The following is a 115,041-nucleotide window of genomic DNA, read 5'->3' on the forward strand; positions in this document are numbered from 1 at the left end:
GGGTGCTGGCCGACTGAGCCGGATGCGACCGCGCGCGCCGCAGCCGGCGCGCGAACCGAACGAAGACGGAGTGGACACGAGATGCTTCTGGGACGTACTGCAAGCGGGCTCTACTGGATGTACCGCTATATCGAGCGCGCGGAGAACATCGCGCGCATCGTCGATGCCGGGTTGCGGATGGCGCTCACGCGCACGTCCGACGCGCCGGCCGAATGGTCGTCGGTGCTCGTCAGCTCGGGCGCGGACGACGGCTACCGGGAGAAATACGACGCGTATGCGGCCGATACGGTGACCGACTACCTGCTGCGCGACCGCGACAACCCGTCGAGCGTGCTGTCGTGCATCGAGGCCGCGCGCTCGAACGCGCGGATGGTGCGCACGGCGCTCACGCGCGAGGCGTGGGAAAGCGTGAACGGCGCGTGGCTCGCGCTGCGCCGCGCGCTGGCGCAGCCGGTGCCGGAGAGCGAGCTGCCGGCCGTGCTCGACGAAGTGAAGCGCGAAACCGCGCTGATCCTCGGCAGCTTCTACAGCACGATGCTGCGCAACGAGATCTTCGATTTCGCGCAGATCGGCGCATTCATCGAGCGCGCGGACAACACCGCGCGGATCATCGACGTGAAGTACCACCTGCTGCTGCCGTCGGTGTCGCACGTCGGCACGATCCTCGACAACTACCAGTGGGAGACGATCCTGCGCTGCGTCGCCGCGCACCGTTCGTACCGCTGGGTGTACGACGTGCAGTACAAGCCGATGAACATCGCCGACTACCTTATCCTGAACGGCCGCATGCCGCGTTCGCTGCGTTATTGCTACGGGCGCGTCGTGTCGAGCCTGAACCTGCTTGCAAAGGATTACGGCGTGACACACCCGTGTCACGACACGGCCACGAAGATCCTGCAAATGCTGTCCGATACCTCGGTCGAGCGGATCTTCAAGAGCGGGCTGCACGAGTTCCTGACCGACTTCATCGGCCGCAACAACAGCCTTGGGCTCGAAATCGCCCAGGCTTACAACTTCGACTGAGACTTGCCATGCGACTCGCCATTCGACACATTTCGCGTTATCAGTTCGACGATCAAGCCACCCATGCGCTGCAACGGCTGCGGCTGCGCCCGCAGTCGGGCCCCGGGCAGACGGTGCGCGCGTGGCAGGTCACGATCGACGGCGTCGAGCCGTCGCTGTCTTACGCCGACGGGCTCGGCAACCGGATCGACCTCGTGCGTCACGACCGCGGCGCGAAGGCCGAGATCGTCGTCGTCGCGGCCGGCGTCGTCGAGACGCAGGACCGCGCGGGCATTCTCGGGAATCCGGAAGGCTATGCGCCGCCGTGGATCTTCGAGCGCGAGACCGCGCTCACGAAGGCGGGCAATACCGTGCGCGAACTCACGGAAGCGCTGCCGATCGAGCCGCACGGCCTCGACGCATTGCACTGGCTGATGACGGAAGTGCACGACCGCATCGCGTATGCGCCGAACCTGGCCGCCGACGTGCCTGTCGACGCGGAAACCGCGCTGCAAAGCGGCGAGGGCACGAGCCGCGACCATGCGCATGCGTTCATCGCGGCCGCGCGCGTGCTGAAGATTCCCGCGCGCTACATCTCGGGCTACGTGCTCGCCGACAGCGCGATGCAGCGCATCGCCGATGCGAAGCAGAACGCGGGCGACGTCGAGGAGGAGGAAGCGCTCGCGCTGCAGAGCGGCGAGGGCATGCAGCAGATGCTCGGCGCATCGCATGCCGCGCAATCGCAAGGGCTGCCGCAACCGGCGCTCGGCGCGCAGCCGCAGGCCGCCGCGCTGATGCAGCAGCCGGCCGGCCATGCATGGGCCGAGGCGTACGTGGAAGGGCTCGGCTGGGTCGGGTTCGATCCGTTCATGAACCGCTGCCCGGACGAGCGCTACGTGCGCATCGCGGTCGGCCTCGATTATCGCGACGCGCAGCCGGTGACGGGGCTCGGCGCGACGGCCGTCGGCGTCGAGATCAGCGTCGTGCAGTCGCCCGAGCTCGTCTGACCCCGCGCACGCTTTCGCCGAATCCGCCATGCCGGGCCGCCGCGTCGAGTGCGACGCGGCGCGCGCGGCCGGCCCAACCCGAACCGAGTTCCCATGTCCATCCACGTCGCGCTGCATCACACCACCCGCTATCGCTACGACCGGCTCGTCAACCTCGGCCCGCAGGTCGTGCGGCTGCGGCCCGCGCCGCATTGCCGGACGCCGATTCTTGCGTACTCGATGACGGTCGAGCCCGCGCAGCACTTCATCAACTGGCAGCAGGACCCGTTCTCGAACTATCTCGCGCGGCTCGTGTTTCCGGAGCGCACCGAGCACTTCGAGATCACGATCGATCTCGTCGCCGAGATGTCGGTGTACAACCCGTTCGACTTCTTCCTCGAAGCGAGCGCCGAGCAATACCCGTTCAGCTATGACGATGCGCTGAAGACCGAGCTCGCGCCGTATCTCGTGTGCGATCCGCAGACGAGCGCGTCGCCGTTGTTCCGTACGTATCTCGACGGCGTCGATCGCACGCCGGCCGGCACCGTGAACTTCCTCGTCGCGCTGAACCAGCAGCTTCAGCACGACATCGGCTATCTCGTGCGGATGGAGCCCGGCGTGCAGACGCCCGAGCAGACGCTCGAGCTCGCGTCCGGCTCGTGCCGCGACAGCGCGTGGCTGCTCGTGCAGCTGTGCCGTCATCTCGGCATCGCCGCGCGTTTCGTGTCGGGCTACCTGATCCAGCTCACGCCCGACGTGAAGTCGCTCGATGGCCCGAGCGGCACGTCGGTGGACTTCACCGACCTGCACGCGTGGTGCGAGGTGTACCTCCCGGGCGCCGGCTGGATCGGCTTCGACCCGACGTCGGGCCTGCTCGCGGGCGAAGGGCATATTCCGCTCGCCTGCACGCCGCAGCCGACGAGCGCCGCGCCGGTCGAAGGGCTGATCGACGAGTGCGAGGTGTCGTTCGAGCACGAGATGACCGTGACGCGCGTGTACGAATCGCCGCGCGTGACGAAACCGTATACGGAATCGCAGTGGGACGCCGTGCTGGCGCTCGGCACGCAGGTCGACGGCGCGCTGGCGGCCGGCGACGTGCGGCTCACGCAGGGCGGCGAGCCGACCTTCGTGTCGATCGACGATCGCGACGGCGCCGAGTGGAACACCGATGCGCTCGGCCCGACCAAGCGCGGCTACGCGACCGAACTCGTGCAGCGGCTGCGCGCCGAGTACGGCGACGGCGGTTTCCTGCATTTCGGGCAGGGCAAGTGGTATCCGGGCGAGCAGCTGCCGCGCTGGGCATTGTCGATCTTCTGGCGCGCGGACGGCCAGCCCGTGTGGCACGATCCGTCGCTGTTCGCCGACGAGCGCGAGCCGTCCGCGTACACGACCGACGACGCGAAGCGCTTCATCGATGCGCTCGCCGCGCGGCTGAACCTGACCGACGAATTCATCCAGCCCGGCTACGAGGATGTCTGGTACTACCTGTGGCGCGAGCGCCGGCTGCCCGTCAACGTCGATCCGTTCGACTCGCGACTCGACGACGAGCTCGAGCGCGCGCGGCTGCGCAAGGTGTTCGACCAGCAGCTCGACAGCGTGGTCGGCTACGTGCTGCCGGTCAAGCGCACGGACGATGCACCGGGTCTCGACGGGCCGCGCTGGCAGACGGGGCCGTGGTTCTTCCGCGACGAGCGGATGTATCTCGTGCCGGGCGATTCGCCGATGGGCTATCGACTGCCGCTCGATTCGCTGCCGTGGGCCTCGCGCGCCGACCATCCGTACCTGGTCGAACGCGATCCGTTCGCGCCGCGCAGCGCGCTGCCGGACGCCGCCGCGATCCGTGCGCGCTACGCGGGCCCGGCCGACGCGCCGCGCTACCTGTCCGGCGTGCATCGCGAAGCGCCTGCGCAGACGGTCATGCAGTGGCGTGACGACGGCACGGCCGCGGGCGGGCGCGCGTCAGCGCACGATCCGCAGCGCCGGCCCGAGCGCTTCGAATCGGCCGCGTGGATCACGCGCACCGCGCTGTGCGCCGAGGTGCGCAACGGCATCCTGTACCTGTTCATGCCGCCGCTCGCCGCGCTCGAGGATTATCTCGACCTGCTCGGCGCGATCGAGCTGACCGCGCACGCGCTCGGCGTGAAGCTCGTGCTCGAAGGCTATCCGCCGCCGCGCGATGCGCGGCTGAAGCTGCTGCAGGTGACGCCCGATCCCGGCGTGATCGAGGTGAACATCCATCCGGCCGCGAGCTTCGACGAACTCGTCGACCACACGGAATTCCTGTACGACGCCGCGTGGCAGTCGCGGCTGTGCAGCGAGAAATTCATGGTCGACGGCCGTCACGTCGGCACGGGCGGCGGCAACCACTTCGTGCTCGGCGGTGCGACGCCGGCCGACAGCCCGTTCCTGCGCCGCCCGGACCTGCTCGCGAGCCTGATCGCGTACTGGCACAACCATCCGTCGCTGTCGTACCTGTTCTCGGGGCTGTTCATCGGGCCGACGAGCCAGGCACCGCGCGTCGACGAGGCGCGCAACGACCAGCTGTACGAACTCGACATCGCGTTCGCCGAGATCCAGCGCAACAAGCTGCTGTTCGGGCAGGACATGCCGCCGTGGCTCGTCGACCGCGTGCTGCGCAACCTGCTGATCGACGTGACGGGCAACACGCACCGCAGCGAGTTCTGCATCGACAAGCTGTATTCGCCCGATTCGTCGACCGGCCGGCTCGGCCTGCTCGAGCTGCGTGCGTTCGAGATGCCGCCGCACGCACGGATGAGCATCGTGCAGCAACTGTTGCTGCGCGCCCTGGTCGCGCGTTTCTGGGCCGCGCCGTACACGACGCCGCTCACGCGCTGGGGCACCGCGCTGCACGACCGCTTCATGCTGCCCGAGTTTCTTCAGATGGATTTCGACGATGTGCTGGCCGAACTGCGCGAGGCCGGTTTTGCGTTCGATCCGGCGTGGTTCGCACCGCACTTCGAATTCCGCTTCCCGCTGTTCGGCCAGATCGCGGTGAACGGCATGCAGCTGTCGTTGCGCGGCGCACTGGAACCGTGGCACGTGATGGGCGAGGAGGGCGCGCCCGGCGGCACGGTCCGTTACGTCGATTCGTCGGTCGAACGGCTCGAGGTGCGCGTGACGGGGCTGAACGACAACCGGCACGTCGTGACCGTCAACGGCCGCGCGCTGCCGCTGCAGCCGACCGGCACCGTCGGCGAGTACGTCGCGGGCGTGCGCTACAAGGCGTGGTCGCCGCCGTCCGCGCTGCATCCGACCATCGGCGTGCATGCGCCGCTCACGTTCGACATCGTCGATACGTGGCTGCAGCGCTCGCTCGGCGGCTGTCGTTATCACGTCGCGCATCCGGGCGGGCGCAACTACGCGACGTTCCCGGTCAATGCATACGAAGCCGAGAGCCGCCGGCTCGCACGCTTCGTCGAGATGGGGCATACGCCGGGGCGGATGGATGTCGCGGCTGCCGCGCCGAGCCGCGAATTCCCGTTCACGCTCGACTTGCGGCGGCCGTGATCCAGTAACGACGGGGCGGACGACGATGCGCGGCTCGCGATCTCCCGGCGGCCTCGCCGGAATGCTAGGATGCGGGCAGATTGCGGCCGCGCGCCGTGGCTTGCCGCCCCGATGGCGGCGCGCGTGCGCGGCCGCACCCTGACGACGGAACGACATCGTGCCGCCCATTGATACCGACCATCTCGCCGCCCTCGACGCGATGCCCACGCTTTTCGATACCGGCGCGCAGCCGGACGCCGCCGAACTGGCCGCCGCGCTCGCGGCGCCGGCGGCCGCCGGCCGCTACGACGAACTGCGCGGCAGCGCGGCCGGCCTGATCGCGCCTGCGCTCGCGCCCGCGTGGCGCAGCTTCTTTACGTCGATCGGCAGCGACGGCGTGGCCGATCTCGATCGCCGCGCCGATGCGCTGCACCGGAGCATGCGCGAGAACGGCCTGTTCTACCAGCTGCACGAGCAGCGCGCCGGCGACGGCGCGGCCGGCCCGTGGTCGCTCGACCTGCTGCCGATGATCGTCACGCCCGACGACTGGGTCGCGATCGAGCGCGGCGTGCTGCAGCGCGTGCGGCTGCTCAACGCGACGCTGGCCGACCTGTACGGGCCGCAGACCATCCTGCAGCGCGGGCTGCTGCCGCCCGCGCTCGTCACCGGCCACCCCGGCTACCTGCGCGCGATGCGCGGCGCGCGCGTGCCGGGCGATACCTGGCTGCACGTCGTCGCGTTCGATCTCGCGCGCGGCCCGGACGGGCAGTGGCGGATCGTCGCGCAGCATACGCAGGGCGCGGCCGGGCTCGGCTACCTGCTCGAAAACCGCCTGATCGTGTCGCGGCTCTTTCCGCGCGGGTTTCGCGGGCTGCGCGTGCAGCGCCTCGCGTCCGCGTATCGCGCGCTGCTGCAGAGCATGCAGTCGCTCAGCCCGGCCCGCAAGAACTCGCGGATCGTGCTGCTGACGCCGGGGCCGCACAGCGCGACGTATTTCGAACATGCGTATCTCGCACGCTATCTCGGCCTCACGCTCGTCGAGGGCGGCGACCTGACCGCGCGCGACAACCGCGTCTTCCTGAAGACGCTGCGCGGGCTCGAACCGGTGCACGGCATCCTGCGGCGCGTCGACGACGCGTGGCTCGATCCGCTCGAACTGCGGCCCGATTCGATGCTCGGCGTGCCGGGGCTGCTGCAGGCCGTGCGCGCGGGCAACGTGCTGCTCGCGAACGCACCGGGCTCGGGCTTCCTCGAATCGCCGGCGATGCTCGGCTTCATGCCGCGCCTCGCCGAAGCGCTGCTCGGCGAAACGTTGACGCTGCCGGCCGTGCATTCGTGGTGGTGCGGCGAGGCGGCTGCCTGCGACGATGCGCTGCCGCAGCTTGCGCGCGGCATCGTGAAGGCCTCCTATCCACCCGAGGTGCAGGCCGGCGGCGCGTTCGAGCCGGTGATCGGCGCACGGCTCACGCAGGCGCAGCTGGCCGCATGGCGCGCCCGGATCCTCGCGCGGCCCGAACACTACACGGTGCAGGCCGACCTGCCGCTGTCGCAGGCGCCGACCTGGCCGCGGCCCGACACGCCCGAGGGCAACGGCAGCGCACGCATCGTGCCGAAGCCGCTGCTGCTGCGCGTGTTCGCGCTCGCCGACGGCGCGCAGCGCTGGCGGCTCCTGCCCGGCGGGCTGTCGCGGGTCGGCACGCGCGACACGCTGTTCAATGCGCCGATGCCGCACGGCGGCAGCACCGTCGATACCTGGGTGATGACCGAGGGCATCGTCGATTCGACGACGCTGCTGCAAACGCACCTCGGCCCCGACGACCTCGTCGAGCGACCGCGCGCGATCGCGAGCCGTGCGGCCGAGAACCTGTTCTGGCTCGGCCGTTACACCGAACGCGCGACCAACCTGATGCGCCTCGCGCGCGCCGCGCTCGAAAGGCTGCGCGGCGAAGACGACGTCGACAGCCCCGCGCATCTGGAACTGATCGATACGCTGTGCCGCGACACGGGCCTGATCGCGGCCGACGCACCGAATGCCGTCGACGCGCCGCGCGCGTTCCAGCATGCGCTTGCGACGTCGCTGACGCGCGGCGCCGATCGCACGTCGGGCATCGCGTCGTGCCTGTTCGGGATGCGCGGCGCCGCCGCCGCGATCCGCGAACGGCTGTCCAGCGATCAGTGGCGGTTGATCGACGACGCGACGCAACTGTTCGCGGACAGCGCCGGGCAGCCGGAGGCCGAGGAGCAGATCGGTAACGAGGCGCTGCAGCTGCTGGAGCGCCTCGGCCTGCTGCTCGGCGCGATCACCGGTGCGCAGACCGACAACATGACGCGCGACGACGGCTGGCGCCTGCTGTCGATCGGCCGGCAGATCGACCGGCTGGACTTCCTGTGCAGCGTGCTGAAGTTCGCCTTCGAGGAGGGTGTCGTGCACCGGCAGGACGGTTTCGAACTCGTGCTGGAGCTGTTCGACAGCACGATCACGTTCCGCTCGCGTTTCCAGCGCGGCTTCGACGTCGCGCCGCTGCTGTCGCTCGTCGTGCTCGACACCGACAATCCGCGTTCGCTCGGCTGGGTCGTGCAGGCGCTGCGCGGCCGGCTGACGAAGGTCGAGCGCAGCGAAGGCTATGCGCTGTCCGAGCTGGCCGAGACGATTCCGGACGTGCCCGCGTGGTCGCTGCACGAACTGTGCGAAACCGTTGACGGCGGCCGGCACGACAAGCTGCTCGATGCGCTCGATACGACCGTGAAGGCGGTCTGGGAACTGTCGAACCGCATCGGCGAACGCTACTTCAGCCACGTGCGCGAGGCGGGCAGGACGCTATGGTGACGACGAAAGGCGCGGTGAAGGCGCCGTCCGGTGCAGGCAAGACACGACCGGCAGCCGCGCCGGCCGCCATGGCGCCCGGCCGGTTGCTGCGTGTCACGCACGACACCGAATACCGTTACGCGGCGCGCGTCGAATCCGCGCAGCACCAGGCACGCCTGCAACCGCTCGTGACGCCGCGCCAGCAGGTGCTGTCGTTCTCGCTCGACATCGAGCCCGTGCCGGAATCGGTCTGCACGGAGATCGATGCGTTCGGCAACGCGCGCGCGTCGTTCGCACTGAACCAGCCGCACGACGCGCTGCTCGTGCGCAGCCGCAGCACGGTGCGCGTGACGCCGCCCGTGTGGTCGCTTGGCGCCCGCGGCGAGCCGCCGCCCGCGATCGCGCATCCCGACGCAAGGCAGGCGACCGAATGGGAAGCCGTGCGCGACCGCTTGCGGTTTCGTGCGGGGCAGCCTTACGACGCGGCGAGCGAATTCCTGTTCGTGTCGCCGCACGTCGCCTGCGATCCCGAGCTCGCCGCTTATGCGGCCGCGAGCTTCACGCCGCAACGGCCGCTCGTGCAGGCCGCCTGGGACCTGATGCGGCGCGTGCACGCCGATTTCGCCTATACACCGAACAGCACCGACATCACGACGTCGGCGCTCGATGCGCTGCGGTTGCGCAAGGGCGTCTGCCAGGATTTCGCGCACGTGATGATCGGCGCGCTGCGCTCGCTCGGGCTGGCCGCGCGTTACGTCAGCGGCTACCTGCTCACGCAGCCGCCGCCCGGGCAACCGCGGCTGATCGGTGCCGATGCGTCGCATGCGTGGGTCGAGGTGTACGACCCGGCATGGCCCGAGGACAACGGCTGGCTGCAGCTCGATCCGACCAACGACCGCTCGCCGGGCGACGACTACGTGATGCTGTCGGTCGGTCGCGACTATGCGGACGTCACGCCGCTGCGCGGCGTGATCCGCGGCGGCGGTGCGGATCAGGAGCTGAAGGTCGGCGTGACGGTCGAGCCGCTCGATGCGCCGTAACGCGGGCCTCCCGTGAGGGCGGTTTCCGGTTTAAGTCTTCGTTAATACTGCACGCCTAGCATGGTGATGCCGGTGGACGGCCCGGACTCCGGTCCGGCGCGCCGGCGGCACGCGCGGGTGCGTCGACGTCACGGCGCCGCGCCGTCGCGCGTCGCCATTTCCTTGCAACGGCGGCAGACCATGATCAAGCACTTCGACTACACGCTCGGCGGCGAGACGATCTCGCTCTGCGCGAGCTTCGGCGCGGGCCCGGCATTCCGCCGCGTGCTCGTGAGCCGCGCGGATTCGATGGAGACGCTGGTGGTGCTCGACGCGCGCGGCCTGTCGGGCCTGCTGAAGGTGGCGACCGAAGAACCGGAGGGGCTGCTCGACGACGCAATCCGCAAGGTCGGCGACGAGCAGCTTGTCGAGCGCGCGATCAGCGGCAGGACGATCGTCGAAGCCGCGCTTTGATCGCGGCGGCGCGTAGGCGTGCCGGCAGGCATCGCAGCACGCACTGCGATGCGTTGCACCCTATGGACTACGCGGCGAACCGGTCCGTCGCCGCGATCAACGCTTCGAGGATCCCCGGCTCGTTGTAGGCGTGCCCGGCGCCGGGCACGATCTCGAACGTCGCCTCCGGCCACGCCTTCGACAGTTCCCATGCGGTGCGTGCTGGCGTCGCGACGTCGTAGCGGCCCTGCACGATCACGCCCGGAATGCCGGCGAGGCGATGCGCGTCGCGCAGCAACTGACCTTCCTCGACGAAGCCCTCGTTCACGAAGTAGTGGTTTTCGATTCGCGCGAACGCGAGCGCGTAGTGGCCGTCCGCGAAGTGCGCGGCGAGCGCCGGGTCGGGCAGCAGCGTGATCGTGCGGCCTTCCCAGATGCTCCATGCGCGAGCCGCCTCGAGCTTCGCGGCTTCGTCGTCGCCGGTCAGCCGGCGATGGTAGGCGGCCATCAGGTCACCGCGCTCGGCTTCCGGAATCGGCGCAACGAAGTCCTCCCACAGATCCGGGAACAGCCACGACGCGCCTTCCTGGTAGTACCACAGCAGTTCCGCGCGCCGCATCGTGAAGATGCCGCGCACGATCAGCGCGCTCACGCGTTCGGGGTGCGTTTCCGCGTACGCGATCGCCAGCGCGCTGCCCCAGGAACCGCCGAACACGAGCCATTGCTCGGCGCCGACCATCTCGCGCAGGCGTTCGATATCGGCGACCAGATGCCACGTCGTGTTGTTCTCGAGGCTCGCATGCGGCGTCGAGCGCCCGCAGCCGCGCTGGTCGAACAGCAGGATGTCGTAGCGCTCGGGGTCGAACAGGCGGCGATGGTCGGGGCCGCAGCCGGCGCCGGGGCCGCCGTGCAGGAACACGGCGGGCTTGCCGGCCGGGTTGCCGCAGCGCTCCCAGTAGATGCGATGGCCGTCGCCGGTGTCGAGGTGGCCGTGGGCGTAGGGTTCGATCGGTGGGTACACAGGCAGGCTCCGGATGAGGGTCGACTGGAGGCGGACGAGTGCGGGCCGGTATCCGTGCGGGGGCGGTACTTCGGATGTTGCTGCGCCGCAAAAACGTTGCGTGGGCATCGGCCCGGTCGTCGCCGGGCAAGGCTTGTCATTATGCCCATTCGCCGCGCCGGGCGCCGGCTCGTTCGGACGTGTGCGGCCGCAGCTGGCGGCGCGGCGATTTTTGAAGCAATTTCATTCCGATATTTTTCATACAAAATCCCGGCGGCATATCGGCATGCCAGTCGGCGCGCCGGTCATCTCCTGTTTCTAACCCGTGCCAACGGAAACCAGCCGATGAACCATCGCGTCACGCAGTTGACCGGGTTGCGCGCCGTCGCGGTCGCGATGGTGGTGGTCGGACACGCCGAACATGTGCTGCCGGGCGGCTACACGGGCTGGTATGCGCCGTTGCGGCTGATTGCCGACGGCCGGCTCGGGGTCCTGATCTTCTTCGTCCTGAGCGGTTTCCTGATCACCAACGTGCTGCGCGCCGAGTTCGCGCGCACCGGCGGCATTGCGTTGACGTCGTTCTACGTGCGTCGCGCGCTGCGGATCTGGCCGGCCTGCTACGTCTATCTCGCGGCCGTTGCGGTCGTCGCGTTCGCCGGCTGGTTCGACGTCGATCGCCGGCAGTGGCTGTATGCGGCGCTGCATCTGTGGAATTACTCGGCGTGGTTCGGGCTGACCGGCGACAACGCGCTGCATCCGGACGGCGCCTGGTATCTCGGTCATTTCTGGTCGCTCGCGCTCGAAGAGCAGTTCTACTGGTTCTGGCCGCTGCTGTTCGGGTTCGGCATGCGCCGCGCCGGCACGCGCTGGCTGGCCGCGTTGATCCTGATCGTGCCGCTGGTGCGCGCCGTCACGTATTTCGTTGCGCCGGCGCTGCGCGGGCAACTCGGGATGATGCTTCACACCGGCGTCGATCCGATCCTGATCGGGTGTTATGCGTCGCTCAACCGGGAACGGCTCGAAGCGTGGATCGGCGCGTGGCGAGGCGAGGCGCGCATCGTGACGGCGATCGTCATCGTCGTGCTGCTCGGCATGCCGCTCGCCGAACACCGGCTCGGCGGCTTCTGGAACGCGACTTACGGCGTGACGCTCGAAGCCGCGTTGATCGCGATCGTGATCGTCGTGCTGAATTTCCGCGGCGAGTTCTGGTGCGCGCGCTGGCTGCGCGCGCGGCCGGTCGTGTTCATCGGCACGATCTCGTTCAGTCTGTATCTGTGGCAGCAGCCGTTCGCGAATCCCGATCTGCCGGTCGTGCATGCGTTTCCGCTCGGCATCGTGTGGGCGCTGCTGGCCGCGACGGCCAGCTACTTCCTCGTCGAGAAACCGTTCCTGCGGTTGAAGGATCGCTATACGGCACGCGAGGCGCGACGTGTGCGGGACGATGCGCTGCGGATGCCCGCGTCGGGCGACGGGATCGGGCCGAAGGTGGCGGAGTAGGCGGGCGCGGGCTGACGCGCCGTTACTTGAAGCGCTGCATCGCGGCGGGCGGATACCAGAAGTTTCGGAACATGTCGATGCCGTATGACTTGCCGTCGTAGCGGACGATCGTGCGTGCGGTGCGCTTGCCCGTCTCGGCGTATTCGTTGTCCTTGCGTTGGCTCTTCGTGATGCGTGCGGTGATCGACAGGTCTGCGAAGCCGTGGCTGGCGGTCTTTTCGACGGCGATCGTCATGTGGGCATCCTCGCTGATCGCGTCACCCATGCCGGCACCGCACGCCGCACCTTCGACGCTGACCCAGCCGTAGAGATTGGTGCCGAACACCGGGCGGATGCGGTTGCCTTCGCGCACCCACAGCGTCAATTCTTCGCTGGCGTCCGCATCCGGACAGCTCGGCCCGCGCGCGCTGCTCGTGAACACGACGCCAAATGCGCGGACCTCGGGCGACAGGCGGTACGGCGCCGTATCGATGCGATAGCTGTTCTCGCCGATCTCGGTCGCCGCATCCTCCTGAACCACCGACTTGTCGGCCGCGACGACCTTGTCGCCCTCGACGAGCGCGACGACCTGCAGCTTGTCGCTTTCGTCCGGATTCTTGCTTTTGGGCAGCGAATCGAACGCGACGGCCGCGATCGTCGTGCCCGGCGCGTTCGGCATGACCTTGCACGCGGACGCGACGACGAGCCGGTTCGCGTCGCGCGTCGCGATGCGTGCGCTCGCGATGCCGGCCCAACGGGCGACGGCCGTGACGGCAGCGTCGCTGCAAGGTTGGCTGTCGGCGGCGTGGGCGGTGGGTACGGCGGCGAGCGCCAGCAAGGGAACGAAGTGATGGATTCTCATGGTCTCGATGAAAAAACGGGTTCTTCCAAGCTCATTCGGGTGCGCGGGGTAGAGCGTCGATTGTCAGCCATGCTCGGCCGCCCGTCGCGGTCGGCACATCGTCATTCGCGCGTCCGTTCATGCCATTCAGCCTGTCTGGGAGACTACGTTGATGCGCGGGAACGAGCCGCGGGTTGCCGCCGCAATGCTTCGGCAATATCCGCTGCTGCTTTTTGCAGCTCGGGCACATAGCGGCGAGTGGCATCCTCGAGACTGACGGCGCGTGACAGGAAGGCGACATTGAGACTAGCGATCACGCGTTCGTCCGCGCTGATCGCGACCGCCACCGCACCGATTTTCGCCTGCGCGGTCCAGTCGCCGTGATTCGATCCGAAACCGTCCTCGCGCACCCGTCGGATCAGCTTGCGCACGAGCGCATCGTTTTTCGCGAACGCCTGTTGCTCTTCACCGCCGGCACCGGAGCGCAACAGTTCCAGAATATCCTCGCGCTCCTCGTCGGGGCACATCGCGAAGTAGGCACGGCCAGCCGCAGTCAGCAAGATAGGCAAACGCCGCCCGACCATCGAGCGATGAAACGACAGCCGGCTGAAGCGATGTGTCGTCTCGCGGATGATCATTGCGTCGCCGTCGGGTGTGGTCAGATCGGATGGCCACGCGACGCGCTGCAGGAGCTGCCCCATGATCGGCGGCGCCACGGTGGCGATGCGCTCGGTATCGGTGAAGCCCTCGCTCAAGGAACGTACGGCGAGCGTCAGGCGGAAACTGTCGTCCGACGTGCTGCGGCGCACGAATCCTTCGTCCATCAAGGTTTCGAGCAGGCGGCGCACCGTGGTGCGATGCAGGCCGGTCAGATCGGCGATCTGCTGGCTCGTTGCACGCCCGTCTTCCATCGCATTCAGCGTCCGCAGCACCTGGAGGCCGCGCGCCAGTCCGCGCACGTTCGTGTAGGTTGTCACGTAAAAATCCCATTGGAATCAATCATGTGCATTCTATGCACATTCCGGAGATTTTGTTGAGGGTGTTTTCCGCCCTCCATAAACTGCGTGCATAAGTTGAACGATCGAGCGCCAGGCGCTTCGTCGGTTCAGCACATCGGACAAGCCCAGTCAGGAGACAAGCATGCGCCCCGCCTTTGAACCGGTGGCCGGCAACGGCCGCGCTCATCCTCACGAAACGACACATCGTTCGATCGACGCCGATGTCGCCATCATCGGCGCGGGCCCGGTCGGCCTGATGATCGCGAACCTGCTCGGCCTGCAGGGCGTGCGCGTCGTCCTCATCGAGAAGCTCGCGCAGATCATCGACTATCCGCGGGCGATCGGCCTCGACGACGAAGCGCTGCGCGTATTCCAGTCGGTCGGCCTGGTCGACGAACTGCTTCCGCACACCACGCCGAATCACTGGATGCGCTTCACGCTGAAAGGGAAGTGCTTCGCGTCGATCGAGCCGCGCACCGACGAGTTCGGCTGGCCGCGCCGCAATGCGTTCATCCAGCCGCTCGCCGATCGGATTCTGTACGGCGGTCTCGAGCGTTTCGGGAATGTGTCGACGCTGCTTGGCCACGGCGTCGACAGCTTCGCGCAGGACGAGTGCGGTGTGACCATAGAGGCGACAGACGCGCACGGTGCAAAGACGACGATCCGCGCCGCATACATGGTCGGCGCGGACGGCGGCAACAGTTTCGTGCGTCGCACGCTCGACGTGCCGTTCGAAGGCCGCACGAAGCCGAATCAATGGATCGTGATCGACGTGCGCAACGACCCGATCGGCTCTCCGCATGTCTATCTGCATTGCGACGCGCGGCGTCCGTACGTGTCGGCGGCGCTGCCGCACGGGATCCGGCGCTTCGAATTCATGGTGATGCCGGGCGAGACGGAGGAGGAACTGTCGAAGCCGGAGAACATGGCGGCGTTGGTGCGCGGGGTGGTCGACGATCCCGACAAGGTCGACTACATCCGCCAGCGGGTCTATACGCACAACGCGCGGCTCGCGAGCACGTTCCGCGTCAAGCGCATCCTGCTCGCGGGAGACGCCGCGCACATCATGCCGGTGTGGCAGGGGCAGGGCTACAACAGCGGCATTCGCGACGCGAGCAATCTCGGCTGGAAGCTGGCGATGGTCGTGAAAGGCACCGCGCGCGACACGCTGCTCGATACCTACACGATGGAGCGGCGCGCCCATGCACGCTCGATGATCCACCTCTCGGAAGTCGCGGGCGATATCTTCGCGCCGACGAGCTTCGTCGGATCGAAAGTGCGTGACGCGTTCGTGCGCTGCTTCGATGTGCTGCCCGCCATGCAGCGCTATTTCGTCGAGATGCGCTTCAAGCCGATGCCGCGCTATGAAGAAGGTGTCGTGCTGCTGGCGCGCCGCGCGCGGTCCGAAGGGCTGCTCGCGCGCATGATCGCGAAGCGCGGACACGGCGCGTTCGGGCGGCTGGTCGGTCTGATGAGCGAGAAACGTGAATCGCTGATCGGGCGGATGGTGCATGGCCGCGATGCGGAGGCTGGCACCCCCGTGGGCCGCATGTTCATCCAGCCGCGCGTGCGTCGCGTGGATGGCAGCATCGTCCGGCTCGACGATGCGATCGGCAACCGCTTCGCGATCGTGGGATGGGGCTCGGACCCGACGTTCGGCCTGACGCCCGAGGCGCGCCGCATCTGGACCGCGCTTGGGGGGTGTTTCGTGATCGCCAAGCCCGACCCGCAGCTCGCGTTCCACGATGACGTGCCCGAAGACGTGATCGCCATTGGCGATGTCGATTCGCGCCTGCGCGACTGGTTCGCGCGCGTGCCGGAATCGGTCGTGCTGTTGCGGCCCGACCGCTTCGTGGCCGGCATGTGCTCGCCGCAAAGCGTATCGGGTTGCGTGTCGCAGCTTGCGCAAAGGCTGTCGCTTGCCGTGACGACGGGCGCGACGATCAACGACGCGACGTTCCCGCATGCCGCCGATCTGGTAGGGGCCTGAAATGCCGATCCATCTCGAATGCATGTCGCACTCGCCGCTGCACGGCTACTTCGATCCGGCGCCGGCGGTCGTCGCGGAAGTCGAGCAGGTGCAGCGCGCGGCGCGCGAGCGGGTCGACGCGTTCGATCCGGAGTTGGTGATCGTGTTCGCGCCTGACCACTACAACGGATTTTTCTACGACGTGATGCCGCAGTTCTGCATCGGCGTGAGCGCGACGGCCATCGGCGATTTCGGCAGCGCGGCCGGCCCGTTGCCCGTCGACCGCGATGTGGCGCTCGCGCTTGCCGATGCGACGCTCGCGAGCGATATCGACGTCGCCGTGTCGTATCGCATGCAGGTCGATCACGGCTGCGCGCAGGCACTCGAGGTACTCACGGGCGGCATCGACCGCTATCCCGTGGTGCCCGTTTTCATCAACTCGGTCGCGCCGCCGATGGCGTCGTGCCGCCGCGCGCGACTGCTCGGCGATGCGATCGGCCGTACCGTCGCGCGCATGAACCGGCGCGTGTTGCTGATCGGCTCGGGCGGCATTTCGCATGAGCCGCCGGTGCCGGAAATCGCGGGCGCGGACGATATCGTCGCGGAACGGCTGATCGCTGGGCGCAACCCGTCACCGGCGTCGCGCGATGCGCGGCAATCCCGTACCGTCGCGGCGGCCAAGGCATTCGCAGCGGGCGACAGCCGCCTGCATCCGCTCAATCCCGCATGGGACCACATGTTTCTCGAATGGCTCGAACGCGGTGAACTCACCGCAGCCGATGGCCTCACGAACGAAGCGATCACGCGCGATGCAGGCAAGTCCGCGCACGAGATTCGCACGTGGGTCGCCGCATTCGGTGCACTTGCGGCGAGCGGTCCTTACGCGGCTTCGATCGATTACTACCGCGCGATTCCGGAATGGATCGCCGGCTTCGGCGCGATGCACGCGCGAGAACAGGCCCTTTCCAGGAGATAGAACCATGTCGGATGACAACAGCATGCTTTCGATGGCCGCGCGCCTGCGTGAAGCGCAGGCCTCGCGCCGGACGATCGCGCCGCTGCGCGAGACGTGTCCCGAAGGCGACGCGACACTCGCCTACGCGATCCAGCAGATCAACAACGACTTGCGCACGGCGAACGGCGAGCGCGTCGTCGGCAGGAAGATCGGCCTGACTTCGCCCGCGGTGCAGAAGCAGCTTGGCGTCGATCAGCCCGACTTCGGCGCGTTGTTCGCGTCGATGGCGTACGGCGACAGCCAGCCGATGCCGCTCGCCTCGTTGATTCAGCCGAAGGTCGAAGCGGAGATCGCGCTCGTGCTCGAACGCGACCTGACCGCCGAAAAACACACCTACGCGGATCTGATTTCAGCGACCGCGTATGCGGTGGCCGCGATCGAGGTGGTCGACAGTCGCATCCGCGACTGGGACATCCGGTTTTTCGACACTGTCGCGGACAACGCGTCGAGCGCGCTGTTCGTGCTCGGCAGCCGCCCGGTCCTGCTGCGCGATATCGAGCTGACCGCTTGTGCAATGACGCTCACGCAGGACGGCGAAGTCCTGTCACGCGGCAATGGCGGCGCGTGCCTCGGCAATCCGCTGAATGCGGCGGCGTGGCTCGCGGACCGGATGGTTCGACTCGGCACGCCGCTGCGCGCGGGCGACATCGTGCTGACGGGCGCGCTTGGCCCGATGGTCGCGGTGAAGGCGGCCGGCACTTATACGGCGCATATCGAAGGGCTCGGCAGTGTGCGCGCCAGTTTCAGCGAATGACGGACGGAGACATTCCCATGGCAACAGAGAACACCAGGTGCAAAGCCGCGATCATCGGATCCGGCAACATCGGCACCGACCTGATGATCAAGATCATGCGCCGCAGCAGGCATCTCGAAGTCGCGGCGATGGTCGGCATCGATCCTGCCTCGGACGGCCTCGCGCGCGCCGCAAGGCTCGGGGTGGCGACGACGCATGAAGGCGTGGAAGGGCTGGCGCGCCTGCCCGTGTTCGACGAGATCGACTTCGTGTTCGATGCGACGTCGGCCGGCGCGCATGTGAAGAACGACGCGTTCCTGCGCGCGCTCAAGCCCGGCATTCGCGTGATCGACCTGACGCCCGCCGCCATCGGCCCGTACTGCGTACCGGTGGTGAACCTCGACGCGCATCTCGATGCGCCGAACGTGAACATGGTCACGTGCGGCGGACAGGCGACGATTCCAATGGTCGCCGCCGTGTCGCGGGTCGCAAGGGTGCATTACGCGGAGATCGTCGCATCGATCAGCAGCAAGTCGGCAGGACCCGGCACGCGCGCCAACATCGACGAGTTCACGGAGACGACGTCGAAGGCGATCGAAGCGGTCGGCCGCGCCGGCAAGGGCAAGGCGATCATCGTGCTCAACCCGGCCGAGCCTCCGCTGATGATGCGCGACACGGTCTATGTGCTGTCCGAGGCGGCAGACCGGGCGCTGATCGAAACGTCGGTTGGCGAGATGGCCGCTGCCATCCAGTCCTATGTGCCCGGCTATCGCCTGAAGCAGTCCGTGCAGTTCGACGACATCCCCTCCGACGCGCCGTTGCATATTCCCGGACTCGGCCATTTCAGCGGACTGAAGACCTCGATCTTCATCGAAGTGGAAGGCGCGGCCCATTATCTGCCGGCCTACGCGGGCAATCTCGACATCATGACTTCCGCCGCGCTGGCAACGGCCGAACGCATGGCCGCGTCGGTTGTGAACGCCTGAAGCAGGGAGCACCCGATCATGGACAAGAAACTCTATATCTCCGACGTGACGCTGCGCGACGGCATGCACGCGATCCGTCATCAGTATTCGATTCGGAACGTGCAGGACATTGCCCGCGCGCTGGACGAGGCGAAGGTCGACAGCATCGAGGTCGCACACGGTGACGGCCTGCAGGGTTCGAGCTTCAACTATGGCTTCGGCGCGCACAGTGATCTGGAATGGATCGAGGTGGTGGCCGATGTGGTCAAGCACGCGAAAATCGCGACACTGCTGCTGCCCGGCATCGGCACGATCCACGACCTGAAGGCCGCGTACGACGCGGGCGCGCGTGTCGTCCGTGTCGCGACCCATTGCACGGAAGCGGACATTTCGAAGCAGCACATCGAGTATGCGCGCAGCCTCGGCATGGACACCGTCGGCTTTCTGATGATGAGCCACATGACCACGCCTGACCACCTCGCGATTGAGGCGAGGAAGATGGAAAGCTATGGCGCGACCTGCGTGTACGTGGTCGATTCGGGCGGCGCGATGAACATGCACGACATTCGTGCGCGCTTCAAGGCGCTCAAGGCCGTGCTTCGCCCCGAGACCCACACGGGCATGCATGCCCATCACAACCTGAGCCTCGGCGTGGCCAACTCGATCGTTGCGGTCGAGGAGGGCTGCGACCGCATCGATGCGAGTCTGGCGGGCATGGGGGCGGGTGCGGGCAATGCCCCGCTCGAAGTGTTCGTCGCGGCGGCCGAGCGCCTTGGCTGGCATCACGGCACCGATCTATATCGCCTGCTCGACGCGGCCGACGATCTCGTGCGCCCGTTGCAGGACCGGCCGGTGCGCGTGGACCGCGAAACGCTCGCGCTCGGCTATGCGGGCGTGTATTCGAGCTTCCTGCGGCATGCCGAAATCGCGGCGAAGAAGTACGGCCTGAAAGCGGTCGACATTCTCGTCGAACTGGGCAAGCGACGCATGGTGGGCGGTCAGGAAGACATGATCGTCGACGTTGCGCTCGATCTGAAGAAGCGCGAAGCCAGCGCCTGAACCACACGCGTATGCCAGGCGCCGTGAAGAGCGCCGCATCGTTCAACCTGGAGACATCAATGAAAACGTCAACGGCTTCTCCCCCGCGTGCCGGCGGCGCCATCACCATCGGGCTGTGCCTCGCGGTTGCCCTCCTCGAGGGTCTCGACCTGCAATCCACCGGCGTCGCCGCGCCGCGCATGGCACACGAGTTCCATCTCGCCGTCGCGCAGCTCGGCTGGGCATTCGGCATCGGCGCGCTCGGCCTGTTGCCGGGTGCGGCGATTGGCGGCAGGCTCGCGGATCGCATTGGCCGCAAGCGCGTGCTGATGATGTCGGTCGCGCTGTTCGGGATATTTTCGATTGCAACGACTCAGGTGTGGGATCTGCAGAGCCTGCTCATCGCGCGTTTTCTCACGGGCCTCGGCCTGGGCGCCGCGATGCCGAACCTGATCGCGCTGTGCGCGGAAGCGGCGGCGCCCGGGCGACGCAGCACGGCGGTCGGTGCGATGTACTGCGGCATGCCGTTCGGTGCGGCGCTCGCGGCAGTGATCGGCATCGTCAGCCCGGGCGCCGAGGGCTGGCGGCACATCTTCTATGTCGGCGGGATCGGGCCGCTGCTGACCTTGCCGCTGCTGGCGATTTTCCTGAAGGAGTCGACGTACTTCGTCGCGGCAAGCCGGGGCGCGACCCGCGAGTCGAAGGACGGCATCGTGCGCGCGCTCTTCAGTGACGGGCGCGCGGCGACGACCCTCTCGCTGTGGATCAGCTATCTGGGGACGCTGATCGTGCTGTACTTCCTGATGAACTGGCTGCCATCGATGGTGCTCTCGCGCGGCCTCACGCCGGTACAGGCGAGCATCGTGCAGATGATGTTCAACATCGGCGGTGGCGTCGGCGCAATCGTGATCGCGGGGTTGATGGATCGCATTGGCAAGCGGCCGGTCGTGGTCGGCATGTACACGGGCATCGCGACTGCGTTACTGGCGCTCGCCAGCGCGACGGGCAGCGTGTCGATGGCATGGGGCGGCCTGCTGGCGGGGCTGTTTCTCGTCGGCACGCAGTCGGTGCTGTATGCGCTCGCCGGTGCAACGTATCCGACGCGCGTGCGCGGCACGGGTGTCGGCGCGGCGGTGGCCGTTGGCCGGGTGGGATCGATGGTCGGCCCGCTGATCGCCGGGCAACTGCTGGCGTTAGGCCAGAGCGCGTCGATGCTCGTGATCTCGAGCATTCCGCTCATCGTGATCGCGGCGCTCGGTGCGCTCACCGTGGTCGCGAAATCTCCGCGCGAGTCGACCAACGGCTCGCACACCCTTGGAACCGAATCGATCTGACGAAGGACATCGACATGACTGACACCGTGATTCATACCGAAGCCGCGACCAGCAAGTACATGAACGTGATGGAAGGCGGCAGGGAACTGCGTGTGCACTACAACGACACCGGCGCGGGCGGGCAAGCGCTCGTTCTGCTGCACGGCTCCGGTCCGGGCGCGAGCGGCTGGGCGAACTTCCATCGCAATGTGGACGCGTTCGCGAATGCGGGTTATCGCGTGATCCTCGTCGACTGTCCCGGCTGGGGCAAGAGCGACTCGATCGTCTGTACCGGCTCTCGCTCCGACCTCAACGCGCGCGTGCTGAAGGGCGTGCTGGATGCGCTCGGCGTCGAGCGCGCGCATCTCGTCGGCAACTCGATGGGCGGGCATAGCGCGGTGGCCTTCGCGCTGTCGTATCCCGAGTGCGTCGGCAAGCTGGTGCTGATGGGCGGCGGCACGGGCGGTCCGAGCCAGTTTGTGCCGATGCCGACCGAAGGCATCAAGCTGCTGCAAGGGTTGTATCGCGCCCCGACGCTCGAGAACCTGAAGAAGATGCTCAATGTGTTCGTCTACGACGCGAGCACGATGACCGAAGAGCTGATGCAGACGCGGCTCGATAATATGCTCGCGCGGCGCGATCATCTCGAGAATTTCGTGAAGAGTCTGGCGGCCAATCCGAAGCAGTTTCCGGACTACGGTCACCGACTGAACGAGATTCAGGCGCCGGCGCTCGTGATCTGGGGACGCGATGACCGTTTCGTGCCCATGGATGTCGGGCTGCGGCTCGTTTGGGGGATGCCGAACGCCGATCTGACCGTGTTCGGGCGCTGCGGGCACTGGGCGCAATGGGAGCACGCGGAGCGATTCAACCGGATGGTGCTGGAGTTCCTGCACCAATGACAAAGGGTTGCATCGGTGCTGGCCGTTTGGCGTCCTCGCCCTCCTTTCGACGGGAGGGGGCGGTGCTTTGGAAGCGGCCGGCGTCGTACGACCGAGATGGGTCGACGCACGACACCCGTGGAATTCCTCGAACCAGAAAAAAGGCCCTTGCGGGCCTTCGATCGACGAGAAAGGGCGGCCGTTTAACGCGTCAGCGCCGTAAACCCTTCCAGCAACCGCTCGACGTCAGCCGCCTGAATCGCGCCCATCGTCGAGATCCGGAACAGTTCCTTCGACAACCCGCCTTGCCCCGCGTAAATCACGAAGCCGCGCGCCTTCAGCCCGTCGTGCAGCGCTTCGTACGTGACGCCTTGCGGCAGCCGATACGCGCGCAGCACGACCGACGACGCGCCTTCCGGCAGCACCAGCGGCATCCCGCGCGCAGCGAGCCCGGCCTGCGCCTGATCGGCGAGCGCCTTGTAATGCGCATGGCGCGCACGCCAGCCGCCGGCTTCATCAAATTCGCGCAGCGCCTCGACGAGCGCATAGTACGCATGCACGGACGGCGTAAACGGCGTGTTCCGCTGATCCTGCAGCTTCGCGAGACGGCCGAGATCGAGATAGTAAGTACGGCTTGCAGCCTTCGCGAGCGCGCGGCGTCGCACGATCACGAACGCCGCGCCAGGCACCCCGTGCAGGCACTTGTTTGCGGTCGCGGCAACCGCATCGATGTCGCCACCGGCGAAGTCGATCGCTTCCGCGCCGAAGCTGCTGACGCCGTCGACGAGCATCTTCACGCCGCGCGCGCGGCAGACTTCCGCGATCGCGCCGAGGTCGTTCAGGCGGCCCGTCGTCGTTTCGTGATGGATCACCGCGACGTGCGTGTAGCCGCCCGCGTCGAGGCGCGCGGCAATCTGCGCGGGATCCGGGGCCTGCATCCATTCATGCTTCAGCACGTCGTGCGCGATGCCGTACTGCGTCGCGATCTGCGTGATCCGCTCGCCGTACACGCCGTTCTCGATCACGAGCAGCTTGCCGTCCTGCGGCACGAGCGCCGCGATCATGCTTTCGACGGCCGCCGTGCCCGAGCCCGTCATCAGCACGGCCGTCCATTCGGCCGGGTCGAGTTCGTACGCGGCGACGAGGCGCGCACGCGCCTCATCCTGCAGATCGAAGAATTCGCTTTCGCGGTGGCACAGATCGGGTTGCAGCAGGCTGCGGCGCACGCGCTCGGTGAGCGTGACCGGGCCGGGGTTCAGCAGCAGCATCAATGGGCTCCTTCAACGTGTGCTTCGGTCTGCGTGGCGCCGATGTGCCGCATCAGACGGGTCTTGACCTCGACCGGCGTGACGGTCGGGCGGGGCAGGCCGTCGGGCACGCCCGTGCGGATCGCGACGCGCACGAACTGGGCGCCGTCGCCCGATGCGGCCAGCGTCGCATCGAGCACGTCGAGCGTGTCGCCTTCGAGCGCCGACGCATAGCCGCATGCGGCCGCGACGCCCGCGAACGACACATGCTGCGATACGGTTGCCTGGCCGCCCGTCGATTCGTGCGCGCCGTTGTCGAGCAGCACGTGCGTGAGGTTGGCCGGGCCGTAGGTGCCGAGCGTCGCGAACACGCCCATGCGCATCAGCGCGGCGCCGTCGCCGTCGACGGCGACCACGCGCAGGTCGGGGCGCGCGAGCGCGAGGCCGAGCGCGAGCGGCGTCACGCAGCCCATCGAGCCGACCATGTACAACTGGTTCGGGCGATCGTCGAGCGCGTAGAGTTCGCGGCCGCAGAAGCCGGTCGACGCGAGCACGACGGTCGAATCGACCGGCGTGTGCGCGATCACGCGCCGCAGCGCGTCGTGACGGGTCGGCCATGCATCGGCCGACACGGCGCGCGACGACGATTGCGCGGCGACATGCGCGCGCGGCTTGGCGGCCGGGTTCGCCTTCAGTTCATACGGCGCGACGCTGCCTTTCTGCATCACGAGCGCGTACGGGCGGCCCGTCGCGTCCATGTGCGCGATCGCGCGGTCGAGTGCCGGGCCGACCTGTTCGGGGTCGGTCGGGAACGTCTCCCACGGAATCTCCATCGTGTCGAGCATCGCGGGCGTGATCGGGCCCATCAGCGCATGCTGCGGCTCGTCGGCGACGCCCGGCTGGCCGCGCCACGTGACGATCAGCAGCTGCGGCAGGCGGAACGTCCAGGTCAGCGACGTGAGCGGGCTCACCGCGTTGCCGAGCCCCGAGTTCTGCATCATCGCGATCCCGCGCTTGCCGCCGAGCGTCGCGCCCGCGATCAGCGCGACCGCGTCGCCTTCGTTCGCGGCCGACACGTAGTTCAGCGTCGGGTCCTGCAGCACGTAGTTGATGAACGGCGTCAGGTACGAGCAGGGCACGCCCGCGTACCAGTCGAAGCCGCGTTCGCGCGCGGCCTCGACGAACTGGGCCGCTTCGATCATTGCGCGCCCCCGTTGCCGGCGCCCGGTTCGGACAGCGGCGTCTGGCCGTGCGCGAAGTCGCCCGCGCGGCGGAAGTCCTCGAGGTCGTTGACCCCGCGCCAGTGGCCGTGCACGTACTGCACCTCAATCTTCTCGCCGGCGGCGATCAGTTCGTTGAGCAGCGACGGAATGTCGAGCGTGTCGAAATCAGGGCGCGCCTGCAGCGTCGCGAGCATCGCCTTCAGGCGCTCGACACCGGCGCCGCGCACGTTCAGCAGGCCGATCCAGCGGCCGTGCGGCGTGCCCGCGGCAACGTCGCTCGACACGCGCTGCAGGTAGGTCTTCTGGCCGAACAGGCCGCGATCGTCGGCGGCCGAGCAGAGGGCGAAGTCGCGCACGCTCTGATTGGTCTCGGTGAGCGACGAATCGACCACCACGCTGAACTCGGCCTCGCTCTCCGCGAGGTCGCGCACGATGTAGCTGCGGAACAGCAGGTCGCCGTACGAGATCACGGTGTCGCCCGTCAGGCGTTCGGCCGCGCAGGCGAGCGACGCGAGCTCGCCGGTCTGCGCGTGGCGCTCGTTGACGACGAGCTTGATGCCCGACGTATCGATCGCATCGGCGCGATAGCCGCCAACCACGGTGATGTCGTTCACGCCGTGCGTCTTGAAGCCGTCGACGAGCCAGCGCAGCAGCGGCTTGCCGGCGACCGGCAGCATGACCTTCGGCTTGTCTTCGGTCACGGCTTCGAGGCCCTTGCCGCGGCTCGCGGCGAGCACGATCGCGGCATTCGACGCGCGCGACGACGACGACAGGTAGATACGCTCGGCCGCCGAGTACTCGTCGGCGTCCTGCAGGCGGAAGATCTCGTTGACCGATGCCACGCGGTCCTCGACGTTGATCAGCGTTTCGCTTTCGTGGATCTCGCGCGCGGTCGCCTGCATCGCGGATGCCGACGCGCGGATCAGATGATTCGCCCAGATCACGGTGCTGATGCCGGCCTGGCGGAACACGTCGGTCGGCGTGCTGTAGTACTTGGTCGGCACGATCACGAGCGGCGCCTTGCCGCTCCATTCGCGCGCGAACTGCAGGATCTCGTCCGGGCGCGACAGCTTGCTGTGGATCAGGATCGCGTCGGCGCCGGCTTCCGCATACGCGTTCGCGCGGCGCAGCGCCTCGTCCATACCCCAGCCGGCGATCAGCGCCTCGACGCGCGCGACGATCGAGAAGTCGGGATCGGTCTGCGAATCCTTGCCGGCCTTGATCTTGCCGCAGAACTCGTCGATTTCCGCGAGCGGCTGGCGCTCGCCGCCGATGAAGCTGTTCGTCTTCGGGAACTGCTTGTCCTCGATGCACACGCCCGCGATGCCGCGCTGTTCGAGCTTCTTCACGAGGCGGCGCACGTTGTTGAAGTTGCCGTAGCCGGTGTCGCCGTCGAGCAGGATCGGCAGGTCGCTCGCGTCGGCCATGAATTCGAGCACGTCGACGACCTGCGTCCAGCTCGCTTCGTTGTTGTCGCGCACGCCGAACTGCGCGGAGATCGCGAGGCCCGACGCCCAGATCCCCTTGAAGCCGGCTTCGCGGACGATGCGCGCGGACAGGCCGTTGTGCGCTTCCATCAGGAATTCGAGGTCGCTGCTGACGAGCATGCGGCGCAGGCGCGCGCTGCGCGATTCGGTGAAGTTGGGTTCGCGTGCGTTCATCGTGCGGCTCCTGCGGTCGTGCGTTGAATCAGGGGGAGGATGTCTTGGGTCGCGCGGGCGACGTCGTTCGGGAAGTCGATCTCGATCCACGGCGAGCCGGTGACGTCGGCCACGTCGAACGAATGGCCGCCTTCGAGCAGCAGGTCGCGCACGGCTTCCTCGTGCGGCAGGTTCGCGCGGCCGCTGTCGACGTAACCCGCGACGATCGTCGCGAGGCGGCGGGCGGTGCCTTCGGTGAAGCGGAAGAAGCCGACCGATTCGCCGATCGTGTCGTAGTCGAGGTCGACCGCGAGCTGCTTGCGCAGTTCGACCGGCACGCCGTTCTTCAGGCACAGCTTGACGGGCTCGTCGCCGGCCTCGAAGTCGCGGTCGATCAGCAGGCGGTCGACCGCCTGGTCGGCATCGGCCACCAGCGCATGCAGGATGTTCTCGTCGTACAGCACGTCCGCGTCCATCAGCAGCACGTCGCCGCCGCGCGTCATCGCATCGGCGACGGTATGCACGGTCAGCACGCTGCCGAGGTCGTAGCGGTCGTTGATCACGATCTCGGCCTGGCGGCCGAGGCGCTTCATTTCCTGCTCGACCTTCTCGTGCTGAAAGCCGAGCCCGAGCACGATCTCGTCGACGCCCGCGGCGTCGAGTACGCGCAGATGGCGCTCGAGCAGCGACACGTCGTCGAAGCGCAGCAGGCACTTCGGGAACTGCGCTTCGGGCGGTTGTTGCAGGCGCAAGCCGAGGCCTGCCGCAAGAATGATGGCTCGCATGGGTTCTCCAACCAAAAAGCCGGCGATCTGAACGATCAGTCGGCGAGCGGCTGCGGCGCACGGCGCCGCTGCCAGTTTCTTTCACTGAAATGCAGATAGAGCAGCCCGGGCAGGCCGAGCGCGAGTTCGCGCGCGCGCTTCGCGAGCGACAGCGCGAGCGCCGCGTCGGGCGGCAGTCCGACCAGCGGGGCGAGCAGCAGGTAGCCGCCTTCCTGCGCACCGAGCGAGCCGGGGATCGCGAAGGCCGCGCCGCGGATCGCCTGGCCGACGCTTTCCAGCAGCAGCGCGTCGAGCCAGCTCACCGGGTGCCCGAGGAAGTGCAGGGCGAGCCACACTTCCGCGGTGCCGACGATCCAGCCGACGAGGCTCAGCGCGAACGTCTTCGCGACCTTCGCGCGATCGCGGTACAGCGCGCCGACCGCGTCGTCGATCGCATCGGCGCGCGTGGCCAGCGACGACCAGTCGCGCGGGCCGAGCAGCTTCGACGCGAGGCGCAGGCCGCGGCCGAACAGCCCGCGCCGCTGCGCCGCGTAGAACAGCAACGCAAGCGCGCCGAGCACGCCGGTCGCGATCAGCGCGGGCGTGCGCAGGTGCGCGACCGACTCGTGCGTCGCATACAGGCTGAATGCGGCGACGCCGATCAACGCGAAGGCCATTTGGGCAAGCGCCTGCATCGTCGTGCTGACGGTTACGGCCGCCGCCGCGTCGGCCATTCGCGTGCCGCGCTGCGCGAGGTGGCGCACCATCAGCACGGGGCCGCCGATCTGCCCGGCGGGCAGCAGGCTGTTGACCGATTCGCCGACCCAGCGCGCGCGCAGCGCGTTGCCGAGATCGGCACCGGGCTGCCCGCGGCGGAACATGGCGGAGATCGCCGTCGCATCGATCACGAGCGGCACGACATGGAACGCCGCGACGAGCGCGAGACCCCAGCCGGCCGCGAGGAACGTGGACGCGACCGCGCCGATGCCCTGCCAGGCAAGGAGTGCAATGAAGAGTGCGGTCCCGAGGGACAGCAGGATGAGGCCCGCGCGCGTCATGACCCGGTCGTGCGTCGCGTCGCCAGTTGCTTGAACACCTGGCGGAAACCGAAATACGCGATCGCGTCCTTCATGTTCGAGATGAAGCGCTTCCACGGCCGCATGCCGGGGTTCGTCACGTATTCGAACGTGAGCGACACGCGCATCTCGTTCTGGCCGAGCGGCGTGATGCGGTGACGCAGCTTGTCGCCGTCGAACAGCACGATGCCGCCGTCGGCGATCTGCACCGAGCCCGGTTCGTCGGCGACGTCCGGGTTGCGCGTGTGCAGCTCGTAGTCGAGCCGGCACGACGATTCGTCGATCACGCCGATCAGCAGCGTGTAGCGACGGCCATCGTAGTACGACGTGTCGTAATGCCAGCCGATGTGGTCGCCGGGCTTCGTGTAGTAATACAGCGCGTACGCGTGCGGATCGTCGTCCGGCGACAGCATCAGCTTGTCGCCCGTGACTTTCTCGAGGAAGCCGATCAGCGCCTTCGAGCGATAGAGCTCGGCGATGTACGGCGCCTGCTCGTCGATCGTATGACGGCTCACGCTGCCGCCCTGCTTGTGGCCGGGCAGGTAATTGCGGTTCAGGCCGGCCTGCATCGCGCGGGCGGCGCTCGCGAGTTTCGCGTGCGCGTCGGCGGGCAGGAACGTGTCGAGGTACAGGAACGAGCCCTGGCGCGTGTAGTCGCCGCGCAGGCGGTCGAGGTCGAGCCGGCCGACGCGGTCGGCCACGGTGCGATCGGGGTCGGCCGCGGCCGCGCGCACGGGCGCGGGGCGTGCCGGGCTCAGCACGGAGTCGTCGCGCGTGCTAGGAGTCATTTGGAAGCCTGGATTTCGGTTGAATTCTGCGGAGCGTTGCCACGGCGGACGATGCGCCACCAGTCGATCACGACCCATGCGGCGAACAGCGGGGCGCCGATCGATGCCGCGAGCAGGAACGGCTCGACGCCGTCGACGAGCGTCACGATCGGCAGCAGGTACAGCACGTCTTCGGTTTCGAAGCCGCCTGCGAACGCCTGCTTGGTGCCGGCCTTGCCGGCGATCGATTCGATCCGCATGCGCAGGAAGAAGATCAGCGCGACGGCCGCACCGGCCACCGCGCCCAGCAGCACCGGCGACGCGGCCATCTGGCCGCCCTGGGCGACGATGCCGAGCCCCATGCTGACGAACAGCGCGACCGTGACGAGCGCATCGGCCGCGAGATCGTAAAAATGACCGATCATGCTGGACTTGCCGCTGATGCGCGCGAGTTCGCCGTCGGTGTGGTCGACGAAGTTCGACAGCACGATCAGGAACGCGCCGGCATTGCTCCAGCCGAAGCCGCCGTGCGCAAGGCACCAGGCACCGGCGAGGCCGATCAGCAGACGAAGGGTAGTCAGGTGATTCGGGGTGACCGGCGTATCGACGAGCGGTCGGACAAGCGAGCGCGCGAGCCGCGCATCCCAGGTGCGTGGCAGGGGGGGGGCTCGGCGCGTGTGGCGGTTTTTCTTTGGTCCATCGGCGAAATATATACGGAATTGTAATTTGTTGCTTTTTATTCGATCAATGTCCTGACATGCGGGAGTGTTACCGCGTCTTGCACGTATCGGCCCGCCGAAGCCGGATGCGCGACAGGGCGGCCGATCGGGATGGCAGGCGGCGTCGCCGGGCCCGTCTTCCAGTGTGGTTCGCGTCACGCCGCTGTCAAGGACGGGCGGGCCTCGCGGGCCGATGCGGCGGAGATTTTCGCGCGCGGCGGCGAGCCGTGCGCAGCGCATGCGACGTTGACGTGCGTCAGGTCCGGCAAAGCATCGTCGGGCGACAATCGGCCGCGCCGCGACTTCATCGGCCATTGCCGATGTCGGGCGGCGAATTGCAATGGAAATCCGCCGATTGATGCGCGACGGTTGGCGATCGTCGTCCGGCCATTCGCTCCGATGCTTTCGCGCACCTTTCGGGTGCATCGGGAGGCGCGGATCGACTGTCACAGAACGGTCGTTCGATACCCGGCATATTCGGTAAGGATCTTTTGCATCCAGCGGACATTTCGCGGCGACGGCCTCTGCGATACTCCGGCCATGCCTGTGGTGCCGGCCGCCCCGCGCGGCCCCAAGGGCTTCATGTCGCTCAGGAGACACCCCCCGCGACGTCAACGACAGACCCCAGCGTCAGAAACCTGCCATGTCTTCATCACGCATCCTCGCTCCCGCCCTGCGTTCGCTCGTCCGCACCGCCGACGAAGCCGCCGCGCTGATCCGTCCCGGCATGACCGTCGCCATGAGCGGCTTCACCGGTTCGGGCTATCCGAAGGCCGTCCCGGCCGCGCTTGCCGCCCATATCGACGCGGCGCACGCGCGCGGCGAGGACTTCCGGATCAACGTGCTGACCGGCGCGTCGACCGCGCCCGAACTCGACGGCGCGCTCGCCCGCACCAACGGCATCTCGATGCGGCTGCCTTACCAGTCCGACCCGACGCTGCGCGACAAGATCAACGGCGGCGAAGTCGATTACCAGGACGTCCACCTGAGCCACGTCGCGCAGTACGCATGGTTCGGGCTGTACGGCGATCTCGACGTCGCGATCGTCGAGGTCGCGGGCATCCGCGAGGACGGGCTGCTGATCCCGTCCGCGTCGATCGGCAACAACAAGACCTGGCTCGAACGCGCGAAGCACGTGATCCTCGAGGTGAATGCGCGCCAGCCGCTCGGCCTTGACGGGATGCACGACATCTATTACGGCACCGCGCTGCCGCCGCATCGCAAGCCGATTCCGCTGACGAAGAGCGACGACCGCATCGGCGAGCCGTACCTGCGCTGCCCGGCCGACAAGATCGTCGCGATCGTCGAGACCGACGCGCCCGATCGCAGCAATGCGTTCTCCGCGCCGGACGCGACGTCGAAGCAGATCGCGCTGCAACTGATCGACTTCCTGCGCCACGAAGTGAAGCGCGGCCGCCTGCCGGAAAACCTGCTGCCGCTGCAGTCGGGCGTCGGCAACATTACGAACGCGGTGCTCGCGGAGCTCAGCTCGGCCGGCTTCTCGAACCTGACGGCCTATACCGAAGTGATCCAGGACGGCATGCTCGACCTGCTCGACGACGGCACGTTGAGCTTCGCGTCGGCCACCGCGTTGTCGCTGAGCCCGGCCGCCGTGCAGCGCTTCGCCGACGAAATCGCGACGTTCCGCGAAAAGATCGTGCTGCGCCCGCAGGAGATCAGCAACCATCCGGAGCTCGTGCGCCGCCTCGGCTGCATCGCGATGAACGGGATGATCGAGGCCGACATCTACGGCAACGTGAACTCGACGCACGTGATGGGCACGAAGATCCAGAACGGTATCGGCGGCTCGGGCGACTTCGCGCGCAATGGCTATCTGTCGTGCTTCATGTCGGCGAGCACCGCGAAGGGCGGCGCGATCTCGCGGATCGTGCCGATGGCGAGCCACGTCGACCATACCGAGCACGACGTCGCGGTGGTCGTCACCGAGCAGGGCCTGGCCGACCTGCGCGGCCTGTCGCCGAAGCAGCGCGCGCGCAAGATCATCGCGACCTGCGCGCATCCCGACTACCGGCCGATGCTCGAGGACTACTTCGAGCGCGCGTCGCGCGAGAGCTTCGGCAAGCACACGCCGCACCTGCTCGCCGAGGCGCTGTCGTGGCACGAGCGCTACGTGCGGACCGGCACGATGAAGGTCTGACGCGGCGTCGGACGGGCGCATGCGCGCCCGTCAGTCCATCGCCGCGTGCGCGACGTCGACGCTCGCCGTTTTCTGCGGCGGGCGGATCAGCAGCAACAGCGGGATCATCAGCAGCGTCGCCACGAACATCAGCTTGAAGTCGTTCAGGTAAGCGATCATCGCCGCCTGCTGGTTGATCGTGCGATCGAGCAGCGCGATGTCGAGGCGGCTGCCGGCCAGCGCCTGCACGGCCGGGTCGAACGGCGTGATGTGGGTCGCGAGGTCGGCATGCGCGACCTGCGTGTTGCGCGTCATCAGCGTCTGCACGATCGAGATGCCGATACTGCTGCCGATGTTGCGCATCAGGCTGTAGGTGGCCGTGCCGTCCGCGCGCAACTCCGGCGGCAGCGTCGAGAACGACAGCGCGCTCAGCGGCACGAACACGAGCCCCAGCCCGAAGCCCTGGACCACGCCCGGCCACACGATGTCCGATTCGGACAGCACGACCGTGTACTGCATCATCTGCCATAGCGCGAGCGCGGAAATCGCGAGCCCCGCGAGCAGCAGCATCCGTGCATCCACGTATTTCAGCAGCCTGCCGACGAGCAGCATCGCGATCATCGTGCCGGCGCCGCTCGGCGCGGTGACGAGGCCCGTCGTCGCGACCGGGTAGCCCATCAGGTTCTGCAGCATCGGCGGCAGCAGGGCGCGCGTCGCGTACAACACCGCGCCGACGACGAAGATGAACAGCGTACCCGTCGCGAAGTTCGGGTCGCGCAGCAGCTCCGACTTGAAGAACGATGCCTTGCCGACGGTCGCCGTATGCACGAGGAAGAACGCGAAGCTGAGCGCCGCGACGAGCGCCTCGATGCGGATCTCGTACGAACCGAACCAGTCGAGCTGTTCGCCGCGGTCGAGCATGGCCTGGAACGCGCCGATCGCGAGCGCCAGCGTCGCGAAGCCGAACGCATCGAATTTCACGTGCGGGCGCGGCGCGCGTGCCGGCAGGAAGGTCATCACGCCGGCGAGCGCGAACGCGCCGATCGGCACGTTGATGAAGAACACCCAGCGCCAGTTGTAGCTGTCCGTGAGCCAGCCGCCGAGCGTCGGGCCGAGGATCGGGCCGACCATCACGCCCATCCCCCAGATCGCCATCGCCTGGCCTTGTTTCTCGCGCGGGTTGATGTCGAGCAGGATCGACTGCGACAGCGGCACCAGCGCGGCGCCGAACACGCCCTGCAGCAGCCGCGCGCCGACGATCTGCACGAGCGTCTCGGACAGCCCGCACAGCGCCGACGCCACCGTGAAACCCGCGATCGACACGATCAGCAGCCGCTTGACGCTCAACCGGTCGGACAGCCAGCCGGTGAGCGGCGTCGCGATCGCCGCGGCGACGATGTAGGAGGTCAGCACCCACGTGATTTCGTCCTGCGACGCGGACAGCGTGCCCTGCATGTGCGGCAGCGCGACGTTCGCGATCGTGCTGTCGAGGGTCTGGATCAGCGTGGCGAGCATGATCGACAGGGTCAGCATCGGCCGGTTCAGGGCGGGCGAGGCGGGGGCGTCGGCGGCGGGGTTCAAGCGGGTGTCTCCGTCGGGCGATCGCCGTGGGCGGCGATCCGGTATGGTTCAAATTATAAGCATGCTTATTATAAAGCCACTTATCGCCTGGGAGCGAGCCGCGGCCCGCCGGCGGCTTGACCCTATAATCGGCGGATGGACAAGACTTACGAGAACCGGATCGGTTACCTGATCGCCGACGTGGCTCGCCTGAACGGACGCCTGTTCGACCGGCGCGCGAAGCGCATCGGGCTGACGCGGGCACAAAGCCGCGTGCTCGCGTACCTGACGTGGAAGGGCGAGATGAACCAGGCGCGGCTGGCCGAATGGCTCGAGATCACGCCGATCTCGCTGACGCGCCTGCTCGACCGGATGGAAAGCTACGGCTGGATCGAACGCATCGCGAACGACGACGACCGCCGCGCGTTCGTGATCCGGTTGACCGACAAGGCGCGGGAGATCTTTCCGCAGATGCTCGAAGTGGGCGATACCGTCGCCGACGACGGGCTGCGCGGCTTCACGTCCGACGAGCGCGATACGCTGGTGCGGCTGCTCGGACGCGTGCGTCACAACCTGATCGATTGCGGCGGGGAGTGACGCGGGCGCCCGTTCGGGCGCACCGGCGGCCGGCTGAGCGAGCGCTACCCGGCGCGGCTCGTGTCATGCCGGGTGTTCAACGGACCGGCACCGCGAGCGCGAACACCGCGACCCAGGGACCCGCCCCGTACGATGGCCGCTGCGTGGCGCGGCGCAATACGGGGCGGTTTCATGGCGTTTCCGGCTTGCGTTCGCGTAGTCGAGTCACTATCTTGCAACTTCAAGTTCACTTGAGGTCAAGCATGAGCTGTCTGGACATTGCCGAGGTGGCGCGGCGCTCGGGATTGCCCGCGTCGACGCTGCGCTACTACGAGGAAAAAGGGTTGATCGTTCCGGTCGGCCGGCACGGGCTGCGGCGGCAATACGACGAATCGGTGCTGGAGCGTCTGGCACTGATCGCGCTCGGCCGCGAGGCCGGTTTCTCGCTCGACGACATCCTCGCGATGGTCGGCACGGACGGCCAGCCCGCGATCGATCGCGCGAAGCTCGACGGCAAGGCCGACGAACTCGACCGCACGATCCGCCGTCTCGGCGCCGTGCGCGACATGCTGCGGCACGCGGCCGTGTGCCCGGCGCCGAGCCACCTCGAATGTCCGTCGTTCCGGAAGCTGCTGCGCATCGCCGCGCATCGTCATCCGGCGCGTCGCACGAAGACGGACGGTGCGTAGGCCGTGAGCGCGCGCGATGCGCGGGTGGCAGTCGCAGTCCGGCCGAAAGTCGAAAACGAACACGGAAAACAACGGGGTTGCCGCGTGTCGATATTGCTCGTGCCATTGCTTGTGCTTTATGTGCTTCCGGCCGCGTATGCGGCATCGAAGGTCGGGCCGCATTACGGGTTTCTCGCGGGGTGCGCGACGATGGCGGGGGTGCTGGCGGCGCAGACCATGCTGCTGACGTGGGGCGCCGCGGCGGTGAAACGGCGGCGTGGGGCCGGCGGGCAGCCTGGGGCGACCGTACCGGCCGAACCCGCCGATGGCCGCGAGGCCGAGCCCGAAGACGAGGCGGGCGACGCGCCCGGCGTGCAGCTTCGATACGGCGAGCATGCGCGATTCAAGCAACTGGTTCTGATTGCCGGCGCCGCGCACAGCGGCGTCGCGCGTCGTTTCTACGACAAGGCGAAGCAGGCGATCGAAGCGTTCGTGGAAGTCGAGGCGGGGCGCGACGGTTCGGGCGCGGCGATGGTGCGGGCGGCCGAACTGGCGCCGGCGGACGGCCTGTCGCCGCCGGCGGACGAAACGCTGACCGTGTTCGTGTCGGACGACGGCGCGTGGTCGGGGTTTCGCGTGGGCGACGACAGCTTCCGGTTTCGCCACGGTGCGATCACGGGGCTGCGACTCACGATGGTGATGCCGGTTCGCTGGAACGGCGACTACATGGTGACGTTCCGGTTCGACGTGCCGAAACGGGGAGCGGTCGGCGCATACGTCACGCATTCGACGTGGTTCGATCTCGGCGTGGCACATGCCGAACGCCGGTCACGCGCGCTCATCCGTGCCTGTCGCGAGATCGCGTCCGTGCTCGACGTGGCGTTCGACGTCGACGAAACCTCGGACGACTGACTCATCCCGCGTAATACACGCGGCATTCCATCTCGCGTCCGCGCACGATGCGCTTGCCGACGAGCGAGCCGTACGTTTCGGTGAAGACGGTGCGCTGGTGCTCGCGCTGCACGGCGTCGTAGAAATAGAGCGAGACCCAGTCCGTCGGGCGGTCGGCCTCCGGCGTGCGCATCGCGGCATGCAGGCTCAGCGCGGTGAAATGCCAGCCGCCCTTGGTCATGTGCATCACCGGCGGCGGCACATAGCCGTCCGCGTTCAGGCGCCGGTGCGCGAGCGTCGGCAGCATGCCGGCGGCCGCCTTGTGGCGGTACTGGCGGTCGATATAGAGCAGCAGTTCGACGGGCGGCTCCGTGCCGGGGCCGGCATGTTGCATGTGACCCTGCCAGCGCCGGCGCCGGCTCAGCACGTCGTCGAGCGCGGTGCGGATGCCGGCCGCGCGCCGCGGGCCGACCCCCGCGATCGTTTCGAGCTGGCCGTTGCGAGCCGCGCGTTCGAGTTCCTCGAGCGTATCGATGTGCAGCAGGTCGTGGATGCGCAGCGCGAGCGCATGGCCGATGCCCGGCACGGCTTCGAACGCGGACGCGCGCTGGGCGTCGCCGCACAGCCGGTCGAGCTGGCGCCAGCGGCCCGTCACCAGCAACTCGGCGATCGCCTGCGCGACGCCCGTGCCGATTTCGGGCAGCGCGCCGAGCGCGTCGATGCCGCCGGATTCGAACACGGTGCGGATATCGCGGTCGAGCGCCTCGACCGTCTCGGCCGACGCGCGGTAGGCGGCGACCCGGTAAGGATTCGCGCCCTGGTCGGCCAGCCGCTGCGCGGCCTCGCGCAGGCAGGTCGCGATGTGGCGGTTTTCCTCGAACGTTTGGCTGGCGGTCGTCTGCATGGCGAGGGACCTGGGGAAGCTCAAACGGAATGGACGCGGCGAACGATGCGCCGGTCGGCCTTTTCCACCATTGTCGCGGCACGCGACGAAGAAAACTTGATGCACGTCAATGGCAAACGTAGCACATGCGCGAAGCGCACGGTCGTGCCGGTTGGCGGCACGACCGTGCGGCGCGGGTGCGCTTACGCGTCGAGGAACGACTGCGCGTTCTCGGCCTCGGCTGCCGTGCGCAGCGCGGCGAGCGCCCGTTTCTCGATCTGCCGCACGCGTTCGCGCGACATGCCCGCGTCCTGCGCGATCGCGTCGTACGTATCGGGCTCGGCGCCGCCGAGGCCGAACCGCCGGCTCAGCACGTCGGCCTCGGCCGGCGTGACCGACCGGAGCAGCGACCGCACGCAGTCGCGCATGCGGGTGTCGGCCAGTCGCTCGAACGGGCTGGCCGAGGTTTGATCCTCGATCAGTTCCACGAGCCCGGTGTCCGCGTCGGGCAGCGGCGTGTCGAGCGACACCGGTTCGGCCGGCAGGGCGAGCACCGCGCGCAGTTTGTCCTCGGCCAGGCCGGTTTCGGCCGCGAGCTCGGCAGGCGTCGCCCGCCGGCCCGTGCGCTGGCGAAAGCGCAGCGCATGCCGCTGCACGCGCTGGTACTGGTCGCCGACGTGTACCGGCACGCGGATCGTGCGCGAGCGATCGGCAACGGCACGCGTGATCGCCTGACGAATCCACCAGGTCGCATAGGTCGAGAACTTGAACCCGCGCCGGTATTCGAACTTCTCGATCGCGCGCATCAGGCCGAGGCAACCGTCCTGCACGAGATCGGACAGGTCGACGCCGCGGTTCATGTGCTTGCGCGCGATCGACAGCACGAGCCGCAGGTTTGCCTCGAGCATCGCGCGCGTCGCGTCGCGCACTTTCTGCTGGCCGTCGCGCAGCGCGGCCCCCAATGCCCGCCGCGCGACCGCGTCGAAGCGGGCGGCTTCGCCCGTCGCGGCGTCGTGCGGCGCGGTCGCGAGCGCGTGCACGGCGCGGCTGGCGTCGTCGATGGCCGGGGCCGCCCATGGCAGCGAACCGAGCAGGGCGGCCATGGCGTTGCGCGCGTCGCGATAGGCGTCGGAACGGAAGCCATGCGCGTGCAACGCGTCGCGCAACGTCGAGACGGCTGCCTGCAGCACGTCGTAGCGGGCGGGTTCGGACGTGTCGCCGTCTTCGTCCTCAGTCGTGCCGGTGGCAGCCGCCGCACCCGTTGCCCGGTGGCGCGCAAGCAGCGCGTCGACCGCCGCCGGATACCCCGCGATCGCGTGCAGCACCTGATGGCGCCCCGTCTCGATTTCGCGGGCGAGCACGATTTCGCCTTCGCGCGTCAGCAGCGGCACCGCCTGCATGCGCCGCATGTAGAGCGCGAGCGGATCGGTCGACGCACTCGTGCCGCGTGCGAGTTCGCCGAGCATGGCCCGGCCTTCGTCGAGCGTGTCGCGATCGACGTCGACCGGCGCCGCGGCGGCGAACGGTGCGGGCGCGGCCGGCTCGTCGAGCACGGCGATGCCGATGTCGGCAAGCGCGGCGCGCACGACGTCGAGCGCATCGGGGCTGTCGCTTTCGGGCGGCAGCGCGTCGACGAGGTCGGCGTGTGTCAGATAACCCTGTTCGCCGGCAAGCGCCAGCAACTGGATGATCGGATCGAGCGGTGTGTCCGCCCGGGAAGTGGGGCGTGGCGTAGTCATGTCGATGGCGGCGCGAGCCGCGTTCCTGTCGGGGCGGGCCGAAGCTCGCCGGTTTGCGGTGGCCGGTTGCTCGCGAACGCTCGTCCGCGCCGGTCAGCCTGACATCGTTCAAGTTGAGGGCATTTGCGCCAACTTCAACGTGGGCGCCGCGGACGAGCAGCACACCGCGTGCCCGCGCCATCCGGGCCAGGAAACAAAAAGTAACCGATCATACGCGCGGAAATCTGCAGGGGACGTAAGCTAGAGTCAGGCGCGCGCCCGGCGGCGGCGCGCGGATTCTGCCGGAGCACGAGATGAACCCGATTCCCGCCGCGAGGCCTGCCGTCATCGCGCTGGCCGCGCTGACGCTCGGCGGCTGCTACTACACGAGCCCGTACGGTTATGCGCCTTATTACGCACCGGCGCCCGCGACGGTGTCACAGCGTGAAATTCCGGTTGCGCCGGCCACGCCCGGTCCGGCCCCTTCCACGGTACCAGCCACCCCGGACTACGTCGAAGCGCCGGCGCCGGTATATGTCGCGCCGGCCTATGTGCCGGCGCCGTATCCATACTACGCCCCCGCGTATTACCCGGGCTGGTACGGGCCACCCGTCACGATCGGCTTCTGGGGCCGCTGGGGCGGCGGCGGATACTGGGGCGGGCGCGGCGGCTACTGGCATCGTCCGTGGGGCGGCGGGCATTGGGGTGGCGGCCACTGGGGCGGCGGCCATCGGCACTGATCGGCATCGGCCGGCGCGCGGCGGCACCGCGCGGGAGAGCATCATGAGAAATACGTTTGTCCGCAGCCTGTGCGTCGTCCTGGTGGGCCTGGCGGCCGCGCCGGGCATGGCCGACGCGCAGAGCAGCGCTTACACGAATTCGCCGGCCGAGCTGTTTGCCGGGCCGGCGCCCGATTATCCGGTGGTCGCGCAGATCCCGCCCGATACCGCGCTGGACGTATTCGGCTGCCTGAGCGATTACTCGTGGTGCGACGTCGCGCTGCCGGGCGTGCGCGGCTGGATCGATGCGCAGTTGCTCGAATATCCGTACCAGGGCAGCTACGTACCGTTGCTCGAATACGGCGCGATCATCGGGGTCCCGGTGACGGGATTCGCGATCGCCGCGTACTGGGATCGCTATTACCGGCACCGGCCGTGGTACCACGACCGCGATCGCTGGGCGCATCGTCCGGAGCCGCGGCTCGGCCCCGGCGGCATGCCGCCGGGACAAGGCCGTCCGCAGCCGGGCGGGCCGATGCAGGGTGCGCCGGGCGGCCCGCCGCCCGTGCACGACGCGCGGCCGTCGGCCGCACGCGGCGGCTGGAACGGCGCGATTCGCACACCGCCACCGGCAGCGCCGGCGCCTTCACCGATGCCGGGAGGCGCGGGCAACGCGCGTCCCGCCAACCCGCCGCCGGCCGTGGTGCGCCCGCAGCCCGCGCCGGGTGGCGAGGCGCGGCCGATGCCGCCGCCGGTGCGCCAGGGAGGCGGGGGCGGCGGCGGTTACGCGCGGCCTCAAGGCGGCGGAAACGGCGGCGGTAACCACGGCGGCGGAGGCGGCGGGGGCGGTGGCGGCCCCGAGGAATTCCGTCATTGACGTCGCCGGCGCCGCGGATCTCCCCGTGCGCCGGACGAAAAAAAGCCGCTCCGGAGAGCGGCTTTCGATTCGGGCTTGCGGTCGGTTGCGTGGCCGGCAACCGATCGCCGGCATGCGCCCTTTGCGTCAGTCGTCGAGCAGCGACAGGTCGCGCACGGCGCCCTTGTCGGCCGACATGACCAGTTTCGCGTACGCCTTCAGTGCGGCGGACACCTTGCGCGGACGCGGCTGCGCCGGCTTCCAGCCCTTCGCGTTCTGCTCCTCGCGGCGGCGCGCCAGTTCCTCGTCCGACACCAGCACGTTGATCGTGCGGTTCGGGATGTCGATGCGGATCTTGTCGCCGTCGCGCACGAGGCCGATCGCGCCGCCTGCTGCCGCTTCCGGCGAGCAGTGACCGATCGACAGGCCCGACGTACCGCCCGAGAAGCGGCCGTCCGTCAGCAGCGCGCAGGCCTTGCCGAGGCCCTTCGACTTGATGTAGCTGGTCGGGTAGAGCATTTCCTGCATGCCGGGGCCGCCCTTCGGGCCTTCGTAGCGCACGATCACCACGTCGCCGGCCTTGACCTTGTCGTTCAGGATGTTTTCGACTGCCTCATCCTGCGATTCGGTCACATGCGCCGTGCCTTCGAGCACGAGGATGCTCTCGTCGACGCCGGCCGTCTTCACCACGCAGCCGTCGAGTGCGATGTTGCCCGTCAATACGGCGAGGCCGCCTTCCTTCGAGAACGCATGCTCGTACGAGCGGATGCAGCCTTCGGCCCGATCGAGGTCGAGGCTCGGCCAGCGCGTGTTCTGGCTGAACGCGACCTGCGTCGGGATGCCGGCCGGGCCGGCCTGGTAGAACGTGCGGACCGCTTCGTCCTGCGTGCGGACGATGTCCCACTGGTCGAGCGCGTCCTTCAGCGTCGGCGCGTGGATGGTCGGCACGTCGGTGTGCAGCTTGCCGGCGCGGTCGAGCTCGCCGAGGATCGCCATGATGCCGCCGGCGCGATGCACGTCCTCGATGTGGTACTTGTTCGTGTTCGGCGCGACCTTGCACAGCTGCGGCACGACGCGCGACAGGCGGTCGATGTCCTTCATCGTGAAGTCGATGCCGGCTTCCTGCGCGATCGCCAGCAGGTGCAGGATCGTGTTGGTCGAGCCGCCCATCGCGATGTCGAGCGTCATCGCGTTTTCGAACGCCTTGAAGCCGACCGAGCGCGGCAGCACGCGTTCGTCGTCCTGCTCGTAGTGCTGGCGCGTCAGTTCGACGATGCGGCGGCCGGCACGCTTGAACAGCTGTTCGCGATCGGCGTGCGTGGCCACCACGGTGCCGTTGCCGGGCAGCGACAGGCCGAGCGCTTCGGTCAGGCAGTTCATCGAGTTCGCGGTGAACATGCCCGAGCACGAACCGCAGGTCGGGCAGGCCGAGCGTTCGACTTCGGCGACTTCGGCGTCGGAATACGACGGATCGACCGCGATCACCATCGCGTCGACGAGGTCGAGCTTCTTCACTTCGATGGCCTTGGTGACCGGGTTCGCGAGACGCGTCTTGCCGGCTTCCATCGGGCCGCCCGACACGAAGATCACCGGAATGTTCAGGCGCATCGCGGCCATCAGCATCCCCGGGGTGATCTTGTCGCAGTTCGAGATGCACACCATTGCGTCCGCGCAGTGCGCGTTCACCATGTACTCGACCGAGTCGGCGATGATGTCGCGGCTCGGCAGCGAATACAGCATGCCGTCGTGGCCCATCGCGATGCCGTCGTCGACCGCGATCGTGTTGAATTCCTTCGCGACGCCGCCGGCGGCTTCGATCTCGCGCGCGACGAGCTGGCCGAGATCCTTCAGGTGCACGTGCCCGGGCACGAACTGCGTGAACGAGTTGACGACCGCGATGATCGGCTTCGAGAAATCGTCGTCTTTCATGCCGGTGGCGCGCCACAGCGAGCGCGCACCTGCCATGTTGCGGCCGGCGGTGGAGGTTTTGGAACGGTAAGTGGGCATTGTGGTTGCTGAAGAAAGATCGCGGGAAAAGGGTGGAGGCACGGGAATAAAGGCCTCTCTCGCGCCCGTGCGAACAACCTCTTGAGCTGCGCCCTGGGCAAACCCGTCAATTATCCCACAGCCGCCGCGGGCGTGGCGGCCATGGGCCGGCGACGGGCCGGTGCCGCGCGACGGGCGGGGCGGCGGCGTGCTGCCCGCCTGGCCGGTTCGGGAAGCGGCGCAGACGCCTGCGCGTCGACGACGAATGCGCGCCGCCCCCGCGCCCGGGCGTCAGTCGAGCAGCGTCAGGATCTCGTCGTACAGTGCCTTCGGAACCCGCACGCCGTTCGCGATGCTGCGCGCGCGGGCGTCGAAGCGCCGCTGCGACGGCAGCCGCGCACCCTGCGCGACGATCGACTCGAACATCCGTTCGCCGCGTGCGAGCCCCGCGTCGAGATCGTCGCCGAGGAACACCTTCGGGTCGAACGCGATCACGAGCTCGCCGTGGCACGGCGTCGCGCCGACGCCTTCGTCGAAATCCATCGATTCGCGGCTCGTCATGTCGCCGATCAGCGCGCCGCCGAGCAATTCGACCATCGCCGCGAGCGCCGAGCCCTTGTGGCCGCCGAAGGTGCGCATCGCGCCCTGCAGCGCGGCCTTCGGATCGGTGGTCGGCCGGCCGTCGGCGTCGATCGCCCAGTGCGACGGAATCGCCTTGCCCTGCTTGGCGTGCAGCTCGATGTCGCCGCGCGCGATCGCGCTCGTCGCGAAATCGAACACGAACGGCTCGCCGCCCGGGCGCGGCCACGCGAACGCGATCGGATTGGTGCCGAACACGGGTTCGCGGCCGCCTTCCGGTGCGACCCAGCTATGGCTCGGGTTCATCGCGATGCCGACCAGCCCTTCGGCGGCGATCGCCTCGACTTCGGGCCACAGCGCCGAGAAGTGGTAGCAGTGGTTGATCGTCATCGCGGCGATCCCGTGCTGCTTCGCCATCTCGACGAGCACCGGCAGCCCGGTTTCGAAGCTCAGCAGCGAGAAGCCGCGATGCGCGTCGACGGAGACGATCGACGACGACAGCTTGCGCAGCGTCGGCACGGCTTGCGGATCGACCTTGCCCTTTTTCAGCGAGCGCACGCAGACGAGCAGCCGGTACACGCCGTGCGAATGGCACTCGTCGCGCTGGCCTTGCGTGATCACGCTGGCGATGGCCCGCGCATGCGCGTCGGACATCCCGTGGTGCGTCAGCACGCGCAGCGCGAGCGCATGGACTTCAGCGAGCGACAGGACGACTTCGGCGGTTTGCTCAGTCATGATTCACCTCGCGCGGCGCGGGCACGCCGTCGATGCGCTGCGGCACGTGCAGCGGATTGCCGTCGCGCAGCGCGTCCGGCAGCAGCGCATCCGGCAGGTCCTGGTACGACACCGGGCGCAGGAAGCGCTCGATCGCGCGTGCGCCGACGGACGTCGTGCGCGTGTCGGACGTCGCCGGGAACGGGCCGCCGTGCACCATCGCGTGGCCGACCTCGACGCCCGTGCCGAAGCCGTTGACGAGAATGCGGCCGGCCTTGCGTTCGAGCGTCGGGCGCAGCGCGGCGAACAGCGCCGCGTCGCCGTCGGCCAGGTGCGCGGCGATCGTCAATTGGCCTTCGAGCGACTTCAGCACGCGATGCAGCGTATCGGCATCCGCGCAGCGGACGATCAGCGATGCGGGACCGAACACTTCGTCGCGCAGTTCAGGGTGCGCGATGAACGCGTCGGCCGAGGTCGCGAACAGCGCCGCACGGGCCTGATGGCGGCCGCCTTCCACGCCTTCGGCCAGCAGCTCGACCGCATCGTGATGGCGTAGCGCCGCGACGCCTTGCGCATAGCTCGCATGAATGGGCGGCGTCAGCATCGTCTGTGCGGCCGCCGTGCGCACGGCATCGGCCGCCGCGGCTTCGAACGCGCGCAGCGCGGGGCCGTCGACGGCGAGCACCAGGCCGGGGTTCGTGCAGAACTGGCCGGCGCCGAGCGTGAGCGATGCGACGAATTGCGGCGCGATCGTTTCGTGGCGCGCCTCGAGCGCGGCGGGGCACAGCAGCACGGGATTGATCGAGCTCATTTCCGCATAGACCGGAATCGGCTCGGGGCGCGCGGCCGCGATATGCATCAGCGCGACGCCGCCGCGGCGCGAGCCGGTGAAGCCGACGGCCTTGATGCGCGGATCGGCGACGAGCGCCTGGCCGATCTCGCGCGATGCGTCGAACAGCAGCGAGAACACGCCGGCCGGCATCCCGCATTCGCGGGCGGCCTGCTGGATCGCGCGGCCAACGCGTTCCGACGTGCCCGGATGCGCGGAATGGGCCTTCACGATCACCGGGCAGCCGGCCGCGAGCGCCGACGCCGTATCGCCGCCGGCGACCGAGAACGCGAGCGGGAAGTTCGACGCGCCGAACACGGCGACGGGCCCCACCGCGACGTTGCGCAGCCGCAGGTCGACACGCGGCAGCGGCTTGCGCTCGGGGCGCGCCGGATCGATCCGCGCGTCGAGAAACCCGCCGTCGCGCACGAGCGACGCGAACAGCGCGAGCTGGCCGACCGTGCGGCCGCGTTCGCCTTCGACGCGTGCGCGCGGCAGCCCCGTCTCGATGACGCAACGCTCGATCAGGTCGTCGCCGAGCGCCATGATGTGGCGGCCGATCGCGTCGAGAAACGCGGCGCGGGCGTCGAGCGACGTTTCGCGATAGATGTCGAACGCGTCGTCGGCGAGCGCGCAGGCCGTCTCCAGGTCGTGCAGGCTCGCGCCGCCGAAAGCCGGTTCGAGCGGTTCGCCGGTGGCGGCGGCGATCGCGTGGAGGGTGCCGTTCTGTCCGGTGACGGCGGACTGGCCGATCAGCAGTTGACCTGTGAGTTGCATGGTTTTCCTCGGAAAAAGCAGGGACCGGGCGTGGTGCGCCCGGCCGCGGGGAGCATGGAAAAGGGCGCGGGCGCGTCAGTCCTCGTCGTCGTCGAGCCGCAGCTTGTCGGCACGCACGCCGGTGCGGGCGCCCCAGTAGTAGATGACGAGCGCGACGGCCGCGACGACGGCCGTGTCGTACGGATGCGCGAGGCGGCCCGTGCCGCCGAAGCCGCCGAGATACGACAGCACGATCATCGCGGCATAGAACGCGATCAGCCACGCCGACGAGCGCACTTGCTCGGCGAGGCTCAGGTGCGCGGTCGGCACCCAGCGGCGGCACGCGAGATAGATGACGAACATCGCGATCTGCAGGCCCAGCAGCCAGGACACGGTGCTCCAGCCCGACCAGTAGACGATCAGCGCGGCGATCACGAACGAAGCGGGGCCGGTGAGGCCGAATGCGCTCGCACGGAACGGCCGCGGCAGGTCGGGCGCGGTGCGGCGCAGCGCGGCGACCGAGACCGGCGCGACCGCATAGCTCAGCACGAGCGCGGCCGATACGATGTTGATCAGCGCTTCCCACGACGGAAACGGCAGCGTCCAGAAGATCGCGAGGCCGAAGGTGAGCCACAGGCCCGCACGCGGGATGCCCGACGCTTCGTCGACGCGCGTGAACACCTTGAAGAACGTGCCCGTCTTCGCCCAGCCGTAGACGACACGCGGCGTCGCGTTCATGTAGATGTTGCCGCAGCCGCTCGGCGAGATCATCGCGTCGGCGACGACCATCACCGCGAGCCAGCCGACGCCGAGCGCGAGCGCGATGTCGCGGTACGGCAGCGAGAACGCCTTGCTTACGTCGTGCCAGCCGGCGGCGAGCATCGCCGTGGGAATGCTGCCGATGAACGCGAGCTGCAGCAGCACGTAGATCAGTGTCGACAGCAGGATCGACAGGATCAGCGCGATCGGGATCGTGCGCTGCGGATTGCGCACCTCGCTCGCGACCGACACGATCGGCGTGAGCCCGAGGTACGCGAAGATGATGCCGCCGGCGGACACGGCCATCTCGATGCCCGGCATGCCGAACGGCGCGAAGCCTTGCACGGTCAGGTTCGCGGGCTTGAAGAACGTGAACAGCACGCCGATCACCGCGAGCGGCACGATGAACTTGAAGATGCTGATGATGTTGTTCGCCTTCGCGAACGTCTTCACGCTCGAATAGTTCAGGTAAAAGAAGAAGCAGAGCAGCGCGGCCTGCACGAGCCAGCCGAGCGTCGTCGGGTCGCTCGAGCCTTCGGCCGTCAGGCCCGGAAACCACGCGGCCGCGTACTGGCGCGCGGCGACGACTTCGATCGCGATCAGGCTCGAAAAGGCGATCAGCGTGATGAAGCCCATCAGGTAGCCGAGCAGCGGGCCGTGCGAGAACACCGGATAACGCACGACGCCGCCGGCGCGCGGCAGCGCGGCGCCGAGTTCGCAGTAGACGATGCCGAGCAGCAGCACCGCGAAGCCGCCGAGCAGCCACGAGAAGATGCCGGCCGGGCCCGCGATCGTCGACACGTGACTCGCGGCGAACAGCCACCCCGAACCGAAAATGGCGCCGAGACCGATGAACGTGAGATCGGTCAGCGACAGCTGTTTCTTGAATTTGCCGTGACCCGCGTCGGGGGCCGCGGAACGGGAAAGCGGGACAGACGGGTGAGCGTTGCCTTGGCCTGGCATGGGCTTGTCTCCTGGGGGGAAGGGCGGTGCCGGCGCGAGCCGCGCGCGCTCCGACGGAGCAGCGCGCACGCCGGCCGGCCGGCGTCGCCCGGTTCGAACGACCGGGGCGGGCCGCGGGCCGTTCACGTGCGGCGCGGGCGGGCGCCGGCGCAAACGGGCCCGCGGGCCAATGCCGGACCGGAGGCGGCGTGCGGCCTGGGAAGCCTGCGTGCCGCCGCGGAGGCGTCGATCAGAGACCGACGTCGGGCAGTGCCGGGCGCGTGTCGAGCGCCTTCGCGACGATCGCCTTCACTTCGGCGAGCGTGTCGCCCTGCAGCGCGAGGCGCGGCGGACGCGTGATCGCGCTGCCGCGGCCGACCAGTTCTTCGCACAGCTTGATGCACTGCACGAGGTCGGGGCGGGCATCGAGGTGCAGCAGCGGCATGAACCAGCGGTACAGCGCGAGCGCTTCGTCGAAACGCTTTTGCTTCGCGAGGCGGAACAGCGTCTCGCCTTCCTTCGGGAACGCGTTCGACATGCCCGACACCCAGCCTTCGGCGCCGACCGCGATGCTCTCGACCACGACGTCGTCGAGGCCCGCGAACAGCACGAAGCGATCGCCGACCGCGTTGCGCAGGTCGATGAAGCGGCGCGTATCGCCCGACGAATCCTTGAAGCAGACGATGTTCTCGCAATCCTGCAGCGCGATCAGCACGTCGGGCGTCACGTCGTTCTTGTAGATCGGCGGGTTGTTGTAGACCATCACCGGCAGGTCGGTGCTCGTAGCGACCGCGCGGAAGTGCGCGGCGGTTTCGTGCGGCTTCGCCGAGTACACGAGCGCGGGCATCACCATCACGCCGTCGACGCCGACGCGCTGCGCTTCGCGCACCGTGTTGCGCGCGAATTCGGTGGTGAATTCGGCGATGCCGGCGATCACCGGGATCTTGCCGCCGGCCGCGTCGCGCGCGGCCTCGATTACCTGGAGCTTCTCGCTCGTCGACAGCGACGTGTTTTCGCCGACCGTGCCGCAGACCACGAGGCCCGACACGCCGTCGTTCACCAGGTTCTTGACCACGCGGTGCGTGGCGTCGATGTCGAGGGAAAAGTCCGGCTTGAACTGGGTGCTGACGGCCGGGAAAACCCCGGTCCACTGAATGGCTTTGCGGCTCACTGAAATCTCCTACGTTCGTATCGGTCGGCCGACAGGGGTGTCGGTGTGGCAACCAGTATCGCCGCGCAAACGCCCATCACGCTTGAGTCGTATCGCGGAGCAAAATGACGAAATCGGCACAGCGGCCGGCAGGGGCGCGAGGGGCGCGCCGCACTATGCCGATTTCGTCGTCGTCCTCATCGAAAAGCCACAAGCGGACGGACGCGCGACGGAGGAAGCTATGCTCCTTTCCCCACTTCGGACGGCTCATGATGAAGCGCATCCAGATCATCGATTCGCACACGGGCGGCGAACCCACTCGGCTCGTCGTGTCCGGTTTCCCGTCGCTCGGCAGCGGCACGATGGCCGAGCGCCGCGACGTGCTCGCGCGCGAGCACGACCGTTACCGCACCGCGTGCATCCTCGAGCCGCGCGGCAGCGACGTGCTGGTCGGCGCGCTGCTGTGCGAACCCGTGTCGCCGGATGCGGCGGCCGGCGTGATCTTCTTCAACAATAGCGGCTATCTCGGGATGTGCGGGCACGGCACGATCGGCGTCGTGCGCACGCTGCATCACATGGGCCGCATCGCACCCGGCGTGCACCGGATCGAGACGCCCGTCGGCACCGTCGAGGCGACGCTGCACGACGACCTGTCGGTCAGCGTGCGCAACGTGCCCGCGTATCGCCATGCGCAGGGCGTCGCGCTCGACGTGCCGGGATATGGCCCCGTGAAGGGCGACATCGCGTGGGGCGGCAACTGGTTCTTCCTGATCAGCGACCACGGGCAGCGCGTCGCCGGCGACAACGTCGCGGCGCTCACCGCGTACGCGTCGGCCGTGCGCGAAGGGCTCGAACGCGCGGGCATCACCGGCGCGAACGGCGGCGAGATCGACCACATCGAGCTGTTCGCCGACGATCCCGAGCACGACAGCCGCAGCTTCGTGCTGTGCCCGGGCCTCGCGTACGACCGTTCGCCGTGCGGCACCGGCACCAGCGCGAAGCTCGCGTGCCTCGCGGCCGACGGCAAGCTCGCGCCGGGCGCCGTGTGGCGGCAGGCGAGCGTGATCGGCAGCGTGTTCCACGCCAGCTACGAGCAGGCCGACGGCGGCATCGTCCCGACGATTCGCGGCAGCGCGCACCTGAGCGCCGAAGCGACGCTGCTGATCGAGGAAGACGATCCGTTCGGCTGGGGCATCGGGTCGTGAGCGACACGAAGACCGACGTCGTCGTGATCGGCGCCGGCATCGTCGGCGCGGCGTGCGCGCACGAACTCGCCCAGCGCGGGCTGCGCGTGCTGGTCGTCGACGATGCGAGCGGCGGCGCGACCGGGGCGGGCATGGGCCACCTCGTCGCGATGGACGACAACGCGGCCGAGCTTGCGCTGAGCCATTACTCGATCGAACTGTGGCAGGCGTTGAGCGGCGAGATGCCCGAAGGCTGCGCGTACCGTGATTGCGGCACGCTGTGGCTCGCGGCCGATGCGCACGAGATGGATCTGGCACGCGCGAAGCAGGCGACGCTTGCCGCGCACGGCGTGGCCGGCGAGTTGATCGACGCGGCGACGCTCGCGCGACTGGAGCCGATGCTGCGCACGGGGCTCGGCGGTGCGCTGAAGGTTCCGGGCGACGCGATTCTCTACGCGCCGGTGACCGCGACCTGGCTGTTGCAGCGCGCACCGCGCATCACGTTGCGCCGCGACCGGGCCGTCGCCGTCGACGGGCCGAGCGTGACGCTCGCGAGCGGCGACACGCTGCGCGCGGAGCGTGTGGTGGTCGCGAACGGCGTTGCGGCGCGCACGCTGCTGCCCGAGTTGCCGCTGCGCCCGAAAAAGGGCCATCTGCTGATTACCGATCGCTATCCGGGCCACGTGTCGCACCAGCTCGTCGAGCTCGGTTATGCGGCAAGCGCGCATGCGAGCGACGGCACGTCGGTCGCGTTCAACGTGCAGCCGCGGCCGACCGGCCAGTTGCTGATCGGCTCGTCGCGCCAGTTCGACACCGAGGATGCGCGTGTCGAGCCGCCCGTGCTCGCGCGGATGCTGCGCCGCGCGGTGGGCTACCTGCCCGGTCTGGCCGACCTGAACGGCATCCGATCGTGGACGGGCTTCCGTTCCGCGAGCCCCGACGGCCTGCCGTTGCTCGGCGAGCACCCGGCGCGCCCGGGCGTGTGGCTCGCGGTCGGGCACGAAGGGCTCGGCGTGACGACCGCGCCGGGCAGCGCGCGGCTCGTCGCCGCGCTGATGGCCGGCGAGCGGCCGCCGATCGATGTCGAACCGTATTTGCCGGGACGTTTCCTGACGACGTCCCCCGTAGCCGGAGCGCTTTCATGATCATTCACCTGGACGGCCGCGCGCTGACGGTGGCCGACGGCGCGACCGTCGCGGCCGCCGTCGCGGCGAGCGGCGACGACACGACCCGCGTGTCGTGCACGGGCGCGGCGCGTGCGCCGTTTTGCGGGATGGGCATCTGCCAGGAATGCCGGATGACGATCGACGGCCGGCGCCGGCTGGCTTGCCAGACGCTGTGCCGTGACGGGATGCAGGTGGAGCGTACGCGATGAAACAGGAACGACTGAGCGTCGACGTCGCGATCGTCGGCGCGGGCCCGGCCGGGTTGTCGGCCGCACGGGCCGCCGCGCAAGGCGGCGCGACGGTCGCGATCGTCGACGACAATCCGCGCGCGGGCGGGCAGATCTGGCGGCAAGGGGCGGCGGCCGCGCCGGTGCCGGCCGCCGCCGAACGGCTCGCCGTGCTGCGGCAACCGAACGTCACGCATCTCGCGGCGACGCGCATCGTCGCCGAAACGCAGCCGGGCACGCTGCTGCTCGAGGACGACGAACGCGGGCTGCTGCTCGATTTCCGGACGCTGATTCTTTGCTGCGGCGCGCGTGAGCTGCTGCTGCCGTTTCCGGGCTGGACGCTGCCGGGCGTCACCGGTGCGGGCGGTTTGCAGGCGCTGATCAAGTACGGCCTCGACGTGCGCGGGCAGCGCACGGTCGTCGCAGGCAGCGGGCCGCTGCTGCTGGCGAGCGCGGCGACGGCCCGCCAGGCCGGCGCGCGTGTGTCGCACGTGCTCGAACAGGCCGCATGGGGCGACGTGGCCGGTTTCGGCGCGGGATTGTGGCGCTGGCCGTCGAAGCTCGCGCAGGCCGCGAAGCTCGTCACGGCCGTGTACCGGCCCGATGCGCACGTCGTCGAGGCGTTCGGCGACACGCGGCTCGAACGTGTACGGATCCGTCAGGGCGATCGCGCGTTCGACGTCGACTGCGACCGGCTCGCGTGCGGTTTCGGCCTCGTGCCGAATACGGTGCTGCCGAGCCATCTCGGCTGCCGGATCGAGAACGGCGCGGTGGCGGTCGATGCGCACCAGCGGACGAGCCGCGACGGCTGCTTCGCGGCCGGCGAGTGCACGGGCGTCGGCGGCAGCGAACTCGCGATGGTCGAAGGCGAGATCGCCGGGCTGGCGGCGACCGGGCAGACGGCGCAACTGGCCGCGCGCGTCGCACGGCGCGCGCACTGGCAGGCTTTTGCGGATGCCGTGCGCGCGCGCTTTGCGATCCGCGAGCCGGTTCGCCGGCTCGCGCGGCCGGAGACGCTGCTGTGCCGCTGCGAGGATGTGCGTTTCGGCGCCGTCGCGCAGGCGCCCGGCTGGACGGCTGCGAAGCTGCAGTCGCGTTGCGGGATGGGGGCGTGCCAGGGCCGCGTATGCGGCGCGGCCGCGCAGGCGCTGTTCGGCTGGACGCCGCCGGTGCCGCGCACGCCGCTCGTGCCCGCGCGGGTCGGTACGCTGATGCTCGACGGCACGGCGTCCTGCGACGGCGCGTGACGCTGCGCGTCGGGGTGGCCCGGTTCGCGCCGGGCCGCCCCGATTACTCGACCTTCACTTTCTCCCATCCGCCGACTTGCGGCGCCGCACGGGCGCGCAGGCACTCGATCGTGGTTCCGTGCTTTCTGATCGTTGCGATCGACGGGTTCGATACCGGTAAAGGTGTATGGCGAGGGTGTTAGCAGGCACGCGGTAGGTGTCAATAGTATATAGATCGATATAATATTGGCTCTTTAATTGATGTCCTGCCTCGATGAACGACGCGCTTCCCGCCGGGCTGCCCGAGCCCGATCAGATGCGCGCCGCCGCGGAATCGGCGTGCGCGCTCCTCAAGGTGCTGTCGAATCCCGACCGGCTGCTGCTGCTGTGCGAACTGTCGCAGGGCGAGCGCTGCGTCGGCGATCTCGAAACGCGGCTGGACATCCGCCAGCCGACGCTGTCCCAGCAACTCGGCGTGTTGCGGGACAACGCGCTGGTCCGGACGCGCCGCGACGGCAAGAACATTCACTATTCGCTCGACAGCCCGGCCGCGATCGCGGTGATGGGCGTGCTGTACGAGCAGTTCTGCGGTGCGGCCGCGAAGGAGAAGCGCGATGCAGCTTGATGCGCTTCATTTCACGCCATGGCTGTCGCTGGCCGGCGGCGCGCTGATCGGGCTCGCGGCCGCGTGGCTCGTCGCGTTCAACGGCCGGATCGCCGGCATCAGCGGCATCGTCGGCGGCCTGTTGACGGCGGGTTCGGGGGAGCGCGGCTGGCGTATCGCGTTCGTCGGCGGATTGATCGTCGCGCCAGTCGTGATGCACGTCGTCGGCGCCGGGCTGACGCCGCAGGTCGACGCCGGCTGGCCCGAACTGCTGGCGGCCGGCCTGCTGGTCGGAATCGGCACGCGGTACGCGGGCGGCTGCACGAGCGGCCACGGTGTGTGCGGGATGTCGCGCGGCGCGCTGCGGTCGGTGGTCGCGACGGCGACCTTCATGGCCGCGGGTTTCGCGACCGTCTTCGTGCGGCTGCACGTGCTGGGAGGCTGACATGCAGGCAGCATTCGCGTTTCTGGCCGGCCTGCTGTTCGGCGTCGGCCTCATCGTGTCGGGCATGGCCAATCCGCAGAAGGTGCTCGGTTTTCTCGACCTGGCGGGCCGCTGGGATCCGTCGCTCGCGTTCGTGATGGCCGGCGCGACGGGCGTGGCCGTGTTCGCGTTCGCGTGGGCGAAGCGCCGGACACGGTCGTGGCTCGGCCTGCCGATCCGGTTGCCGGCGCTGCGCGCGATCACCGTGCGCCTGGTCGCAGGCAGTGCGGTGTTCGGTATCGGCTGGGGGATGGCGGGGTTCTGTCCGGGGCCCGCGATCGTGTCGATCGGCTTCGGGTCGGTCAAGGGGATCGCGTTCGTCGTCGCGATGCTGGCCGGGATGGCGATGTTCGAATGGGTCGAGCGCCGCCGGAACGGCCATTGATGTGGCCGCCGCCGCATGCCGGGCAGGTTGCGGCGGTCGCAAGGCGGCATGGAGCCGAACGCGTCCTTCGGTCGGCTGCGATGATGGGGGATCTGCCAACCGCGTATCGAGGCGGGGCAGGTTCCGATATCAGGAATGCTCGCGCACGTGACGGCCACCACGCACTCGCCCGGACAGCCGGCGCAGGAGCCCGCGCCACGCCGCGCGCAAGCCTCGCGGGCTCGAAGGCGCCACGACCGTCGTACTGACCGCGCCGGCCCCGCCGGCCGACAACGCCACGTGGCCGGCCGTGTCGAACGTCAGACACTCGCCTTCGTCGAGCACGCGACGGATGTATTGCGGCGCGTCGGGCAGCCACTCGAGCCCGCCGTGACGCAACGTGACCGCGAGCGCGCCGTCCAGCACGATCACCTGGCTGCCCTTGTCGAACCACGCAAAGTGGCTTTGTCCTGCGTCGAGCCGGATGTGTTGCGTCCGCATGGCGATTCCTTTTTCCCGGTTGCGCGGCCTCGCGATGGCGAAGCGATTGCGTGCAGTCAGGTTAGGGAAACGGGCGCAGTCGCGACAGATTCAGGGGACGGGAATCTGTTGCGGTGCAAGCGTCGATTTCGTACGGCTGTATCGGCGGTTTTTTCGCGGATCTGTATCTGGCGCGCGCTGGGCCGCGCGGGCACGATCGTTCGATGACGCCTTTCACCGACACTTCCCGTACGCCATTACCGCTGGGCGGCGAGCCGCTTTACGAACGGCTCGCCGAGCATTACCGGCGCATCATCGCGGCCGGCACGCTGTCGCCCGGCGACCGGATGCCGTCGGTGCGTGCGTTCATGGCGCAGCACGGCGTGAGCCTGTCGACCGCCACGCAGACGTATCGGCGGCTCGAGGATACGGGCTGGTGCGAGGCGAGGCCGCGGTCGGGCTACTTTGTGCGGCGCCGCGCGGCGGCCACGCTCGCCATGCTGCCGGAAAGCGACGGGCCGCCGTTGCGCGTCGAGCCGCCGTTCGCGGGCCTGCACGAACGCGTGTCGCGCGTGATCGATCGCGCGAACACGGTGCCCGACGCGTTGAATTTCGGCGGCGCATCTGCGCTCGCCACGTTGTATCCGGCCGAGCGCCTGCAGGCTCTGGCCATCCGGCTGCTGCGGCGCAAACCCACGTTGCTCACCGACGCGGGGCCTGTCGGCGGTTCGCCCGAATTCCGGCAGACGATGGCCAAACGCGCGCTGTCGTATGGCGTGACGGTGACGCCGGACGACGTGATGTCGACGAGCGGTGGCGTCGATGCCGTGAATCTCGCGTTGCGCGCGGTGGCGCGCCCCGGCGACACGATCGCGATCGAATCGCCGGCCTTTTTCGGTCTGATCCAGCTGCTCGAAAGCCTTGGCCTGCGTGCGCTGGAAATCCCGGCGAGCCCGACGACCGGGTTATCGATCGAGGCGCTCGAAGTGGCGCTGACCGTGTATCCGGATATTCGGGCCGTGGTCGTCGTGCCGAACCTGCAGAACCCGCTCGGTTGCGTGATGCCCGACGACCGCAAGGCCGCGCTCGTCGCGCTGTGCTCGCGCCAAGGCGTGGCCGTGATCGAGGACGAGCCGTATCGCGAGCTCGTCGAAGCGCCCTGGCCGGTCAAGCCGGTCAAGGCATGGGACCGCGACGGCACGGTGATCTACTGCCCGTCGCTCAACAAGGTGCTGGCTCCCGGGATGCGGCTCGGCTGGATGAGTGCGGGACGCTGGCATGCGCGCGTGAGGATGCTGAAGTTCGCGCATAGTCGGCACAACGCCGCGCTGTTGCAGGCCGTGGCGGCCGAATTCGTCGGCTCGGGTGCGTTCGACCGCCATCTGCATCGCTTTCGTGAGCAACTGCGTGTGCAGCGCGACGTGACGATCGACGCGATCGCACGACATTTCCCGGCCGGCACACGGATGAACCAGCCGCTGGGCGGGATGCTGCTGTGGATCGCCTTGCCGGACGGCGTGCGCTCCGAGGCGCTGTTCGATGCCGCGCTGGCGCGCGGGATCAGGATCGCGCCCGGGTCGATCTTCTCGAATTCCGACCGCTTCGACGGCTATATCCGGCTGGCCTGCACGCGCGTGTTCGATGCGGCGCACGAAGCGGCGTTCGAAACGCTCGGCCGCCTCGTCCGGGGGGGGCCACGGCGGCAGCATAGGCGCGGCGGCAACCGGCCGGACTGGCGAATACGCGAGCCCTCCGGCTTGCCGAGACGCCGCAGTGGCAAGCCGCCGCCATTTCATCGGCTGGCCGAATGTGTGGCGAGGTGCTGGCGGATCAGCGACAGGTAGCGATCGCCGACCGAGAAATCGCGTGCGGCGCGCGGCCGGTCGGCCTGACGCAGCGTGGCCGGCGCGCTCATGCCCAGATACCGGCACACGGCGGACGGAAAGGGCTTGCGCGTATGCCCGAGCTGGCGAGCCGCGCGCTCGACGCGGGCATCGCCGACCTGGGCGCGAAGCCATGCCAGCACTTGGCGATCGGCTTCGTTGACGATACGGACCAGATGTTCCATCTCGCACCTCACTGTTCATAAATACAGTACTGTAAATATAACCAGTGTTTGCGGTGACCGCAAGCGGGTGCGCGTGCGATTGGCCGTCCGGCCAGGGTCAACGCGCTGGCGCGGCGGTACGCGTCATCCGGGCAGCGGGCGCCTGGGCGGCCGCGACCGCCGTGTAGCGCGCGTCGGTCAGCGCGCCGAGGAACGCGACGATGTCGTCGATTTCCGCATCGGTCAGCGCGGGCGGCGTGCCGGGCCGGCGGTTCATCGGCGTCGAGTTGACGTTGATGTTGACGCGATAGGCGGCCGGCACGTCGTCGAACCTGTTGGCGCCGTGATACCAGAAGCCGGGATCGGTCGAGCGCGTGTTGTAGAACGCGACCGCGTCGCGCAGTGTCGTGAACACGCCGTTGTGCATGAACGTCTGCTTGACCGCGACGTTGCGCAGCCCCGGCGTGCGCAGGTAGCCGCACCACTGCGTCGGCTCGGGCCAGCGCAGCCGACGGGCGGTGTCGCACAGCCCGTTGTCGAAATGGCGCGGGTCGCGGTTCGCCGGCAGCGCGCGGTTACGCGGCACCGCGATTGCGTCGTAGCCGAAATCGGTGAACAGCGAGCGTTCCGGGCGGCTCGACGTATCCGACAGCGTATGGCAGGTCATGCAGTTGCCCTTGTCCGGATTCCGGAACAGCGCGAGGCCGCGCATCTCGGCTGGCGCCAGCGGCGTGCGCGTGCGCAGGAACGCGTCGAAGCGCGACGTGAACGGCGCCATCTCGTCGCTCTGCAGATAGGCCTCGACGGCCGAACCCAGCGCGCGCACCAGTTGCCCGGGATCGCGCCGCACCGGCGCGCCGAAGCGCGCGGCGAGATCGGCCGCGAGTTCCGTCGCGTTGACCTTGCGCAGCAGCGCGGCCGGCGACCGGTTGTTCATCTCGTTCGGATCGAACAGCGGCCCGCGAATCTGCTCGGCGAGCGTATCCGCGCGGCCGTCACCGAACAGGCCGCCGAACGGCGACGGCGCGGGCGCATCGTCGTCCTGGTAGAAGTGGCGGCGCGGCACGTAGCGCACGTAGAGCAGGGACGGCGCGTTGCGCTGGCTGAAGCGCCCGGGCCGGCTGCCTTCCGGCACGCCGGGCCCGGCGAGCGACGCGGCCGACAGCGTCGGCGCGAATGCGCGGCCCGGATCGTGGCAGCCCGCGCACGACAGGCCGCGCGGCTCGGACAGCCGCGGGTCGAAGAAGATCCGCCGGCCGAGCGCGACGAGCGTCGGGTCGGGCGCGAAGCGCGCGGCGGCCGTATCGATCTTGCCGGTCACCTGCGGCGTGCCGGTGCCGATCGTGTCGACGACGCGCGACGGCGGCGCACCCGGGAGCAGTACCGTTTCGGCCGGCGCGGCATGGGCCGCGAGCGTCAGGCCGGCGAGCACGGCGACGGAAAGCGTGTGCAGCGCCTGCCGGCCGCGCACCACGCGGCCGTTACGTCGGACGGCTTCACTCACGGCGCAATGAACCCCGTCTTGTCGCAGGCGAGCGTCGTGCCGGACTGGTCGCACGACGCGAGCAGCTTGCCCGCCGCCGAATACGCATGGAACACCCAGCCCGTCGCGGGCGCCGCGCGGCGCTCCATGATCAGGAAGCCGAAGCTGTTGTTGTGCGACAGCCGCTCGATCACGGCGCCCGGTGCGGGCGTCAGGCCGGCCGGGAGCGGATCGGGCAGCGCGACGTCGAGGTTGTCGCCGCCGTTGCCGGACACGATCGTCGCCGGGTGTCCGGACGAGAAGTTGATCGCCTGGAAGTCGTGCACGTGGCCGTGCAGCGCGACATGCACGCCCGGCGGATAGTACGCCTGCGCGTTGAGGCTCGACATGACCGACTGCAGGGCGAGGTTGCCCGGCGCGGGCGTGCTGCCGGCGATCGGCGCGAACGCGAGGATCGGATGATGGTTCGTGAAGATCGTCGTCGTCATGCCGGCCTTCGACGCGAGCGATGCGACCGTCTGGAACTGCTTCTGGTAAATGCCGAATTGCGCGTCGGTCGTCTTGAGCGGCGTGCGGCCGACCTTCGCGGTATCGAACACGATCACCTGCGAGCCGCCGCCGAGCGATACCGCGTAGGGTTCCGAATAGTTCGCGTTGTTGTCGTTGGCCGGATCGTCGCACGAGCGGGCCGCCGCATACGGACGCGGATCGAGGAAGCGGAACCAGCCCTGGCCCGCGCGCGCGCATTCCTCGTGGTTGCCCCGCACGACGACCCACGGCGCCTTCGCGAGCAGCGGCGCGGCCGGGCGGAACAGGTCGGCCTGCCACGTATCCCAGCCGTAGCCCCACGGGCTGTCCTTGCAGCCGGCGATGTCCGGCGGGCACGCGTTCTCGCGATAGTGGTAGTCGCCGATGTGCAGGACGAGATCGGGCGACAGCTTCGCGACGCTGGCCGCGATCGTGTTCAGCGGCCAGACCGTCGCGTCGTTGCACGCCTGCCATGCGTTGTCGGCCTTTTTCATCCGGCAGCCGGTGTCCGCGATGATCGCGATGCGCTGCGGCTGCGCTTTCGGCAGCGGCAGCGTGCGGCCTGCGACGCTCGCCGCCTGCGCGCCGGCCGGCAGCGTCGTTTCGCAGACGGAGACCGGGAAGCTCGACGGCTTCGAATCGGCCGGATCGCTGGCGGTCGGCCGCTGGGCCGGCGTTGCGGCGCCCGCGCGCAGCGCCATGCGCGACAGCTTGCCGTCGACGGTCAGTTGCGGGCACAGGGGCTCGCTGGCCGACGCGGGCGTGTAGTTCGTGATGACGCGCGCGATCGCCTGGTTCGCCTCGCCGATCTCGACCCAGGCGGCCTGGACGTTGGCCGAGGCGCTGGCCGGATCGTCCGGCGTATCGATGTGATTCGAGCACGCGGCAAGCGCGGCGAGGGCAACAACGGGAGCGCAGCGCACGAGCAGGGTGCGCGTGAGGAATCGTCGCATGAGAGGCACCGTAGGAAAGCCGTCAACGATACGCAGCGCGAATGTAAGAAATGTGAAAAGCAGGATGCGGCGGCGCGCGCATACCGGCGGGCCTTGACTTCAAGCCGGCTTGAAGCAGCACAGTCCGGTTCATCATTCACGAACCAGAAGGGAGTCGACGATGGAAACCAGCCGGCCCAACGAAGCGCAGTCCGCCCTGTGGAACGGCCCGTCGGGGCGCGCGTGGGTCGACGTGCAGGAAACGATCGACCGGATGTTCGCGCCGCTCGAGACGTTGCTTGCGGATGCGGAGGCCGTGTCACCCGGCAGCAATGTGCTCGACGTCGGCTGCGGCACCGGCGCCGTCACGCTCGCGATCGCGCGGCGGCTCGGCGCGAATGCGCACTGCACGGGCATCGATATCTCGGCGCGGATGATCGACGCCGCGCGGGCGCGTGCCGAACGCAGCGGCGTGCATGCGCGATTCGTGCGCGCGGACGTGCAGACGCATGCATTCGAGCCCGCGAGCGTCGACCTGATCGTGTCGCGCCTCGGCGTGATGTTCTTCGACGACCCGGTCCGGGCGTTCGCGAACCTGCGGCAGGCGGCGCGGCCGGACGCGCGGATGCGGTTCGTCGCGTGGCGCGGTGCGGCCGACAACCCGTTCATGACGACGGCCGAGCGGGCCGCCGCGCCGCTGCTGCCGAACTTGCCCGCACGGCAGCCCGGCGCGCCGGGCCAGTTCGCGTTCGGCGACCGGCAGCGGATCGTGGCGGTGCTGGCGGACAGCGGCTGGGCCGACGTGGAGATCGAGCCGGTCGACAGGGCATGCGTGCTGCCCGCGGCCGCGCTGGACGAGTACATCGCCCGGCTGGGTCCGGTCGGCCTTGCCCTGCTGGAGGCGGACGAAGCTACCCGGCGGCGCGTGGTCGACACGGTGCGTGCCGCGTTCGAGCATTACGTGCGCGGCGCCGAGGTGCGCTTCGATGCGGCGTGCTGGCTCGTGACGGCGCGCGCGCCGTCCGCGTAGCGTGATGGCGATAAAACGGAGCAGCGCGCATCGGTGCCGGCATGGCCCGCTTGCGCGGCGCCGTTCACGCCTGAGGAAACCGCGCTGCGCGGTGCGTGCGTGTCAGGGTTTCCTCGCGCGCAGCATCAGCCACGCGCAACCGCCGGCCACCAGCGCGAGGCCGAGCAGGACCGCCTCGACGCCAAGCGCGAAACCGGGCGGCATTTCACCGGTGTCGGGCACGGGCGACAGGTTGCCGCCCGTTGCGACGGCGCCGCCCGTCAGCAGTGCCATGCAGACGATCCAGTAGATCTTGCCGCGTGCTGCGGCCGCGCGGATTCGCCACAGCGCGATGCAGGCGCCGCCGAGATACAGCAGCGCGAGCGTGCCGAGCGCGACGAGGTCGGCGGAGCGGCTTTGCAGGAGCGCATTCATCGCGACGCTCCGTCGGGCGTGGCCGACCGGTACGGCGAAACGATGCGAGCCGCGTGCGTGCTCATTCGGCCTCCGTCGCATGTCCCGGCGCGCGGCTCAGCAGATGCGTGCGCTTGTCGGCGGCGAGCGACACGTAGCGTTCGTACTGGCGCAGCACGTCGGCGATCACCTCGTCGCCGCGCAGGTATTCGACGTCGTAGCCGAGCCGGCCGTCCTCGAAGAACGTGACGATCCCGTACACGTGCTCGCGTGCCGCATCGGGCTCGGCCGCCTCGCGCACGAGAAACGCCGCCGCGGATTTCGCCGTCACGCGCACGCCGTACACGAAGTCGCGATGCTCGGCGGTCGGCACGGTAAGCCGCACCGCATCGTCGCTGTCGCGCTGCACGTGCGCATCGACGCCGCTCGCGCGCAATTCGGCGGCAACCTTGCGCAGCGCCGGCTCGACCGTTTCCGCGACGAACTGGCGCGCTTCGGCCTCGGTCGTCTGCCGCAGGATGTGCGTCAACCGATGGCGCCAGTGCTGGCCGGTCCAGAAGCTCGTTGCCGGCGCCACGTCCTGCGAATAGTGCGCACGATCGGCCGCGAGCCCGCGCCACAGCCCGTAGCACAGCGCGAGCATGATGATCGCGACCGGCAGCGCGGCGATCAGCGTCATCGCCTGCAGCGCGCCGAGCCCGCCCGCGACGAGCAGCACCGCCGCCGTCACGCCGAGCAGCACGGCCCAGAACAGCCGCTGCCACACGGGCGAGTGTGCGTTGCCGCGGGTCGCGATCTGGTCGATCACGAAGGCGCCCGAATCGGCGGACGTGACGAAGAACACGGCGATCAGCACGATCGCGGCGATCGACAGCAGTTGCGTCAACGGCAGGAAATCGAAGAAGCGGAACAGCAGCGCGTCGACGTTGGTGGCCGTTTGCGCAAGCGCGCCGGCCGCGCCGTGCGTATCGAGCCAGATCGCGCTGTTGCCGAACACGGTCATCCACACGAGGTTGAACGCGGTCGGCACGAGCAGCACGCCGATCACGAACTGGCGGATCGTGCGGCCGCGCGAAATGCGCGCGATGAACATCCCGACGAACGGCGACCACGACACCCACCACGCCCAGTAGAGGATCGTCCAGCCGCCGAACCAGCCTTCCTCGCGCGGCGACGCATACGCGTAAGTGCGGAACGACAGGTCGACGAGGCTCGACAGGTACTGGCCGACGTTGTCGACGAGCGCGCGGAACAGGAACAGCGTCGGGCCGGCGACGGCCACGAAGGCGAGCAGCAGGAACGCGAGCAGCAGGTTCAGTTCGGACAGCCGCCGCACACCCTTGTCGAGACCGGTCGCGGCCGACACGCCCGCGAGGATCACGACGACCGCGACGAGCCCGATGCGGAATACGTTGCTGCCGGTGTCCCAGCCGCCGACCGTATGCAGGCCCGCGCTCAGCTGCATCACGCCGTAGCCGAGCGTCGTCGCGATGCCGGCGACCGTGCCGACCAGCGCGAATGCGTCGACGGTGTGACCGATCCAGCCGTCGATGCGCTCGCGCAGCACCGGATACAGCCCCGAGCGCAGCGTCAGCGGCAAGTTGTAGCGAAAGCCGAAGTACGCGAGCACGAGCCCCATCAGCCCGTAGATCGCCCACGCATGGAAGCCCCAGTGGAAGAACGTCATCAGCATCGCTTCGCGCGCCGCGGCGGGCGTGCCGGGATCGACGGTCGGCGGTTTCAGGAAATGCTGCATCGGCTCGCCGACGCCGAAATACATCAGGCCGATGCCCATGCCGGCCGCGAACAGCATGGCCGTCCACGATACGAAGCTGAATTCGGGTTCGGCATCGTCGGGACCGAGGCGGATGTTGCCGAAGCCGCTGGCGGCGATCAGCACGAGAAACACGAGGAAGCCGGTGACGGCGAGCACGTAGAACCAGTCGAAACGTGCGATGACCCACTGCTGGCCGGCGGAGAACAACGCGCCGGCTTCGCTCGGGTGCAGCGCGCACACGACGAGCAGCGCGCCGATCACGGCGAGCGCGGGCAGGACGACTTGCGGCTTGAACGTCGTGCGGGGCGAGGGACGGGAATCCGGCATGGCGGGCATCCAGTTGTGGGCGCAACGAGGCGCAACGCCGCCCGGCGCGGGTGTCGCGCGTCGGACCCTGATACGGCGTGCGTCGAGTGTACCGCGGTGTCAGGACTGCAAGAAGGGGCATGCAGAAGGGATTAATCTGACGAATTGTAAGGTATCGGCGCGATCCGGCAAACCTGCGCGGTGGCGCGGCAGGCGGACGGGACGGGGAACACGGCGCGGCGGCCGGACATCGGGCGCCCGGACGGCGCATGCGGAATGCGCATCGTCCGGGGCGTCGGCAGCGCGCTGGAGGCGCTGCCGGCAGGTTCAGAACGTGACGGCGATGCCGGCCATGCCGACGAACTGGCCGTGCGTGGTCGACGGCGTGAGCTGCTGCGAATCGCCCACGATCGGCGCCGCGTCGACGATGTGGCCGGCGCCTTGCGCGCCGAGCGTCTGTCCGCTCGAATGCGTGTACGCCTGCAGCGCATAGAGCGTCGTGCGTTTCGACAGGCTGTACGACTCCTTCAGCGAGTACTGCTGGTAGCGGGCCGCGCTCGCGACGCCGTTCGCTTTCGACGCGAGCGTGTAAGCGAACGCGCCGGCCACCGAGAACGCCGGCGTGAAGCGGTACGCGGCAAGCGCGCCGTAGGTATTGAACACGGCCGTGTCGGTGAATGCCGAGCCGTTGCCGGGCAGGTATTTCACGTTCGAATAGTTGAGGCCCATCGTGAGGTCGCCGAGCGTGTAGTTGCCGGCCGCCGCGACCTGTTCGACGGCCTTCGCGGTCAGGTAGCCCTGGTTCAGCACGGACACCGCGAAGCTGCCCGACGCCGCGGTGGCCGGGTTCAGGAAGCCGGCCGACGAGCCCGAGCTGTTGATCCGGAGGTAGCCGGCCGCGATCCCGACCGGCCCGTTCGCGTAGCGCAGCGCGGCGCTGAACGTGTTGCCCTTGCCGGTCGCGCCGGCGATGCCGCCGAATGCGTACATCGCGCTCGCGGACAGCCCCGAGAAAATCGGCGACGTATAGGTGACCGAGTTGTTCACGCGGATCGTCGTGTCGAGACCGTCGATGTCGCCCGGATGCGCGCCCGTCGCGCCGGTCAGCCAGCTGCTCGATGCGTACGGGCCGACGAACAGGAAGTAGGGCGTGTACTGGCGGCCGGCCGTCAGCGTGCCGTAGTGATCGTTGCGCAGGCCGACGAACGCCTGGCGGTTGAACAGCGTGCCGGCGGCGGCCTGCGCGCCCGTGTTCAGGTTGAAGCCGGACTGCAGGTCGAAGATCGCGTGCGTGCCGCCGCCGAGATCTTCGTCGCCGCGCAGGCCGAACTTCGACGCATACAGGTTGCCGTCGCGCATGTAGATGTTCGAATGGCCCTGCTGGTTGTTCACGTACGCGATCGAATCGTCGACGACGCCGTACAGCGTCACGCTGCTCTGCGCGTGGGCGGCGGTCGTGCCGAGCGAGGCGGCCGATAAAATCAGGATTGCATAACGGTTGACGGGTGCTTTCATTGTCGATCTCCAGGTCTCTTCATCTTTCCAACGGGGCGGGAGGCTGGGGTGCCTCCTCTGTGGCGGACGGCGGGCCGCGCGAACGGCCCGCCTGATCGGGCTTGCGTCAGTCGTCGAACGCGACGACGATGCGGCGCCATGCGCCGTCCTGCGCATCCTGCTCGACGCGCGCGCCGCGCACGGCGACGGGGCCTTGCAGCGACGCCGGCAGCAGGATCTCGACGCGCTCGGCCGGGCGGGCCGGGCGGCCGTCCCAGCGCACCGACACGCCGAGCGCGCCGGATGCCTCGCGGCCGGTTTCGATCCGCCACAGTCCGTATTCGCCGTCGCGCCAGGCTTCCGTTTCGCCGTCGTCCTCGACGCATTCGCCGGACGCGACGCCGTCCTCGATGCGCGGCGCGACGAGGAAGCCGCGCGTGTCGCCGCGCGCGCCGAAGTGCTGGGCCGCGACGTTCAGCGGCAGCACGCGGCCTTCGCGCAGCAGCATCACCGGCGTGTCGAGCGGGGCGGGCAGCGTCACGCTTGCGCCGCCGTCGAACGCCTGCGCGCTCGCGCAGCACATCCAGCGCGCGCCGGACGGCAGGTAAACCGTGCGCGCCGTCTGGCCGGGATCGACGACCGGCGCGACGAGCAGCGCGTCGCCGAGCATCATGTCGTCGCAGGCGTCGTAGCAGCGCGCATCGCCGGGGAAATCGGCGAGGGTCGGTCGCAGCACGGGCTCGTAGCGCGTCGTCGACAGCCACAGCAGGTGGTAGAGGTAGGGCAGCAGCCGGTAGCGCTGCTTGATCAGCGACGCGATCTGCGCGGTGATCTCCGGATACATCCACGGCTCGTTGACGGTGCCGTCGTCGTTCCACGAATGGATGCTGAAGCGCGGCATGAAGGTGCCGAACTGCACCCAGCGCAGCAGCAGCTCGGGCGACGGCGCGGGGCCGGAGAAGCCGCCGATGTCGTGGCCGATGTTCGACACGCCCGACAGCGCGAGCCCGAGACCCATCTTCAGGTTGTAGCGCAGCGTTTCCCATGACGTGTAGTTGTCGCCGGACCAGGTCTGCACGTAGCGCTGCATGCCCGCGCCGCCGGCGCGCGACACGAGGAACGGCCGCCGCGCCGGCGCATGCGCACGCTGCGCGTCGCGCGACGCGCGCATCATCAGCATCGTCTGCAGCACCTTCGCCTCGCGCGCCGGGAACGGCTGGCCGAAGCCGTGCGCGATCGCGTCGGGCGACCAGATCTCGTATTCGTTGTTGTCGTTCCAGGTCGATTCGATTCCATAGTCGAGCAGCGCCGAGGTGACCTGCTCGCGCCACCAGCGGTACGCATCCGGCTGCGTGAAGTCGATATAGGCGCCGACCTCGTCCCAGAACTGCACCCATGCGGGCTCGCCGGACGCCGAGCGGATCAGCAGCCCGCGCTTCGCGGCATCGTCGAACGCGGGATGGTCGCGCAGCAGGCACGGCTTGATGTTCGCGCACAGGCGGATGCCGTGGTCGCGGTAATGCTGCACGAAACCCTTCGCGTCGGGAAACTTGTCGCGATTCCAGTTGAACACGTAGCGCTTCGCGCCGATCGACGTGTAGCCCGACGACAGGTGGAACGAATCGCACAGGATGTCGTGCGTGTCGCACTGCTCGACGAACTGGTTCATCTGCTGCTGCGCGTCCGGCGCGTCGGTGTAGCTCATCGTCGAGCCCGAATAGCCGAGCCCCCATTTCGGCGTGCGCGCGGGGCGCCCGGTGAGCCACGTGAAGCGCCGCGCGGCCGCGAGCGGCGTGTCGGGCGAGGCGATGAAGTAGTAGTCGAGATCGCCGTGCTCGGCGACGAAATAGCGGTACGGGCCGTGATAGTTGTCGAGTTCGCGGCCCATGTCGAACGTGCAGTCCGACAGCGTGTCGTAGAACAGCCCGAAGCCCTGGCACGCGTCGGGCGACCACGTGATGTAGAACGGGATGTGCTTGTACAGCGGGTCCGTATGCTTCGCGCTGTAGCCCATCGCGTCGATGTTGCGCATCTCGAAGCGCGCGCCCGTGCGGTCGAGTTCGCCCGCGCGTTCGCCGAGGCCGAAGACCTTGTCGCCGCGTTCGCGCGCGACGTAGTGATACGTGCGATCGTCCCACCAGCCGAAGTTGTACGCCTGCGTCGCACGGTCGGCGAGCGCGACGCGCCAGGCGCCGTCCGCCCCGCGCATCGACCACGTGCAATGGCCGCCTTGCCGGCGCACCGCGAGCCGGATCTGCGCGGTTTCGACCAACAGGACGTCATCGTCCTCGGCGAGGGAAAAGGCGGGCAGCGTGAAGCCGTCGAGGTCGAGGCGGTCGCGCCCGTCGAGCGGCACGTCGTCGAGGCCCGGCGCGATCGTCCACGTGCGCGGGTTGCGCGCGGTCGCGTCGGGCAGCACGCGCACCCGCACGATGTCGTCCTCGAGCACGAAGATCTCGACGGTGGCGCCCGTTTCGGACGCGAGCAGCACGCGGTTCGCGTGCGTGGCGACGACGCGGAACACGGGCGGATGAAGAAGCGAAGTCATGGATGCGATTCCTGGTGAGAGCGAATGTCAGGCGTGCTGCGCGAGCAGGCGTTCCTGCTTCGACTGCCCGCGGATCAGCACCGCGAGCAACGTCACGCCGATGATGTCGAACAGGCCGAGGCACGCGAACAGCGGCGCGTAGCCGATCTTGTCGGCGAGCGCGCCGACCAGCAGCGAGAAACCGAGCCCGCCGATCCACGCGGCCATTCCCGCGAAGCCGCTCGCGGTGCCGACTTCCTCGGAATCGAACACGTCGGCCGACAGCGTGTTGACGAGCGCGGAGATCATCTGGTGCGCGAAACCGCCGACGCAGAACAGCGCGATGGCCGTGTACGGCGACGACACGAGGCCGATCATCGCGGGCCCGAGCATCAGCACCGCGCCGAGCGCGACGCCGGCGACGCGCGACCACACGAGCGGCAGCTTGAAGCGCTTCGCGAGATACGGCGACAGGTAGCCGCCCGCGATGCCGCCGGCGTCGGCCGCGAGGAACGGCATCCACGCGAAGATCGCGATCTGCGTGAGCGGCATGTGGCGCTCGGTCGCGAGGTACAGCGGAATCCAGAAGCTGAAGGTCTGCCAGGCGGGTTCGGCGAAGAAGCGCGGCAGCGCGATGGCCCAGAAGCGCCGCGCGGTGACGACGTCGCGGATACGGCGCTTCGACACGGGCGGCATCGTCGCCTGGCCGTCGCGGATCAGCGTGCGTTCCTGCGGCGAGATGCGCGGATGATCGGCGGGCGACCGGTACTGCGTGTACCAGAGCGCGGCCCATACGAACCCGAGCGCGCCGGTGGCCATGAACGCGGCCTGCCAGCCGAACCGCATCGACAGGAACACGACGAGCGGCGGGGCGATCGCGGCGCCGAGCGACGTGCCTGCATTGAAGTAGCCGACCGCGACGGACTTCTCGCGATCGGGAAACCATTCGGCGACAGCCTTCATCCCCGACGGAATCGCGGCGGCTTCGAACAGCCCCAGGAAACCGCGCAGGATGCCGAGCGACAACCAGCCCGACGCGAAACCATGCGCGACGCCGACCACCGACCACAGCATCGCGAACAGCGCGAAGCCGAGCCGCAGCCCGATCAGGTCGACGATGAATCCGCATACCGGCTGCATGATCGTGTAGCCGATCTGGAAGGCCCCGACGATGTACGAATACTGTTGCGTCGAGATCGCAAACACCTGCTTCAGCTCGGGCGCGAGCACCGCGAGGGAATTCCGTGCGAGGTAGTTGAGGATCGTGCCGAGACACACGAGCACGATGATCCACCAGCGCAATGCCTTGACTGTTTTCACTGCTGTCTCCTGTTGGGCAGGGCGGGCATGCGACACCTGCCTTGAACCATGCGAGTCGTCCGATCAGGACGGCTCTTTCACCTTATTTGTACGATGTCCGATCATCTTGAACACCGGTTTCCATCGGTTTATATCGAAATCAAGCGGTTCGAGCGAACATTTCGTGACCGTCTGGCGTCTTTGTTATCTGACGACTGATCATTTTCGAGCATCCTATGTTCGAATTCGAATCCGGTCAACGTGAATTTGCATTCGAACGAACATGATCGGGGTTTTCCCGATAAGCGGACGGCAGCGGCGCACGAAGACGGCCGCGGCGCGTGCCGAATGCCCGCGTGGCGGGGCTGTGCGACGGCTGGACGCGCGGCGCCCGTCGGATGGGGCGTGACAACCCTGATGAAAATTTATTTCTTTCCGGAATCTGGATTGTGTAAATTGATTTTCATCATCCTTGCAACGACCCTTCGCATGACGCCTCTCGTTCCGCCCGATGCCATTCACGACGAACCCGCGATCGCCGAGCGGATCGCGTCGGCGATGCCGTTGATGACGCCGATTCACCGGCGCATGGGCGAGTTCGTGCTCGCGAACCCGTTTCGCGCGGCGACGATGCGGATCGACGAGCTCGCGCAGGCCGTGAATGCGTCGATCGCGACCGCGAACCGCTTCGCGAAGGCGCTCGGTTTCGACGGCTATCCGGCGATGCGCGCGGCGCTCGTGCGCGGCTTCGAGGCGACGCTCGGGCCGGTCGAGCGGCTGCGTTCCGCGCAGGAGCAGGAGCCCGGCGTACGCGGCGCGGTATGGATCGACGCGGTATTCGACCAGGCCGTCGCGAACATCGGGAGCACGCGCGCGCAACTCGATGCGGCCGACGTCGAGGCCGCGGTCGAGGCGATCGTCGGCGCGCGGCGCGTGCTGATCCTCGGCGCCGGGTCGAGCGCGTTCCTGGCCGGGCTGATGGAGCACGGGCTGTCCGTGTGCCATGACAGCGTGCAGTCGCTCGCGCTGCTCGGCGGCCCTTCGCACGCGGCACGGCGCCTGTACACGGCCGATTCGCGCGACCTCGTGATCGCGCTCGCGTTTCCGCGCTACGTGAAGGACACGGTCGAGCTGGCCCGTCGTGCGGCGGCGCGCGGCGCGCGCGTGCTCGGCATCTCGGACGGTCCGCAATCGCCGCTGGCGCCGATCGCGTCGTTGAACCTGTACGTCAAGGCCGAACGGCGTTTCGCCGCCACGTCGGAAGCCGCCGTGCTCACGATGATCGAGGCGTTGATCGACGCGGTCGCGCTGCGTACGCACCGGTCCGCGAAATCCGCCGCCGAAATGACCGAATTCCTGCTGCCTTGGCTCGTGCAGCCGCAGGCGGCGTTGCCGGCCGTCAACCCTTCTTCCCCCGGTCCGAAAAAATCATGACTTCACCCGCGATCGTCGCGATTCACGGCGGCGCAGGCACGATCCTGCGCGAAGCGATGGATACCGACACCGAACGCCGATACCGTGGCGAACTGACCGCGATCCTGCAGGCCGCGCAGCAGGTGCTGGCCGACGGCGGCAGCGCGCTCGACGCCGTCACCGTCGCCGTGCGCATGCTCGAGGACTGCCCGCTGTTCAACGCCGGGCGCGGCGCCGTCTACACGGCCGAAGGCAAGCACGAACTCGACGCGGCGGTCATGGACGGCGCGACGCTCGGCGCCGGCGCGATCTGCTGCGCGACGCGCGTGCGCAATCCGGTGCTGGCCGCACGACGCGTGATGGAGGCGAGCGAGCACGTGCTGTTCGCCGGCGCGGGCGCCGATGCGTTCGCGGCCGCGCAGGGGCTCGAGCTTGCGGAACCCGGCTACTTCGACACCGAAGCGCGGCATGCGCAGTGGCTCAAGGCGCGTGCGACGGCCGGTGCGATGCTCGACCACGATGCGGCGACGTTCGCGTTCGGCAAGTCGCAGCCGGCCGAGCCGCTCGATCCGGACCGCAAGCACGGCACGGTCGGCGCGGTCGCGTGCGACCTGCACGGCCACATCGCGGCGGCGACGTCGACGGGCGGCATCACGAACAAGCAGCCGGGGCGGGTGGGCGATTCGCCGATCATCGGCGCGGGCTGTTATGCCGACGACGCGACTTGCGCGGTATCGTCGACGGGTACCGGCGAAATGTTCATCCGGCTCGCGACCGCGCACGACGTCGCCGCGCAGATGGCGTATCGCGGCGCGTCGCTCGCCGACGCGGCACACGACGTCGTGATGAACAAGCTGCCGCGCCTGGCTGGCCGCGGCGGGATCATCGCGGTCGATGCTCAGGGCAACGTCGCGATGCCGTTCAACACCGAAGGGATGTACCGCGGTTACGCGCGCGTCGGGGAGGCGCCGGTCGTCGGCATCTACCGCGACGATGCGGCCTGATTCCGGATCGCACGAGGAGAACCCCGCATGACTTCGAGCCGAACCCCATCCGGCCTCGTGCTGCCCGAACAGCGCGTGGTGGCCGTCGACGACCTGTCGGTCACGTTCCGCCGCGAAGGCGCGACGTTCGACGCGGTGCGCAACGTGTCGTTTCACGTCGACCGCGGCGAGACGCTCGCGATCGTCGGCGAATCGGGCTCCGGCAAATCGGTCACGTCGCTCGCGCTGATGCGGCTCGTCGAGCACGGCGGCGGCGCGATCACGGGCGGCCGGATCGCGTTCCGGCGCCGCGGCGGCGCGCTCGTCGATCTGGCGCAGGCGAGCGCCGCGACGATGCGCGGCATTCGCGGCGCGGACATCGCGATGATCTTCCAGGAGCCGATGACGTCGCTGAACCCGGTGTTCACGGTCGGCGACCAGATCAGCGAGGCGATCGCGCTGCACCAGTCGAAGAGCGCGGCCGAAGCGCGCGCGGAAGCGCTGCGGCTGCTCGATCTCGTGCGCATTCCGGAAGCGCGCCGCGTGTTCGCGCGTTATCCCCACCAGCTGTCGGGCGGGATGCGGCAGCGCGTGATGATTGCGATGGCGCTGTCGTGCCGGCCCGCGCTGCTGATCGCCGACGAACCGACGACCGCGCTCGACGTGACGATCCAGGCGCAGATCCTGCAACTGGTGCGCGGGCTGCAGGACGAAATGAACATGGGCGTGATCTTCATCACGCACGACATGGGCGTGGTCGCCGAAGTGGCCGATCGCGTGCTCGTGATGTATCGCGGTGAGAAGGTCGAGGAGGGCGAGTCGGACCGCATCTTCGCGGCGCCGGCGCATCGCTACACGCGGGCGCTGCTCGCGGCCGTGCCGCGGCTCGGCTCGATGCAGGGCACCGACGCGCCCGAGAAATTCCCGTTGCTGAAGGTGGACGCGAGCACGACGGCACCGGCGCCGGCCACGGCGCCCGCCGCGAACGACGATGCGCAGCCGCCCGTCGATCGCGCCGCGCCGCCGATCCTGCGCGTGCGCGATCTCGTCACGCGCTTTCCGGTGAGAAGCGGCGTGTTCGGCCGCGTGTCGCAGTACGTGCATGCGGTCGAGCGCGTGAGTTTCGAGCTGCGCGCGGGCGAGACGCTTGCGCTCGTCGGCGAATCGGGCTGCGGCAAGTCGACCACCGGCCGCTCGCTGCTGCGCCTCGTCGAATCGCAGAGCGGTTCGATCGAATTCGACGGCCGCGACATCAGCGCGATGAAGGGCGCGGACCTGCAGGCGCTGCGCCGGAACATCCAGTTCATCTTCCAGGATCCGTTCGCGTCGCTGAACCCGCGCCTGACGGTCGGCTTCTCGATCATGGAGCCGCTGCTCGTGCACGGCGTCGCGAGCGGCAGCGAGGCGCAGGCGCGCGTCGACTGGCTGCTCGACAAGGTCGGCCTGCCGCCCGAGGCCGCGCGCCGCTATCCGCACGAATTCTCGGGCGGCCAGCGCCAGCGGATCGCGATCGCGCGTGCGCTCGCGCTGAACCCGAAGGTCGTGATCGCCGACGAGTCGGTGTCGGCGCTCGATGTGTCGGTGCAGGCGCAGATCGTCAACCTGATGCTCGACCTGCAGCGCGAGCTCGGCGTCGCGTACCTGTTCATCTCGCACGACATGGCGGTGGTCGAGCGCATCAGCCATCGCGTCGCGGTGATGTATCTCGGCCAGATCGTCGAGATCGGCCCGCGCCGCGCGGTGTTCGAGGCGCCGCAGCATCCGTACACGAAGAAGCTGATGAGCGCGGTGCCGGTGGCCGACCCCGCGCGCCGGCATGCGCCGCGCCAGCTCGCGGCGGACGAAATCCCGAGCCCGATCCGCGCGATCGGCGACGACCCGGTCGTCGCGCCGCTCGTCGCGGTCGGCCCCGATCATTACGTCGCGACGCATCGCGTCGGCGGCGCGTATTGAGCGCGCGGCAGGTTGCATATGGACCGCAGCTGCGCACGAGCGAGACAACGGCGTCTTTATCCCGAGCAGGTGCAGTCACGCCGCGATTTCCACCACGCGTTACCGAATCATCCACAGGAGCCCAGCAAGATGAACAAGCCGTATTCGTTCCCGATGTTCCGTCCGCGCGCGCTGTTCGCGGCGGGGGCCGGCGCGCTCGCGCTGTCGGTCGCGGTGCCCGCGTTCGCGCAGCAGAATGTCGTGGTCGCCGTGTACTCGACGTTCACGACGATGGACCCGTACGACGCGAACGATACCGTGTCGCAGGCCGTCGTCAAGTCGTTCTACGAGGGGCTGTTCGGTTTCGACCGAAACATGAAGCTCGTCAACGTCCTGGCGACCAGCTACACGGCGTCGCCGGACGCGAAGGTGTACACGGTCAAGCTGCGCGAGGGCGTGAAATTCCACGACGGCACCGACTTCAACGCGGCCGCGGTGAAGGCGAACTTCGATCGCGTGACCGACCCGGCGAACAAGCTGAAGCGTTACGGCCTGTTCCGCGTGATCGAAAAGACCGAGGTGGTCGATCCGACCACGGTGCGGTTCACGTTGCGCGAGCCGTTCTCGGCGTTCATCAATACGCTCGCGCACCCGTCGGCGGTGATGATCTCGCCGGCCGCGCTGAAGAAGTGGGGGCGCGACGTGTCGCTGCATCCGGTCGGCACCGGGCCGTTCGAATTCGTCGAATGGAAGCAGACCGACGACATGAAGGTGAAGAAATTCGCCGGCTACTGGAAGAAGGGTTATCCGAAGGTCGACACCATCGACTGGAAACCGGTGGTCGACAACAACACGCGCGCCGCACTGATCAAGACGGGCGAGGCGGATTTCGCGTTCACGATTCCGTTCGAGCAGGCGAGCGACCTCAAGAGCAACCCGAAGATCGAGCTGATCGAGTCGCCGTCGATTATCCAGCGCTACATCTCGCTGAACACGCAGCAGAAGCCGTTCGACAACCCGAAGGTGCGTGAAGCGCTGAACTACGCGGTCAACAAGGAAGCGCTCGCGAAGGTCGTGTTCGCCGGCTATGCGACACCTCAGACCGGCGTGGTGCCGATGGGCGTCGAATATGGAACGAAGCTCGGGCCCTGGCCGTACGACCCGGCGAAGGCGCGTGCGTTGCTGAAGGAAGCCGGTTATCCGGACGGATTCGAATCGACGCTCTGGTCCGCGTACAACCATTCGACGGCGCAGAAGCTGATCCAGTTCGTCCAGCAGCAGCTTGCGCAGGTCGGCGTGAAGGTGCGCGTGCAGGCACTCGAGGCCGGCGAGCGGGTCGCGAAGGTCGAGAGCGCGCAGGATCCGGCAGCCGCGCCGGTGCGGATGTACTACAGCGGCTGGTCGGCATCGACGGGCGAAGCGAACTGGGCACTGACGCCGCTGCTCGCGTCGGCATCGGCGCCGCCGAAGCTCTACAACACCGCGTACTACAAGAGCACCGCCGTCGACGACGATCTCGCGAAGGCGCTGGAGACGACCGACCGTGCGAAGAAGGCCGCGCTTTACGCCGACGCGCAGAAGCAGGTGTGGACCGACGCGCCGTGGATTTTCCTGGTGCAGGAGAAGATCGTCTATGCGCGCAACAAGCGATTGCACGGCATGTACGTGATGCCGGACGGTTCGTTCAACTTCGACGAAATCTCGGTGAAATGACGGCGGCTTGCCCGCCACGCGGTGCCGGCGGCGCAAGCCGCCGGTGCGCTGATTCGATCGGTGCCCCATGCTGAATTTCCTCGTCAAACGCCTGTTCGGCCTGCTGCCCACGCTCGCGATCGTCGCGGTGCTGGTGTTCCTGTTCGTGCACCTGCTGCCGGGCGACCCGGCGCGGCTCGCGGCCGGCCCCGAAGCAGACGACGCGACGGTCGCGCTCGTGCGTGCCGATCTCGGGCTCGACCGGCCGCTGCCCGCGCAATTCGTGAATTTCTTCGCGAAGATCGCGCACGGCGATTTCGGCACGTCGACGCGCAGCAAGCGGCCGGTCTCGACCGAGATCGGCGAACGTTTCATGCCGACGCTGATGCTGACGCTCGTCAGCATGGTGTGGTCGACGCTGTTCGGGATGGCGATCGGGATTGCGTCGGCGGTCTGGCGCAATCGCTGGCCCGACCGTCTCGGCATGACGATCGCGGTGTCGGGTATCTCGTTTCCGGCGTTCGCGCTCGGCATGCTGCTGATGGAAGTCTTCTCGGTGAAGCTCGGCTGGCTGCCGGTCGTGCCGGACGGCTCGTGGAAGAGCTACGTGCTGCCGTCGCTGACGCTCGGCGCGGCGGTCGCGGCCGTGATGGCGCGCTTCACGCGCGCGTCGTTCGTCGAGGTGCTGAACGAGGACTTCGTGCGCACCGCGCGAGCGAAGGGTGTGCACGAGCCGATGGTCGTGCTCAAGCACTGCCTGCGCAACGCGATGATCCCGGTCGTCACGATGATGGGGCTGCAGTTCGGCTTCCTGCTCGGCGGCTCGATCGTCGTCGAGGTCGTGTTCAACTGGCCGGGCCTCGGCCGCCTGCTCGTCGATGCGGTGACGATGCGCGACTACCCGGTGATCCAGGCGATCGTGCTGCTGTTCTCGCTCGAATTCATCCTGATCAACCTGACCGTCGACGTGCTGTACGCGGTCATCAACCCGACCATCCGGTTCAAGTGAGGCGCGCATGAACGCGACTGTCCAGACCGCGGCGCCGGCCGCATCGAGCGCGATCCGCACGCCGTGGCGCGAATTCTGGCGCAAGTTCCGCAAGCAGACCGTCGCGCTCGTCGCGGGCGGCTTCGTGCTCGCGCTCGTCGTGCTGGCGTTCGTCGGCCCGCACATCGTGCCGTTCGACCCGGAGAACTATTTCGACTACGACGCGCTGAACGCGGGGCCGTCGGCCGTGCACTGGTTCGGCGTCGATTCGCTCGGCCGCGACATCTTCAGCCGGATCGTCACGGGCACCCGCATCTCGCTCGCGGCCGGCTTCTTCTCCGTTGCGCTCGGCGCGGTGATCGGCACGTTCTTCGGGCTGCTCGCCGGCTACTACGAAGGCTGGTGGGACCGCATCACGATGCGTATCGCCGACGTGCTGTTCGCGTTCCCGGGCATCCTGCTCGCGATCGGCGTGGTGGCGATCCTCGGCAACGGGATGGTCAACGTGATCTGCGCGGTCGCGATCTTCAGCATCCCGGCGTTCGCGCGGCTCGTGCGCGGCAACACGCTGATGCTCAAGCACATGACCTACGTCGAGGCCGCGCGCAGCATCGGCGCGTCGGACTGGACGATCATCGTGCGGCACATCCTGCCGGGCACCGTGTCGTCGGTCGTCGTCTACTTCACGATGCGGATCGGCACGTCGATCATCACGGCCGCGAGCCTGTCGTTCCTCGGGCTCGGCGCGCAGCCGCCGACGCCGGAGTGGGGCGCGATGCTCAACGAGGCGCGCGCGGACATGGTGACGGCGCCGCACATCGCCATTTTTCCGAGTCTCGCGATCTTCCTGACCGTCCTTGCGTTCAACCTGCTCGGCGACGGGCTGCGCGACGCGCTCGATCCGAAGCTGGAGCGCCGCTGATGCGGGTGGCGCCGATGTGGAGTGCCACGTTGCCGGCCGGGCCGCGCGGCACGATCGCCGACGTGCCGGGCGTGACGGTCGGCCATTGCACGCTCGATGCCGGGGACGTGCAGACGGGCGTGACCGTCGTGAAGCCGCATCCGGGCGACGTGTACCGCAGCAAGGTGCCGGCGGGCGTGGCCGTGATCAACGGCTTCGGCAAGAGCGTCGGGCTCGTGCAGGTCGGCGAACTCGGCACGCTCGAGACGCCGATCGCGCTGACCAATACGTTCGGCGTCGGCGCGGTGGCCCAGGCGCAGATCCGTGCGGCGATCGCCGCGAATCCGCGGATCGGCCGCGACTGGTCGACCGTCAATCCGCTCGTGTTCGAGTGCAACGACGGTTACCTGAACGATATCCAGGCATTCGCGGTCACGGCCGCGCATTACGACGACGCGTGCCGCACGGCCTCCCGCGACGTCGCACGCGGTGCGGTGGGGGCCGGGCGCGGGATGTCGTGTTTCGACCTGAAGGGCGGGATCGGCTCCGCATCACGCGTGGCGTTCGCGGCTGGCCGGCCCTACACGGTCGGTGCGCTCGTGCTCGCGAATTTCGGCCGACTGCCGATGCTGACGCTCGGCGGCTTGCCGCTCGGGCGCGTCGTCGCGCAACGGCGTGCGGCCGAAGCCGCGCATGCGGCGCCGCCCGAGCAGGGTTCGATCATCCTGTTGCTGGCCACCGATGCGCCGCTCGACGCGCGGCAGTTGTCGCGCCTCGCGCGCCGCGCAGGCGCGGGGCTGGCGCGTACCGGTTCCGTCTACGGGCACGGCAGCGGCGATATCGCGCTTGCATTCTCGACGGCCTGCACGATCGCGCACGACGCAACGACGATCGCGTTGCCGGCCCTCGTGGCCGATGCGGCGCTCGATCCGCTGTTCATGGCCGCGGCCGAAAGCGTCGAGCACGCGATCGCCGACGCGTTGCTGCAGGCCGTGACGGTCGCCGGGCGCGACGGGCACGTGCGGCAATCGCTGCGTGACGCAGTGCCCGATCTCGACCGCTTGTTCAACGAAAATAACGAAGGGCATCCGACCCAGTCATGAAAATTCTGATCTCGACCGACATCGAGGGCGTCGCCGGCGTATTCGCCATCGAGCAGACGCGCGCGGGTAATCCGGAGTACGAACGCGCGCGCCGCTGGATGACCGCCGAGGCGAACGCGGCGATCGAAGGCGCGTTCGCGGGCGGCGCGCAGGCCGTGTGGGTCAACGATTCGCACGGCGGCTATCGCAACCTGCTGCCCGACGGGCTCGATGCGCGCGCCCGCGTCGTGCTCGGCAAGCCGCGCATGCTCGGGATGATGGCGGGCCTGGAACAGCAGCCCGACCTCGTGTTCATGATCGGCTATCACGCGAAATCGCAGACGCGCGGCGTGCTTGCGCACACGATCAACAGCTTCGCGTTCACGCAGGTGTGGCTGAACGGCGTCGAGCTCGGCGAAGCCGGGCTGTACGGCGCGCTGGCGCACGAATATGGCGCGCGCGTCGCGCTCGCCACGGGCGACGACGTGTTCGCCGGGGAAACGCAGCCGCTGTTTCCGGATGCCCGTTTCGAGACGGTCAAGACGGCCGGCGGCGCATCGAGCGGTGATACGCTCACGCCCTCCGCGTCGTGTGCGCGGATCGCGGCCGCCGCGCGCGAGACGGTCGCGCACGCGCTGTCGGCGGGGTGGCACGCGGGTGCCCATCGGCCCGCGCCGGCTGCTTGCACGCTGCGCGTGCAGACGGCCGCGCAGGCCGACCTGTTCGGCGTGCTGCCGTCGCTCGAGCGCGTCGATGCGGTGACGCTGCGCTTCGACGGGCCGTCGGTCGAGCACGTGGTGCGCACGCTGAACAGCCTGTCGGCCATGTCGTTCATGCTGCGGTGATGCGCGCCGCCACGATGCCGCGTGCGTGCGGCCGGTCAGTCGACGACGGCGGGGCGGGCCGTCGCGGCGAGCAGGAACGCTTCCATCGCCGCGACCAGCGCGAGCGGCGTCTCGTTCATCGGATAGTGGCCCGCGTTGCGCAGCACGTCGACGGTCGCGAGCGGATAGCGCCGCAGGTAGGTGCGGGCCATCAGCGCCGCGTCGAACGCCGGATCGTGTTCGCCGATCAGCACTTTGACCGGATGCGTACCGGCGATCTCGCTGCTGAAATCCGTATCGGCCCACGCGCGGAAGTACGCGCCGAAAGCCTGCGCCGACGAACAGGCTGCCGAATACGCGGCTTTCCACTCGACCCAGGCGGCGGGCAGGCGGCCGCCGGTGCTGCGGTCGATGATGGTTCGGCGATCGGCGACGTGGTCGGCGGCGCGCTCGAATAACGCGCGTCGTGCGGTGTCGAACGGCAGGCCGCCGCACGGCACGGGCGCGATCGGCACCAGCGCGCGCACCCGGTCGGGCGCGATGGCGGCGATCTTCTCGATCGCCATGCCGCCCATCGAATGGCCGACGAGGCTGAAGGTCGGGAAGCCGAGCGCGTCGGCGAGCGCGAGCGTGTCGGCGGCGATTTCGTCGATCGTATAGTCGCCGCGTGCGTCGCGCATGCGGCCGTAGCCTCGGTAGTCCATGAAGACATAACTGAAATGCTCGCGCGACAGCCACGCTTCGACGGGGTCGAATGCGCGGGCGTCGCCGAACCAGCCGTGCAGCACGAGAACAGGGTGGGGGCCGTCCCCCACGCGATGAAACGTATTCGGCATGTCCGCTCCGATGAGGTTGCAATCCGGCCGATCAGGCCGACGGGTCTTGCGGCCGGGAGGCCGCGCAACGGTGGAGCGGATCGTAGATCGATCGAAGGCGACCCGCCTTCGATATCGGGTCATTGATGATGGAATTCGGGCCGTGAGAAATACGCTGCTAGATCCCTACGAACACCTTCCGCGGAGCGTGGTCGTGACCGCCAACGACTATGCGGCCGGCACGACGTTTCCGGAGCACGCGCATGGGCGCGGGCAATTCGCGTTCGCGTCGCGCGGCACGATCAGCGTGTCGACGCCGCACGGGCGCTGGCTGGTGCCGCCGCAGCGCGCGTGCTGGGTGCCGGCCGGCGTGCGGCACGAAATGACGATGACCGGGCCGGTCACGATGCTCAACACGTTCGTGTCCGCCGATGCCGCGCAGGCGGCCGGTTTGCCCGGGCAGTGCGGCGTCTATGGCGTGTCGCCGCTGCTGCGGCAACTGATCGACGACGCGATCGACCTGCCGGCCCTGTACGACGTCGACGGGCGTGCCGGCAAGCTGATGGACCTGCTGGTCGCGGAAATCGCGACGATGCCGCGCCTGTCGCTGCATGCGCCGCTGCCGTCCGATGCAAGGCTCGCGAAAGTGTGCCGGCACCTGTTCGCGTCGCCGTCGATCGCGGCCGATCTCGACCAGGTCGCGGCCGACGCGGGCGTGAGCCGGCGGACGTTCACGCGGCAGTTCCGCGCGCAGACGGGCGTGAGTTTTGCCGCGTGGCGCCAGCAGGTGTGCATGCTCGCGGCGATTGCCCGCCTGACCGACGGGCAGCCGGTGACGCGCGTCGCGCTCGATCTCGGGTATGCGAGCGCAAGCGCGTTCACGTCGGCGTTCCGCCGCATCCTCGGCGATACGCCGAGCCGGTATCTGGAGATCCGGCGCTAGCCGGCCGCAACCGCAAAAAAATACGCGCCCGCCAAATTCGGTCGGACGCGTTTAAAGGCACTCGGTCAGAAAAAAATGCGCGAACAACCCGTTGGGCCGTTTCGCGCATTACCTGTGTAATTGTTGCCTCTTCAGATTTAATCCTTGTTGCTCGTTGCGGATAACGAAGGATACGCCGCATAACGCGCAAACGATATCCCGTTGGTTCGACGATCCATGTGCGGTCGCAGCATGCGTTTCGATCACGCGTTTGAAGTCGGGGCAAGACGCCACGGCCAACAGGCATTCGCGGCCGCCACGCGCCACGATGCGACGCATCATCGAATGATGGCGACGGCGCATGAAAAACGCCGCGTGATGCGATGCCTGTCGGTATCGCGCCACGCGGCGGGCGGTTGCGTGCGACGCCGGCGTGTGCCGGCGCAAGCGTCAAACGTCGAAGAACACCGTTTCGTCGGGCCCCTGCATGCGGATGTCGAAGCGGTAGACGACCGGACGGCCCGGTTGCGCGTCGCGTTTCGCGACGAGCGTCGCGCGGCGCTCGGCCGGCACCGCGTTCAGCACGGGGTCGGTGGCGTTCGCCGCGGCTTCGTCGTCGAAGTACACGCGCGTGAACGCATGGGTGAGGATCCCGCGCATCATCACGGTCACGTTGATGTGCGGTGCCTCGTCGGCGGCGATGCGGCCCGGCTTCACCGTCTCGACGACGAAGCGTTGTTGCGCGTCGGTGCCCGTGCCGACCCGCGCGAAACCCGTGAAGCCGGAGGCCGCGATGTCGGCGCGCGAGGCCGGGTAGCGGCCCGCGCTGTCCACCTGCGTGAATTCGAGCACCGCGTCGCCGACGACGTTGCCGTCGCCGTCGAACACCTGGCCGACCAGCAGCACGTGCTCGCCTTCGGCGTGCGCCGCGGCGATCGTCGGCGTGAACAGGCTCTTCAGGTCATAGTCGTATTGCTGCGGGCACAGGCCGTACGCGAAGTAGGGGCCGACCGTCTGCGAAGGGGTTTGCTTCAGCGTCGTCATGGTTCAGCGCTCCATCGGGGTGGCGTCGCGGCCGCGCAGCACGATGTCGAATTCGTAGCCGAGCGCATAGCCTTCTTCGGTGATGTCCATCGAGAAGCGCGAGATCAGGCGATCGCGCGCGGCCTCGGGCGTGCCCTGGAAGATCGGGTCGTACGCGAGCAGCGGATCGCCGGGGAAGTACATCTGCGTGACGAGACGCGAGCCGAAGTAATCGCCGAACAGCGAGAAGTGGATGTGATTCGGGCGCCACGCGTTCGGATGGTTGCCCCACGGATACGCGCCGGGCTTGATCGTCAGGAAGCGGTAGCGGCCTTCGTCGTCGGTCAGGCAGCGGCCGGCGCCGAGGAAGTTCGGGTCGAGCGGCGCGTCGTGCTGGTCGACCTTGTGCACGTAGCGGCCGGCCGCGTTCGCCTGCCACACCTCGACGAGCGTGTTGCGCACGGGCTTGCCGCCTTCATCGAGCACGCGGCCCGTGACGACCATGCGCTCACCGAGCGGCTCGCCGTTCTTCACGGCGTTCTTCGTCAGGTCGTGGTCGAGCGCGCCGAGATCCTCGGCGCCGTAGACGGGCGCGTACTGGTCGCGCAGCTTCTCTTTCAGCGGGATCAGCGGGCGGGTCGGGCCGCGCTTCACCGACGAGCGGTACTCGGGGTGGACATAGGCCGGATGCGACGGCCAGTCGCGCGGCGTGAGGATCGTGGGGGAATCCATCGGGCGTCTCCTGTTAGGTTTTTCGCAAAGTGGATGGCATGACTTTAGCCAATCCGGAAAGTTATGCAAAATGACCTTTTTTCGTCGGACGCATAACCATTCGTTATGGACGACACGCCCATGAAAAATCCGCCGGACAGGATGCCTGTCCGGCGGATGAAAGCGATCGGGCTTCGCGTCGTCGATGACGACCCCGTGCACGGCCCTCCAGCCAGCCCGTCGCTATTTTTTGTCGTTTGTTCTTGTCGTTATGCGGTCTCCCTGAGCGCGCCCGTTGTCAGCGGCGGGCGGGATCGAACACGATCCCGTCGAATTCGAGCGACAGCGCGTCGCTGCGCAACAGCGCGGCCGGCGTCGCGGTCCGCTCGGCACCCAGCACGTCGAATACGTATTGCGCGCAGAATCCGCGCCGCACCCGCGGGTTGAAGCGATGGCCGAGCAGTGCGTCGATGCGCTGTTCGGCCATCGCGTGCGTCTGGCGCTGAGCGTCGGCCGACGGCGCCGCGATACGGCGTGCCAGCGCGATGCGCCCGCCTTCGGTATGGGCGACGAAGCGCGACAGCGGCGTGAGCTTCGTCCACGCCAATGCAGCGGATTCGGCGATCACCGGTTCGTCGCCCGACGTATCGACGACGATGCCGAAGCGGTTGGTCCACGCACCCGCCGAAGCCGTCGTGCCTGCCGCGTCGCTCGGCGCCCTTGCCGGCACGCGGATGAATACGAGATCGCCGACATGCGCGCCGGCGGCCAGCGTGCGGACGGTCGCAAGCGGCAACGTGCGATCGGTGTCGCGTGCCTCGCGCGGGGCTGTGTCATGCGGTGGGTACGCGGCGGTTTCGGTTCGGGTGGTCATTTCGGCTTCGTCGTCGAGTGACAGGACGGAGCGGATTATGCAGACAAGTAACGATAAGTGTTAATTTGCCTGTGCGAGTAGCCTAATATTCGACCTGGAGCATCATTTTTCGATACCAAAATGACCGAAACCGCCCAACTCATCGACACGCTGAAGCGCCAGTTGAAGGCGCAGGGCATGACCTACCGCGACGTCGCGCGGGTGCTCGACGTCTCCGAGACGAGCGTGAAACGGCTGTTCGCCAGCGGCCGATTCACGCTGGAGCGTCTGGCGGAGATCGCGCAACTGCTCGGCTATACGCTGGCCGAGCTCGTGCAGGAGGCGTCGGTATCGGCGCCGCGGCTGCACGTGCTGACCGAACAGCAGGAGGCGCTGCTCGTGTCGGACGAGAAACTGCTGCTCGTGGCCGTCTGCGCGATCAACTACTGGACCGTGCAGGACATCGTGTCGGCCTATCAGGTGACGAAGGCCGAGTGCGTGAAATACCTGCTGATGCTCGACCGGATGAACGTCGTCGCGCTGCTGCCGGGCGACCGGATTCGCGTGCGCGTCGCGCGCGACTTCGACTGGCTGCCGGGCGGGCCGATCCGCCGGTACTTCCATGCGCATGCGCTCGGCGATTTTCTCGACAGCCGCTTCGACGGCTCCGGCGAGACGATGACGTTCTCGCAAGGGATGCTGACCGAGGCCGCCGCCGCGGAGCTCGAACTGGAGTTGCGCCGGCTGCGCAACAAGGCGGCCGCGCTGCATGCGGAATCGTCGTCCGCGCCGCTCGGGCAGAAGCATGGCACGGGCCTGCTGATCGCGAAGCGGATCTGGGAGCCGGCTGGGTTCCACGCGCTGCGACGCGGCACGTGATATCGCGCCGAGTGCTTGGGGCTATCCGAAAAGTTATGCAAAATGGCATTTCATCGTCATCTGCATAACCGCCCGTTATGAATAATCGTATCGCCGACGGCCGCGTCAAGTTCCGGCACCTGCAGTGTTTTCTCGCGGTCGCGCAGTTGGGCGGCGTGCAGAAGGCCGCCGAAAGCCTGTCGATCACGCAGCCGGCCGTGTCGAAGACGATCGCCGAACTGGAGGCGATCCTCGGCGTGAAGCTGTTCGAACGCGGCCGGCAGGGTGCACAGCCGACCCGCGAAGCGCGGTTGTTCATGCCGCACGCGAACGCCTGCGTGCTGGCATTGCGGCAAGGCGTCGGGCTGCTCGCGCGCGAGGGCGGGGCCGCCGCGGCGACGCTCGAAATCGGCATGCTGCCGACCGTCGCGGCCTCGCTCGCGCCCGCGCTGATGAAGGCGCTGGCCGCACGCTGGCCGCGCGTCGTCGTGCGGATCGCGACGGCCGCGAACGCCGATCTGCTCGAGCGCCTGAAATCCGGCGCGATCGAGTGCGCGATCGGGCGCCTGTCGGAGCCGGAGCGGATGATCGGGCTCGCGTTCGAGCAGTTGTACAACGAGCCGCTCGTCGCGGTGGTGCGGGCCGGGCATCCGCTGCTCGCGAGCGCGGCGCCCGCTGCCGAACTCGCACGCTATCCGGTCGTGCTGCCGCCGTTCGGCACGCTGATCCGGCAGTCGGCCGAGCAACTGCTCGGCGCATGCGGCGCACCGCCGCTGGATTCGTTCATCGAGGTGCTGTCGGTATCGGTCGCCCGCGCGCTGGCGCTCGAGAACGACGCAGTCTGGTTCGTGCCGCTCTATGCAGCCGAATACGACCTGTCGGCCGGTGCGCTGGCGCGCCTGCCGCTGCCGTCCGCGGGCACCGACGAGCCGGTCGGGCTCGTGCTGCGTACCGATGCGCAGCCGTCGCCGGTTGCGCGAACGCTGATCGACGCGGTGCGCGACATCGCGCGGTCGCGGTTCGGCGAGGCGGGCGCGCACCGCGCGCCCCGTGCCGCGCGCAAGCCAGCCCGCAACGGCGATTGATCCGTCGGGCTGCACGGGCCGTGCGATGCGATCCGTTTTCCCGCGGCCGGATCGGCCATTCGGCCAGTAGCGATCCACATGGTGCTTGGCATATCGTACCGTTTTTGGTACGATCGGTGACAAGACGATGGCGAGACAGCAGATCCAGGTCACGCTCGGCGTGCGGTTCTTCCGCACGGCCCGTGGCAACGAGCCGGTGCGCGAATGGCTCAACGCGCTCGGGCAAGCGGAGCGAAGGGCGATCGGCGAGGAGATCAAGACCGTGCAGCTCGGCTGGCCGCTCGGCATGCCGCTGGTCCGGAAGATGGCGAAGGATCTGTGGGAGATCCGGGTGATGCTGCCGGGGCGGAGTGTCCGCGTGCTGTTCACGGTCTCCGGCGGCACGATGGTCCTGTTGCACGGCTTCTTCAAGCAGTCGCGGGCCACGCCGCCGGACGATCTTGCCGTCACCGTCGCGCGCCTGAAAGCGCTGGCGCACGCCACCTGAATTCCCCGGTTGCGCCGGAATGCCTCGCCCCGACGGTCGGGCAGCCGGCAACGCCCTGCACTGGAGTACGACATGACGACCACGAACAACCCGTATATCGGCAGCGATTTCGATGCCTTCCTCGAGGCGGAAGGCAATCTCGGGGCGGCCACCGCGACCGCGATCAAGCGCGTGATCGCGTGGCAGATCGGCGAGGAAATGAAGGCGCAGCACATCACGAAAACCGCGATGGCGGCGCGGATGAAAACCAGTCGCGCCGCGCTCAACCGGCTGCTCGACGAATCCGACACGAGCCTCACGCTGGCGACGCTCGCGAGCGCGGCCGCCGCACTCGGCAAGCGGCTCAGTTTCGCGCTGGTGCCGGCCTGACCGGCGTGAAGTCGTCGCGCCCGGCGTTCGGGACGGCGCCCCTCGCAGGCGGCTGGCCACAAGCGGGCACGCGTCGGCCCGCTTGCCCCGGGTCATTTGCGTGACGCGGTCACCTGCAGATAAAGCAGCGCAGCGCCCGCGAGCAGCAGCGGGCACAGGAAATACCATCCGGTCGTGAGGAACAACCCGGCGACCGCGACCAGCGAAACCCACGCGCAGCGGTACGCGATCCCGCCGCGCGGCAACAACTTCAACGCGGCCGCGGCGCCAAGCCCGTACACCATCACGAAACATCCGGACGTGACGAGCACGAGCGGCTTGGGGCCGACGTCCGAGAGCGTCGTCGCGGCCAGCGCGACGGCTGCAAGCAAGGCGATCACGCCGAGGCTGCGGCGCGGCACGCCGCCGACCTGGCTGCCCTGCGCGAGCCAAGCGGGCAATGCGCCGTCGCGTCCGAGCGCCGCGCCGAGCTTGGCCGCGCCCGCGAAATACGCGTTCATCGTGCCGAGCGTGAGCAGCAGCGCGGCGGCCGCCGCCAGCACCTGCGCATGGCCGCCGATACCGCCCGCGATCAGCTCGGCGAGCGGCGCCCCTGATGCGCCGGCCGACGGCCCGAGCACCATCACGCTCGCGGCGGCGACCGACAGGTACAGGAACCCGACGACCACGACCGCGATACCGGCCGAGCGCGGCATGTCGTGCGCGGGCCGGCGGAATTCGGCCGCGAGATGCGTGATCGCTTCCCAGCCGGCGAAGCTCCACACCAGCAGCGCGGCGGCCTGACCGACCGCGAGCCAGCCGTGCGGGGCGAACGGCTGCAGGTTCGCGGAGCGCGCATGCGGCGCGGACGCCAGCACCGCGGCGAGCAGCAGCGTGACGAGCAGCGCCGACAGCACGAGTTGCATGCGGCCCGATACGGTCACGCCGAACGCGTTCGCGGCCGACACGGTCGCGATCAGCGCCGCGGCCGTGACGATGATCGTCGTGTGCCCGCCGCCCGTGACGGCCGCGACGTAGGCGCCGCCGAACATCGCGGCGGCCGGTGCGCCGGCCGGCACCGCGAAATAGAAGCACCAGCCGACGATGGCCGCGGCTTTCGGGCCGAATGCGCGCCGTGCGTAGGTCGAGACACCGCCGGAATCGGGATAACGTGCGCCGAGCGCGGCGAAGGTGGCCGCAAGCGGCCCCGACAGCACGACGAGTGCGGCCCATGCAAGCAGCGAGGCCGGGCCCGCGACCTCCGCGGCAAGCGCGGGCAGCGCGATCACGCCCGTGCCGAGCACGGCGCCGATATACAGCGCGGCGCCCTGGAAAATGGTCAATGAGCCCGCGTGACGAGCGGCGGGCGAATCGGCATGCGACGACATGAGCGGCAGTCTCCGGAAGGCTTGTTGTGTGCGGGTGATCGCGCGCAAAGCCCGCGCGGTCAGTCGCTCGATGCTACCGGAACGATCGCGGCAATGCGGCGTGGCGATCAGTAGTCCGTGTGACGTGCGTGTCAGCCGATGTCAGCAGTGGCGCGCGAGCCGCAGGCGCGCGTCCTCGCGCGCGGCGGGCGGCAGGTCGGGCGCATAGTGGAACGTGCCCGACACGAGCGACGCGATGGGCACGCCGTCGCGGAACAGCACGCGATTGCCGGCCAGCGCCGGCACCTTGTCGCCGGGCAGCAGCGTGCCGGCGAGGTTCAGCGGGTCGGCGCCCGTCACGCACACGTATTGCCCGTCGCCCGGTTGCCGCCTGAGTTCGCGCAGGATCGGGATGGCCTCGGGCAGCGCGAACTGCTCGCCGGCGAGTCCGGCCACGAAACGTCCGCCGCGAATCTCGCCGCGCGCTTCGAGCCGTTGCAGCACGCGCACGAGTTCGCGCCAGCTCGGCAGCCAGTCGGCCTCGCGTTCGAGCAGCCGCCAGAACACGACGCCGTAACGGCGCAGCAGCGTCCAGACGATGTGTTCGAGTGCGTCGGGATCGGTCGTGGCCGGCCCGCGTTTCGGCGTGGGGCCGTCGACCGGCGGCGCGTGATGCTGCACGAGTGCCCAGCGGCCCGCGTCGTCCATCCCGCCGATCAGCGCGCCGCCGCGTCGCGTGCGCGGTGCATAGGTCGCGCCGCGCTTCACGGCCGGTTTCAGCAACGCGCGCAGGCCGGCGTAGCTGTCCGCGTTCACGAGGCCGGCCGACACGAGTTCGCCGAGCGCCTGCTCGAGCTCGACGGGCAGCATGTGCAGGTCGTCGAGCAAGGCATCGAAGAACATCGCGCCGTGCGCGGCGAGTGCCTCGCGTACCTGCGTGGCGCGTGCCGACAGCGCCGGTTGCGCATCGGGATCGCGCAGCGCTTGCCAGGCGGAAAGATGGCGGCGCGGCAGCAGCACGATCGGCGTCGTTTTCACGGGCGTGCCGGCCGCCCGTGCGGGTGCGCCGATGCGTGTCCAGACCAGCTTGCCCGAGCGGCACAGCTCGTCGAGGCCGCCGGCCATGTAGTCGGTCAGCCGCGCGGGCAGCAGCGCGTCTTCCCACGCGCTCGCCGCGGCCTCGTAGCCTTCGAGCTGTTCGACCACGGCCGCGAGTGCGTCGCGGCCCGTGCCGCGCGTGTCGGGTGTCAGGTGCTGCCAGTGGAACAGGAAGCGCATGAAATCGGCGCGTTCGACCGGTTCGATCTCGCGGCGCAGCCGCTTTACCGTATAGCGATGAATGCGCGCAAGCAGATGACGTTCGCACCATTCGTCGGTCGTCGCGCCGGGCGTGAAGCGGCCGCGCATCACGTAGCCTTCGCGCTCCAGCGCAGCGAGTGCCGTCGCGATCGCCGAAGCCGGCAGGCCGAGCGGTGCGGCGATCGCGTCGAGCGCGAGCGGCCCGAAGCCCGTGAGCCGTGCACGGATCACGTCGACGAGGGCCGCATCCGCGTCCCATGGCTGTGCGCAGGCGGCCGGTACCTTGAGCGCCGGCGTCGGGCGCGCATCGGGATGCAGCGCGCGCACGCACACGAGCCGCTCGACCGGTACCCACAGCACGGCGCCGCCCGGCGTAACGAGCTTCGTCGCGCGGCGGCGTTCGGCGAGCGCCGCGAGCAGGTCGGGCCAGCCTGCGTGTGCGTGCGCTTCGCCGTCGGTGATGCACGCGAGCGTGAGCAGCGCATCGTGCATTTCATCGGCGTCGCGCACGAGCGGCCAGGCTTCGTCGCGCACCGCGTCGATCGCGTCGGCGTCGAGCGCGCCGAGATCGTCGGCCGATTCGGGGTCGCTCCAGCGGCGCGACTGCACGGCCTGCGTGCGGCGCTCCTCGAGCGGCGCGTCGTCGAGGAACGCGTAGGGCTTCGCGTTCAGGATTTCGGCCGCGAGCGGCGACGGCGCGGACAGGTCGCGCGCGACGAGCTCGATCGCGCCGCTTTCGATCCGGCGCAGCAGCGCGAGCCAGCCGTCGGTGTCCATTGCATCGTGCAGGCAGTCGTCGAGTGTCTGGTCGACGAGCGGGTGGTGCGGAATCTCGCGTTCGCCGACGATGTTCTCGAGGCACGCGACCTGATCGGGGAACACGGTCGCGAGCAAGTCCTCGCTCTTCATCCGCTGCAGTTGCGGCGCGGTGCGCCGGCCGCCGGTGAAGCGCGGGAGCGCGAGCGCGGTCGTCGCATTCCAGCGCCAGCGCACGCCGAACATCGGCGCGTCGAGCAGCGCCTGGACCAGCACGTGCTCGGCGCTGGCCGAACGCAGGTAGCGCCACACGTCGTCGAGCGCGAAGCTGTGCGCGAGCGACAGCGACAGGATGATCGCGTCGTCGGTCGCGGCGGCCTGCAGCTCGAAGTTGAAGCTGCGGCAGAAGCGCTTGCGCAGCGCGAGCCCCCAGGCGCGATTGATGCGGCTGCCGAACGGCGAGTGGATCACGAGCTGCGTGCCGCCCGATTCGTCGAAGAAACGCTCCATCACGAGCGTGTCCTGCGTGGGCAGCGCACCGAGCGCGGCGCGGGCACGGGCGAGGTAGTCGACGATCTGGCGCGCGGCGTCCGGCGACAGGCCGAGCGCGTCGACGAGCCAGCGCAAGGCGGGCGCGAGGCGGCTTTCGGCGGAGGAGAGCGCGGTGCCCGCTTCGGCTGTCGCGTCGGGTTTCGCGTCGCTCGCGGCCTGGCCGGCCGCACGCTTGCGCCCACCGGTGCGGGCGCCTTCGCCGGCCAGCCGGTCGCCGTCGGCGAACAGCCCGTCGAGCCGCGCGCGCAGCCGGCCGACCGCCGCCGACAGTTCGTCGCTGCGCCCCGGTGCCTCGCCGAGCCAGAACGGAATGTTCGGCGACTGGCCTTGGGCGTCCTCGACGCGCACGCGGCCCGTTTCCACGCGAATGATCCGGTACGACTGGTTGCCGAGCTGGAACACGTCGCCAGCCAGGCTTTCGATCGCGAAATCCTCGTTGACGGTGCCGACCTGGATGCCCTGCGGTTCGAGCAGGACCGCGTAGTCGGCCATGTCGGGGATCGTGCCGCCCGACGTGGTCGCGGTCATCATCGCATTGCGGCGCCCGCGCACGGTGCCGCCGACCACGTCGCGATGCAGGTACGCGCCGCGCACGCCGCGACGGCTCGTGAAGCCTTCGGCGAGCATCTTCATCACTTCGTCGAAGCGCTCGCGTGTCAGCCTTGCGTACGGCGCGGCACGCGTGAAGCTCGCGTACAGCGCGTCTTCCTGCCACTCCGCACATGCGACTTCGGCCACGATCTGCTGCGCGAGCACGTCGAGCGGCGCTTCGGGAATCCGCAACGCGTCGAGTTCGCCGCGTTGCACGCAGTCGAGCAGTGCCGCGCATTCGACGAGCTCGTCGCGCGACAGCGGGAAGAGGCGCCCCTTCGGCACGCCGCCGACGTGGTGCCCCGAACGGCCGACGCGCTGCAGGAACGGCGCGATGCCGCGCGGCGAGCCGACCTGGCAGACGAGATCGACGTCGCCGATGTCGATGCCGAGTTCGAGCGACGCGGTCGCGACGAGCAGCTTCAGTTCGCCGCGCTTCAGGCGTTGCTCGGCATCGAAGCGGTGTTCCTTGGCCAGGCTGCCGTGATGCGCGGCGATCGCATCCTTGCCGAGCCGGTCGGCGAGATGGCGCGCCATGCGCTCGGCGGTGCGCCGCGTGTTGACGAACACGAGCGTCGTGCGATGCGCGGCGGCGAGCCCGGCGATGCGGTCGTACACCTGTTCCCACACGTCGGTGGCCATCACCGGTTCGAGCGGCACGTTCGGCAGTTCGAGCGCGAGGTCGCGCTCGCGCGTGTGGCCGGTGTCGACGATCGTACAGTCGCGCGGCGCATCGGCCGGGCCGCCGACCAGGAAGCGCGCGACCGCGTCGATCGGTTTTTGCGTTGCCGACAGCCCGATGCGCGGCAGCGCGCGGCCGGCCAGCGCGTCTAGGCGTTCGAGCGACAGCGCGAGATGGCTGCCGCGCTTGGACGACGCGAGTGCGTGGATCTCGTCGACGATCACCGAGCGCACGTTCGACAGCATCTGCCGCCCCGAGGTGGACGACAGCAGCACGTACAGCGATTCGGGCGTGGTGACGAGGATGTGCGGCGCGCGCTTGCGCAGTGCGGCACGCTCGGCCTGCGTGGTGTCGCCGGTACGTACCGCGGTGCGGATCGCCGGCACCGGCAGGCCGTGTTGCGCGAGCGATTCGGCGATGCCGGCGAGCGGCGCGTCGAGGTTCACATGGATGTCGTTCGACAGCGCCTTCAAAGGCGACACGTAGACGACCAGCGTGGCATCGGGCAGCGTGCCGTCGTGCGCCAGCGCATCGCGCACCAGATCGTCGAGCGCGCACAGGAACGCGGTGAGCGTCTTGCCGGAGCCGGTCGGCGCGGCGACGAGCGTCGACCGGCCGGCCTTGATGTGGGGCCACGCGAGCGCCTGCGCGCCGGTCGGCGCGGCAAACGTGCGGCGGAACCACGCGGCCACGGCCGGGTGGAACACGTCGAGCGCACGGGCGGCAGGGCGGGTAGCGGTGACGTCCATCGGAGCGTTGAAATGGGGTGCGAGTGCGCGGGCGAACCGCGCATGAATCGAATCGTCAGTGTGCCAGACGTCGCGGGTGCGTGCCGGGCAGGCCTATCGACGATTCATCTTCAGATGGGGGCTCGCGGCGCGCTTTCAACGAACCGAAAGTTGCGTGCCATTCTTCGCGTCGAATGGCGACGGATTGCAACTAAACGCGATGCAGCCAGCCGAGCCAGTGTTCGAGCAGCGGCGCGCGCGACCACAGCGATTGCGCGAGCCACAGCGTGCCGCCCCAGGCGGCGGCCACGACGATCAGGTCGCAATGCCCGCTGTTCCACAGGTTGAGCGAGTGACGCCGCCAGATCCACGGCACGCCGAGCGGGTTCGGCCAGTCGGCGAGCAGGTGCATCACGCCGCCGCAGGCGAAGCCGAACAGCGGTGCGGCCCACAGCGGATGCGGATGATGAGTCAGCCCGTGCCATCCGAGCGCAAGCAGCGCGACCCAGCCGATGCCCCAGTGCGTGACGGTGCGATGCGTGATCCACAGGCGGCGCTTGCGGGTCCACCAGGCGACTTCGAGCCAGTCGGGTGCGGTGCCGCCGGCGACGCCCGCGACGAACGCGGCGAGCATGCCGGTGTGCCAGGGGCCGGTGGCGCCGGTTTGCGCGACGAGGACGGCGGCGGCGACGCCGGCCGCGAAGCCGGACGCATGATGTGCGTTGTGTGATGCCATAGGGAGCGAGACAAGCAAACGTGAAGCGGCACGTGAACGAAACAGCGATGTCGTGCGAAAGCGGGGCGCTATCTTCTCAGATCGACCCGCGCTGCGGGAGGAGCGTGTGCAGATTTTTTTGAGTGTGCCGCGTGGCAGGCGGCGAGGTTCGCAACTTTCGGTTTTGCGCGCTGCGTGACGGCGTGCATCGGGCGCGCAACGCATGCCGTTTCGACCGATTCGTTTGGCCGTCGCGGCGCCGCAATGTGACCGCGCGCACACGATCGGCATGCCGTCGTTGCATGCCGCGTGTTCGACCCTTATTGTCCCCCTATACTACGAAGCCGGCCGATCGCCGCCGGCGCGCCGGCGGTCATCGACGGATCAGGTGCCTTTCCTGCCTGAAGGAGATCCACATGGGGGACATGCAATGACTACGCTGAATCGCTTCAAATCATCCGCTGCCGTGCTTGCGACGATGGCCGGCATCGGGTTTATGCCGAACGCGCCCGCTTATGCGAAAGGGCCGCAGCCGGCGGTCCTGACGAGTTCGGCCGTTGCGGTGGCCGACAAGTACAGCGCGGATGCCGCGGAGCGGATCTTCAAGGAAGGCGGCAACGCGATCGATGCGGCGGTTGCGATCGCCTTCACGCTCGCCGTCACGTATCCGGAAGCCGGCAACATCGGCGGCGGCGGCTTCATGACGATCTACAAGGACGGCAAGCCGTACTTCATCGACTACCGCGAGCGCGCGCCGCTCGCCGCGACGAAGGACATGTACCTCGACAAGGACGGCAACGTCGTCAAGGGCATGAGCCTGTACGGTCCGCGCGCGGTCGGCGTGCCGGGCACGGTCGCCGGCATGTGGGAAGCGCAGAAGCGCTTCGGCAAGCTGAAGTGGAAGCAGGTGCTCGCGCCGGCGATCCACTATGCGCGCGACGGTTTCGTCGTCGACGAGCAACTCGCGCAGCGCGGCGTCGATGCATCGAAGGAATTCGGTGGCAAGACCAACTTCGACAAATACTTCTCCGGGCTGAAGGCCGGCGCGAACTTCAAGCAACCCGACCTCGCCGACGTGCTCACGCGCATCGCGAACGACGGCGCGGGAGGTTTCTACAAGGGCAAGACGGCCGAACTGATCGCCGCGTCGATGAAGACCGGCGACGGCAACGGGCTGATCACCACCGAGGATCTCGCGCAGTATCGTGCGGTGTGGCGCCAGCCGGTGCAGGCGAAGTGGAACGGCTACGACGTGATCACCGCGCCGCCGCCGAGCTCGGGCGGCATCGGCCTTGTGCAGTTGCTGAAGATGAAGGCCGACCTCAAGCAGGACTTCGAGGGCGTGAAGCTCAATTCGCCGCAGTACATCCACCTCGTCGCGGAAATCGAGAAACGCGTGTTCGCGGACCGTGCGCAGTATCTCGGCGATCCCGACTTCTACAAGGTGCCGATCGCGCAGCTGACCGACGACGCCTACATCGCGAAGCGGGCGGCCGAGGTCAACCCGAAGGAGCCGTCGGACACGAAGAGCGTGCAGCCGGGCCTCGGCACGACGATGCCGGAGAAGGCCGAAACGACGCACTTCTCGGTCGTCGACAAGTGGGGCAACGCGGTGTCGAACACGTACACGATCAACGGATACTTCGGCTCGGGCGTGATCGCCGACGGCACGGGCATCGTGCTGAACGACGAGATGGACGACTTCTCCGCGAAGCCGGGTGTCGCGAACATGTTCGGCGTGGTCGGCAGCGACGCGAACGCGATCGAACCGAAGAAGCGCCCGCTGTCGTCGATGTCGCCGACGATCATGACGAAGGACGGCAAGGTGTCGCTCGTGATCGGCACGCCGGGCGGCTCTCGCATCTTCACGTCGATCTTCCAGGTGATCAACAACATCTATGACTTCAAGATGCCGTTGAAGGAAGCGGTCGGCGCGATGCGCTTCCATCACCAGCTGCTGCCGCCGAACACGATCTTCTGGGAGCCGTACCACCCGATCGAAGGCGAGCTCGCGAAGCAGATCGAGGCGCGCGGCTACACGCTGAAGGGGCAGGATTTCAGCGGCGACATCCAGGTCATCAAGATCGACGGCAAGACGCCGGAAGCGATGGCCGATCCGCGCGGGCGCGGTGTGACACGGGTTATTCGCTGACGGGAGCCTGTTGCGTGATCGCCGCGGCGGTCGCGCGAACGGCGCTTGACGTCGGGCAAGAGTCCGGCGCGGATAAGACGGTGAGCCCGATCCCCACCGAGCAGACTACGCCGAGTGGGGTCGGGCGATTTTGCGTTGCCGTTGCACTGCTGCTGTTCTGCCGGAACGGAACTTGCGTCGATCCAGACCCAAGGTGGGAGCGCGGTGTGTCGTATCCGGTCTGTACCCCCGCGTCAATCCCGCAGTCGCGTACGTGCTATTGCCCCAGTCTCGGAATCATCGTGACAGTGGGGGCGACGGTATAGGCCACCGTCATTGCGTCGCCCGACTTGAGATCGATCATTCCGTTCGTCAAGCCGCTCGCATAGGCGGCTTGCCCGTTTCGGGAGACATTGATTGACAAGACGGTGCCTCCGGCGATCGACATGCTGACCGCGCTCAGGTTGTTGTTCGTGAACGTCCACGGCGAAGCGCCGACTGTCGGAAAAACGAGATCCATCTGCACATAGGGAGCGGCAAACCCGTTTTGGGCGAAATTGTCTTCATTCCACGATATGTTGTTCCACGAAGCAGCATAAATAAAGTTGCCGACTGCTCGGGGATAATTGACCGGTTGAGCCAGATAATTTCCTCTCAATTTGAGGGATGCCCCTGCCGAGAGTGTTGCGATCGTGATAAGACAGCCAAATGCGTTGCAGCAACCGATGTTTTCTCCAATGTTGCTATTAATGTCCGTAGAATGCGAGCACGAACCATCGAAATAAATACCGTCCTTCGCGATACCGGATAGTTGATTATTCGAAACGATACACTCGCTAGTGGCAGACAGGAAGATTCCGGCGGATGTGCTCAATGAACCTGTTCCGGTGAATGTAATGGATGCGCCGTTTGCAATTCCGCTGCCGGTGAAATTGTTGGACAGCGTGACGGTCGGGCCATTTCCGTTACCGGAGACCGACGCCACGTAAGTGCCGACCGGGATATTCGTTCCGGATACGCCTTGTCCCACCGCACAGCCGCGTGCCGACGGATACGGTGTAAACGTCAGCGTATTGGTCCCTGCCGCCGCTGCGGCCGAGGTCGTGATCGTTTGAGATGTCGTGCAGACCATCGGCGTAAAGACGATGGATGCACCGCTCGCGACGGTGCCGGTCGTCGCCTTGCTGAGCGTCACCGAGGTCGCCGTCACACCAGTCACGAAGGTGCCGGCCGCGATGTTGGTCCCGCTGACGCTTTGTCCGATCGACACGCCTGTCGTTTCGTTGCCGGGCGACCCGAAACCGTAGTTGTCGTTATAGGTGACGCCGGTTGTCGAGGCGAATGTCAACGACGTAGCGGCACTCGCAGTGGAAGCGGTTGTCACGATCGTCGCACCGAACAGTCCGACACCGGAAAAGACCACGATTCCGCCACTCGGTACGGTTGCATTCTGGCTCAGCGTGACTGTCGATACACCTGCCGATACGACCGTGCCTATCGCTATGCTCGTCGATCCATTGAAATACCACGCCGTCATCCCGACCGCGACACCCGGGGTATTGGCGAAGTTCAGCGTCGTCGATGCCGAGGTCGCACTGATCGTCGTCAACGTGAATCCGTTCTTGTTGTTCGGATCCCAGCCATTGACTATCGCGTTCTGTGAAATGTTGACCTGAATATGGGTGCCGCCGGATGCCCCTAAAAAGATCGGATATCCCGCCGAATTCTTGATCGTGTTGTTGATGATTGAAATGTTGGAGTTGTTGGATCCATTGGCTGTGGTTAAATGCAACGCCCCGTAAGAATTTGGGGCGTTCGGAAGGTTGGGGCGGGCGACGATATCGGATGATATGCCGCACGTATCCAGGATGTTGTCGGTTACTTTTATATTGTCGTTGCCGTACGTTTGATAGCCGGATTCCGAGGCAATATAAATTCCCGCGCACTGGGAGTTATAAATATGGTTTCCGGAGACCGTCAGGTCTTGAGCGCCAACAATGGCAATGCCGCGTGCATATTTGGTCTGATCGACACGATTGTTTGCAATGATGATGCGGCGGGGGCGGGCACGATCGCTTTGATATCCGACAATAGCAAACGCGTCATCGCCACCATTGATCACTTCGTTGTTTACGATCGTAATGTCCGAACTTGCTCCGGTAACATGGAAGCCGTCGTGCCAGATATTGAGCACCGTATTTCCGAATACTTTCCCGTTCACACAGGCACGCATCATGATAGCCTGACTCGCGGCGTTGTTGATCTGGCATCCGGATATCTCGAACTGGCTGCACGCTTCCAAATTGATTGGCCCGGCGTTTTCGTTGGCATAGTATCCGGTCGCGTTTTTCGAGAAAAACCGCAAATTCTGGATTTTTAAATTGCTGATGTTTTTCCAGTATATTGATGAATTTTGGCCTTGCGATGTAGTGCACTGGAGAACTGAATTCAAGCCGGCCCCGATAATCGATGCGGTTGCAGTCAGTGTATTGCTGTATAGATAGACGCCGGGAGGGAAATAAAGAGGCGTCCCGGCATTGAATGCTACTTGGAGCGCTGCTGTATCGTCGGTCACGCCGTCGCCCATGACGCCGAACCGTCTTACACTCGTCGGAAGGTCGACCAACTCCTGTAAAAGCGTGCGCGGAATCAGTCCGGTTGCCGTGCCTACGATATAGGTTGCCGGGATTTCTGTTGTCATTGGAATACTCCTTGTTATCGCAATTAATCAACGGGAATTAAAATGAGATTTTTTAATGATCGGCGACCATTCCGATTGAATTCACCGTTTGAGCGGTACGGGAAAAATTGACCCTTGCAATGGAGTTCGCCGATTCATCTTCGAGATTTCAAGATCGATACTCCGTTCATTTGATTAAATGAAAAGATGCGAGCAGGATTCATGATACGTCTTGAGTCCGAGGTGGGCGTGATTTATTTGAGAACGGTGCGGAAGACAACAGATTATATTTCCGGGCGGAGCGGACGATTATATTTGCGGCGACTACTGGTCGCCTTAAACGTACGCCAGCATGACAATGGATGTCCGCTGTAATGGTACGTCGTCGACAGGCACCGAAAATTGCCCGGCGCGATTGGTGTCCGCACCGGAATCCAATCCGGTGAATGGTCGCCGGAAGGAAACGCGTTGCGAAGCTTGCTCCGGCGATGACCGGCGTTCAAGCGGTGGCCCGGATGAAGCCGGCGATCCGCTTGGCGATGGTGTCGGGCGCATCCTCGAAGCAGTAGTGCCCGACGCCCGCCAGCCGCTCGACGGGCGCGGACGGAAACAACGCGGTGAAAAGCGGCAGGAAGTGTTCCGCGCCGAGCGTCCGGTCGGCATCTCCCCAGAGCGCGAGCGCGGGTTTGCCGCGTATCGCGCGCAGTGCCGCCGCATCGGGCTCCTCGAACCGGTGCGCGCCGGCGGCAAAGCCGCGGGCCCAGCCGATCGCGCCGAGACAGTCGGCCGGTTGCGCGAACGGCGCTCCGTACGCGGCGATCCACGTGTCGGTGATGACCGCGTGGTTCTCGAACCCGTTCAGCTTCAGCGTGCTCAGGATGTTGAAGCCGAGCTGACCGAGCACCGTTTCGAGCGTATCGTCGGCCGCCGCGCGCATGATCCACTGGAACCACGGCGCCTCGCGAGCATTCGCATTCAGGCGCTCGACGAGATCGGGCTGGCCGAACGGCGTTGGTCCGTTCGCCGACACGATGCGCCGGATCCGGTCCGGATGACGTGCGGCGAGCCCCATGCCAACCGGGCCGCCGAAATCGTGCATCACGAGCGTGATGCGCTCGAGGCCGCGCGCGAGCACGAAGCGCTCGAGGTTGTCGATGTGGTCCTGCAGCCAGTAGCTGCGGTCCCGCGGCGTCGCGCTTTTGCCGAATCCCATGTGATCGGGCACGACGACGCGGTACGTCGGACGCAGCGTTGTCACCAGATGGCGGAACAGGTAACCCCACGTAGGTTCGCCATGCAGGCACAGGACGGTTTCGCCGTCGCGCGGTCCTTCGTCCACGTAGTGCATCCGGAAGCCGGATGCATCGTCGAAATGCGGGGCGAAGGGAAAGGTGCCGTCGAACGCGGCATCGGACCGGATCATCGAACGCTCCTTCGGTAGTCGAGTAGTTTGGTTTCAATGTGAAACCGAATGGAAGCGTAGGACATGAGGTTTCAAGTTGCAACCAGAAGCGCGATCCGGTCGACTGCCGCCGGGTGTCGTCGTTGATGCGTGGCGAAGCGTCGGAAAGCGATGATGGCGTGATTGACGAATCAATCGGCTTGAATCTCAGGCCAATCGGAGTCGAAACCTCCGCGCCGTTCGCCGATCGCGAACAGTCGGGTTTGCCCCATTGATCTTTGGGTAGACGGGTTTTATATTGCAACCATTCATTTCAGTGGAAAACGACTGCCGCTCAGCCTGACCACAGGGAACGGCGTAACCGCACGCACCGATGAACCGACGAACCACGCACGAAGATTCCCTTTGCGGCGTTGCCCGCCCGCTCGATGCGATCGGCGACGGGTGGTCGCTGCTGATCGTGCGTGACGCGTTCGACGGGCTGAGCCGTTTCGGCGAATTCCAGAAAAACCTCGGCCTCGCGAAGAACATCCTGGCCGCCCGTCTGCGCAATCTGGTCGCGCAGGGGATCATGGACATCGTGCCGGCCGCCGACTGCGGCGCGCATCACGAGTACGTGCTGACCGAGAAGGGGCGCGGGCTGTTTCCGCTGCTGGTCGCATTGCGGCAGTGGGGTGAGGATTTCTGCTTCGAACCGGACGAGGCGCACGTGCTGCTCGTCGACCGGAAAACCGGACTGCCGATCAGGAAGCTGGAGCTTCGTTCGCAGGACGGGCGCGTGCTCGGGCCGGAAGACACGGTCGTGCTGCCGCCGCCCGGCTGACATGCGGGATCGCCTTCCGGCTGCATGCTGGCCGCTTGAAGCGGCTTCTCGCAGGCCTCGGCGAAGCGCTTCGTCGCTCTGCGGTAGCGGCCGCGCCGCGCCGGTTTTTCCAGTCGGGGGCCGCCGCGGCATTCGCAGCGGACCCGCCGGCGAGGCACACGCAACACCAGCGGGTTTCGAACCGCGGCAGATCGTGCATGCATCGAGCCGCCGTCAGCTCCGGTCGTTCGCCGCGTTGCTTTCGAGAAAGCTGTCCACCGCGATCAGCGACTGCTCGTCGAGCGTGCCGAGCACGCTTTTCAGCTTCAGTTGCAGCTTCAGCGCATCGAGGTAACTGTCGAACAGCTTCTGCCGGATACCCGAGATGTCCCGCCGCAGGTTCAGCGTTTCGTACGTCGTGCTGTAACCGACCTGATGCGCTTTCATCGACGAATCGTACGCGAGCCGCGCGGCCTGCAGCGACTGCTGCAGCGCGCGGATGCGCTTGCCGACCGATTCGAGCGCGGACAGCGCCTCGCGATGATCGGTGCCCAGTTGCTCCTCGACCTCGCGCAGCCGGTTGCGGTATTGCTCGGTCACGTGCTCGGCTTCCACCTGCCGGTAGTACACGCTGCCGCCGGAGAAGATCGGAATCGTCACCTGCACGCCGAACGCGCTCTGATGGAAGTCGGACCGATCGGTGAGCCCGCGCAGGTTCGGGTTGAGCCCGCGCGAATACGACGCGAACAGGTCGACGGTCGGCAAGTGCTCGGCGCCGACGCGCTTGGCGGCGAGCCGCGCGACCTGTACGTCGCGATACGCCTGACGGTACGCGGGGTTGTCCTGCGGCGCGTAGTCGCCGGACGGAATGCGCGGCGACGACCCGCGCATCGCGAGCCGGGGCCAGCGCGTGAAGTCGATCGTCGAGCCGAGCAGTGTCTCGTAGCGTGCGCGCCGCGCGTCGACGTCGGTCTGCGCGAGCGCTTCGTCGGATTGGGCGAGGCTGCGGCGCGCCTCGATTTCGGCGGTGTCGCCGATCGTCTTCATCCCGAGTTGCGCCATGCGCCGCGTGTCGCTTTCGAGCCGTGCCAGCGCGCTGACCTCGTCGTCGGCCGACTGCAGTTTCTCGCGCGCGCTCAGCAGGTCGAAGCACGCGTTCGCGACGCGCAGGATCAGGTCCTGCTTCGCGACCTCGAGTTTCTGCTTCGCCGATTCCTCGTACTCGGTCGCGCGCCGCATGTCGTACAGGTAGGGCACGTTGAACAGGGCCTGCGTGATCTGGGCGGAACCGTATGCGGCATTGCTCGAGCCGCTGACGTCGATGCCGAACAGGTTCGCATGCGTACCGTAGCGCCCCCATTCGAGTTGCGCGGCGGCTTGCGGCAGCATCTGCGCGCGCGCTTCGGGGAATTTCTGGCGGGCCGCGTCGTATTCGCTGCGCGCCTGCAGATAGCGCGGATCGTGCACGGATGCGTACTGGTAGGCGGTGTCGAGGCAGAACGCGTGCGCGTTCGTGGTCGTACCGATAACCGTTACAGCGATCAGTGTCATGGTTGCAAGTCGGGGATTCCACCTAGTTGGAAATCTTGATAAGGAAATACCCGCATTCCGCGTTGCCGATCCGCCATTCGCGCGCCTCGTTTCAAACATCGCCGTCTCCGTCTCCTGCCCGTGCCGCAACGCATTGCGGCGGGATTTAAACGTTTTGAAATTGAAATTCAAAAAAACATGAATGTCGCTTAGCCGTCATACATCGGAAATTGCGACTGTAAGAGTGTGTCCTCCATTGAACTCCGATGCGACAGCATGATAGCCTGATTTCGGCTGGTAATCGCGGTGATTATTAGATTAACAAGTCGCTAGGGATTAAAAGCCGTTTGTCTTTCAATGAAGGTTCTTTGCATCATCTTTATTTTTTACGAGGAGAGAATGATGAAGGTCATGACGACGGAACAGGTCAGGAATGTGCATGGCGGCGGGGCGATCAGCTCGCTGGGCAGCCTCGCCGTTGACGCCGCGCCGGTGGTGACCGCGCTCGGCCAGTTCCTGCCGAGCCTCGGCAATTACCTGCAGAACCCGAAGACGTTCAACAACACCGGCAAGTAACCGCCGTGCGCGGGGAGGCGCCCCCCGCGCGAGATGCCGCGAAACAGAAGGAAAAGAATCGATCGCCGCAGAGGCAATTAAGCGACTCCGGAATGCATTATTTCGGAATCGGGCGATTATCAGGAGGCAGGAGTGCCGGATTATCTCCGTAATAAAGTAAACGGTCATTGAGTTTTCGATTGGCTGACGGCTGCAGGCATTCCGACAATATAAAGGCCACAACAAATGCGAGACATCACGGAAGAACAGGCCCGCCAGATTCGTGGCGGCGCGTCGCTTTACTCCAATTCGGCTGCCTATACGGTCGATCTCGTCAACCAGTCGATCGGGACCACGCTGCAGGGCCTGATGACCCAGTACCAGGCCCGCGCCGTCGAACAGTTCCGGATGTCGCTCGGCTCGTCGCGCTGAGCGGCCGGTAACACCGGTCTTCCGCCGCAGCCGGCAGTGCGCCGGCTGCGCCCATGCGTATCGCGCACGACCCGCCACGGGCCCGCACGGCAGGCCCGGGCGGCGTGTCGTCGCGCCCCGGGTGCCCGACCATGCTCTTCAATACGCGCAAAGTCCGTCCGGTCCTGCAGGACGAGGTGACGGAGTGCGGCCTGGCCTGCCTCGCGATGATCGCGTCGTGGCACGGGCGCGAAACGACGTTGCGCACGCTGCGCAATCGCTATCCGGTGCGGATCGATTCCGGGCTGTCGTTCTTCGACCTGATGGAGATCTCGAACGATCTCGGGCTGCGCGCGCGCGGGTTGCAGTTCGACGCGGGAGAACTCGACGCGCTCAAGACGCCGTGCATCCTGCATTGGGGGATGAACCACTATGTCGTGCTGACGAAGGTCGGCTACGGCAGCGTGCACATCGTCGACCCCGCGCTCGGCGAGACGAAGCTGCCGCTCGCGCAGGCGCTCACGCACATCACCGGTTATGCGCTCGAACTGAATCCGGACATCGGCTTCACGCGAGCGGGACCGACCGACCGGATCCGGTTGCGCGACTACCTCGCAGGGCTGACGGGCATCCGCAAGAGCCTCGCGATCGGCATCGCGGGCGGCGTCGCCGCGCAGCTCCTGCTGCTGCTCGGCCCGTCGTACGTGCAGCTGACGATCGACGAGGCGCTGAAGAAGACCGACGTCGACATCCTGTACCTGCTGACGATCCTGTTCGCGATCGTGTTCCTGTTCGACACGCTGTACGCGAACCTCGTCGGCAACATCAAGAGCTACCTGCGCAACATCGTGTCGCAGCAGCTGTCGGCGAACATGGTCGGCCATCTCGCGCGGCTGCCGATCGGCTATTTCCTGTTCCACAACACCGGCGATTCGATTTCGCGCGTGTCATCGGTGTCGGAGGTCGGGCGCTTTCTCGTCGACGGGCTGGTCGGCGGGCTGCTGAATATCGTCACCTGCACGCTGACGCTCGTGCTGATGTTGTACTACAGCCCGGTGCTGGCCGGCATCAGCCTCGCGGGGATGGTGCTGTTCGCGCTGAGCCGGCTCGCGATCCAGCCGCGGCTGCAGGACGCGATGTCGCAGATCCTCACGCGCGGCGCGCAAGCCGATGCGCTGCTGATCGAGAACATCCGTTCCGCGCATTCGATCAAGCTGCTGTCGGCCGAGACCGCGCGCAGCAGCCTGTGGGTCAACGCGTTCACGCAGAAGCTGCAGGCGATGCGCCAGCAGGAGCGGCTGCAACTGCTGTTCGATGCGATCTCGAAAGGGATCGTGCACGTCGAGCAACTCGTGATCGTCACGTACGGCGCGTGGCTCGTGATGCACGGACAGAGCACGATCGGCGTGATCTACGCGTTCATCCAGTACAAGAACCTGTTCGCGGACAAGTTCATCGATTCGATCCAGCTCCATGTGCGCCGCAAGGTGCTGCAGGTGCACATGGACCGCGTCGCCGACGTGCTGCAGACCGAGACCGAGGAGCCCGCGCCGGATGCGGTCGTACGGCCGGTCGACGGATTCGACGGTGCGCTGTCGATCCGCGCGCTGTCGTACACGCCGAAGGGCGGCAACCGTCCGATCCTGCGCGACATCGCGCTCGACGTGCCGGCCGGCGCCAAGATCGCGATCGTCGGCCGCACCGGCAGCGGCAAGACGACGCTGTTGAACCTGATCTGCGGGCTCGTGCGCCCGGACCCGGGCACGCTGTTCGTCGGCGGCGTCGATCTCGCGGAAGTGAACCTGCGGCAGTACCGCAAGCATCTCGCGGCCGTCATGCAGTCCGACCAGCTGTTTCGCGGGACGATCCGCGACAACATCACGAACTTCGCGCCGGCGCCGCGGATCGGCGCGATGTTCGACGCGGCGAAGCTCGCCTGCATCCACGACGAGATCGAGCGGCTCGACCATCGCTACGACACGCCGCTCGGCGATACGCAGAAGTTCCTGTCGGCCGGCCAGATGCAACGGCTGCTGATCGCGCGGGCGCTGTATTGCGAGCCGCGCCTGCTGATCCTCGACGAGTTTTCGTCGAACCTCGACCAGGCGACGACGCACGAGATCTGCCGCAACGTGTTGACGCTGCCGTGCACGATCGTGCTCGTCACGCACGACGCGTCGATCCTGTCGATGGTCGACCGCATCTACCAGATGCACGACGGCGTATTGACCGACGCGACCGGCGCGTGGCACGCGGCCGAGGAGGCACGGTGATGCTCGGGCGGCTCTTCCTGCTCAATCCGTTCTCGTATGCGTTCCTGCTGCGCCGCGCGGTGCGTGCGGTCGCGCTGCGTACGTCGCCCGCGTTCGGGCTGCGGCTGATGCGCTGGTGCTCGGGCGCATGCCTGCGCTGCTTTCCGCCCATTCGCGAATCGATCGAACGCGCGGTCGCCTACATGCTGAGCGCGCACCTGAACGACGATCCGCGGCGCGTGCGGGAAGTTTCGGCCGCGATCGTGCGCGAGCTGTTCGAGGCCGAGTTCGCCGGACTCAAGCTGCGCACGCACAGCCTCGCGTCGATGAAGTCGATGATCGACGGGATGGCGTGCGAAGGCGACGATCAATTGCGCGCGGCGCTCGCACGCGGCGGCCCGCTGATGCTCGCGGGGCTGCACTTCGGCAACCTGATGCTGTTCGTCACGAAACTGCGCTTCATGATTCCCGACGACCGCAAGCTGATGGTGATCCTGCATCGCGACGCGCCCGGCGCGTTCTTCGACGATGCGCTGCGGCTCGTCGCCGAGTACGGCGCGGGCGACGTCGAGTTCATCGACATCGAGGAGCGCGTGCATCTGCGGCGGCTGATCACGAGCCTGCGGCGCGAAGCGCCCGTGTTCCTGCTGTTTTCCGACCTGCACGGCAAGTTCGGCAAGACCAACCGCTGCCGGCTCGGCGGGCGCTGGGTGCGGATGGCCGGCGGCGGCGTGAAGCTCGCGGTCGAACAGGGGATTCCGCTGCTCGTCGCGTATGCGACGGGCGTGCCGTTTCGCGATCGCTGCGCGGTGCATTTCACCGGGCTCGCGGCCAGCCCGCTCGCGCCGATGCTCGGGGCGGACGACGACGCATCGCCGGTGCGCGCGACGCACCAGCGCATCGTCGACCGCCTCGAACAGGCGCTCGTGCGCCAGCCCGAGCAATGGCATTTCTGGGAACACTTCACGCCTTACCTGATGCCGACGCCGCTGCTCGATGCGGCCGCGCGGCGTCGCGCCTGACGAGCCTGCCCCATGCCGATCTGGAATTCCGCCCTCCAAGAACAGAAGCCGTCGCGCAAGCTCGCGCGCGGCACCACTTTCGGCACCGTGATCCACGGCGTCGTCGACGTGCCGGTGTCGATGCGGTTTTTCTGCTACCTGTCGCTGGCGATGTTCGCGATGTTCGTGACGGCGCTCGTCGAACTGAGCTACGCGAATACCGAGAGCGTGTCGGGGATGCTGACGCCGCGCTCGGGGCTGATCGGCGTCGGCGCGCCGCCGGGCTGGGCGGTGCGCGACATCTACGTCGGCAAGGACCAGCAGGTGAAGGCCGGCCAGCGGCTGATGGCGGTGACGCGCGACACGAGCTTCGTCAGCCAGGCGAACAACGTGCAGGGCATGCGTGCGGCGCTCGACCGGCAACGCGTGGAGGTGACGCAGCAGATCGACGCGGCACGGCTCGAATACCGGTCGTCGGTGCAGCAGATCAACCAGCAGATCGCCGCGCAAGGCGAGAGCCGTGGGCTGATCGATCGGCAGATCCAGGACCAGAAGCGCATCGTCGACGAGTACGGCGAACGGCGCGCACGCGTGAAGCAGCTGCTCGACGAGCAGGTCGTGACGCTCGAACAGTACAACCAGGTCAACACGCAGTACCTGCAGGCCGGGCAGGCGTACCAGGACCTGCTGCTGCGCCGCGCCGAGCTCGCGAAGAACGCGATGAAGCTGCGCGGCGACCTCGACACGATGCAGAGCAAGTACGACGGCGCGAACGCGGAACTGAAGATCAAGCAGGAGGAGCTGAACGCGAAGGAATACAACATCGACGAGAACGTGAACCAGGTGCTGTACGCGCCGGCCGACGGGCAGATCGTGCGGCTCGACGTCGTGCAGGGCGGTGTGATCGACCCGCCGGGCACGCGCGTCGTCGAGATCCTGCCCGCGCAGGCCGACGGGCTGATCGCCGAGGTCTACATTCCGTCGTCGAAGGCCGGCTTCGTGAAGAAGGGGCAGGAAGTGAAGGTTGCGTACGCAAGCTATCCGGTCGAGAAGTTCGGCACCTATCGCGGCAAGGTGCTGTCGATCTCGCCGGTCGCGTTTTCGGCGAAGGAGCTGAACCTGCCGGGCGATGCGGCCGCGCCGCAGACCTACTTCAAGACCTGGGTCGAACTCGCCGATCGAACGCCGTCCTTCGAGGGGCGGCCGCTGTCGCTGCGGGCCGGGATGATGCTGAAGGCCGACGTCGTGCTGGAGCGGCGCAGCCTGCTCGAATGGCTGTTCGAGCCGCTGTACCGGATCCGCCAGCGCCTGTTCGGCGTGCCGGCCTGAGCCGATGGCGAATCGCGACATTACCCGCCGCCGCGCGCGGCCGGGCGCCGTGCGTCCGTTGTCGCGCTGGCTCGGCGCGACGCTGTTCGCGTGCGCGGCTGCCGCGCACGGCGCGCCGCAGCCGGACGGCGATGCCGCGCCGCGCTGGCAGGCCGGTGCCGACGGGATCGGCTTCTGGCCGGGCGGCGATGCGGACGGGTTCGACGCGAGCGCGTGGGCGACCGATGCAGGGCTGGCGCGCGGCGGGCGCGATGGCGCTGCGGCCGGCGTGCCGCCGCTCGACGCCGTCCCGTTGAGCGCACGCAAGATCACGCTCGGGCAGCGCACCGGTGAAGCGGGGCGCGCGTGCGCGGGAGCGCGCGACGATGGCGTCGACGGTATCGGCTTCGACGACAACGGCGCGGACGACGGCTGCGCGCCGGCCGCGCCGCGCGAGGCAACGGCGGATGACGCATCGGCTGGCGGCGTGGTCCACGCCGGCCGGATGCCGTACGAACTGCATCCGGTCGATCCGTCGCGGCTGCCCGATCTGCCGGCCGCGCAGGCGCCGCCGTTGCTCGAGCAGCTGATGGGCGACGACCGCAACATGGTCGGCCTCGGCTGGCACTTCGTCGGGACGACCGGCCGGTCGACGCCCGTGACGACGCATACCGACGCGCTCGGGCTGAACAGCTTCCAGAACGCCGGGTCGAGCCTGTCGCTCAGCAATACGAACACGCTGGCGTTCACGTTCACCCACTTTTTATCGGAGAACTGGGCGGCCGAACTCGGCGCGGGCATTCCGCCGGTGCTGACGCTGCGCGGGCACGGCAGCATCGCGCTGCCGCTCGAGCGCATCTTTGCCGGCGTCCAGGGGCGTCTTCCGCTGATCGACCTTGCGAACACGCAAAGCAATCCGCTCGCGACCACGCGCGCGTGGCTCGGGTCCGTCGTGTTCAAGTACTACCTCGGCGAGCGCGACGATCGCTTCCGGCCGTTCGCGGGCATCGGCGTCAGCTACACGCGCTTCACGAACACGAACCTGAACCCCGTGTTCCAGCGCAAGCTCGCGTCGCTCGGCGGGCTGCTCGCGGCAGGCGCGGACATCGGCAGCCTGCAGTCGCTGTTGCTCGACCCGGCGATGTTCCAGCGGATCTGGGATGCCGGCGGCGACCTGCTGCTGTCGGGGCGGACCAATGTATCGGCGAAGGTGAAGAGCGTCTGGGAGCCGGTGTTCACCGTCGGCGCGAGCTACCAGATCACGCGCCGGCTCTGGATCACGGGGATGGTCACCTATATCCCGCTGCGGACGAAGATCACGCTCGACATCAGCCAGCCGAACCGGACGCTTGCATCGAACACCTTCGATATTTCGGCCAATCCGGTGCTGGCCAGCGTGCTGCTGAACTTCCGCTTCTGACGGTCCCGGCGGCCGGTTTTCATCAATTTGACGCGCGACGCTGGGATAATGGCGAAGTTTGGCCGCGTCAATGATGGAAGGAGGCCCCATGGGCGACAAAGATACCCGCACCGAGACCGACAACCTTGCCGATTCGAGCTCGATGGAAGCGCGTCAGCGCCGCTTCGAGGAAGATCTCGTCGACGCATACGACGAAGAACTCGAAATGGAACTCGACGACCGTCGCTTCGACGACGGCGACGACTTGCTGTTTTCGCAGGCGCGTCGCGAGGCACGCAAGCAGTATTTCCGCGAGCTGTTCCGGCTGCAGGGCGAACTCGTGAAACTGCAGGACTGGGTCGTGAGCACCGGGCACCGGCTCGTCGTCATTTTCGAAGGGCGCGACGCGGCCGGCAAAGGTGGCGTGATCAAGCGGATCACGCAGCGCCTGAATCCGCGCGTGTGCCGTGTCGCCGCGCTGCCCGCGCCGAACAACCGCGAGCGCACGCAATGGTACTTCCAGCGCTACGTCGCGCATCTGCCGGCCGGCGGCGAGATCGTGCTGTTCGACCGCAGCTGGTACAACCGCGCGGGCGTCGAGCGCGTGATGAATTTCTGTACCGACGACGAGTACGAGGAGTTCTTCCGGTCGGTACCCGAGTTCGAGAAGATGCTCGTGCGCAGCGGCATCCAGATCGTCAAGTACTGGTTCTCGATCACCGATCACGAGCAGGAAGTGCGTTTCCAGGCGCGGATCCAGGATCCGCTGAAGCAGTGGAAGCTGAGCCCGATGGACCTCGAAAGCCGGCGCCGCTGGGAGGCTTATACGGCCGCGAAGGAGGAGATGCTGCAGCGCACGCATATTCCCGAGGCGCCGTGGTGGGTCGTGCAGGCCGTCGACAAGAAGCGCGCGCGGCTGAACTGCATCCACCATCTGCTGGGCCAGGTGCCGTATCACGAGGTGCCGCACCCGTCGATCGACCTGCCGCCGCGCGAGCATCACGAGGACTACATCCGCCGGCCGACGCCGGACGACATGATCGTGCCGGATACTTACTGACGCAGGAATGCGCCTGGCAGCGTCAGGCAAAGCGGGGAAGGCAGGTGCCTTGCCCGCGCGTCACAGGTCCGGAAACCCCGAGCGCCCCTGGGTCAGGTCGAACAATTCGGCCCTCGCATCGGCCTCGGCGGTTTCCGGCAGCTTGATCACCAGTTTCACCGTCATGCCGTACGTGCTGTCCACCAGTTCGTATCCGGCCTGTTCGATCCAGCGGCGCACGCGCGCCTCCTCCGGGTAGCCGATCTCGATCGCGAGCCGCGTCTGGCGAATGCGCTCGATGCGCTCGGCATCGAGCAGCGCCGAGGCGATCGCATCCGTATAGGCGCGCACCAGTCCGCCCGCGCCGAGCTTCACCCCGCCGTAGTAACGCACGACCGCGCCGAGCACGCCGTCGAGATCGTGATGGCGCAGCACTTCGAGAATGGGCCGGCCGGCCGTGCCCGACGGCTCGCCGTCGTCCGACATGCCCGACTGGCCGCCGGCCAGCAGCGCCCAGCACACATGGGTGGCCGTCGGATGCGCGTCGCGCAGGCGTTGCAGCGCCTGCATCGCGGCATCGCGGTCGTCGACCGGGATCGCGAGCCCGATGAAGCGGCTCTTGCGGATCTCGAGTTCGCGGATATAGGTGGTGGCGAGCGTGTAACTCATGCGCCGCGAGCAACAGGTAAGGAAGTCAAGGTGATGATGGCCTGGCGATGCTGGGATATCGGCCCGCACGTGGATGGCACCTGCACGCGCGGACGGGACGAAACGGGAATTTTACCGTGGTGCGCATCGAAGCATTTCGATGCGGTCGAAACCCGGCTCGGGCGATGTGCCGGATACGAAGACGCAGACGAAGATGGCCACCGTGCGCGAGCATGCCGCCCGTCGAACGACCGTGGGCTCCCGAGGTCGATCGCGTGGATAGCTGAAGGGCGGCCCCGCGCTCGTTGAACCGGTCGCGCAGCGGGCGCATGGTTTTCCCCGTGAGAGGTTCGGAACGCACCCGTGCGTGCGACGTCAACGTACCCCGATCGACGACCGCAGCGCCGCGCCGAGCGTGCGCAGTGCCTGCCGGGCGCGCGCGTCGGTCAGGCTGGAATGGAGCACCACGTCGCGCGCCGGCAACGGCGGCAGCCCGTATCGCGTTCCGACGTCGACCGTGCCGGCGGGCGCCACGCGATGCCCGAGCGCCGCGACGGCCAGCCCCGCGGATACCGCCGCGCCGATCGTCGCGATACCGCCGCCGACGAACACCTCGGTCCACGGAACACCGGCCTCGTCCAGTGCGCCAACGGCCATGCGCCGCACGCTGCAAGGTTCGGCCTGCGTGGCCAGCCGCAGCGGTTGCGGCGGATGGTACTCGAAATCGGCTGCGGCCATCCAGCCGAACGATTCCGACAGGATGGTCTCGCCGTCGAGCCGCCGGCTGTCGTGCTGCAGCGCGACGGCCGCGTCGAGCTGGCCGCGGTCGAATGCATCGAGCACGTCGCGCGACGCCGCGACGCGGATCTCCAGCACGAGTGTCGGCTCCGCTTCGCTCATGCGTCGCAGCAGCATCGGCAGATCGGCGCCGACGACATGGTGGCTGACGCCGATCACCAGCCGCCGCTGGCCCGTGCCGAACGCGCCGATTGCGCCGTGGTGCGCGGCCACCAGCTCGCGCGCCGGCTCGAGGAACGCGGTGCCGTCGGCCGACAGGCGGACCTGCCGCGGCGTGCGCTCCAGCAGGCGGCGGCCGAGCCCCTCTTCGAGCCGCTTGATCTTCAGGCTCACGGCCGATTGCGTCGTGTCCATCGCTTCCGCGGCTCGCGTGAAGCTCTTGAGGTCGGCGGTCAGCACGAACGCTTGCACGGCTTCGATGTCGAGCGTTTTCATCGCGCACTCATCCATTTAAGAATCGAATCATTGAAATATGATGCCATCGTCTTTTCAAATGATTCAAGGTCTTCTACGCTGTTCGCACGTTTTCCTGAATGTCACCCGTTGCTTTCGCCAGGAGTCGACCATGCTGACCGCGTACTACGTGCACCGCCTGCCGGCGGACTACGACCTCGACATCATCCGCAACCGCGTGCGCGAACGCGGCGCGCTCTGGGACGACACGCCCGATCTGCTGTTCAAGGGGTTCCTGCTGCGCGAGGCCGGCCGTTACGGCGCGACGGAAAACGGCTATGCGTCTTTTTATCTGTGGCGTCACGAACAGGCGTTCGCGCGGTTCGTGACGGCCGGCCGCTATCGGGTCGTGACGGACAGCTTCGGGCGCGCGCCGATCGAAACCCAGGTCGTGCTCGAGGCGCGCAAGGGCCGTGCGTCGACGGGACGCTTCGCGCGTCTGGAAACCCTCGATATTCCGCCGGATGCCGACCTCGACGCGACGCTTGCAGGAGAGATCGCGCGCAATCGCGAAACGGCGGCACGGCAGGGCGTGGTGGCCGCTGTCGTCAGTCTCGACCCGCTGCGCTGGCGACTGACGCGGGCCGTCGTCACGGAGCACGAACCGGACGAGGGTGGCGCGGGTACGGTGTATCAGGTCCTGCACCTGGCGCGGCCGTTGCTCGATACGCTGGAAGCGGGTGGTGCGTGATGGCCGGCATCGGGTCGCGATTGCCGGCCGGCCTGGTGGTTGCCGCGCATCTGGCCGGCGTGGCCGCGGCGATCGTCGCGATGGCCGCGCTCGCGGCGGTGCTGGCGCTGCTGCTCCGGTAACGCCGCTCGAACGATCGGCAAAGACGGGGAGCCGGGCACGCGGCTCCCCGCGGGTTCACCGGCGATCAGTTGCCTTGAAGCCGGATATCGCGCGACGACGCACCGACATACACCGTCCCGCCCGAGACGACCCGCCAGCCGTTACGCGACGTGTCCCACACGCTTTGCATCCGCGGCGACACGGTCACGCGCACGCGCCGCGCTTCGCCCGGATTCAGCCGGATCTTCTCCCAGCCGACCAGCCGTTTCGGCGGCTCGTCCTTGTACGGCACGCCGAGATAGACCTGCGGCGTTTCCGCGCCGGCGACACGCCCGTCGTTGCGCACCGTGAATGCGACGCTCAGCGAGCCGTCCCATTGTCTCGACACCGACAGTCCCGAGTACGCGAAGTGCGTATAGGACAGCCCGTAGCCGAACTCGAACATCGGCTTGATGTTGCGCGCGTCGTACCAGCGATAGCCCATGTTCAGCTTTTCCGCGTAGACGGGATCGTTGTCGAACGCGCCGTTTTGCCCCCAGGTCGGCGAGTCCTGATCGCGCGCCGGGAACGTGACGGGCAGCTTGCCGGACGGATTCACCGCGCCGAACAGCACGTTCGCGATCGCCTTGCCGCCGGCTTCGCCCGGATACCACGCCTCGACGATCGCCGATACGTTGTCCTTCCAAGGCATCAGCACCGGATTGCCGCTCTGGACGACGACGATCGTGTGCGGATTCGCACGCGCGACGGCTTCGACGAGCGCATCCTGGTTCGACGGATTCGCGAGGCTCAGGCTCTGCAGGTCGCCGAAATCCTCGCCGGCCGGTTGCGCGACCACGACGATCGCGACGTCCGAGCGGCCCGCGAGCGCCGCGGCCTGGTCGATCTCCTGCTGCGTGTACGCGCGGAACGGCGACTGCTGATCGCTGTTGCCCGCGTACGTGACCTGCGCGGCCGGCGCGAGCGCGCGAATGGCCGCGACGATCGGCACGTCGACCTTCAGCCACGGATTGCGCCACCAGCTGCAGCCCGTCGACGACCCGAACGTCAGGCCGCCGCAGCCCGCGAACGAACCCGAAACCGGATCGCGCGTGTTGCCGGAGCCGCCGCCGGACAGCACGGCCGCATCCGCGTGGCCGCCGATCACGGCGATACGCGACAGCGCCGCCGCGGCCAGCGGCAACTGGTTGCCGTCGTTCTTCAGCAGCACGATCGACTGCTCGGCGGCTGCCTGCGCGAACCGGTTCGCGGACGCGAAATCGATCGTGCCGCCGCCCTTGGCCGGATCGTCCATCACGCCGACGCGGATCATCACGGCGAGCTTGCGGCGCACCATGTCGTCGAGGCGCGCGGTCGACACCGAGCCGTTCGCGATCGCCTGCTTGACGGCCGCCGGGGTGAGGTAGACGGTCGGCCCGACGTCTTCTTCCTCGTCGAGCCCGGCGTTGATCGCGGCCGCGGTGCTGTGCGCGGCGCCCCAGTCGGACTGCACCTGGCCCTGGAAGCCCCATTCGTTCTTCAGCACGTCGTTCAGCAGGTGAGGGTTTTCGCACGCATACGTGCCGTTCAGGCGGTTGTAGCTGCACATCACGCTGCCGGGGCGGCCGCGCTTCGCGGCGATCTCGAACGGCAGCAGGTAAAGCTCGCGCAGCGTGCGTTCGTCGATCTGCGTGTTGCCGCCCATCCGGCCGTGCTCCTGTTCGTTGCCGGCGTAGTGCTTGATCGTCGCGATGACCTTCTGCCGCTGCGTGGCGAGCGTGCGTTCGGCGAGCAGGTCGCCGGCAAGCAGCGGATCTTCGCCGAGATACTCGAACAGGCGGCCGCCGCGCGGCTCGCGCGCGAGATTGGTGCCGCCCGCGAGGCCCATGCCGAATCCTTGCGCGCGCAACTGGATCGCGACCTGCTTGCCATAGTCGTACGACAGCCGGCGATCCCAGCTCGCGGCGACGGCGATCGTCGCCGGGAACGTGGTGCTGGCCTGCGAGGTGCTGCCGGAGCCCGTCGCCGAATCCACCATGTTGAGATCGGGAATGCCGAGCCGAGGCACACCCTGGATGTAGCCGGCACCGCCGCCCGGCACCTTTGACATTTCGTATTGCGAATGAATGAACTGGAGCTTCTCGTCGAGCGTCATCTTGCGCACGAGCAGGTCGGCGCGCCGCTGCGCGGCGGCTGACGCGAATGCGTCGGTCGCGTCGCCCTGCGAATTGAAATCGGCGTTGCCGGCGTAGGCGGTGGTGCAGAGGGTCGCTGCCAGCACGACGGCCGGCCAGAGGGTGTCCCGCATGTTGCTCTCCATGATCGTATTGCCGGTTGTTCGAATGATGTCTGGAGCTGCGCACGTCCGATGGATTCGCACCGGACGTATTCGGCTGGCGATGCAGGGTGGTTGCGCGTCGGCATGCCAGGCCGGGCGGGGAATCGTTACGGCCGGTTGGGCCCGATCGAACATCGAGGACGGCGACGCGGACCGTCCGACACTGCCGAATCGGATGTAGCGATTCTCTGCATCGACCAATCGTACGAATGTAGTTTGACTACAGCATCGGTGTTTGTACCGATACGTACGATCTTTTTTCGACGCGGTGGAGCGGTGGGAGGAAAAGGCGGTCAACGTTCCCGATGGGGATCGGATGGCGGGGTAAGAAGTACCTGGATACAGGTGTTTTCATGCGGCAATGCAGCGGTGCAGGAGACCCGTCTCGTTGCGCGTGCATCGAATTGACTCCAGCCGTCGCTAGCGGGCCGCGGTTCGCGGTTCGGTCGTCGGGCGAACGCGCGCGAGCGGATTCGCGATATAGCGAATCGCGCGGTCGCTGAGCGTCGACGATGGCAGCAGGCACGCGAGAGACAGGCCGGTGACGGCCAGTTTCTTGAACGGCCGCCAGAACGGATTGCGCAGCACGGTATGCCAGTAGCGTCCCGAATCGGACAGGAACCAGCGCCAGCGGCGCGCGAGCGGCGCGCGGTACAGCGTGCTCGCGAAGTGCGCCTTTTCGATCGAGAAGTCGAACGGTTCGCCCGGCAGCGCTTCGTGAAGCCGCGAGCCGGCAATGGCACGCAGCGTCGACCATCGGCGCGCCGCCTTCAACGCACCCGTGGCCGCATCTTCCGCATTGGCAAATGCAAGATCGGCCGTGTCGCGGTTGACTTCGCTATCGGCAGGGGTAGCCGGCCGATGAACACGATAGCCGCCGAGCGTCGCGTCGATCATGTGAATGGCACCGAGCAGCGCGATCCCGTAGATCGCATAGAAATCGGCGCCGTGCAGGTTGTCGGGCGTGACGGGTACCGGGAAGATGCGCCTGAGCGCGTCGCTCCGGTATGCGTTACCCGACGCAGGCGGCGACGGATAAAGCCAGCCCGCGCGCAGCAGGCGGCCGCAATCGGTGGCCACGCCCGACTGTGGGACCGTGACGCCCGTCGCGATGCCTTCCCGCGTCATCACGTCGAGCCGGAAATGCACCTTCACGAAGTCGCCGGAGGCGAACGCGGCCAGCACGCGGGCGGCCGCGTCGCGGTAGAGCAGGTCGTCCGCGTCGAGCAGCAGCACGTAAGGGGTCAGGACATGCTCCAGCGCGCGGTTGTAGGCGGCGACCTGGCCGCAATTCTCCTGGAAGACTGCCACGATGCGATCCCCGTACGAGCGGATGATGTCGCGGGAGTCGTCGGTCGAACCGTCGTCGACCACGAGGACGCGGATGTCGTTGGTGGTCTGGGCAAGCGCGGAGTCGATCGCGGCACGCAGATAGACGCCGTGGTTGTAGTTGCAGATTGCAATGGTCAGGTCTGCCATGAGCGGCTCCCGCGTGAATTCGGTTCAGGCATTTCGGCGCGGGGAACGGGTGCCACGCCATCGTGCGGCCGCGTGCTAGCGGCGCGCAATGGAACTGCCGGGCAGCGGAATGCCGGCGCGATAGACGACGGCCGCGAGCGCGGCGGCGACTGCGGCCTCCGCGAGCAGAACGGCGGCCGCGGCACCCAGTTCCGCAAAGTACTTCGCGAGGACGGGAAGCAGCACGATGTTCAGGATGCCGGACGACATCAGGATACGCGTGAATGCCGTCTTCATGCCGAGTGGCAGCATGGTCTGCACGCCGAACAGGTCGGTCATGCCGGCCATGAACGGGATGAATGCCATCCAGCGCAGTACGTGAACCGTCGGCTCGTACGAGGGGCCATACAGGATACGCACGGCCAGCGGCGCCCCGAAGAAAATCACGAGCGAGATGCCGAGCACCATCACGACCTGTACGACGAACAGTTTGCGCAGGAACGAGAACGCGTCGTTGCGCGCGTGCCGCATCAGGTAGTTGATGCGCGGATAGGTGGCGGCCTTCAGCGGCTGGAGCAGGCTGAGCGCCGCGCGGATCAGCTTGTCGCCGGCCGCGAAGTAGCCGGCCGCGACGTTGCCCGACACGAAGCCGAGCAACACGGTGTTGGTCGACGCATAGAACGCAATCGACGTCGACGCGAGAAACACTTGCCAGCCGCCTTTCAGCGATTCGGCGATGTCGGCCACGCCGACGCGGACGAAGTCGATTTCGCGATGAAAGTACAGGTAGACGGCCAGCGCGATCGCCGATAGCACCGGCACAGCGGCGTTGACGATCATCGCGCGATCGATGTCCGCCGGGCTGTGTACGAGCGCGAACATCGCGGGCAGGCTCAACACCCGGCCGACGAACAGGATCACGCTGAGTGCGCGCAGCTTCTCCATGCCCTGGAAATACCAGCCGGGCGTGAATGCGACGCCGGCCACCATGCCGAAGCCGATCAGCAGCAGGTCGCGGTCATCGCCGAAGCGCCCGATCAGCAGGGTCAGCAGCACCAGCACGACGAAGCAGATGGCCGCGATTCCGATCTGCGCATACAGCGTCGCCCAGAAGATGCGTGAGCGCTCGGCGCGGTCGTCGCGTGCGAGTGCTATGCGCGGCGTGGCGGTCGGGTCGAAGCTGTAGCTCGTGCAGTTGGTGAGATACGCGATCACCGCCAGCGAGAACGCGAGCTGGCCATAGCCTTCCGGGCCCAGTGCGTGCGTCAGCAGCGGCGCGATCAGCAGCGGCACCGCATACATCGAAATCTGCAGCGTCAGCAGCAGCAGGAAGTTCTTCTTGAGGTTTGACATTCGCTCGGTCGGCGCCGTTGGGTATCGCATGGCGGCGGGTTGCGTGCAGCCGTACGGATGCGCGGCCGGTCGGCGCTGACCCGGCTGCGAGGATTCGCGAACCGTTCCGGTGCCGGTTTCGACCGGCGATGCCGGCACGGCCACATCGGATGGTGGCCATGATACGGGGCGAGCAACGCGGCATTGTTCGCGAGCCTACCGTTCGCGGATTCCGTTCGCATGACGGAACGAATCGCTAAAGGGGCACGGCGTTGCGTCGTGTCGGTGATGAATGCATTTGTAAGCTGGCGCACCGAAGCCCGATCGGGCCCAATGATCTAATCACACGCATGGAACACGGCAAGCGGGCCGCGCAGGGGCGCGGCGGATGACTGCGGCCGGTTCCTGCCAGC

94 protein-coding genes and 1 pseudogene are annotated in these 115,041 nt (G+C 67.8%); 53 read left to right on the plus strand and 42 right to left on the minus strand.

What is annotated here, in order from left to right:
• Positions 1-81: 81 nt before the first annotated feature.
• The 6 genes from HWX00_RS24615 to HWX00_RS24640 all read left to right on the plus strand — a co-directional run bounded on the left by HWX00_RS24615 (position 82) and on the right by HWX00_RS24640 (position 9,794).
• Positions 82-1,023, plus strand: a complete 942-nt coding sequence (locus HWX00_RS24615; RefSeq protein ID WP_069245929.1) for an alpha-E domain-containing protein — start codon at positions 82-84, stop codon at positions 1,021-1,023.
• A gap of 8 nt (positions 1,024-1,031) precedes the next feature.
• Positions 1,032-2,009 carry a transglutaminase family protein gene (locus tag HWX00_RS24620; RefSeq protein ID WP_175028972.1) on the plus strand — a complete coding sequence of 326 codons (978 nt, stop codon included), beginning with the start codon at positions 1,032-1,034 and terminating at the stop codon, positions 2,007-2,009.
• A 93-nt stretch (positions 2,010-2,102) separates the two neighbouring features.
• A complete protein-coding gene (locus HWX00_RS24625; protein WP_034191644.1) occupies positions 2,103-5,516 on the plus strand; it encodes a transglutaminase family protein in 3,414 nt (1,137 codons plus the stop codon).
• Positions 5,517-5,715: 199 nt separating this feature from the next.
• Positions 5,716-8,322, plus strand: a complete 2,607-nt coding sequence (locus HWX00_RS24630) for a circularly permuted type 2 ATP-grasp protein (RefSeq protein ID WP_034191643.1) — start codon at positions 5,716-5,718, stop codon at positions 8,320-8,322.
• Entirely contained in the window at positions 8,316-9,341 is a 1,026-nt protein-coding gene (locus HWX00_RS24635) for a transglutaminase family protein (RefSeq protein ID WP_175028973.1), read from the plus strand. Before HWX00_RS24630 ends, HWX00_RS24635 begins: the two co-directional genes overlap by 7 nt.
• A 180-nt stretch (positions 9,342-9,521) precedes the next feature.
• Positions 9,522-9,794: a hypothetical protein gene (locus HWX00_RS24640; protein ID WP_059556695.1), complete on the plus strand. Its 273-nt coding sequence runs from the start codon at positions 9,522-9,524 to the stop codon at positions 9,792-9,794.
• Between the two features lie 67 nt (positions 9,795-9,861).
• On the opposite strand, the gene pip is transcribed toward HWX00_RS24640, so the two are convergent.
• Complete coding sequence (pip, locus tag HWX00_RS24645; RefSeq protein WP_175028974.1) at positions 9,862-10,794, minus strand: prolyl aminopeptidase; 933 nt, start codon at positions 10,792-10,794, stop codon at positions 9,862-9,864.
• Between the two features lie 324 nt (positions 10,795-11,118).
• Between pip and HWX00_RS24650 the strand changes: the two genes are divergently transcribed.
• Positions 11,119-12,270 carry an acyltransferase family protein gene (locus HWX00_RS24650; protein ID WP_049032984.1) on the plus strand — a complete coding sequence of 384 codons (1,152 nt, stop codon included), beginning with the start codon at positions 11,119-11,121 and terminating at the stop codon, positions 12,268-12,270.
• A 22-nt stretch (positions 12,271-12,292) separates the two neighbouring features.
• On the opposite strand, the gene HWX00_RS24655 is transcribed toward HWX00_RS24650, so the two are convergent.
• On the minus strand, positions 12,293-13,111 hold the full coding sequence (locus tag HWX00_RS24655; RefSeq protein ID WP_034191639.1) for a PA3715 family protein: 819 nt from the start codon (positions 13,109-13,111) through the stop codon (positions 12,293-12,295).
• A gap of 143 nt (positions 13,112-13,254) precedes the next feature.
• Positions 13,255-14,067, minus strand: coding sequence for a DNA-binding transcriptional regulator (locus HWX00_RS24660; RefSeq protein ID WP_175028975.1), 813 nt, complete (start codon positions 14,065-14,067; stop codon positions 13,255-13,257).
• A gap of 163 nt (positions 14,068-14,230) precedes the next feature.
• Between HWX00_RS24660 and HWX00_RS24665 the strand changes: the two genes are divergently transcribed.
• Genes HWX00_RS24665 through HWX00_RS24695 form a run of 7 tightly spaced genes read left to right on the plus strand, consistent with a single transcriptional unit; the run spans position 14,231 to position 22,023 of the window.
• The gene (locus HWX00_RS24665; protein ID WP_175028976.1) at positions 14,231-16,078 is read left to right on the plus strand and encodes a bifunctional 3-(3-hydroxy-phenyl)propionate/3-hydroxycinnamic acid hydroxylase; all 1,848 of its coding nucleotides are present in this window, start codon (positions 14,231-14,233) and stop codon (positions 16,076-16,078) included.
• Position 16,079: 1 nt separating this feature from the next.
• Positions 16,080-17,033: a 3-carboxyethylcatechol 2,3-dioxygenase gene (locus tag HWX00_RS24670; RefSeq protein WP_175028977.1), complete on the plus strand. Its 954-nt coding sequence runs from the start codon at positions 16,080-16,082 to the stop codon at positions 17,031-17,033.
• Between the two features lie 4 nt (positions 17,034-17,037).
• Positions 17,038-17,826 carry a 2-keto-4-pentenoate hydratase gene (gene mhpD, locus HWX00_RS24675; RefSeq protein WP_059556408.1) on the plus strand — a complete coding sequence of 263 codons (789 nt, stop codon included), beginning with the start codon at positions 17,038-17,040 and terminating at the stop codon, positions 17,824-17,826.
• Positions 17,827-17,843: 17 nt separating this feature from the next.
• Positions 17,844-18,791, plus strand: coding sequence for an acetaldehyde dehydrogenase (acetylating) (locus tag HWX00_RS24680; RefSeq protein ID WP_034191634.1), 948 nt, complete (start codon positions 17,844-17,846; stop codon positions 18,789-18,791).
• Between the two features lie 15 nt (positions 18,792-18,806).
• Complete coding sequence (gene dmpG, locus HWX00_RS24685; protein WP_341773187.1) at positions 18,807-19,829, plus strand: 4-hydroxy-2-oxovalerate aldolase; 1,023 nt, start codon at positions 18,807-18,809, stop codon at positions 19,827-19,829.
• A 59-nt stretch (positions 19,830-19,888) separates the two neighbouring features.
• Positions 19,889-21,142 carry a 3-(3-hydroxy-phenyl)propionate transporter MhpT gene (mhpT, locus tag HWX00_RS24690; RefSeq protein ID WP_034191632.1) on the plus strand — a complete coding sequence of 418 codons (1,254 nt, stop codon included), beginning with the start codon at positions 19,889-19,891 and terminating at the stop codon, positions 21,140-21,142.
• 14 nt (positions 21,143-21,156) lie between these two features.
• Positions 21,157-22,023, plus strand: a complete 867-nt coding sequence (locus tag HWX00_RS24695; protein ID WP_175028979.1) for an alpha/beta fold hydrolase — start codon at positions 21,157-21,159, stop codon at positions 22,021-22,023.
• A 182-nt stretch (positions 22,024-22,205) separates the two neighbouring features.
• Here HWX00_RS24695 and HWX00_RS24700 read toward each other — a convergent pair whose 3' ends face one another.
• The 7 genes and pseudogenes from HWX00_RS24700 to HWX00_RS24730 all read right to left on the minus strand — a co-directional run bounded on the left by HWX00_RS24700 (position 22,206) and on the right by HWX00_RS24730 (position 29,419).
• Complete coding sequence (locus HWX00_RS24700) at positions 22,206-23,270, minus strand: 2-aminoethylphosphonate aminotransferase (RefSeq protein ID WP_059556412.1); 1,065 nt, start codon at positions 23,268-23,270, stop codon at positions 22,206-22,208.
• A complete protein-coding gene (gene aepY, locus HWX00_RS24705) occupies positions 23,270-24,451 on the minus strand; it encodes a phosphonopyruvate decarboxylase (RefSeq protein WP_124669406.1) in 1,182 nt (393 codons plus the stop codon). Before aepY ends, HWX00_RS24700 begins: the two co-directional genes overlap by 1 nt.
• Positions 24,448-26,133, minus strand: a complete 1,686-nt coding sequence (aepX, locus tag HWX00_RS24710; RefSeq protein WP_034191628.1) for a phosphoenolpyruvate mutase — start codon at positions 26,131-26,133, stop codon at positions 24,448-24,450. Before aepX ends, aepY begins: the two co-directional genes overlap by 4 nt.
• On the minus strand, positions 26,130-26,897 hold the full coding sequence (locus tag HWX00_RS24715; protein WP_175028980.1) for a phosphocholine cytidylyltransferase family protein: 768 nt from the start codon (positions 26,895-26,897) through the stop codon (positions 26,130-26,132). Before HWX00_RS24715 ends, aepX begins: the two co-directional genes overlap by 4 nt.
• A 35-nt stretch (positions 26,898-26,932) precedes the next feature.
• A complete protein-coding gene (locus tag HWX00_RS24720; protein ID WP_034191626.1) occupies positions 26,933-27,934 on the minus strand; it encodes an HpnL family protein in 1,002 nt (333 codons plus the stop codon).
• Positions 27,931-28,740, minus strand: a complete 810-nt coding sequence (locus tag HWX00_RS24725) for a HalD/BesD family halogenase (protein WP_034191625.1) — start codon at positions 28,738-28,740, stop codon at positions 27,931-27,933. The genes HWX00_RS24720 and HWX00_RS24725 overlap by 4 nt, the downstream gene beginning before the upstream one ends.
• A pseudogene (locus HWX00_RS24730) lies at positions 28,737-29,419 on the minus strand (CDP-alcohol phosphatidyltransferase family protein). The gene HWX00_RS24725 and the pseudogene HWX00_RS24730 overlap by 4 nt, the downstream one beginning before the upstream one ends.
• A 662-nt stretch (positions 29,420-30,081) precedes the next feature.
• Between HWX00_RS24730 and HWX00_RS24735 the strand changes: the two are divergent.
• The gene (locus HWX00_RS24735) at positions 30,082-31,596 is read left to right on the plus strand and encodes an acetyl-CoA hydrolase/transferase family protein (protein WP_034191623.1); all 1,515 of its coding nucleotides are present in this window, start codon (positions 30,082-30,084) and stop codon (positions 31,594-31,596) included.
• A gap of 30 nt (positions 31,597-31,626) precedes the next feature.
• Here HWX00_RS24735 and HWX00_RS24740 read toward each other — a convergent pair whose 3' ends face one another.
• A complete protein-coding gene (locus HWX00_RS24740; RefSeq protein WP_034191622.1) occupies positions 31,627-33,156 on the minus strand; it encodes a DHA2 family efflux MFS transporter permease subunit in 1,530 nt (509 codons plus the stop codon).
• A gap of 135 nt (positions 33,157-33,291) precedes the next feature.
• Here HWX00_RS24740 and HWX00_RS24745 point away from each other — a divergent pair, with 135 nt between their 5' ends.
• The 3 genes from HWX00_RS24745 to HWX00_RS24755 all read left to right on the plus strand — a co-directional run bounded on the left by HWX00_RS24745 (position 33,292) and on the right by HWX00_RS24755 (position 35,291).
• Positions 33,292-33,732 (plus strand): MarR family winged helix-turn-helix transcriptional regulator, encoded by a 441-nt coding sequence (locus HWX00_RS24745; protein ID WP_034191621.1) that lies wholly within the window; start codon positions 33,292-33,294, stop codon positions 33,730-33,732.
• A gap of 242 nt (positions 33,733-33,974) precedes the next feature.
• Positions 33,975-34,400: a helix-turn-helix domain-containing protein gene (locus HWX00_RS24750; protein WP_175028981.1), complete on the plus strand. Its 426-nt coding sequence runs from the start codon at positions 33,975-33,977 to the stop codon at positions 34,398-34,400.
• Between the two features lie 99 nt (positions 34,401-34,499).
• Positions 34,500-35,291 carry a hypothetical protein gene (locus tag HWX00_RS24755; RefSeq protein ID WP_175028982.1) on the plus strand — a complete coding sequence of 264 codons (792 nt, stop codon included), beginning with the start codon at positions 34,500-34,502 and terminating at the stop codon, positions 35,289-35,291.
• 1 nt (position 35,292) lies between these two features.
• On the opposite strand, the gene HWX00_RS24760 is transcribed toward HWX00_RS24755, so the two are convergent.
• Both HWX00_RS24760 and HWX00_RS24765 read right to left on the minus strand, forming a co-directional pair.
• Positions 35,293-36,174 (minus strand): helix-hairpin-helix domain-containing protein, encoded by an 882-nt coding sequence (locus tag HWX00_RS24760; protein WP_069705274.1) that lies wholly within the window; start codon positions 36,172-36,174, stop codon positions 35,293-35,295.
• 182 nt (positions 36,175-36,356) lie between these two features.
• The gene (locus HWX00_RS24765; RefSeq protein WP_175028983.1) at positions 36,357-37,892 is read right to left on the minus strand and encodes a sigma-70 family RNA polymerase sigma factor; all 1,536 of its coding nucleotides are present in this window, start codon (positions 37,890-37,892) and stop codon (positions 36,357-36,359) included.
• A gap of 293 nt (positions 37,893-38,185) precedes the next feature.
• Between HWX00_RS24765 and HWX00_RS24770 the strand changes: the two genes are divergently transcribed.
• The gene (locus HWX00_RS24770; protein WP_034191617.1) at positions 38,186-38,611 is read left to right on the plus strand and encodes a hypothetical protein; all 426 of its coding nucleotides are present in this window, start codon (positions 38,186-38,188) and stop codon (positions 38,609-38,611) included.
• A 43-nt stretch (positions 38,612-38,654) separates the two neighbouring features.
• Positions 38,655-39,467, plus strand: a complete 813-nt coding sequence (locus HWX00_RS24775; protein WP_034191616.1) for an SH3 domain-containing protein — start codon at positions 38,655-38,657, stop codon at positions 39,465-39,467.
• A 126-nt stretch (positions 39,468-39,593) separates the two neighbouring features.
• On the opposite strand, the gene ilvD is transcribed toward HWX00_RS24775, so the two are convergent.
• The 5 genes from ilvD to HWX00_RS24800 all read right to left on the minus strand — a co-directional run bounded on the left by ilvD (position 39,594) and on the right by HWX00_RS24800 (position 47,182).
• Positions 39,594-41,453 (minus strand): dihydroxy-acid dehydratase, encoded by a 1,860-nt coding sequence (ilvD, locus tag HWX00_RS24780; protein ID WP_175028415.1) that lies wholly within the window; start codon positions 41,451-41,453, stop codon positions 39,594-39,596.
• 270 nt (positions 41,454-41,723) lie between these two features.
• Positions 41,724-42,746, minus strand: coding sequence for an Ldh family oxidoreductase (locus HWX00_RS24785; RefSeq protein ID WP_034191614.1), 1,023 nt, complete (start codon positions 42,744-42,746; stop codon positions 41,724-41,726).
• Positions 42,739-44,331 carry an aldehyde dehydrogenase (NADP(+)) gene (locus tag HWX00_RS24790; RefSeq protein WP_175028416.1) on the minus strand — a complete coding sequence of 531 codons (1,593 nt, stop codon included), beginning with the start codon at positions 44,329-44,331 and terminating at the stop codon, positions 42,739-42,741. Before HWX00_RS24790 ends, HWX00_RS24785 begins: the two co-directional genes overlap by 8 nt.
• A 75-nt stretch (positions 44,332-44,406) precedes the next feature.
• Positions 44,407-46,032 carry an APC family permease gene (locus HWX00_RS24795; RefSeq protein WP_049030336.1) on the minus strand — a complete coding sequence of 542 codons (1,626 nt, stop codon included), beginning with the start codon at positions 46,030-46,032 and terminating at the stop codon, positions 44,407-44,409.
• Positions 46,033-46,261: 229 nt separating this feature from the next.
• A complete protein-coding gene (locus HWX00_RS24800; RefSeq protein WP_034191611.1) occupies positions 46,262-47,182 on the minus strand; it encodes a dihydrodipicolinate synthase family protein in 921 nt (306 codons plus the stop codon).
• Between the two features lie 251 nt (positions 47,183-47,433).
• On the opposite strand from HWX00_RS24800, the gene HWX00_RS24805 reads away from it, so the two are divergent.
• From HWX00_RS24805 to HWX00_RS24835, 7 genes are all read left to right on the plus strand, one after another.
• Positions 47,434-48,366, plus strand: a complete 933-nt coding sequence (locus HWX00_RS24805) for a 4-hydroxyproline epimerase (RefSeq protein WP_034191700.1) — start codon at positions 47,434-47,436, stop codon at positions 48,364-48,366.
• Positions 48,363-49,490: an NAD(P)/FAD-dependent oxidoreductase gene (locus HWX00_RS24810; protein WP_175028417.1), complete on the plus strand. Its 1,128-nt coding sequence runs from the start codon at positions 48,363-48,365 to the stop codon at positions 49,488-49,490. The genes HWX00_RS24805 and HWX00_RS24810 overlap by 4 nt, the downstream gene beginning before the upstream one ends.
• A complete protein-coding gene (locus HWX00_RS24815; RefSeq protein ID WP_012338331.1) occupies positions 49,487-49,720 on the plus strand; it encodes a 2Fe-2S iron-sulfur cluster-binding protein in 234 nt (77 codons plus the stop codon). Before HWX00_RS24810 ends, HWX00_RS24815 begins: the two co-directional genes overlap by 4 nt.
• Complete coding sequence (locus HWX00_RS24820; protein WP_124608430.1) at positions 49,717-50,985, plus strand: NAD(P)/FAD-dependent oxidoreductase; 1,269 nt, start codon at positions 49,717-49,719, stop codon at positions 50,983-50,985. The genes HWX00_RS24815 and HWX00_RS24820 overlap by 4 nt, the downstream gene beginning before the upstream one ends.
• 253 nt (positions 50,986-51,238) lie before the next feature.
• Complete coding sequence (locus HWX00_RS24825) at positions 51,239-51,589, plus strand: ArsR/SmtB family transcription factor (RefSeq protein WP_049030564.1); 351 nt, start codon at positions 51,239-51,241, stop codon at positions 51,587-51,589.
• Positions 51,579-52,013, plus strand: coding sequence for a YeeE/YedE family protein (locus HWX00_RS24830; protein WP_049030563.1), 435 nt, complete (start codon positions 51,579-51,581; stop codon positions 52,011-52,013). Before HWX00_RS24825 ends, HWX00_RS24830 begins: the two co-directional genes overlap by 11 nt.
• A 1-nt stretch (position 52,014) precedes the next feature.
• Complete coding sequence (locus tag HWX00_RS24835; RefSeq protein WP_034191606.1) at positions 52,015-52,437, plus strand: DUF6691 family protein; 423 nt, start codon at positions 52,015-52,017, stop codon at positions 52,435-52,437.
• Positions 52,438-52,566: 129 nt separating this feature from the next.
• Here the strand turns inward: HWX00_RS24835 and HWX00_RS24840 are convergent, their stop codons facing one another.
• Complete coding sequence (locus HWX00_RS24840) at positions 52,567-52,917, minus strand: hypothetical protein (RefSeq protein WP_059556424.1); 351 nt, start codon at positions 52,915-52,917, stop codon at positions 52,567-52,569.
• A gap of 203 nt (positions 52,918-53,120) precedes the next feature.
• Here HWX00_RS24840 and HWX00_RS24845 point away from each other — a divergent pair, with 203 nt between their 5' ends.
• On the plus strand, positions 53,121-54,740 hold the full coding sequence (locus HWX00_RS24845; RefSeq protein WP_244131190.1) for an aminotransferase-like domain-containing protein: 1,620 nt from the start codon (positions 53,121-53,123) through the stop codon (positions 54,738-54,740).
• Here HWX00_RS24845 and HWX00_RS24850 read toward each other — a convergent pair.
• The 3 genes from HWX00_RS24850 to HWX00_RS24860 all read right to left on the minus strand — a co-directional run bounded on the left by HWX00_RS24850 (position 54,689) and on the right by HWX00_RS24860 (position 57,907).
• Positions 54,689-54,964: a CppA family protein gene (locus HWX00_RS24850; RefSeq protein ID WP_034191604.1), complete on the minus strand. Its 276-nt coding sequence runs from the start codon at positions 54,962-54,964 to the stop codon at positions 54,689-54,691. The genes HWX00_RS24845 and HWX00_RS24850 overlap by 52 nt on opposite strands.
• 97 nt (positions 54,965-55,061) lie before the next feature.
• A complete protein-coding gene (locus HWX00_RS24855; RefSeq protein WP_175028418.1) occupies positions 55,062-56,447 on the minus strand; it encodes a cytochrome-c peroxidase in 1,386 nt (461 codons plus the stop codon).
• Positions 56,444-57,907 carry a metallophosphoesterase family protein gene (locus HWX00_RS24860; protein WP_175028419.1) on the minus strand — a complete coding sequence of 488 codons (1,464 nt, stop codon included), beginning with the start codon at positions 57,905-57,907 and terminating at the stop codon, positions 56,444-56,446. The genes HWX00_RS24855 and HWX00_RS24860 overlap by 4 nt, the downstream gene beginning before the upstream one ends.
• A gap of 160 nt (positions 57,908-58,067) precedes the next feature.
• Here HWX00_RS24860 and HWX00_RS24865 point away from each other — a divergent pair, with 160 nt between their 5' ends.
• Entirely contained in the window at positions 58,068-58,916 is an 849-nt protein-coding gene (locus HWX00_RS24865) for a class I SAM-dependent methyltransferase (RefSeq protein ID WP_175028420.1), read from the plus strand.
• A gap of 102 nt (positions 58,917-59,018) precedes the next feature.
• Here HWX00_RS24865 and HWX00_RS24870 read toward each other — a convergent pair whose 3' ends face one another.
• The 5 genes from HWX00_RS24870 to HWX00_RS24890 form a co-directional block, all read right to left on the minus strand.
• Positions 59,019-59,330 (minus strand): hypothetical protein, encoded by a 312-nt coding sequence (locus tag HWX00_RS24870; RefSeq protein WP_175028421.1) that lies wholly within the window; start codon positions 59,328-59,330, stop codon positions 59,019-59,021.
• A 61-nt stretch (positions 59,331-59,391) separates the two neighbouring features.
• A complete protein-coding gene (locus tag HWX00_RS24875) occupies positions 59,392-61,413 on the minus strand; it encodes a BCCT family transporter (RefSeq protein ID WP_034191599.1) in 2,022 nt (673 codons plus the stop codon).
• Between the two features lie 306 nt (positions 61,414-61,719).
• Positions 61,720-62,907 (minus strand): porin, encoded by a 1,188-nt coding sequence (locus HWX00_RS24880; RefSeq protein WP_175028422.1) that lies wholly within the window; start codon positions 62,905-62,907, stop codon positions 61,720-61,722.
• Positions 62,908-63,013: 106 nt separating this feature from the next.
• Entirely contained in the window at positions 63,014-65,434 is a 2,421-nt protein-coding gene (locus HWX00_RS24885; protein WP_175028423.1) for a glycoside hydrolase family 31 protein, read from the minus strand.
• A gap of 27 nt (positions 65,435-65,461) precedes the next feature.
• On the minus strand, positions 65,462-66,733 hold the full coding sequence (locus HWX00_RS24890; RefSeq protein WP_059556428.1) for an MFS transporter: 1,272 nt from the start codon (positions 66,731-66,733) through the stop codon (positions 65,462-65,464).
• Between the two features lie 468 nt (positions 66,734-67,201).
• On the opposite strand from HWX00_RS24890, the gene HWX00_RS24895 reads away from it, so the two are divergent.
• The 8 genes from HWX00_RS24895 to HWX00_RS24930 all read left to right on the plus strand — a co-directional run bounded on the left by HWX00_RS24895 (position 67,202) and on the right by HWX00_RS24930 (position 76,548).
• Positions 67,202-68,146 (plus strand): MurR/RpiR family transcriptional regulator, encoded by a 945-nt coding sequence (locus tag HWX00_RS24895; RefSeq protein WP_049030772.1) that lies wholly within the window; start codon positions 67,202-67,204, stop codon positions 68,144-68,146.
• Positions 68,143-69,129 carry an isoaspartyl peptidase/L-asparaginase family protein gene (locus tag HWX00_RS24900; protein ID WP_049030774.1) on the plus strand — a complete coding sequence of 329 codons (987 nt, stop codon included), beginning with the start codon at positions 68,143-68,145 and terminating at the stop codon, positions 69,127-69,129. The genes HWX00_RS24895 and HWX00_RS24900 overlap by 4 nt, the downstream gene beginning before the upstream one ends.
• 27 nt (positions 69,130-69,156) lie before the next feature.
• Positions 69,157-71,061: a dipeptide ABC transporter ATP-binding protein gene (locus tag HWX00_RS24905; protein WP_034191593.1), complete on the plus strand. Its 1,905-nt coding sequence runs from the start codon at positions 69,157-69,159 to the stop codon at positions 71,059-71,061.
• A 129-nt stretch (positions 71,062-71,190) separates the two neighbouring features.
• Positions 71,191-72,753: a glutathione ABC transporter substrate-binding protein GsiB gene (gene gsiB / locus HWX00_RS24910; protein ID WP_175028424.1), complete on the plus strand. Its 1,563-nt coding sequence runs from the start codon at positions 71,191-71,193 to the stop codon at positions 72,751-72,753.
• Positions 72,754-72,820: 67 nt separating this feature from the next.
• Entirely contained in the window at positions 72,821-73,741 is a 921-nt protein-coding gene (gene gsiC / locus HWX00_RS24915; RefSeq protein ID WP_034191591.1) for a glutathione ABC transporter permease GsiC, read from the plus strand.
• A 7-nt stretch (positions 73,742-73,748) separates the two neighbouring features.
• Positions 73,749-74,642 carry a glutathione ABC transporter permease GsiD gene (gene gsiD, locus HWX00_RS24920; RefSeq protein WP_034191590.1) on the plus strand — a complete coding sequence of 298 codons (894 nt, stop codon included), beginning with the start codon at positions 73,749-73,751 and terminating at the stop codon, positions 74,640-74,642.
• Complete coding sequence (locus HWX00_RS24925; protein ID WP_175028425.1) at positions 74,642-75,724, plus strand: DmpA family aminopeptidase; 1,083 nt, start codon at positions 74,642-74,644, stop codon at positions 75,722-75,724. The genes gsiD and HWX00_RS24925 overlap by 1 nt, the downstream gene beginning before the upstream one ends.
• Positions 75,721-76,548 carry a M55 family metallopeptidase gene (locus HWX00_RS24930; RefSeq protein WP_034191588.1) on the plus strand — a complete coding sequence of 276 codons (828 nt, stop codon included), beginning with the start codon at positions 75,721-75,723 and terminating at the stop codon, positions 76,546-76,548. The genes HWX00_RS24925 and HWX00_RS24930 overlap by 4 nt, the downstream gene beginning before the upstream one ends.
• A 35-nt stretch (positions 76,549-76,583) precedes the next feature.
• Here HWX00_RS24930 and HWX00_RS24935 read toward each other — a convergent pair whose 3' ends face one another.
• Positions 76,584-77,363 carry an alpha/beta fold hydrolase gene (locus HWX00_RS24935; RefSeq protein ID WP_069705292.1) on the minus strand — a complete coding sequence of 260 codons (780 nt, stop codon included), beginning with the start codon at positions 77,361-77,363 and terminating at the stop codon, positions 76,584-76,586.
• 142 nt (positions 77,364-77,505) lie between these two features.
• Between HWX00_RS24935 and HWX00_RS24940 the strand changes: the two genes are divergently transcribed.
• On the plus strand, positions 77,506-78,285 hold the full coding sequence (locus tag HWX00_RS24940; protein WP_034191586.1) for an AraC family transcriptional regulator: 780 nt from the start codon (positions 77,506-77,508) through the stop codon (positions 78,283-78,285).
• A 429-nt stretch (positions 78,286-78,714) separates the two neighbouring features.
• Here the strand turns inward: HWX00_RS24940 and pcaG are convergent, their stop codons facing one another.
• The 3 genes from pcaG to HWX00_RS24955 form a co-directional block, all read right to left on the minus strand.
• Positions 78,715-79,308, minus strand: coding sequence for a protocatechuate 3,4-dioxygenase subunit alpha (pcaG, locus tag HWX00_RS24945; RefSeq protein WP_034191585.1), 594 nt, complete (start codon positions 79,306-79,308; stop codon positions 78,715-78,717).
• Positions 79,309-79,311: 3 nt separating this feature from the next.
• On the minus strand, positions 79,312-80,019 hold the full coding sequence (pcaH, locus tag HWX00_RS24950) for a protocatechuate 3,4-dioxygenase subunit beta (RefSeq protein WP_006489685.1): 708 nt from the start codon (positions 80,017-80,019) through the stop codon (positions 79,312-79,314).
• Positions 80,020-80,296: 277 nt separating this feature from the next.
• The gene (locus HWX00_RS24955; protein WP_034191584.1) at positions 80,297-80,872 is read right to left on the minus strand and encodes a YiiX/YebB-like N1pC/P60 family cysteine hydrolase; all 576 of its coding nucleotides are present in this window, start codon (positions 80,870-80,872) and stop codon (positions 80,297-80,299) included.
• 120 nt (positions 80,873-80,992) lie between these two features.
• Here HWX00_RS24955 and HWX00_RS24960 point away from each other — a divergent pair, with 120 nt between their 5' ends.
• The 4 genes from HWX00_RS24960 to HWX00_RS24975 all read left to right on the plus strand — a co-directional run bounded on the left by HWX00_RS24960 (position 80,993) and on the right by HWX00_RS24975 (position 83,650).
• Positions 80,993-81,730 carry a helix-turn-helix domain-containing protein gene (locus HWX00_RS24960; RefSeq protein WP_175028426.1) on the plus strand — a complete coding sequence of 246 codons (738 nt, stop codon included), beginning with the start codon at positions 80,993-80,995 and terminating at the stop codon, positions 81,728-81,730.
• Between the two features lie 77 nt (positions 81,731-81,807).
• Positions 81,808-82,794, plus strand: coding sequence for a pca operon transcription factor PcaQ (gene pcaQ / locus HWX00_RS24965; protein WP_175028427.1), 987 nt, complete (start codon positions 81,808-81,810; stop codon positions 82,792-82,794).
• A 127-nt stretch (positions 82,795-82,921) separates the two neighbouring features.
• The gene (locus HWX00_RS24970) at positions 82,922-83,281 is read left to right on the plus strand and encodes a type II toxin-antitoxin system RelE/ParE family toxin (RefSeq protein ID WP_049033345.1); all 360 of its coding nucleotides are present in this window, start codon (positions 82,922-82,924) and stop codon (positions 83,279-83,281) included.
• 72 nt (positions 83,282-83,353) lie between these two features.
• Positions 83,354-83,650: an XRE family transcriptional regulator gene (locus HWX00_RS24975; RefSeq protein WP_175028428.1), complete on the plus strand. Its 297-nt coding sequence runs from the start codon at positions 83,354-83,356 to the stop codon at positions 83,648-83,650.
• Positions 83,651-83,742: 92 nt separating this feature from the next.
• Here HWX00_RS24975 and HWX00_RS24980 read toward each other — a convergent pair whose 3' ends face one another.
• The 3 genes from HWX00_RS24980 to HWX00_RS24990 all read right to left on the minus strand — a co-directional run bounded on the left by HWX00_RS24980 (position 83,743) and on the right by HWX00_RS24990 (position 90,340).
• A complete protein-coding gene (locus HWX00_RS24980) occupies positions 83,743-85,017 on the minus strand; it encodes an APC family permease (RefSeq protein WP_034191580.1) in 1,275 nt (424 codons plus the stop codon).
• Positions 85,018-85,158: 141 nt separating this feature from the next.
• Positions 85,159-89,625 (minus strand): DEAD/DEAH box helicase, encoded by a 4,467-nt coding sequence (locus tag HWX00_RS24985; protein ID WP_175028429.1) that lies wholly within the window; start codon positions 89,623-89,625, stop codon positions 85,159-85,161.
• A gap of 190 nt (positions 89,626-89,815) precedes the next feature.
• Positions 89,816-90,340: a metal-dependent hydrolase gene (locus tag HWX00_RS24990; protein ID WP_034191578.1), complete on the minus strand. Its 525-nt coding sequence runs from the start codon at positions 90,338-90,340 to the stop codon at positions 89,816-89,818.
• Positions 90,341-90,749: 409 nt separating this feature from the next.
• Here HWX00_RS24990 and ggt point away from each other — a divergent pair, with 409 nt between their 5' ends.
• Complete coding sequence (gene ggt, locus HWX00_RS24995; protein WP_175028430.1) at positions 90,750-92,471, plus strand: gamma-glutamyltransferase; 1,722 nt, start codon at positions 90,750-90,752, stop codon at positions 92,469-92,471.
• A gap of 256 nt (positions 92,472-92,727) precedes the next feature.
• Here ggt and HWX00_RS25000 read toward each other — a convergent pair whose 3' ends face one another.
• Positions 92,728-95,151 carry a right-handed parallel beta-helix repeat-containing protein gene (locus HWX00_RS25000; RefSeq protein ID WP_175028431.1) on the minus strand — a complete coding sequence of 808 codons (2,424 nt, stop codon included), beginning with the start codon at positions 95,149-95,151 and terminating at the stop codon, positions 92,728-92,730.
• A 478-nt stretch (positions 95,152-95,629) separates the two neighbouring features.
• Positions 95,630-96,553 (minus strand): alpha/beta fold hydrolase, encoded by a 924-nt coding sequence (locus tag HWX00_RS25005; RefSeq protein ID WP_175028432.1) that lies wholly within the window; start codon positions 96,551-96,553, stop codon positions 95,630-95,632.
• Positions 96,554-96,905: 352 nt separating this feature from the next.
• Here HWX00_RS25005 and HWX00_RS25010 point away from each other — a divergent pair, with 352 nt between their 5' ends.
• A complete protein-coding gene (locus HWX00_RS25010) occupies positions 96,906-97,355 on the plus strand; it encodes a winged helix-turn-helix transcriptional regulator (RefSeq protein WP_175028433.1) in 450 nt (149 codons plus the stop codon).
• Between the two features lie 213 nt (positions 97,356-97,568).
• Here HWX00_RS25010 and HWX00_RS25015 read toward each other — a convergent pair whose 3' ends face one another.
• Positions 97,569-98,885, minus strand: coding sequence for a TolC family protein (locus HWX00_RS25015; RefSeq protein WP_376698773.1), 1,317 nt, complete (start codon positions 98,883-98,885; stop codon positions 97,569-97,571).
• 378 nt (positions 98,886-99,263) lie between these two features.
• Here HWX00_RS25015 and HWX00_RS25020 point away from each other — a divergent pair, with 378 nt between their 5' ends.
• The 7 genes from HWX00_RS25020 to ppk2 all read left to right on the plus strand — a co-directional run bounded on the left by HWX00_RS25020 (position 99,264) and on the right by ppk2 (position 106,850).
• On the plus strand, positions 99,264-99,440 hold the full coding sequence (locus HWX00_RS25020) for a hypothetical protein (protein WP_006479216.1): 177 nt from the start codon (positions 99,264-99,266) through the stop codon (positions 99,438-99,440).
• A gap of 225 nt (positions 99,441-99,665) precedes the next feature.
• Entirely contained in the window at positions 99,666-99,851 is a 186-nt protein-coding gene (locus tag HWX00_RS25025; RefSeq protein ID WP_021159490.1) for a hypothetical protein, read from the plus strand.
• Positions 99,852-99,982: 131 nt separating this feature from the next.
• Positions 99,983-102,103 carry a peptidase domain-containing ABC transporter gene (locus tag HWX00_RS25030; protein ID WP_175028434.1) on the plus strand — a complete coding sequence of 707 codons (2,121 nt, stop codon included), beginning with the start codon at positions 99,983-99,985 and terminating at the stop codon, positions 102,101-102,103.
• Positions 102,100-103,104, plus strand: a complete 1,005-nt coding sequence (locus tag HWX00_RS25035; RefSeq protein ID WP_034191696.1) for a lysophospholipid acyltransferase family protein — start codon at positions 102,100-102,102, stop codon at positions 103,102-103,104. Before HWX00_RS25030 ends, HWX00_RS25035 begins: the two co-directional genes overlap by 4 nt.
• Before the next feature lie 12 nt (positions 103,105-103,116).
• Positions 103,117-104,412: a beta-barrel domain-containing protein gene (locus HWX00_RS25040; protein ID WP_034191572.1), complete on the plus strand. Its 1,296-nt coding sequence runs from the start codon at positions 103,117-103,119 to the stop codon at positions 104,410-104,412.
• A gap of 4 nt (positions 104,413-104,416) precedes the next feature.
• Positions 104,417-105,811 (plus strand): OmpW/AlkL family protein, encoded by a 1,395-nt coding sequence (locus tag HWX00_RS25045; RefSeq protein ID WP_175868151.1) that lies wholly within the window; start codon positions 104,417-104,419, stop codon positions 105,809-105,811.
• An 88-nt stretch (positions 105,812-105,899) separates the two neighbouring features.
• Positions 105,900-106,850, plus strand: coding sequence for a polyphosphate kinase 2 (gene ppk2 / locus HWX00_RS25050; RefSeq protein WP_034191570.1), 951 nt, complete (start codon positions 105,900-105,902; stop codon positions 106,848-106,850).
• Positions 106,851-106,910: 60 nt separating this feature from the next.
• Here ppk2 and HWX00_RS25055 read toward each other — a convergent pair whose 3' ends face one another.
• Positions 106,911-107,498: an IMPACT family protein gene (locus HWX00_RS25055; RefSeq protein ID WP_034191569.1), complete on the minus strand. Its 588-nt coding sequence runs from the start codon at positions 107,496-107,498 to the stop codon at positions 106,911-106,913.
• A gap of 354 nt (positions 107,499-107,852) precedes the next feature.
• Positions 107,853-108,710, minus strand: coding sequence for a LysR family transcriptional regulator (locus HWX00_RS25060; RefSeq protein WP_059556698.1), 858 nt, complete (start codon positions 108,708-108,710; stop codon positions 107,853-107,855).
• 130 nt (positions 108,711-108,840) lie between these two features.
• Between HWX00_RS25060 and HWX00_RS25065 the strand changes: the two genes are divergently transcribed.
• Together HWX00_RS25065 and HWX00_RS37200 are read left to right on the plus strand one after the other, a co-directional pair.
• A complete protein-coding gene (locus HWX00_RS25065; protein WP_175029055.1) occupies positions 108,841-109,419 on the plus strand; it encodes a DUF4865 family protein in 579 nt (192 codons plus the stop codon).
• A complete protein-coding gene (locus tag HWX00_RS37200) occupies positions 109,416-109,541 on the plus strand; it encodes a hypothetical protein (RefSeq protein ID WP_257786268.1) in 126 nt (41 codons plus the stop codon). The genes HWX00_RS25065 and HWX00_RS37200 overlap by 4 nt, the downstream gene beginning before the upstream one ends.
• Positions 109,542-109,606: 65 nt before the next feature.
• On the opposite strand, the gene HWX00_RS25070 is transcribed toward HWX00_RS37200, so the two are convergent.
• From HWX00_RS25070 to HWX00_RS25080, 3 genes are all read right to left on the minus strand, one after another.
• On the minus strand, positions 109,607-111,808 hold the full coding sequence (locus tag HWX00_RS25070; RefSeq protein ID WP_124669390.1) for a glycoside hydrolase family 3 C-terminal domain-containing protein: 2,202 nt from the start codon (positions 111,806-111,808) through the stop codon (positions 109,607-109,609).
• A gap of 450 nt (positions 111,809-112,258) precedes the next feature.
• Entirely contained in the window at positions 112,259-113,317 is a 1,059-nt protein-coding gene (locus HWX00_RS25075; protein ID WP_175029056.1) for a glycosyltransferase family 2 protein, read from the minus strand.
• Positions 113,318-113,392: 75 nt separating this feature from the next.
• Positions 113,393-114,649: an oligosaccharide flippase family protein gene (locus HWX00_RS25080; protein WP_175029057.1), complete on the minus strand. Its 1,257-nt coding sequence runs from the start codon at positions 114,647-114,649 to the stop codon at positions 113,393-113,395.
• Between the last annotated feature and the right edge of the window lie 392 nt (positions 114,650-115,041).

The sequence above is a fragment of the Burkholderia seminalis DSM 23518 genome, assembly GCF_902832885.1.
Taxonomy (GTDB): Bacteria; Pseudomonadota; Gammaproteobacteria; order Burkholderiales; family Burkholderiaceae; genus Burkholderia; species Burkholderia seminalis.

What these genes read in the sequence shown, in the direction of transcription:
- HWX00_RS24615 (WP_069245929.1), top strand. Translation starts at nt 82, where the DNA reads ATGCTTCTGGGACGTACTGCAAGCGGGCTCTACTGGATGTACCGCTAT.
- HWX00_RS24620 (WP_175028972.1), top strand. Translation starts at nt 1,032, where the DNA reads ATGCGACTCGCCATTCGACACATTTCGCGTTATCAGTTCGACGATCAA.
- HWX00_RS24625 (WP_034191644.1), top strand. Translation starts at nt 2,103, where the DNA reads ATGTCCATCCACGTCGCGCTGCATCACACCACCCGCTATCGCTACGAC.
- HWX00_RS24630 (WP_034191643.1), top strand. Translation starts at nt 5,716, where the DNA reads ATGCCCACGCTTTTCGATACCGGCGCGCAGCCGGACGCCGCCGAACTG.
- HWX00_RS24635 (WP_175028973.1), top strand. Translation starts at nt 8,316, where the DNA reads ATGGTGACGACGAAAGGCGCGGTGAAGGCGCCGTCCGGTGCAGGCAAG.
- HWX00_RS24640 (WP_059556695.1), top strand. Translation starts at nt 9,522, where the DNA reads ATGATCAAGCACTTCGACTACACGCTCGGCGGCGAGACGATCTCGCTC.
- HWX00_RS24650 (WP_049032984.1), top strand. Translation starts at nt 11,119, where the DNA reads ATGAACCATCGCGTCACGCAGTTGACCGGGTTGCGCGCCGTCGCGGTC.
- HWX00_RS24655 (WP_034191639.1), bottom strand. Translation starts at nt 13,111, where the DNA reads ATGAGAATCCATCACTTCGTTCCCTTGCTGGCGCTCGCCGCCGTACCC.
- HWX00_RS24665 (WP_175028976.1), top strand. Translation starts at nt 14,231, where the DNA reads ATGCGCCCCGCCTTTGAACCGGTGGCCGGCAACGGCCGCGCTCATCCT.
- HWX00_RS24670 (WP_175028977.1), top strand. Translation starts at nt 16,080, where the DNA reads ATGCCGATCCATCTCGAATGCATGTCGCACTCGCCGCTGCACGGCTAC.
- mhpD (WP_059556408.1), top strand. Translation starts at nt 17,038, where the DNA reads ATGTCGGATGACAACAGCATGCTTTCGATGGCCGCGCGCCTGCGTGAA.
- HWX00_RS24680 (WP_034191634.1), top strand. Translation starts at nt 17,844, where the DNA reads ATGGCAACAGAGAACACCAGGTGCAAAGCCGCGATCATCGGATCCGGC.
- mhpT (WP_034191632.1), top strand. Translation starts at nt 19,889, where the DNA reads ATGAAAACGTCAACGGCTTCTCCCCCGCGTGCCGGCGGCGCCATCACC.
- HWX00_RS24695 (WP_175028979.1), top strand. Translation starts at nt 21,157, where the DNA reads ATGACTGACACCGTGATTCATACCGAAGCCGCGACCAGCAAGTACATG.
- HWX00_RS24700 (WP_059556412.1), bottom strand. Translation starts at nt 23,270, where the DNA reads ATGCTGCTGCTGAACCCCGGCCCGGTCACGCTCACCGAGCGCGTGCGC.
- aepY (WP_124669406.1), bottom strand. Translation starts at nt 24,451, where the DNA reads ATGATCGAAGCGGCCCAGTTCGTCGAGGCCGCGCGCGAACGCGGCTTC.
- aepX (WP_034191628.1), bottom strand. Translation starts at nt 26,133, where the DNA reads ATGAACGCACGCGAACCCAACTTCACCGAATCGCGCAGCGCGCGCCTG.
- HWX00_RS24715 (WP_175028980.1), bottom strand. Translation starts at nt 26,897, where the DNA reads ATGCGAGCCATCATTCTTGCGGCAGGCCTCGGCTTGCGCCTGCAACAA.
- HWX00_RS24720 (WP_034191626.1), bottom strand. Translation starts at nt 27,934, where the DNA reads ATGACGCGCGCGGGCCTCATCCTGCTGTCCCTCGGGACCGCACTCTTC.
- HWX00_RS24725 (WP_034191625.1), bottom strand. Translation starts at nt 28,740, where the DNA reads ATGACTCCTAGCACGCGCGACGACTCCGTGCTGAGCCCGGCACGCCCC.
- HWX00_RS24735 (WP_034191623.1), top strand. Translation starts at nt 30,082, where the DNA reads ATGTCTTCATCACGCATCCTCGCTCCCGCCCTGCGTTCGCTCGTCCGC.
- HWX00_RS24745 (WP_034191621.1), top strand. Translation starts at nt 33,292, where the DNA reads ATGGACAAGACTTACGAGAACCGGATCGGTTACCTGATCGCCGACGTG.
- HWX00_RS24750 (WP_175028981.1), top strand. Translation starts at nt 33,975, where the DNA reads ATGAGCTGTCTGGACATTGCCGAGGTGGCGCGGCGCTCGGGATTGCCC.
- HWX00_RS24760 (WP_069705274.1), bottom strand. Translation starts at nt 36,174, where the DNA reads ATGCAGACGACCGCCAGCCAAACGTTCGAGGAAAACCGCCACATCGCG.
- HWX00_RS24765 (WP_175028983.1), bottom strand. Translation starts at nt 37,892, where the DNA reads ATGACTACGCCACGCCCCACTTCCCGGGCGGACACACCGCTCGATCCG.
- HWX00_RS24770 (WP_034191617.1), top strand. Translation starts at nt 38,186, where the DNA reads ATGAACCCGATTCCCGCCGCGAGGCCTGCCGTCATCGCGCTGGCCGCG.
- HWX00_RS24775 (WP_034191616.1), top strand. Translation starts at nt 38,655, where the DNA reads ATGAGAAATACGTTTGTCCGCAGCCTGTGCGTCGTCCTGGTGGGCCTG.
- ilvD (WP_175028415.1), bottom strand. Translation starts at nt 41,453, where the DNA reads ATGCCCACTTACCGTTCCAAAACCTCCACCGCCGGCCGCAACATGGCA.
- HWX00_RS24785 (WP_034191614.1), bottom strand. Translation starts at nt 42,746, where the DNA reads ATGACTGAGCAAACCGCCGAAGTCGTCCTGTCGCTCGCTGAAGTCCAT.
- HWX00_RS24790 (WP_175028416.1), bottom strand. Translation starts at nt 44,331, where the DNA reads ATGCAACTCACAGGTCAACTGCTGATCGGCCAGTCCGCCGTCACCGGA.
- HWX00_RS24795 (WP_049030336.1), bottom strand. Translation starts at nt 46,032, where the DNA reads ATGCCAGGCCAAGGCAACGCTCACCCGTCTGTCCCGCTTTCCCGTTCC.
- HWX00_RS24805 (WP_034191700.1), top strand. Translation starts at nt 47,434, where the DNA reads ATGAAGCGCATCCAGATCATCGATTCGCACACGGGCGGCGAACCCACT.
- HWX00_RS24815 (WP_012338331.1), top strand. Translation starts at nt 49,487, where the DNA reads ATGATCATTCACCTGGACGGCCGCGCGCTGACGGTGGCCGACGGCGCG.
- HWX00_RS24820 (WP_124608430.1), top strand. Translation starts at nt 49,717, where the DNA reads ATGAAACAGGAACGACTGAGCGTCGACGTCGCGATCGTCGGCGCGGGC.
- HWX00_RS24825 (WP_049030564.1), top strand. Translation starts at nt 51,239, where the DNA reads ATGAACGACGCGCTTCCCGCCGGGCTGCCCGAGCCCGATCAGATGCGC.
- HWX00_RS24830 (WP_049030563.1), top strand. Translation starts at nt 51,579, where the DNA reads ATGCAGCTTGATGCGCTTCATTTCACGCCATGGCTGTCGCTGGCCGGC.
- HWX00_RS24835 (WP_034191606.1), top strand. Translation starts at nt 52,015, where the DNA reads ATGCAGGCAGCATTCGCGTTTCTGGCCGGCCTGCTGTTCGGCGTCGGC.
- HWX00_RS24840 (WP_059556424.1), bottom strand. Translation starts at nt 52,917, where the DNA reads ATGCGGACGCAACACATCCGGCTCGACGCAGGACAAAGCCACTTTGCG.
- HWX00_RS24845 (WP_244131190.1), top strand. Translation starts at nt 53,121, where the DNA reads ATGACGCCTTTCACCGACACTTCCCGTACGCCATTACCGCTGGGCGGC.
- HWX00_RS24850 (WP_034191604.1), bottom strand. Translation starts at nt 54,964, where the DNA reads ATGGAACATCTGGTCCGTATCGTCAACGAAGCCGATCGCCAAGTGCTG.
- HWX00_RS24860 (WP_175028419.1), bottom strand. Translation starts at nt 57,907, where the DNA reads ATGCGACGATTCCTCACGCGCACCCTGCTCGTGCGCTGCGCTCCCGTT.
- HWX00_RS24865 (WP_175028420.1), top strand. Translation starts at nt 58,068, where the DNA reads ATGGAAACCAGCCGGCCCAACGAAGCGCAGTCCGCCCTGTGGAACGGC.
- HWX00_RS24870 (WP_175028421.1), bottom strand. Translation starts at nt 59,330, where the DNA reads ATGAATGCGCTCCTGCAAAGCCGCTCCGCCGACCTCGTCGCGCTCGGC.
- HWX00_RS24875 (WP_034191599.1), bottom strand. Translation starts at nt 61,413, where the DNA reads ATGCCGGATTCCCGTCCCTCGCCCCGCACGACGTTCAAGCCGCAAGTC.
- HWX00_RS24880 (WP_175028422.1), bottom strand. Translation starts at nt 62,907, where the DNA reads ATGAAAGCACCCGTCAACCGTTATGCAATCCTGATTTTATCGGCCGCC.
- HWX00_RS24885 (WP_175028423.1), bottom strand. Translation starts at nt 65,434, where the DNA reads ATGACTTCGCTTCTTCATCCGCCCGTGTTCCGCGTCGTCGCCACGCAC.
- HWX00_RS24895 (WP_049030772.1), top strand. Translation starts at nt 67,202, where the DNA reads ATGACGCCTCTCGTTCCGCCCGATGCCATTCACGACGAACCCGCGATC.
- HWX00_RS24900 (WP_049030774.1), top strand. Translation starts at nt 68,143, where the DNA reads ATGACTTCACCCGCGATCGTCGCGATTCACGGCGGCGCAGGCACGATC.
- HWX00_RS24905 (WP_034191593.1), top strand. Translation starts at nt 69,157, where the DNA reads ATGACTTCGAGCCGAACCCCATCCGGCCTCGTGCTGCCCGAACAGCGC.
- gsiB (WP_175028424.1), top strand. Translation starts at nt 71,191, where the DNA reads ATGAACAAGCCGTATTCGTTCCCGATGTTCCGTCCGCGCGCGCTGTTC.
- gsiC (WP_034191591.1), top strand. Translation starts at nt 72,821, where the DNA reads ATGCTGAATTTCCTCGTCAAACGCCTGTTCGGCCTGCTGCCCACGCTC.
- gsiD (WP_034191590.1), top strand. Translation starts at nt 73,749, where the DNA reads ATGAACGCGACTGTCCAGACCGCGGCGCCGGCCGCATCGAGCGCGATC.
- HWX00_RS24925 (WP_175028425.1), top strand. Translation starts at nt 74,642, where the DNA reads ATGCGGGTGGCGCCGATGTGGAGTGCCACGTTGCCGGCCGGGCCGCGC.
- HWX00_RS24930 (WP_034191588.1), top strand. Translation starts at nt 75,721, where the DNA reads ATGAAAATTCTGATCTCGACCGACATCGAGGGCGTCGCCGGCGTATTC.
- HWX00_RS24935 (WP_069705292.1), bottom strand. Translation starts at nt 77,363, where the DNA reads ATGCCGAATACGTTTCATCGCGTGGGGGACGGCCCCCACCCTGTTCTC.
- pcaG (WP_034191585.1), bottom strand. Translation starts at nt 79,308, where the DNA reads ATGACGACGCTGAAGCAAACCCCTTCGCAGACGGTCGGCCCCTACTTC.
- pcaH (WP_006489685.1), bottom strand. Translation starts at nt 80,019, where the DNA reads ATGGATTCCCCCACGATCCTCACGCCGCGCGACTGGCCGTCGCATCCG.
- HWX00_RS24955 (WP_034191584.1), bottom strand. Translation starts at nt 80,872, where the DNA reads ATGACCACCCGAACCGAAACCGCCGCGTACCCACCGCATGACACAGCC.
- HWX00_RS24960 (WP_175028426.1), top strand. Translation starts at nt 80,993, where the DNA reads ATGACCGAAACCGCCCAACTCATCGACACGCTGAAGCGCCAGTTGAAG.
- pcaQ (WP_175028427.1), top strand. Translation starts at nt 81,808, where the DNA reads ATGAATAATCGTATCGCCGACGGCCGCGTCAAGTTCCGGCACCTGCAG.
- HWX00_RS24970 (WP_049033345.1), top strand. Translation starts at nt 82,922, where the DNA reads ATGGCGAGACAGCAGATCCAGGTCACGCTCGGCGTGCGGTTCTTCCGC.
- HWX00_RS24975 (WP_175028428.1), top strand. Translation starts at nt 83,354, where the DNA reads ATGACGACCACGAACAACCCGTATATCGGCAGCGATTTCGATGCCTTC.
- HWX00_RS24980 (WP_034191580.1), bottom strand. Translation starts at nt 85,017, where the DNA reads ATGTCGTCGCATGCCGATTCGCCCGCCGCTCGTCACGCGGGCTCATTG.
- HWX00_RS24985 (WP_175028429.1), bottom strand. Translation starts at nt 89,625, where the DNA reads ATGGACGTCACCGCTACCCGCCCTGCCGCCCGTGCGCTCGACGTGTTC.
- HWX00_RS24990 (WP_034191578.1), bottom strand. Translation starts at nt 90,340, where the DNA reads ATGGCATCACACAACGCACATCATGCGTCCGGCTTCGCGGCCGGCGTC.
- ggt (WP_175028430.1), top strand. Translation starts at nt 90,750, where the DNA reads ATGACTACGCTGAATCGCTTCAAATCATCCGCTGCCGTGCTTGCGACG.
- HWX00_RS25000 (WP_175028431.1), bottom strand. Translation starts at nt 95,151, where the DNA reads ATGACAACAGAAATCCCGGCAACCTATATCGTAGGCACGGCAACCGGA.
- HWX00_RS25005 (WP_175028432.1), bottom strand. Translation starts at nt 96,553, where the DNA reads ATGATCCGGTCCGATGCCGCGTTCGACGGCACCTTTCCCTTCGCCCCG.
- HWX00_RS25010 (WP_175028433.1), top strand. Translation starts at nt 96,906, where the DNA reads ATGAACCGACGAACCACGCACGAAGATTCCCTTTGCGGCGTTGCCCGC.
- HWX00_RS25015 (WP_376698773.1), bottom strand. Translation starts at nt 98,885, where the DNA reads ATGACACTGATCGCTGTAACGGTTATCGGTACGACCACGAACGCGCAC.
- HWX00_RS25020 (WP_006479216.1), top strand. Translation starts at nt 99,264, where the DNA reads ATGATGAAGGTCATGACGACGGAACAGGTCAGGAATGTGCATGGCGGC.
- HWX00_RS25025 (WP_021159490.1), top strand. Translation starts at nt 99,666, where the DNA reads ATGCGAGACATCACGGAAGAACAGGCCCGCCAGATTCGTGGCGGCGCG.
- HWX00_RS25030 (WP_175028434.1), top strand. Translation starts at nt 99,983, where the DNA reads ATGCTCTTCAATACGCGCAAAGTCCGTCCGGTCCTGCAGGACGAGGTG.
- HWX00_RS25040 (WP_034191572.1), top strand. Translation starts at nt 103,117, where the DNA reads ATGCCGATCTGGAATTCCGCCCTCCAAGAACAGAAGCCGTCGCGCAAG.
- HWX00_RS25045 (WP_175868151.1), top strand. Translation starts at nt 104,417, where the DNA reads ATGGCGAATCGCGACATTACCCGCCGCCGCGCGCGGCCGGGCGCCGTG.
- ppk2 (WP_034191570.1), top strand. Translation starts at nt 105,900, where the DNA reads ATGGGCGACAAAGATACCCGCACCGAGACCGACAACCTTGCCGATTCG.
- HWX00_RS25055 (WP_034191569.1), bottom strand. Translation starts at nt 107,498, where the DNA reads ATGAGTTACACGCTCGCCACCACCTATATCCGCGAACTCGAGATCCGC.
- HWX00_RS25060 (WP_059556698.1), bottom strand. Translation starts at nt 108,710, where the DNA reads ATGAAAACGCTCGACATCGAAGCCGTGCAAGCGTTCGTGCTGACCGCC.
- HWX00_RS25065 (WP_175029055.1), top strand. Translation starts at nt 108,841, where the DNA reads ATGCTGACCGCGTACTACGTGCACCGCCTGCCGGCGGACTACGACCTC.
- HWX00_RS25070 (WP_124669390.1), bottom strand. Translation starts at nt 111,808, where the DNA reads ATGCGGGACACCCTCTGGCCGGCCGTCGTGCTGGCAGCGACCCTCTGC.
- HWX00_RS25075 (WP_175029056.1), bottom strand. Translation starts at nt 113,317, where the DNA reads ATGGCAGACCTGACCATTGCAATCTGCAACTACAACCACGGCGTCTAT.
- HWX00_RS25080 (WP_175029057.1), bottom strand. Translation starts at nt 114,649, where the DNA reads ATGTCAAACCTCAAGAAGAACTTCCTGCTGCTGCTGACGCTGCAGATT.